This window comes from Lacrimispora sp., assembly GCF_047605665.1.
Classification (GTDB): Bacteria; Bacillota; Clostridia; order Lachnospirales; family Lachnospiraceae; genus Lacrimispora.
In genome coordinates this window covers 1-115343 of sequence record NZ_JASGFH010000007.1, presented here as the reverse complement: position 1 = coordinate 115343, position 115343 = coordinate 1, and the positions used below count along the sequence as shown (strand labels likewise).

Here is a 115343-nt window from a genome sequence, read left to right as displayed (position 1 = left end):
GCTCTACGGCCTTATGGAAAGAGCCCTGATTCCTTTTGGGCTTCATCACGTATTCTACCTTCCCTTCTGGCAGACTGCCCTTGGCGGAACTGCAGAAGTGGGCGGCCGTATGGTGGAAGGCGCCCAGAATATTTTCTTCGCAGAGCTGGGAACAAAGGGCATCACCCATTTCAGTGTGGAAGCGACCAGATTTATGTCCGGCAAATTCCCTCTGATGATATTCGGCCTTCCGGGAGCCGCACTTGCCATGTATAGAACTGCAAAACCGGAAAAGAGAAAACAGGTGGGCGGTCTTCTTTTGTCAGCCGCGCTCACCTCCATGCTGACCGGTATTACAGAGCCCCTGGAATTCACGTTTCTCTTTGTAGCTCCCCTTCTTTACGTCATCCACTGTATCTTTGCAGGGGCAGCTTACATGCTGATGCATATTTTTAATGTAGGCGTGGGCATGACCTTCTCAGGCGGATTTATCGATATGTTTTTATTCGGTATTTTACAGGGAAATGCCAAGACGAACTGGATCAACATTGTTTTTGTAGGAATTGCTTACTTCGTGGTTTATTACTTCCTTTTCAGCTTCCTCATTGTAAAGATGGGTCTTAAGACACCGGGACGCGAGGACGACGATCAGGAAGCAAAGCTTTACACGAGAGCGGATATAAATGCATCAAAGGGCGATAAAAAGGCGGAAGCAGGTTCGGGAAATGACGAAACCTCTGCCCTCATCACAGGCGGCCTGGGCGGAAGCGGCAACATCAGCGACGTGGACTGCTGTGCCACCAGACTGCGCATCACGGTTCACGATGCGGACAAGGTCAGAGAGGATTTATTAAAGCAGAGCGGCGCAGCCGGTGTGATTAAAAAAGGAAACGGAATCCAGGTTATATACGGCCCCAGAGTCACTGTGATCAAGTCTGACCTGGAGGATTACCTGGCCCAGGGAGGAACCGGAGACAGCGGCAGTGCACCTGCTCCCGCTCCGGAGCCGGCCCCGGTCCAAAAAGAAGCACCTGCCCAGGACAAAGAACAGGCAGACATCATCACCTCTCCCATAGAGGGCAATGTCATCTCCTTGGAGGCGGTCAATGACGGCGTATTCTCCTCAGGAATGCTGGGAAATGGAATCGCCATCGAGCCTTCCACCGGACGTGCCGTAGCTCCTGTAAGCGGGACAGTTACCGTCGTATTTGACACAAAGCACGCCATTGCCATCACCTCAGACAGCGGAGCAGAGGTCATGATTCACATTGGTCTGGATACGGTTCAGCTCGGCGGAAAACATTATACCACTCACGTCAATGTAGGAGATCACGTTCAGCCGGGTGACCTTCTTGTGGAGTTTGATATGGATAAGATCAGGGAGGAAGGATACCCCGTAGTGACCCCTGTGATCATCACCAACACCTCTTCTTATCAGGAAGTTAAGGCTCTGTCTCACGGTCCTGCAAAGGAAGGCGATGAAATATTAAAACTGGTGAAATAACAGGGCTGTTTGCCGGCGGTCTTTATTTCAGTATAAAATTACTTATTCCACTTTACATAACTTTGATTATACGGTATACTTAAATTAAACTCTTCTTAAGGGCACCGTTTTCCCCAGTTTCTTCGGTGCTCTTTTTATTCCCGGTCCGGGACTTATTTTAGCATTATTTTTCAATTTAAAAAGGGATTCCCTTGTCAATGCCGGGGCTTCCCTTTTTTTACATACAAACCTTAAATTTATATAAACTTTTTCACATAGTAATTGCCTTTTTGCTATATTATATAGTATAGTTATGTTGAGGAAGTATGTAAATATTTACTCACAATTTTTAAAGAACAGGAAGTGATCCTATGAAGATAGAACGTATCAACGAAAACCAGATCCGCTGTACGCTTACCAGCTTTGATCTAAGTCTCCGGAACCTCAACTTAGGCGAGCTTGCCTACGGCAGTGAAAAAGCACGCAGCCTGTTCCGCGAAATGATTCAGAAAGCCTCCAATGAGGTGGGGTTTGAAGCAGAAGATATTCCTCTCATGGTAGAAGCAATTCCCTTATCTAACGAAAGTGTGATGCTGGTCATCACAAAAATTGAAGACCCGGAAGAATTAGATACCCGTTTTGCAAAGTTTTCACCGTCTTCGGAGGGAGACTTAGACTCTATATCAAGTGATTTAGCCAGCGAGCTTTTAGAAGGTGCCGACGGGCTGTTAAGCCTGCTGGGAATCGATAAAAAAGATGAATCGGAAGAGAAACAGACTAAGGAACCGTCAGGCTCCTCGGCCATAAGAATCTACTGCTTTGACAATCTGGATCAGATCTCTGATGCTGCCAGAACCATCGGACAGGTCTACGATGGAGAAAATACATTATACAAAAAGCCGGACTCCAGACAGTATTATTTAGTGGTCCGTAACACTCCTGAAAAATCCCAGGATTTCAGCCGCATCTGCAACCTGCTTGCGGAATACGGCTCCAAGGTCCATCAGGATTACGCTTCTGAAGCTTACTTCATGGAGCATTATGAGGTGCTGATCAAGGATCATGCCCTCCAGTCCTTAGCAAAACTTTAAACCAGACATCAAAATGAGGTTCAGCCCTTTTCCGGGCGAACCTCATTTTTTGCATTCCCTTAAACATTAAAAGCCCAAAGCTTCCTCCAGGAAAAACATGGCAATCAGTTCCAGAGTTGCGTCGGTTTCCTTACAGGGAATCAATATCCAGTCATGGATCATCTTTGCACCTTTTTTATAAAGGAGTTTCGTTTCTTTTAATGCTTTGGCCTTTTCCGCCAAAAGCTCACAGTCAGGTGTCATGATCTCCTCTGTTCCGGACAGCACCAGAATCTGCCCCAGATGGTTCCAGTCCCCGTAAAGGGGAGAAACCAGGGGATCATCCGGCTCCAAGGCGCCCCGGTAGCGGGTCCCCGCCTCCTTTAAGGCTTCCACCGGAAGGATGGGGTCTGATTTTTTTGCTATTTTTATCTTGGGATTGTCAAGTCCTAAGTCAAGCCAGGGCGAAATAACGGCAGTGCGCTCCGGCATGGGTAAGCCCCTGTCCCTTAATTCCTGTAAAAATGAAAGGGCCAGACCGCCTCCGGAAAAATCTCCCAGCAGAAAAATTTTATCTTCAGGATACTCTTCCTTTAAACGCAGGTATGCGTTGATCAAATATTGGTGAACAGCCATGGCTGTGTATTCCGGTGCCAGCGGGCACTGGAGTATGGACACTCTCACCTGTTCTTTTATGGCAAAATGCTCTCCCAGCTCCCTGTAACGCTTTGCCGGCTCCAGGGTATAGGCGCCTCCGGGAAGCATGAGGATGTGCGCACTTTTCACGTAGCTTCCGTTTATGGTCACTGCCTGGAAGCCATCTATGTTCCAGGACTTTACCCGCACCTTCTTGGAAAACCGGTCCTGAGCCAATTCCCCGCTCCCCCGGACCGGCTGTTCCAGCGCAAGGGCCATTTTCTTCTCCCTTTTGCCCATAGCTGCAAAAATCCTGGTCATCTCTGATTTTAAACTCATGAAGGTCATCTCTCCTTTCCCTGAATTCCTTCTTTTCCGGCACATTTCTTCCAGGTTACCAGCATATCACACTGAGTGGGCTTGCTCAACCACTTTTTACTGCCGTCCCCTCTTCTCTTTTATCCGCTTCCGGTATTGAAGGGGCGATTCTCCCTCTGACAGCAGAAAGCTTTTACAGAACACGGAAGCATCATGAAAGCCGCAGGAGAGGCCGATTTCCGTGATGGTAAGGCCCGTGTGCTCCAAGAGCCGCTTTGACTCCGTGACCCGGTAAGCGGTCAGGTAGTGCTTGGGGGACATCCCCTTGTATTTTACAAACAGCTTATAGAGGTAGGTCCTGTCGATTCCCACGTGTCTGGCTACGTCGTGAATCTGTATGGGGTAGCTGTAATTGTGATGAATATAGCCTTCCGCCCCCGACAGATAGCGCTGTTCATAGTCCATTTCCCTCCAGTCCTTGGGAAAGTGAGAAAATAAAAGGTAGAAGTAGCCTGTCATTTCATCCATGTTGTGCCTTCCGTTCTGAAAGGAATCCACCAAAAGCAGCATGGGAGAGCGCCAGCCCTCGTCCCTTTCGAAGCGGTAGATATACCCCTTTTCCTCCTGGCGGTATTCCGAAATAAGCCTCTCCGCCTCACTTCCTGCAAAAGCCACCCAGGCATACTCCCACGGGTCTTTTTCATCAGCCCTGTAATACGTAACCTCCTGAGGCTTAATTAAGAATGCATCTCCCGCCCTCAGCGCATATTCCTCTCCCCCGGTCTGGTAAATTCCCTTTCCCTTAAACACCACATGCATCAGATAGTGCTCCCGGATTCCCGGTCCAAAAAAGTGTCCGGCCGCGCACTGCTGGTGGCCGCAGTTATAAATGATTATGCCTCTGTTTCCCTGATTCATCTCTTCACCCTCCGTGCAACAAAACGACAATTTTATGAAACAATTTTCCTATCTTTTTCCACCCTGTAATTATACAATATTCTCATCAGTACCACAACAGGAACGAGGAGGAAGTACCATGGTAAAAATCACTTTTTTAGGGGCCGGAAGCACCATATTTGCCAGAAATGTTCTGGGAGACTGCATGTGCACCCCAGCACTTCAGGATGCGGAGATCGCCCTTTATGACATCGATCCCGGACGGCTTGAGGATTCAGAAATCATTTTAAACGCAATCAACAAAAACGTGAATCAGGGACGTTCTGTCATCAAGACGTTCTTAGGCGTGGAAAACCGGAAGGAAGCGTTAAAAGGGGCTTCTTTTGTGGTAAATGCCATTCAGGTGGGCGGCTACGATCCCTGCACTATTACAGACTTTGAAATACCGAAAAAGTACGGCTTAAAGCAGACCATTGCAGACACCCTTGGAATCGGAGGAATTATGAGGGGACTGCGCACCATCCCTGTTATGGAGGACTTTGCAAGGGATATGGAAGAGGTGTGCCCGAATGCTTATTTCCTCAATTATACCAATCCAATGTCCATACTGACCGGCTACATGCAGCGTTACACCAAGGTTAAGACCGTCGGCTTATGCCACAGCGTTCAGGTCTGCTCTGAGAAATTATTAAAGGCCCTGGATATGGAGGATAAGCTGGAGGGAAGGACCGAACTGATCGCAGGAATCAATCACATGGCCTGGCTTTTAAATCTTTATGACAAAGAGGGAAATGACCTTTATCCCGCCATCCGCCAGAAAGCATTTGAAAAGAACCGGACGGAAAAGCACAAGGACATGGTGCGCTTTGAATACATCCAGCATTTGGGCTATTATTGTACGGAATCCAGCGAACACAATGCAGAATACAACCCATTTTTCATAAAATCCAGGTATCCGGAAATGATCGAAGAGTTCCAGATTCCCTTGGACGAATACCCCCGCCGCTGCATCAGGCAGATCAGCCAGTGGGAGGAGGAAAAGAACTCCATTTTAAATGATGGCAAGATCACCCACACCCGTTCCCACGAATACGCTTCTTATATCATGGAAGCCATTATCACCAACAAGCCTTATAAAATCGGTGCAAATGTGCTGAATCAGGGGCTGATCGACAACCTTCCTGCCGAAGCCTGCGTGGAGGTTCCCTGTCTGGTGGACGGAAGCGGAATCACTCCCTGCCATGTAGGCCGGATTCCTACCCAATTGGCTGCCATGAACGTGACTAATATCAATCCTCAGCTTCTCACCATAGAAGCGGCCCGTGACAGAGATATCAACAAAATTTACCAGGCAGCCATGATGGATCCACATACTGCTGCAGAACTCAACATTAAGGATATCAGAAGCATGGTTGATGAACTGATTGAAGCTCATGGAGATTACATGAAGATGTACCGTTCTTAAGACTTGGAAATCAAAGGATAAAAAAAAGAGGCAGGTCCACAAGACCTGCCTCTCATAATTGATGTTATCTCACAGCCAGAATTTCATTAATCTGGGATACCAGAACATCACAATCAATTCCATGAACCTGACATGCTTCCTCTAAAGACTCTGCCTGAGAAGACGGGCAGCCAAGGCAGTGCATTCCGGCACGCATTAAGATCGGGGCAATATTTTCATCAAGTCCCAGTAACTGACCGATTACCATATCTTTATTAATCTGCATTTTGCATTCCTCCTTAAAAATTGTATATACCATCTCTGATATAATCTGTTTCCAGATCACAAGTCCGATCATCCGGGGACAAACCAGACTCTCTTCTAATATAATACTTTCCCCCTCAATTATCAAGAGCTAAATTCCACATTTCTTTTAAAGACTATTAATGAAAATTTATCAATTAAAGTTGTTGACATTGTATACAGTATTCATATATAATACATTCATACAAGGGACGTATGAATTAAGCGCCTTTTCGACACCCGCTTACAATTTCTGCCTGATGGCGGAGATCAACAGTTCGATGAAATGCAGCAGAATCGGACTTTCCTATAAAATATCACGAAGAATATCATGGAGGTACACGATTATGAAACCAGAATGGAGAACTTTTACAAAAGGCGTCTGGGAGAGAGAGATCAATGTCAGAGACTTCATCCAGAAGAACTACACTCCCTATGACGGCGATGACTCCTTCCTTGCCGGCCCCACCAAGGCGACTACAGAGCTTTGGGATCAGGTTATGGACTTAACCAGACAGGAGCGGGAAGCAGGCGGTGTTCTGGATATGGACACAAAGGTCATTTCCACCATCACCTCTCACGCAGCCGGATATTTAGATAAAGAAAAAGAAAAAATCACAGGCTTCCAGACTGAAAAGCCCTTTAAGCGTTCCCTGCAGCCTTACGGCGGCATCCGTATGGCAGAAAAGGCCTGTTCAGACAACGGATACACCGTTGATCCGGAAGTATCCGAATTCTTCTCCACCCACAGAAAGACACACAATGCCGGTGTTTTTGACGCTTATACCCCGGAAATGCGGGCCTGCCGTTCCAGCCACATCATCACCGGACTTCCCGATGCTTACGGACGGGGACGTATTATCGGCGACTACAGAAGGGTAGCTCTTTACGGAATTGACCGTCTCATTGAAGACAAGGATGAGCAGAAGAACACCACCCGCACCTCCATGAACTCTGACGTAATCCGGGAAAGAGAAGAGCTCTCCGAGCAGCTTCGTGCTCTCCAGGAGTTAAAGAAGCTGGGAAGCATTTACGGCTTTGACATTTCGAGGCCCGCTTCCAACGTCCAGGAAGCCATTCAGTGGACTTATCTGGCATACTTAGCTGCTGTAAAGGAGCAAAACGGCGCCGCTATGTCCCTTGGACGTACCTCCACCTTCATCGATATTTATGCTCAGAGAGATTTGGCAGAAGGAACTTTTACGGAAGAAGAAATCCAGGAATTTGTAGATCATTTCGTCATGAAGCTGCGTCTGGTAAAATTTGCCCGTACACCGGAATACAATGAGCTGTTCTCCGGAGACCCTACCTGGGTAACAGAATCCATCGGCGGCGTGGGAATCGACGGACGCCACATGGTAACAAAGATGTCCTACCGTTACCTGCACACCCTTCAGAACTTAGGAACTGCTCCGGAGCCCAACTTGACCGTGCTCTGGTCCACAAAGCTTCCCATGAGCTTTAAGCGGTTCTGTGCCAAGAGCTCCATTGAATCCTCTTCCATTCAGTATGAGAACGATGATTTAATGCGCGTTTCCCACGGAGATGACTATGCCATCGCCTGCTGCGTATCCTCCATGAGGCTGGGCAAGGAAATGCAGTTCTTCGGAGCCCGTGCCAACCTGGCAAAATGCCTTCTGTACGCCATCAACGGCGGCGTTGACGAAGTCAGCAAAAAGCAGGTAGGCCCCAAGTACCGCCCCATCACCTCCGAATACCTGGATTACGATGAGGTTATGGACGCATATAAGGACATGATGAAGTGGCTTGCAAGGGTTTATGTGAACACCTTGAACATCATCCACTATATGCATGACAAATACAGTTACGAGCGCCTCCAAATGGCTCTTCATGATAAAAAAGTAACCCGTTGGTTTGCAACCGGTATTGCCGGACTTTCCGTAGTAGCCGACTCCCTGTCTGCCATCAAATACGCCAAAGTAAAAACCATTCGTGATGAAAACGGCGTTGTTGTCGACTATGCTGTAGAAGGTGATTTCCCCAAATACGGCAATAACGATGACAGAGTTGATATGATCGCAAGTGAGCTGGTCCACACCTTTATGAACTACGTCAAGGGAGTCCACACCTACAGAGGCGGTATTCCTACCACTTCGATCCTGACCATTACCTCCAACGTGGTATATGGCAAGAATACGGGCTCCACTCCCGACGGACGTAAAAAGGGCGAAGCATTTGCCCCAGGCGCCAACCCCATGCACCATAGGGATACCCACGGCGCTGTATCTTCCTTAGCTTCCGTTGCAAAGCTTCCATTTAAAGATGCACAGGATGGAATTTCCAACACCTTCTCCATCGTTCCCGGCGCCCTCGGCAAGGAAGACCAGATTTTCTCCGGAGACTTAGAGGTTGATTTAGAGCTGGCTCTCAGCGAGGATCAGAAATAAGGAGTGACTGCTATGGCAGATTCAAAGGAAAGACAGATCGATGATATCGTCTCTATGTTAGACCAGTTCATGTCCGGAAATGGCGGACACATGAACATCAGTGTGTCAGAAAAAGGTATCATAAATGCCGAAGGAACAACGGCAAAATCAGTAACCACCACAAATTCCACGGAATGCGCAGACGGCGATTCAGCCTGCCGGGTCCCCACCTTATTTGAAGGCTTAGACGACCCCGATTCCCAGGAAGACAACTAAAAAGGAGAAAAACAATATGGCAAATATCAGCGAATCTCAAATCGATAACCTCGTGAACTTATTGGACGGCTATGTGGCTGAAGGCGGACATCACTTAAATGTCAATGTCTTCACCCGTGAAACCCTTCTGGATGCCCAGCAGCATCCGGAAAATTATCCCCAGCTCACAGTGCGGGTATCCGGCTATGCAGTTAACTTCAACAAATTGACAAAAGAACAGCAGGATGAAGTAATTTCCCGTACCTTCCACGATCAGATATAAGCTCCGGCAAAGAAGGTGACTCATTTATGACAGGATATATCCATTCGATTGAAAGCTTCGGCACTGTTGACGGGCCGGGCGTGCGCATGGTGGTTTTTTTCCAGGGCTGTCCCATGCGCTGCCAGTACTGCCATAATCCGGATACCTGGAAAATGGCAGGGGGCAGCCCCACCACAGCAGAGGAACTGTTAAAGCAATACGAATCAGCCCGGCATTTTTACCGGGGCGGCGGAATCACGGCAACCGGAGGGGAACCGCTCATGCAGCTCGACTTTGTGACAGAGCTTTTTGAGGCCGCATGGGAAAAGGACATCCATACCTGTCTTGATACCTCCGGAGTCACCTTCCGGAAAAATGATCCGGAGTATTTAAAGAAGATAGACAGGCTCCTGGATACTACCAGCCTGGTTATGCTGGACATCAAGCACATTGATGAAGAAAAGCACAAACCCCTCACAGGCCATTCCAATGAAAACATTCTGGATTTTGCCCGGTACTTAAGCGAAAAGAGCATCCCTCTGTGGATACGCCACGTTGTGGTTCCCGGACTTACGGACCACAAACGTGATTTGTACCGGCTGGGTCTGTTCATCAGCGGACTGAAGAATGTAAAAGCACTTGATGTCCTTCCCTATCACGACATGGGAAAGGTGAAATACGAAAGCCTTGGAATGGAATATCCTTTAAAAGACACTCCTCCCATGTCAAAAGAGGGCGCCATTGAGGCAAAAAAGACCATTTTACAGGGAATCCGTGACGGAAGAGCAGGCATCAGCAGGCCGGATTGCTCCTAATTTTAAACATTACTTGCAGCATTTTCTACTTGAACATTTTTAATTTATGGTATAGAATATAGAAAAATGTATAGAATTTAAGGAGGTAATTTATTATGGCACGTGTTATTAGTGATGCTTGTGTTAGTTGCGGAAGCTGCGAAGGTGAGTGCCCAGTAAGCGCTATCAGCCAGGGTGATTCTCAGTATGTAATCGATGCAGATGCTTGTATCGACTGCGGCGCTTGTGAAGGTGTCTGTCCTACCGGAGCTATCTCCGAGGCATAATTGCCATTCGATGAGGGTTAATCAAATCGAACGTTTAAATGTTTACATAAATACCTCTTCTTGCGGGAAGAGGTATTTTATTTTTAAGAAGGGATATTTTCGGATATGAAAAAACCGCTGATCGGATTGACTCCGGCACACGATACGGATAACGGTGATATTAAGATGCGGCCCACCTTTTTGAGGGCTTTAAAAGAGGTCGGGTGTATTCCTGTGGTGATGCCCTTAGAGGCTTCTGAAGAGGATTTAAGGCAGCTTGTAGGGGAGCTGGATGGGTTTTTATTTACGGGAGGGCCTGACGTCCATCCTTTTTTGTTCGGAGAAGAGACACACGCGCACTGCGGAAATGTGTCCGCTGCCAGGGATCAGATGGAGCTTTCCCTTCTTCCTCTGGTCATGGAGCTTGGAAAGCCGGTTCTGGGCGTATGCAGGGGCATTCAGGTTTTGAATATCGCCTTGGGAGGGGATATCTGGCAGGATGTGCCGTCCCAGGTGAAAAGGGAATTCCCTGTTGCCCATCAGCAGCCCTTTGACTATCACAGGCCCTGTCATCGGGTAGCCCTGGTGAGGGGAAGTCTTTTGGAACGGATATCGGGAATGGAAACCTTAGAAGTGAACAGCATGCACCATCAGGCCGTCAGGGACTTGGCGCCGGGGCTTCTCGCTTCGGCTTATTCTCCTGATCATCTGATTGAGGCCCTGGAAATGCCCGGATACCCCTTTTTTGTGGGGGTTCAGTGGCATCCGGAATATCTGTGGGAAAAACAAAAAGAAGCTCTCCGCCTGTTTGAAGCCTTCGCGGAGGCCTGCAGAAAATAGTACGATATGAATATAAAAAATCCGCAGTTTACACTTTCAGTGGGAGCTGCGGATTTTTGTCTGGTCTGACTTCGCCTGCGTTTATCTGAAAGTAGTTTGAATCTATATCTTTTTTCCGTTCCGCCCGAACTTCTTTTTGCGGTTGAAAAACGGAATCTTAGAGGCGGCTGCTTCGGCACGGCCTTTGTTGTCCTTTTGATAGGTCCGCAAAAGCTCGTCCAACTGCTTGTAGCGCTCTTCTTCTTTTTCTTCTTTTATATTCATCAGGTATTCCATTTCCTTGATGACTTTTTCGTTGACCAGATTGCTGACGTCCTGGCTCAACCGCTCGTTGTTCACTTCCAGGGCCCGTCCAATAATATGGTTCATGATCTCCTGGAACTGTTCCATTTTTTCCCCTACAAGGGCATTGGGGACCGGGTTATGTAATTCCAGCCCTGTTTCACTTTCTGAGACCATGGCTGCATTTTCTTTTAATTCCTGGGTTATCTGGTCCTCCAGCAGCTCGTCCGGTATAATTGGGTCCTGATCGTCTTCAATGACTTTATCAAGGGCCGTCTTAATGGCTTTCAACTGATATCCTTTTTCTTTTAAATCCTTGATCTGCTTGAATAAACGGATGTGTGCCTCAGTATAATAGCGGTGATCCATCTCGTTTCTGGGAATCTTTATTTCCAATTCCTCCTCCCAGTATCGGAGGACGTGGGATTCTACGTCCACTTTTTTGGATGCTTCCGATATTAAGTAGTGTATTTCAGCCATAGTGTATCCTCTCCTTTGGTTCGTTAAGTTTTCATAACCTTACTATTTATATCTTATGCGGGATTGAGATGGATTATGAATGGGAATTTAGATTTTTTTTGGTGTAAGGGTAGTCCGCAGGGGACATCAATGAGAAATGATTCAAAAGGCGAATCATTTCTCATTGATGGGGGGCATTCGCCCCATAGAAAAAAGCGCAAAAAGGGCTGGAGAAAATAAGTGAACTTATCTTCTCCAGCCCTTTCCGCGCTTTTTTCTGCCCTGCTCATTGCTTGGCCATGTTTGCAAACTTCGTATACTCCGGTCTCCAGACCAGATTCACCGTCCCTATAGGACCATTTCTCTGTTTCGCAATAATAACTTCCGCAATATTAGGCATATCCGTATCTTTATTATAATAATCATCTCGATACAAAAACATAACCACATCCGCATCCTGCTCAATCGCTCCCGACTCTCTCAAGTCAGACAACATCGGCCTGTGATCCTGTCTTGTTTCACACGCCCGGCTTAGCTGGGACAGTGCTATGACTGGGGCGTTTAGTTCTCTGGCTAATCCTTTTAAGGACCTGGAAATTTCGGAAATTTCCTGCTGGCGGTTTTCTCCGCCTTTTCCGCTTCCGCTCATCAACTGTAAATAGTCGATGATGACCACGTTAAGGCCGTATTCCAGCTTCATCTTCCGGCATTTGGAGCGGAGTTCCATGATTGAAATTCCGGGGGTGTCGTCGATGATCAGTTTGGAATTGCCGATTACACCGATTCCCTCTACAACGGCATCCCAGTCGGAATCGGATAAGGTTCCGGTTCTCAGCTTCTGGGAATCCACGTTGGATTCCATGGCCAGCATTCGGTTTACCAACTGTTCCTTTGACATCTCCAGACTGAATACCATACAGGGAAGGCCTTTTTTTACAGATATGTGGTCCACCAGATTTAAAACAAAGGCCGTCTTTCCCATGGAAGGACGGGCAGCGATCAGGACGAAATCTGAAGGCTGTAAACCGGAAGTCTTGTAATCCAGGTCAATAAAGCCTGTCGGGATTCCGGTGACAGTTCCCTGGTTCTTGGAGGCCTGCTCGATTTTTTCCAGAACGTTCATGGCCACCTGGCGGATGGGCACAAACTCTCCTGATGTGCGGTTCTGGAGAAGATCAAATATGGTCTTTTCCGTGGATGCCAGAATGGTTTCCAAAGGTTCCTTTCCCGCATAGCAGGTGTTTGCAATATCCTCGTTGACCTTGATAAGCCTTCTTAAGACCGCCTTATCCCGCACAATGGCGGCATAGGACTTTACATTGACTGAGGTGGGCACCATGGTGATGATGTCCCGGACAAATTCCAGGCTGGATACCTCCGGGGGGACATCTTTTTCCTTTAAGCGGTTTTGAAGCGTCACCAAATCCACCGGCCTGTTTTCATTAAAAAGCTCCAGCATGGCTTCAAACATGACGCCATACTGGTGCTGATAAAAATCTCCTGCCGTAACAATTTCGGAAGCCGCAATGATGGCATCCCTGTCCATCAGCATGGAACCAATGACAGACTGCTCCGCCTCTATGCTGTGGGGAAGCACCCGTTTGATCAGGGCGTCATCCATATTCATGCCTCCTAGCTCTCCACTACCTTAACAATCAGTTTAGCAGTTACATCCTTGTGAAGCTTGACCGGAACCTCATGGGAACCAAAGGTCTTAAGAGGATCGGGAAGTACCAGCTTCTTCTTGTCAATATCATATCCCAACTGGCTTTTGATGGCCGCAGAAATCTCTTTTCCTGATACAGAGCCAAAGGCTCTTCCGCCTTCGCCTGCCTTGATGGATAAGGTGACAGAGGACTCGGAAAGCTTTGCCCCAAGGGCTTTTGCCTCTTCTAACACCTCTGCTGCAACTTTCTCCTCATTGGCCTTCTGAAGCTTTAAGTCATTTAAATTCTTGGATGTGGCTTCAATTCCCAGTTTTTTAGGGAGAATGAAATTCCTCGCATATCCGTCATTGACCTTGACGATCTGTCCCTTTTTACCCAGTGCTTTTACATCTTCTAATAACACAATTTCCATTATGATATGTCTCCCTTCTCTAACATCTCTTTGATAACCGCTTTTACGCGGGTTTTCGCTTCTTCAACGCTGACGCCTTCCAACTGTGCGCCTGCGATATTCCGGTGTCCGCCGCCTCCCAAAAGCTCCATCATGACCTGTACATTGACCTCATCGATGGAACGGGCGCTTATGTACACCGTATGATTATAGTCCGTCAGGACCATGGAAGCCTTGATTCCGGCTATATTGAGCAGCTCATTTGCCGCCTGGGCGCCCACCACTGTGGGGCCTTCCACGCCCTCTGTGGGGCATACGCTGATGGCAAAGCAGTTCTCGAAGATCTCTGCTTCCCGGACAGCCTCTGTTTTCGCCTTGTAATCCGCCAGTTCATCCCGAAACAGCTTCCGCACCCGAACCACGTCCGCACCGTTTCTTCTTAAGAATGCAGCCGCTTCAAAGGTCCTTACCCCTGTCTGGTTGGTGAAATTATTGGTGTCGATTACGATTCCGGCATACAGGGCATCTGCCTCTGCAGGCCTGATTTTAATGCCGTCGGCAATATATTGCAGTACCTCCGCCACCATTTCGCAGGCAGAAGAGGCATAAGGCTCTACGTAAGACAGCACAGCATTGTCGATGATCTCACTGCTCTGCCGGTGATGATCGAGAACCACGATGGTCTTTACAAGACGAAGCAGGTCCGGCGCATCGGTAATGCTGGGGCGGTTCACATCCACCACCACCAAAAGGGTTCCCCCATCTACCAGGTCTGCAGCCTTGGCTCCGCTTAAGAATATATCCTCAGGATAATCCGCATTTCCGGTAAAGCGCTCCATCATGGGGCGGACCGTAGTCGTCACTTCATTGATAATGATGTTTGCCTTTTTATCCATGGCAGTGGCTATGCGGTAAATGCCCACAGCAGCGCCAAAGGAATCGATATCCGTAAGACGGTGGCCCATGATTAAAATCCGGTCCTTCGTCTCCATCAGCTCCCTGAGGGCATGGGCTTTGACGCGGGCCTTGACGCGGGTGGTCTTTTCCACCTGCTGGGCCTTTCCGCCGAAAAACTGAATCTTCTCCCCGTCTTTAATGACAGCCTGATCTCCGCCCCGTCCCAGGGCCATGTCAATGGCTGCCCGCGCAGAGTCGTAGTTTTTGTAATAGCTGTCCCCATTCATTCCAAGGCCGATACTCAGGGTCACGGACATTTCATTGCCAATATTGACCGTTTTCACCTCTTCCAGAATGGAAAAGCGGTTTTCCTTCAATTCCCTGACATAGGACTGTTTAATGGCAATAAAATATTTATCCTTTTCCAGCTTCTTTACAATTCCCTCCATGTTGGTGATGTATTTGCTGATCTTTCTGTCTATGAGAGCTGTGAGCAGGGAGCTTCTGACATCCTCCACGCTCTCCAGGGCCTCGTCGTAATTATCCAGATAAATCAGGCCTGCCACCATCTTCTGATCATCCACCATCTGCTTATAGGTGAGAATTTCTGTTTCATCGTAAAGATAAACGGCCACCAGCATTTCCCCGGCCACTTCTGTTCCAATGATCTGGGCAGCGTCCTCCGGCGAATCCTTCACATAGACGGCCTTCATCCGAATCTGGTACTTTCTGCCGTTTCGGATTGCATGCAAAACGGAGCTTTCCTCTTTCAGCGCAAACGCCTCTTTGGTGATCTCCGGAAAAATAGTCATGATATTCTTTCTTGTGACCTTTAAGGGCTTTTCCTCACCCAGTACCTCTGAAAATGCCGCATTCCCCCAGAGAATCCGCCCGCTCTCATCTGCAATTCCATAGGGGAGTTCCAGATCAGCGAGGAGCTTCTTCTGCATCCAGGAGTATTCCGCAGAAAATTCCACAAGGCCGCTTAAAAGACGTTTCCGTCTGTAAATATAGAGCCAGACCGATATTCCGATATACAGGAGGGTAAACGCAGCCATGATAATTCCCGCTTTTACGTCAACTGCACCAATCACCGCATTGGCAGCGATCAGCAATGCGCTTAAATAAAGCGGCCACTGCATATACGTCCTTAGCTGTCCCTTTATTTTAAACTTTTCTTTCATATATTTCTCCTTATGGAAAAAAGGGTCCTCTTTTTCACTATCTTAATATTATAGCATAGTCATCTTGGTTAGTCCATTAAAATGAAAAACGGGCACAGTGGGGCTTCTATATTATAGAAGCAATCCAAAAAGCCAGCCTCATCAACTGTTCATTTTCCGGTATTCCGACGGCGACACGCCGATGGCCTTGCGAAAGGACCTGGAAAAGTAAAGAGGGTCATTAAAACCGACGGAATAAGCGATTACACTCACCGGAAGAGACATATTTTCAATCAGCATATTGCAGGCACATTGTATGCGAAACTGCGTCAGGTATTTTAAAGGCGCAACAGAGTATTCCTTCATGAACAGGCGGTATAGATGGCTGCTTGAAATCCCGGCAAACGAGGCAATTTCATTGATCGTAACAGGGCTTTGATACTCCGTTTTCATATAAGTAAGGGCCTTTTCCAGATAATCACTGCCTTTGGGAATAGGAGGATTGCTCTTGGAATGCAGTATAATAATAGAAAGCAAGTGAGCCAGCTTTGAAATCATATACAAATAGTTTCCGGTTTGTGTTCCATAATTTTTATATAAGTCAATCATGGTTCTGGCAATGTCATCGGAAGGGATATGCAGCGTATGCTTTTTTTTCGTAAATCCGGTCTGCTTGATAATATAAGGAATATCCAGTCCCAAAAATCCCACCCAGCAGTATTTCCATGGGCATTCTAAGTCCGCACCGTATTTAATGATCTCATTGGGAAATGAAAAAAATAAATCCCCTTCTGAAAGCCAGTGCCTTTCGTTCCCCACATTATACCAGCCTTTCCCGGAAATAACGTAGTGAAGCAGATAATACGTGCGGATACCAGGCCCCCAGATATGACCGGGCGCTGTCTGGGAATATCCGGCTGTACGGATTATGATACCGGTGATTTCAGTCCGGTAGGCGGAGAACACTTTTGTAAACGGCACCTCCGGCACGTTTAAAAGCTCGTCCTCCTCATTTAATTCATTGCCGTTATTTTCTTTGAATAACATGGATCATACCTGCTTTCCTGGAATATCTCTGATTATACTACAAAATATACAGATTTTCCAAGTAATAAAGTGGATTTTCCGCCCTTATCATCTTATTGACAAAAACAAAGTATGCAAGAAAAATCCATATAATGAGATTTTTATATATTGTATAAGCACAGTGCGAAATGTAAGATTATAATATGTAAAAATATCTATAATAACCGCAATATCAGACGAATTATTTAGCAAATTGACTAAAATTTCACATGAATTGTCGAAAATTAAAAAATGTTATTATTATAAAATATGGAGGATTCATACATGAAAAAACAACCCTTCTGGAGAAATATCAAGGTGGTGCCCTATCTATATATCCTTCCCAATATGATTTTGTTTATGATGTTTATGATCATTCCTATTTTTATGACTTTTTATTACAGCCTGATGGACTGGAAGGGCATAGGAACGCCCAAGTTCGTGAGGCTGGAAAATTATATGCGCATGCTGACCAATGATGTGTTTTGGAAAACCATGTGGAATACTGTCATGTATACGTTGATGACAGTGCCTCTGATCATGGCTTTTGCCCTGCTTTTAGCGATTCTGCTGAATACGAACCTGCCTTTTAAAGGAGTTTTCCGCTCCTCCATTTACCTTCCGGCGGTGGTATCCACAGTTGTAGTCGGAATGGTTTTCACCTGGCTCTTTCAGGATCAGGTGGGACTGATCAATTACCTTTTAAATCTCATGGGACTTAAGTCCGTTAAATGGGCCAATGATCCCAGATTCGCCATGCTGATGCTGGTTGCCGGAACCATCTGGCAGCGCACCGGCTATAACATGGTCATTTATCTGGCCGGGCTCCAGGGAATCGCCTCGGATTATTATGAGGCAGCGGTCATGGATGGGGCAAACGCCTGGCAGAAGTTCCGGTATATTACGTTTCCTCTGCTGCGGACAACGCACGTGTTTGTGCTGGTGACCTGCATCATACACAGCTTCCGCTCCTTTGATCTGGTGTATACCATGACAAAAGGCGGGCCGTTAAATTCCACAAAGACACTGGTTATGTACATATACGAAACGGGATTTGTAAAAAACCAGTACGGCCGGGCGGCTTCTGCAGGCGTGATCCTGTTTCTCGTAATGGCCGGACTGACTGCGGTGAGATTTTTGAATAAGGAGGACGAAGCATGAAGCTGAAAAAACAGATATATGGCATCATCACCTTTTGTCTGGTACTTTCCGTCGTTCTCATCACGCTGTTTCCTTTTTACTGGATGTTTATAACAGCAGTGAAACCCATAGGAGAAATCTTCGCATTTCCTCCAAAGCTGATACCGTCCAAATTCATGCTGGGCAACTTTGCGGAATCCTTAAAAACCACGGACTTTGGAAGGTATTATAAAAACAGCACCATTGTGACGGTCATTTCCACCGCAATCACAATCTGCATCAACCTTTTGGCCGGATTTGCCTTTGCCAAGTATAATTTCAAGGGAAAAAATATCTTTTTTTTGATCGTTCTCAGCACCCTGATGATTCCTCTTCAGGTGACAATGATCCCTAACTTTATCATTGCCTCCAGGCTGGGAATCCGAAACTCTTACGTAGGCCTTTTCCTGCCGCCCTGCGCGGAAGCCTTTGGACTGTTCATGTCAAGACAGTTCATTGAAGAAATTCCCAATGAGCTGCTGGAAGCGGGAAGAATTGACGGCGCTACGGAATTCGGCATTTTTACAAAGATCGTTCTGCCCAATGTCAAGCCTTTAATCAGCGTATTGGCCATCTTTACGGTGATGTGGCGGTGGAATGACTTGCAATGGCCTCTGATCATGGTGTCAAAGGATGAATTTTATACCGTACAGCTTGGTCTTTCCATGCTAAACGGGGCGCAGTATGTCAATTGGAATCATTTAATGAGCGCTTCACTGATTTCAACAATTCCGGTGGTCATTGTATTCCTGATCTTTCAGAAGCAGTTTGTACAGGGAATCGCATCCAGCGGAATTAAGGGATAATAAAAAACAGGAGGAATGTACATGAAAAAAACAGGAAAGAGACTTTTAGCACTTGGGCTGGGGCTTATGCTCACAGCCGCATCGGTCACAGGCTGCGGTTCATCCGGCGGCGGGACCACCACACAGGCAGCATCACAGGGAACGGCTGCACCGACTGAAGGCACAACAGCAGCCGGAGCCGCAGCGGAAGAGCTGAAGGCAGAAGAAGGCGCTGAGATCGAAATCACCTATTGGGAAGGTTCCCAATCGGATAAGGCTGCCTGGGACTGGGCCATTGAAAACCTGCAAAAAGACCACCCGGAAATCACCATTAAGCCTCAGGTTTATCCATCCAATACATACCGGGATCAGCTTGACACCAGAATTGCCGGAAATGACTGGCCGGATGTCATGCGCTACACCTATCAAAGAATGGGAAAATTCAAAGAGACCGACACCATGCTGGACCTTTCCCCTTATATTTCCGAGGAAAACTTGAGCGATCTCATCCCTGCATTCAAGGCTGCCTGCACCTATAACGGCAAACTGGTTGCCATGCCTCACCACACAGACGTAATCGCCTTATTCTATAATAAGAAGATGCTGGAAAACTCCGGTATCGAAGTTCCCAAGTCCATCAACGAAGCATGGAGCTGGGAGGAACTCACTGATATCGCACGCAAGCTGAAACAGGACAATAACTTAGACTACGCCATGGGCGGAATCTGGGAAAACTCTTCCGGTTACCGCTATCTGCCCTTCATTTACATGAACGGCGGCTCTTTGATGAACGAAGACCAGACAAAAATCACCATGGATACCCCTCAGGTTCTGGAAGCGCTTAAGCTGTACGAGTCCTGGAGAAAAGAAGACTTGATCAATAACGTAGGCTTTACAGCGACTCCTGCTGCCAATATGATGTTCGTGGCAAATCAGCTTGCTTTTGATTTTGCAGGAAGCTGGCACTGTTCCTACATGCAGGAAAACATGCCTGACGGCTGGGGAGTGACCTATATGCCTCAGAGAAACGGCAAAACAGGCTCCGACATGGGCGGAAACGGAATGTTTGCTTATAAAGAAACAAAATATCCGAAAGCTGCTGCCATTGTTGTGGAATACCTCACCGCAGCCGAGCAGATGAAAGGCTTTTGTGAAGCCGGAAACTTCATCCCTGTAAGAGAAAGCCTGATGAAAGAAGGAATTAAATTCACATCATTTGAAAATGAAATGAAGCTGTTCATGGAAATAGCAGGAACCATCGATCCGAAAATGGCTGCTGATGAGACTTCTGTTCCTTTCCAGAACTTAAACGAGAGCTTTAATGAGGCAATGGACCCCATGGTAGTGGATGGTTCCAGCACCGCAGAGGATGTTGCCGCACAGCTTCAGGAAAACATGAGCGAGATATTAGCAGAATATAATTAAGCTGCAATAACTGCAAATACAAAAATCAGGCCGGATCGTCCAACACGATGATCCGGCCTGATTTTATTGCCCGCTCTTTCTGCATTCTCTTTTAACAGCCGCTATGGCTTATACCGCTCTTTCATTCTCCCTGATATACCGGTCCACCACCTTCACAATCTGGGCTCGTGTATAAGGTTTTACAATGAAATCATACGCCCTTATCTTCCAGGCTTCCAGGGAAAACCCCGGAATTCCGGATAACAGAACGACTTCGGGATGGTTTGGAAGCTCATACAGCTTGGAAGCAAAGGTGATACCGCTGATATCCGGCATGACCACATCGGAAAATACCATATCTACAGGATTTTCCTTCACATACTGTATGGCTCCGATTGCTTCGGGGAAGCTGCCGCACAGCTCCACCCCCTTCATATCCTTTAAAATACCTGTAATTTTTACCAACAACTCTTCTGAATTATCTACAGCTATGACTCTGATGCTCATAACGCCTCCCGGCCTTTCCTTAAGTCTTAATCATCCTTTATTTTCAGCTTTGCAAATGCATCTGCAAAAGCTGAATTGATGGGCTCTTCCGCCTCTTTTTTCTGTTTATTCAAATATTTTGCCACATCCTTTTTGGACACGCCTGCACCTTCTTTGGACCGCCGGTCCTTAAAGGCAGAAAGCTTTTCCTTGTAGCCGCATTTGCAGACGAAAATCTGCCCCTCTCCCTTGCCTTTTAACTCCAGCTTCTTATGGCACACCGGGCATCTGGCATTGCTGGTTTTAGACACCACTTCCCTGTGGCCGCATTCCCTGTCCTGACAGACCAGCATTTCGCTGTTTTTACCCTTGACTGACAGCATCCGCTTGCCGCATTCAGGGCATTTGGTGTTGGTCACGTTATCATGGCGGAAGCTTCCGTCCCCGGACTTGATCTGATGGATCAAATCCCCGGAATAGCGGCGGATATCCGCCATAAATGCAGCCCGTTTTAATTTTCCTGCTGCGATTTCCGACAGCTTCATTTCCCAGTCAGCGGTCAGCTCCGGCTTTTTTAAGTCCTCCGGCACAAGGGTTAAAAGCTGCTTTGCCTTGGAAGTGAGGAAAATGTCCTTTCCCCGCTTTTCCAAAAGAAAGCTTGAAAACAGCTTTTCAATAATATCCGCCCTGGTAGCCACGGTCCCCAGACCTCCGGTTTCTCCCAGGGCCTTCGCCAGGCCGGAGTCCTTTGTCTCCATATAGGAAACCGGATTTTCCATGGCAGAAAGCAGGGTTGCCTCGTTAAAGGGCGCCGGGGGCTTTGTCTTTCCCTCTGTCATCACGATGGTGAGATCCAAAATCCGGTCCCCTTTTTTCAGGACGGGCAGAGTCTGTTCCTTTAACTCCCCTTCCTCATCCTCTTCCTCCTGATTCTCATAGACTTCCTTCCAGCCAATAACCGTTACAGCCTTTCCTCTTGCCGCAAAAGTCTCTCCCCCGATATCGAGAGTCAGCTCTGTCTGGTCATACTCAAAAGGAGGATACAGCACTGCAAGGAACCTGCGGACCACCAGATCATAGATTTTTCTCTCATCAATTGTCATATGGTCCAACTGGACAAACTGCTCTGTGGGAATGATGGCATGGTGGTCTGATACCTTTTTGTCATCCACAAAAAAGGGCTTTGCCTCGATTTTCCGGTTCATAAGCCGTCCCGCCAGCTTGCGGTAAGGGCCAACGCCGCAGGCATCCAGCCTCTCTTTAATAGAAGGAACGATGTCGGAGCTCAAATACCGGGAATCGGTTCTGGGGTAGGTCAATACCTTGTGATTCTCATAGAGCCTCTGCATAATGTTTAACGTCTCTTTTGCAGAGTAGTTAAAACGGCGGTTTGCCTCTCTCTGAAGTTCTGTGAGATCGTAAAGCTGAGGGGAGTAAACCTTCTTAGGAACGCTTTTCACCTCCGTGATCAGCCCATCTCCCTGAGCCTTCATCTTATTTAATATGATCTCCATCCTGTCCCTGTCAAAGGAACGGAAGCTTTTTGATTTCTCATCCCTCCAGGTAAAGGTGAGGGCGGACTTGGCGCATTTGGCCGTAATGCCGTAGTAAGGTTTTGGAACGAAGTTTTTGATCTCTTCCTCCCGCTTTGCAATAATCGCCAGGGTGGGAGTCTGCACCCGTCCGCAGCTTAACTGGGCATTGTATTTGCAGGTCAAGGCTCTGGTGGCGTTGATTCCAACCAGCCAGTCCGCTTCCGCCCGGCACATGGCCGCATCGTATAAGTTATCATAATCTTTGCCACTTTTTAATTTGGCAAAACCTTCCTTGATGGCTTTATCCGTAACAGAGGAAATCCAGAGCCGTTTCGTGGGCTTTTTATTCCCTGCCTTTTCTAAAATCAGCCTTGCCACCAGCTCCCCTTCCCGTCCGGCATCGGTAGCGATGATGATCTCTCCCACATCGCCCCGGTGAATCTGGGATTTCACCACGCTGTACTGCTTTCCGGTCTGCTTGATCACTTCAAGCTTGAACCGGTCCGGCATCATGGGCAGGTCCTCCATCTTCCATTCCTTATATTTATGGTCGTAATCCTCCGGGTCCGCCAAAGTGACCAGATGGCCCAGGCCCCAGGTCACCACGTAACGCTCCCCTTCGATCAGACCGTTATTGCTTTTTTTGCATTGAAGCACCCGCGCAATATCCCTTGCTACCGATGGCTTCTCCGCTATAATTAAAGATTTCATATATTTCCTCCAGATTTGCGGTTCTTTCACAATTATATCCTATCAGGCCCGTTATTACAACGCAAAAAAGCCGCCCCTGTTATGCGGTTACAGGTGCGGCCCTTTTGTAGGAGTCTTAATCTCTCACAGGTCAATGAAAGATAATTTCAGAGGGTTAGTCTGATGTATAGAATATTCACATGTTGTTAGCTCTTACTAACTGTTTATATGTTAGCATAGACTAACTAAAAATACAAGCCTTTTCTTGAAATATTTTCTCATTAATCTCATTTTTTTAATTCAGGTTTTCTACAATGGTCCTGATATAGAAAATATCGTTTTTTATCTTCTCTTTGGAGCTCTCTGCAGAGGAAAAATCTTCAAAGGTGATGACCCCGTCATACCCTGTTTCCTTAAGAGCCTGGAAAAATCGTTCAAAATCTGCATATCCGTCTGTAAAAGGCGCCCAGTCGGGAACAAATCTTTCTTTTCCCTCTGTCTCCTTTTTCACCCATCTGGCATTTTTTACATGAACCAGGTCCAGATAGGGGCCTAAAATCTCCAGGGCCATCTTATACTCTTCAAGCCCTTCATAAACCACATTTCCCGTATCGTAAATGACTCCGATATAAGCCGGGTCAAACCGGGAAGCCAGACGAAAGGCTGCGCTGGCGCTCGGAACAATGGTTCTCATATGCATTTCAAAATCAGCCTTGACCCCATGCTTTTTTGCCAGCGCTTCCACCCTTTTAAACCCTTGAACGGCCTCGTCAAGCTGCTCCCCATAAGTCCGTTTAAAATCATAAGAGGGCGCATTGATGCGGATTCTGGTACAATCCATCTTCTTTGCCGCCGTCATGCAGCGCCCAATTATTTCCTCGCTGTCCCGGCAGGTCAGATACGTGCACAGCATATTGATATGGATGCCGTACTGATGGCAGAGGGCTTTTATTTCCTCCGCCTTTTCATCAATGGTTTCTATATCAAGGGTACAAAGATTATTTCTCCAGTAAGACGGCTCTTCCTTTAAGATATCCGGGTCCTCCGGAATGGCAGCCACCCTCCAGTCCACACCGTCATACCCGCATTCCTTCATCTTTATCAAAGCCTGTTCCGGGGTCAATTCCGGTACGCTTACGGTAAACAATGAATATTTCATGGCTTCTCCTTTTTTCATTTAAAATTATGCCAGAGGCAGGGATACAAAAAAGTGATTGCCTGATTTCCCGTCACTTTCCGCCCATATTTTCCCTTTATGGTCGTTTACAATGCTCTGGGCAATGGAAAGCCCAAGGCCAAAGCTTCCGTGGCCGCTTCTGGAATCATCACAGCGGTAAAACCGCAGAAAAATCTGTTCCAGCTCCTCTTTTGGGATGGGCTCACCTTCATTGGAAACCTTCATCAAAAGAGTATTGTGCTCCCCTTTTTGCAAAGTGAGGCGAATACTTCCTCCAGAAGGCGAATACTTCCCGGCATTGTCAAGAAGTATGTGAATCACCTGCTGCAAACGGGCCTCATCACCCATGACCGAAAGGCGGTCTTCTATCTCATAAGAAAATTCCTTTTCCTCATCATAAATGACAGGCTCATACACGAGAACCGCACTGGTTACAAGGTAGCTGAAATCCACGGCAGCATACACCTGGCTCCGCTCTCCATGATCAGACCTGGCAAGAAACAGCATATCTTCCACAAGCTGTTTCATCCGCATGGCCTCCGCATGGATGTGGTCCAGCCGTCGGACGGCCTTTTCATCCTCAAAGGAATTCCCTGTCCGCAGCATACCGGCATTGGATAGGATGACGGTGAGAGGAGTTTTCAGCTCATGGGAAGCATTGGCAATGAACTGCTTCTGCCTGTCCCAGGCAATTTCCACAGGCCTTACAGCCCAGCGGGCCAGAAAAATGGTGATCAGGAAGAATGCCGCCATGGAAGCCCCGCCGATCAGAAGGGAATTTCCAATCTGAGCCTTCATCATTTCCTTTTCCATCGATATATCAGCAAAGGCGATCCGGCTGCCGCCTTCCCGAATCTCCCTTAAATAACGCAGTTCATAATCCGGGAGAATGCCAAGATCATCCTCTCTGGTTAAGGCCATCCGGGCAAGGGGCTTTATATCCTCTTCATCAAGAAAGTGCAGTTGACTGACCACTGCGGACACGCTTCCATCCTCTTCCACATCAACCACAAGAACCGGAAAGCGCCTGCCAGGCCCTTCCTCTCCGGGAGGGAGAGGTCTCGCATCGCCGGCCGGCTGACCGCCATTATGAGGATACGGACCGGCCTTTATCGCCTGGCGGAGCATTCCCTCGCTCATTCTTTCATTATTTCTCTGGGCAGTCACCATCATGGTGAAAAAGATTGCCAGCAGTATGACCGACACAATGGACATGACAATCAATATGAATTTAATCCGCAGTTTTCTGATCATTCCCTGGCCTCCAGACGGTAGCCCACCCTGCGGACCACAGATATCTTTACCTTTGAGCCGATGTGATCCAGTTTTTTTCTCAGGAAAGAAAGATAGACTTCCACAATGCTGTCCTCAGCCTCCCCCTCATATCCCCATATTTTTAAGTAAATGTTCTCCTTGGACAGTAAAATCCCCTGATTGGCGATGAGGAGCCGGATGAGTTCCAGTTCCTTGGCCCCCAGACGCACGGAGCGGCCTCTGCATATGAGCTCGCTGGCAGCAAGGCTGACCTCAATATCCCCATAAGCCAATTCCTCTGGCTTCATCTCCCCGCCTCTCCGGGTAATTGCCCTTAAACAGGCCAGAAGCTCCGGGGTTTCAAAGGGCTTTGTCAGGTAATAATCAGCACCGTTATTCAGCCCGGTGATCCTATCTGTCAGCTCTCCTTTGGCAGTCAGCATCAAGACCGGAGTGATATTTCCCTGCTCCCGCATACAGCGGACAATGTCAAAACCATTGATGTGAGGCAGCATGACATCTAAAATCACAGCATCGTAAATGCCGGAAAGGGCGTGGTCCAGGCCCTTTTGACCGTCATGGCAGACATCGGCAGTATCTTTATTTTCAGTGATAATATCAGCAAGCGTTTCTGCAAGGCGTTTTTCATCCTCCACAATAAGAATCCTCATAAGCAATTCCTCCTTAATGTCAATTATATCATATTACAATGCCATATTACCCTAACAAGTTTAATCAAAGCTTAAACAAATGCCGGACACAAAATGTTCACGGTTCCATTAAGCTTTAATTAAGCTTGGGGCTTTAGTATGGGAGCAGGACGGAGGTGAAAATATGAACCAATTAGAATACCGGCACGAATATAAGCATTCCATCAATATGCTGGATTACCGCACCTTAAGGCAGAGAATCAAGGCTGTGGCCCAGCTCGACCCGAATTCAGGAGCGGATGGGCGTTATCATATCCGCAGCCTGTACTTTGATAACGACGACGATAAGGTGCTGAAAGAAAAACTGTACGGTCTGCCAAACCGTGAAAAATACAGAATACGGATTTACAACGGGAGCGGTGATTTTATCCGCCTTGAAAAGAAAAGCAAGGTCCACGGCCTTTGCAGCAAACAGTCAGAACCCCTGACAAAATCACAGGTTCAGCAAATACTGGCCGGAGACACCGCCTGGATGCTCTCTGCCGGAAACCCTTTGCTGGCAGAATTTTACGGGAAATTGAGCTTTCAAAGGCTTAAGCCTAAAACCCTGGTGGACTACCGGCGGGAAGCCTATATCTTTCCATATGGGAATGTACGGGTGACCTTTGATTCCGACATTCGGACCGGGGTTTATTCAACCGGATTGTTTCAGAAAGATTTACCCACCTTCACCACCCAGGAGCCGGGACTGCTTCTTCTGGAAGTGAAGTATGACAACTTTCTGCCGGATGTGATTCGCGATTTGATTCAGACCAACACACGGCACACGGAAGCATTTTCAAAATATGCGGCCTGCCGCATTTATGGATAAGGAGATCATCATATGAATTTTAATGACTTATTTAAATCGAGTTTTCTCGAAAATATCACCAGCTTTTCAGCCCTGGACATGGTAATCGCCATGGGGCTTGCCTTTGTTTTAGGGCTGTTCATCTTTTTCGTTTATAAAAAGACGTATACCGGAGTCATGTACTCATCCGGTTTCGGGGTTTCGCTTCTTGGCCTCACCTTAGTGACCACCCTGATCATTCTGGCGGTTACGTCAAACATCATTTTATCTCTCGGTATGGTCGGCGCCCTGTCCATCGTCCGGTTTCGAACGGCAATCAAGGAGCCCCTTGACATTGTATTCCTGTTCTGGTCCATTGCCGCGGGAATTGTATTAGGCGCAGGGCTTTTGCCTCTGGCCATGCTGGGCTCTCTGTTTATAGGCGTGATTCTCGTTGTGTTTGTCAATAAAAAAAGCGTGGATTCCCCTTACATTCTCATCGTTGAAAGCGAAAGCTCTCAGCCGGAAAATGATATTTTAAACATTATTAAAGCAGGGGTGAAGCGTTACAGCCTTAAATCTAAGACCATTTCTGATTCAGGCATGGAATTCACCCTTGAAGTGCGCTTAACAGGAAACTCCACCCGTTTTATGGGAGAAATCAAAGCCATCTCTCAGGTAAAAAGTACCGCACTGGTCAGCTATAACGGCGACTACATGTCATAAGGAGGTGCCATGATAAAACATAAATGGATAGGGGCAATTACCGCACTGCTCATGGCGGCTGTCCTGCTGTTTCTGGCAGGGGCATATTTATTTCCGTCCGCCTTGACAGCCTTTTCCGGTTCCTCAGAACTGCCCTATGTTTCTGCAATGGATAAGACTGAAATCCTGGATGTACAGATCATTGCCGATGAAAATGACTGGGCTGATATGCTAGATAATGCCGCGGCAGAAGAATACATACCGGCTGCAGTCATCATCAACGGCACGAAAATAGAAAATGTGGGCATCCGGCCAAAGGGCAATTCAAGCCTGCGCACCGTGGCCCAGGATGATACAACGGACCGGTACAGCTTTAAAATAGAATTTGACCATTACATTTCAGGGCAGACCTGGATGGGGCTTGATAAAATTGCCCTGAATAACATGCAGGGGGATTCCACCTATATGAAGGAATACCTCTCTTACGACTTAATGGATTATATAGGGGTAGAATCCCCTCTTTACACCTTTTCCAACATAAGCGTCAACGGTGAAAACTGGGGATTTTATCTGGCCGTGGAGGTGCTGGAGGACAGCTATGCGAAGCGGGTATATGGGAATGACCATAGCAAACTCTATAAACCGGAAAGCATGGATATGGGCGATTCGGGACAGAGGAATGAAGGAAATGCCGGAGGAAACATGCAAAGGCCGGAACAGCTTCCAATGCAGGAAAACACGCCACCCGAAAACCTCCCGGCTGACACGCCGCAGCGGGGCCCCGGCGGCTTTGGCAGACAGTCCGGCGGCGCAGCTCTCCAATATACAGATGACCAGATCTCCAGCTATTCCACTATATTTGAAGGCGCCGTTTTCGACACCTCAGACAAGGATTTTATGAACGTCATAAACGCTCTCAAAAAACTGAATGCAGGAGAAGATTTGGAAAGTGCCGTAGATGTGGAAGCCACCCTGAAATACTTCGCGGCCCACACAGTCCTTGTCAATCTGGACAGCTACGTATCGAATATGAGCCACAATTATTATTTGTACGAGGAAAACGGCCAGCTCACCATGCTCCCATGGGACTTCAACCTGGCTTTTGGAGGATTTCAGTCAGGCAGTGCGTCCTCCGTTGTAAACTTCCCCATCGACACACCCGTTTCCAATGTGAGTCTGGAAGAGAGGCCCATGATCGGCAAACTTCTCGAAGTACCCGAATACCTGGAATTGTATCACAGCTACTTAACAGAAATCGTTGACGGCTACTTTAACAGCGGCCTGTTTGAACAGACCATAGACTCTCTGGATGCCTTGATCTCTTCCTATGTCGAAGCCGATCCTACGGCATTTTACGATTACACTTCCTATAAAAGCGGTATAGCAGAGCTGAAAAAACTTGGCCTGTTAAGGGCACAGAGCGTGGAAGGACAGCTTAACGGAACAATCCCCTCCACCACGGAAGGGCAAAATGCAGCCCCTGACGCACTGGTGGATGCATCGGATATCAACCTTTCCCTCCTTGGAACCATGGGAGGCGGCTTTGGAGGCAGGCAGGGAGAACGAACACCGAAAAATGCGGAGGGAGAAACAAGTACTCCATCGGAGGCAAAGAGAGGAGGAGACTTTAAAAGAGGCGGCAGACCTCCCGGCAGCATGCAGGAAAATATACCGGAGAATACGCCAGGAAACGCACTGGAAAACACGCCAAAAAACACGCTGGAAAACGCGCCTGGAAACACGCTGGAAAACACTACAGGAAACACGCTGAAAAACACTACAGAAAACACACTGGAAAACAGTCCAGAAGGTATGAACTCCAGATTCCCCCAGGAAAATCAGCCACTTACAGCAGAAGCCTCAACTGCTGCCTCCGGCTTTGACAAAACAGCCTGGATACTCCTGGGCAGTTGTACCGCGCTGCTGTCCGCCGGATTATTATTCGTGATCTTCTTTCACCGCAGGCGCCCTATATAACGTCTCTTAATCATAAAAAAAGCTGTTTTCAGCCAATCCGCCTGAAAACAGCTTTTCATTTTATCCTACAACTCCCTTAATCATTTCATAAAGCGCAGCCACATCTTCTATTCTGGTAGCCCCCGTCTCTTTATCAATAATAGAAGAATACACATGGGGAATGATGCGCTCCACCCCCGCACGTACAGCAATTTCCAGAATCTCCTTAAAATTCTCCAGGTCAATTCCGCCCGTAGGTTCCAGTCCAAAGCCGGTTTCTGCACAGGCCCTGGCTACGGCCTCAAATTCCTCTCTGGCCTTCAGCCCTCCCATGGGAAAGTACTTCAGGGAATCGGCTCCCTGCTCCTTTGCCATGGCAATGGCCGTCTTCACAGGCACAATGGCCGGTTCCTCGTCCTTGCAGAGAGGGCCAGTGGAAATCTTCACATACCCCGGTTTCCGGCAAGGGGCGACCATAGAGTTCAAAAACGGTCCCTCCCCTGTCTTTGCTCTGGTGTAGCCGCCTGCCGTAAAGGTCTGGTTGATATGCTTTGGCTTAATCTGCCCGGAAATCTCCGCCACTGCCTTCCACTGTCCCGGATTTCCTGCCCCCAGGCCCACGGAAATATTGTTGTCCACTGCCTCCTGATACCGCTTCATATCTTTTACAGCACTTTCCACATCCGGATAATCCGCAGAAAGAATGCCCACTGCCACATATCCCTCTGCCGCCTGATAAATTTCCTTCGCATTTTCTATGGAATTGGTCAGGCAGTTTAAGCAAACCCTTCCTTTATAAAAATTCAACCCTTCCACCTCTCACTCACCTCCATTGGCCTGATTCCTGATTTGTGCAAGTCTGCGGTAAATGATCTCCAGCTCTTTAGCACTGTTTAAAGGCCTGGGATCAATTGCAATAGAACCGTTATTGGCCTGATAATCTCTGGTGAAAATGGCTACCGGACCTTCCTGAAGCTTTTTTACCACCTCTTTTGCATTCATTCCGTAAAGCTCCGGGATAAATTCAATTTTACAGCGGTATATTTCTCTTCCGGCCTCATCCCTTATAATAGAAGTCCTGCACCCTTCTATTTCTCCTACACGGGCTCCAAACTGTTCCAGTTCTCCCTTTGTCACCGGACTCGTCCTCTCCCCTGCCAGATATTCCTCAACAGCCTTCACAAGTCCCATGATATTTTCTTTTCCCACCTTCATGGCCCGGCCAATTCCTTTGTATTGAAGCCGCATATGGTCAGCCAGCTCTTCCGTTTTGCAGGCTGTAAAACCGCTGGTGGGCCCTTCAATGGCCTTGGCCCCGCTGTAGCAGACAAAATCCGCTCCCATGGCGCCATAGATTTTCAAATCTTCCTCTGCCGCCGCATCCACGATACACGGAATATTAAGATCATTGGCTAAACGGATCACCGACTGCACATCCACCATATCCTTCTGAACGCAGTGATGGGATTTGACGAAAACAACGGCCAGAGTATTTTCCGTCACCGCCTGTTCAATGTCTTCCAGGGTGGAACCGTTGGCATAACCGGCCTCCACCACCTTTCCCCCGCCCAACTGAATCATTTCTCCGATGGGAGCGCCAAAGTCCACGTTGTGTCCCTTTAAGAGGATCACTTCCCTTTTTGATGTGGCAGGGAGAATATCATAAAGGTGCTTTACCTTTGTCAAATTCCCTCCGCAGATCAGGGAAGCGACGGCCAGGGCAATTCCCGCGGAGGCGCTGGAGGTGACGCAGGCATCCTCTGTTCCTGCCATGGCCCCGATCTTTTTCCCCGCATACCGGTAAAGGTCATCGATGACCACATAGCTTCCTGCCGCCTCCACCAGGGTTTCCCCCACACCTTTCGATATGGTGGAAACGCCCAGCTTCGTCATTCTTCCGGAAGCATTGATTACGGCCTGTAAGCCGTTTCTGCTATATATATTTTCCATGATTATACTCCCAAAAGGCCCTTATAAAATTCCAAGCAGGGAAGCTATGACAGATACAGCCACCACTGTGAGCAGAATTCTGTTGTAATAAGGCCCCTTCTTTCTGAGATAAAGGTAAATGATAAACACGGCTGCCAAAGGAAGAAGGCCCGGTGCTACCGTATTCATAATATCCTGCACCACAATCTCCGTTCCGCTGGAAAATGAGAATTTCAGCGGCGTAGTTATATTCACATAACTGGCGGATAAGGCTCCCATCATGGTAAGGCCGATGACATTGGCCGTAAATATGATGGATTTCATCTTGCCCCCATGAAGCAGGGATACCACCGATTTCTTTCCAAGCGTATACCCGTTATGGATCAATCCGTAAGCGATGGCAATGCTGATAGCCGGATACAAAATCAAAGGCATAATGCCTCCGATAGCGGAACCGCTGCTGGCAAACGGAAGGAAAATGGAAATGATAATAGGCATAATGGCCGCCCACACAATCGCATCTCCCATACCCGCTATGGGCCCCATGAGACCCGTTTTAATTCCGGTAATGGCCTCATCAGTCACATTTTCCCCGTTGGCCCTCTGCTCTTCCATGGAAATGGCAATTCCCTGAATGATGGCGCCGAAGATTCCCTCTGTATTAAAGAACACCAGATGGCGTTTTAAAGCCGTGCTCAGCTCCTCATCGGTCTGATAAAGCTTCTTTAAAACCGGTGTCATAGATGCGCAAAATACCAGACTCTGCAAACGCTCATAGGAATTGGAAAGTTCTGCTCCGGCATAATAAATCCACATGGATTTTGTAATATCTTTTTTAGTAAGCTTTCTTACCTGTGTCTGCTCTCCCATCTTAAACTGCCTCCTCCTTTAACTGGAATAAACCTAAAAGCAAGGCCATACAGGTTGCGAAAATAGCCACTGCCATGGTATCAAGCTGCAAATACATAACCGCAAAGAAACCGATGATAAAGAACGGCACCAGACTCTTCTTTCCAATGACGGACAGGGTGATGGCAAAGCCAAGAGCCGGAAGAATTCCTCCCATGATCTCAAAGGAGTGCATGAGCCAGCGGGGAAGGACGGAAATCAGCTTTTCCACTGCTGTTACGCCGAAAAAGTCAATGGCAAAAACAATGGGGAAACGGATGATAAAGCCTGCAATAGCCGGATAGAGGAAAGCTGCCCGTAAAATCCCCTTTGTATCGGCTTTCTCCGCATACCGGTCTGCCATATGTACCCAGATCGCATTGGTGCTTCTTCTCAACTGGTCTACAAATACTCCAATAACTCCAAAAGGGATGGCCAGGGCAATGGCGACCTCAGGGGTCATGTTGGACATCACGCCCAAAGGAATGGCGATACAGCCCGCAAGAGCCGGGTCACTTGGAACATTGCCGCCAGGGGTTGAGGTAACTCCCAGATAAACCAACTGAAGCCCCGCGCCGATCTTCATGGAGAGCTCCATATTTCCGGTCAGCAGGCCGACAAACACACCGATGACCACCGGTTGCAGCAGCATGGAAGAAAAGGTGTATCCAAATCTCAAGCGGCAGAACCAGTAATAAATTCCCATACATACAGCCAATGTCAAAACGCTCATACCATACCTCCTCAGTTATTGTATTTTTTTAAGATTGCATCCAGATTCTGGGGAACATCCTCAGGAATGGTCTGGAAAATCACCTTTACACCTGCATTTTGAAGATAGACCAGCTTTTCCACATCAGCATCATCCAGGGTAATATTCTGGAATACCACCTTACGGTTTGGAGCTCCCCCCAGACCTCCAACCTGGATATCCCGAACCTCGATTCCCCCGCCGTAAACCGCCTTCATGCTTTCCAGATCAGGAAGCAGTAAAAGCACCCGTCCGCTTCCAAACTGGTTTTCCTTCCACAGCTTTACGGCATCCGCCCTGCTGTAGCATTCCACCTTGACCCCTGCCGGAGCTGCCATGAGGTAAATCTCCAGCATAAACTCGTCGGCAGCCAGGCTGTCGCTCACTACAATGATCTTATTGGCCTGGGACTGGTTGACCCATTTTGTCATGACCTGCCCGTGAATCAGCCTGCTGTCAATCCTGCATAATACGATTTCTGCCATTTTTTAACTCTCCTTTTTTTCCATAGATTTTGTGACTTCACTGATCACATCAATGATCGATGCCTGACCCTGCTGCAATACGGAATCAAAATTCAAATCCTCCATGTACTTGATCTGGGTACAGGCTTCCAGCATGAGCGGCGCGTTGAGGCCTGAAATCACCTTGATGTTGCGGTCCCTCCCGACCTTGGCCCCCGCATTGGTGGTAGTCCCCCCGAACACATCCGTCAGGATTAAGGACTTCTCCGGCAGCCCCGCTGCAAATTCATCCACAAGGGCGTAATACTCCGAAAACGTCAATTCCGGTGTCAGCGCGATCTCATGGACAAAATCAACACTGCCCATGATCATCTTAAGGCTTTCCGTCAGCGCCATGCCCCAGCCTCCGTGGGTTAAAAGTAAAACCTGCGGTTTCTCCATATCATACCTCCTTTTTATTTCCCTTAAATGTCCTTGATAAAACGAATTGTAGCATACTACATTTTTAATGTCAATATTGTATTTGTATTATTTGTATAAGTTTCAATATGTATTTTACTACTTTTCTGTAATTATAACTTTTTTAAACGGGGAATATTGAATTTTGAAGCGGAAATATGATATACTGAATTTGAAATTCACTACAGAAACACTACAGAAATAACAACATTGCTTCCCTGTTCCGGAAGCAGTGAAAGAAAGGCTGCACCTTAAATGACGGAAAAATACGAACTTTTCACCTTAATGGCCCGCATTGACGGCATGTCCAACCAGTTCACCAAAACGGACTGGAAGATCGTCCAATACATCAAAAAATCCACCATGAGGTTCATTGAATTAAGCGCTCAGGAGCTGGCAAAGGAAATCGGCACGTCAGATGCCAGCATCATCCGCTTTGCCCAGAAGGTAGGCTACTCCGGGCTTAATGAGTTAAAATACACCATGCAGAAGGAAATTGACAAGAGCTCTTCTTCAGTCAACCACTCCGATTACTCCACCCTCTTAAATGACAACAAGATGCTTTTGGAAAGCCTGTTCAACTTGACAAACCCCATGGACCTCGATCACGCCAGGGAGCTTATGCTGAAATCCCGGCGCATCTTTATTGTAGGGCTGAATTTTAACCAGAACATAGCAGAAATCATCGCCCATAAATTTATGACCATCGGACTGACGGTACAGGCTCTGACCAATTACGATACCTTGAAGTTGTATCAAAGTCTGTCCCAGGAAGGCGATTTGTTCATCACCATCACCCTGTCGGGCAACCACAAGCAGTTGTCCTCTATTTTGGCGGACTTTAAAAAGAACGGAAGCAGCATACTCCTGGTCACCAACTACGAAAAATCCCTCTGCTCCCCCTACGCCAGCATCATCCTTTTGATTCCCAAGACGGACCTGCTGCACAGCAGCAACACCATTTCCAGGGAAATCCTGATTCTGGCTTTATTTGACATGCTGTTTCACAACTTCCTGACGGAAGATATGAAGTCATTCCAGAACTTTCAAAGGGCTGCTTCCTACTCAAAACTGAGCAGCGAAGATGATACCAGAGACGGGCTGAGAAAGTTCATGGACCTTTTTTAAGCGCTTTTAACGGAGAAAATATAAAAATAACTGCTTCGTCCGCAGGACAGAGCAGTTATTTTTATGTTTCATACTCTTCTGCACCCATTTCAATCCCACCCCCATGGATTCAATACTTTATGGAATATAATACCATATATAGAATTATCCTATAAATACCCTTCATTTATAGCACATTTCGATTTGACTAATATATAGGGCTAATGCATAATAAAATAGATTTTTTTTGGAATACCGGCTTTTACTGCATATTTTTTACCTATCGATACAAAATAACCTACAAAAATAAGACAGGTGCATCCGTGATAGAAATAAAAAACATAAATAAAACCTTTGGCGATCTGCAGGTTTTAAAAAACGTCAGCCTGACCATAGAAGACAGTCAGGTATACGGGCTTACAGGTCCCAGCGGGGTGGGAAAATCCACACTTTTAAATTGTCTGGCCGGGTTGGATTCTTATGATTCCGGCTCTATTGTCGTGGATGGCGTACAACTGGAATCCTTAGGAGAAAAGCAGGCAAGGCTTTTCCGCAAAAACATGGGAATGATCTTCCAGAACTTTTCCCTGGTCAGCCGGAAAAATGTATATCAGAATATCGCTCTCCCCATGGAATGCTGGGGCGTTCCAAAAGACGGCATAAAAAAAAGAGTCTATGAACTGGCAGAAATGGTAGGATTAAAGGACAAGTTAAAGTCCCGGCCCTCAGAACTGAGCGGCGGCCAAAAGCAGAGAGTCGCCATCGCGCGAGCCCTCACCATGAATCCCAAGTACATACTCTCCGATGAAAGCACCTCCTCTCTGGATCCCAATATCACTTCCTCCATCTTGAATCTTCTGGAAGAGATACGAAAAGAAATGGGGATCACCATCATCATGGTCACCCATGAAATGCCGGTGGTTCAGCAGTTCTGCCATAGGATGGCAATTCTGGAGAACGGAGAAGTATCCGCCCAGGGAGATGTAAAGAAACTCTTCCTTCAAAAGCCTCCTGCCCTGCAAAAACTTCTGGGGACAAGCGAAAGAATTGATATCCCCTCATCAGGCGTCAACCTCATATTAGAGCTTTCCTTCGGCACCTTACTGTGGGAACTGGGAAAACTGCTGAAAAATCCCTATTCCATGGTGGATTCAGACTTTTTTGAATTCCGTGACCAGAAATACGGCAATGTGACCATAAATGTGGATACAGAAGATCTGCCCATTTGCCAGAACTATCTCCAATCCCATGGAATCACTTACCGCGCTGAAAGGAGGGCACCTTGATGAACACCATATCCTTGTGGCTGGAAAGGTCCTATTTATTTCAATACTTTCCATCGGTCATTGTACCGGCAGTCTTCGCTACCCTTCAAATGGTTTTTGTCTCCGCCATTTTATCCATCTTTTTTGGCATGATCCTTGGCATTATTTTGTTCATAACAGACAAAAACGGACTCTCTCCCAATCCGGGAGTAAATTATATCCTTGGGAAGGTGACAGATATCGTCCGGTCATTTCCCACCATGATTTTAATTGTTGCCATTGCCCCCCTCACCAGACTGGTGCTGGGAACCAGAATCGGAACAGAGGCGGCCATATTTGCAATCACCATCGGCTGCACCCCATTTGCAACGAGAATGACGGAAAATTCCCTCCAGACCGTGGACCCTCAACTGATCAAGGCGGCCAAGGCATTCGGCGCTTCCAAACCCCAGATCGTATACAAGATCATGCTGGTGGAAGCCCTGCCCAGCCTGGTATCCAACTTCACCATCATGCTGATCAATATGCTGAACATGACAGCCATGGCAGGAGCCGTCGGGGCCGGAGGCCTTGGAGCAGTGGCCCTCACCTATGGGTATCAGCGTTTTGATTATGCAATCATGTACTTCATTGTTGCAATACTCATCCTGTTGGTTCTTCTGATCCAGGGATTGGGAAAAATGATATATAACAAATTGAATTGACAAAAAGGAGAAAAAATGAAAAAGAGAACTTTATTTTTAACATTAGCTGCCATAGCAGCAATCGCAGGAATGACCGGATGCGGGAAAAACGACACCGCACCCAAAACAACAGAGGCCACCCAGCCTGCCACTGCTCAGGAAACTGCAGCAGTCCAGGAAACAGAAGCTTCAAAGAAAATCGTAATCGGAGGCACCGCTATTTCCAAGGTTTACTATGATGCCATTAAGGATATTTTTGAAGCCAAAGGATACGAAACAGAGTTTAAAACCTTTGATGCCAACCCGGTGGTTTTGGAAGCCTGTGCAAGCGGTGAAACGGACATGGCTCTGGGACAGCATAAAAAATTTGTCATGAGCTATAATGCAAACAACGGCTCAGCCCTTGACATGGCAAAACCATACGCCATGTATACCGGAATCGGCCTGTATTCGGAAAAGCATGCCTCAATCTCAGAATTTCCCGACAATGCCAGGATTGCAGTCATGAACGACGCCATGAATGAGGACATCGCCCTCCGGATTTTAGAGCAGGAAGGCTTAATCAAACTCAATGCAGACCAGAAACAGGCCACAGTCGCCGACATCGTTGAAAACCCGAAAAACCTTGAGATCATTGAAATGGAACAGGGGCAGACAGTAACCGCTTTGACAGATTTAGACGGAGCATGTGTATTCTTTACCCACATGGCCGCCGCCGGCAAGGATGCTTCTTCTTATATTGCAAGGGACAATTCCATGATCAACTACCCTATGGGCGTCATTGTAAAAGAAGAGAATGCCGCTTCCGACTGGGCTGTCGCCTTTGCAGAATGCTTCAAGGACAAGACTGTTCAGGAAAAGATAAACAAGGCATTTCCAAATGTATTTGAATTCTATACCAGCGATGATCAGGTGAAAGAATAATGAATCAATGGAAAGAGGATACCGCTAAATTATATGCTTCCCTGGATCTGGCCCGCAGGGCTGTAGGGGTAAAGCTGATTGAAACGGAAACTGAATTTCAAAAAACAGAAGCGGTCTTGCCGAAAAGGCCCATCCGCTACTGCCAGATGATAAAAGGCGCTTCTGCAGGCCACAGCATCAAGGCTCATGGGGAGTCCTTTTCCTGTCAAAGCGGTCCAAGAGTCCTGGGTATCAATCCGGCAGATGAAAAAAATGCCCGCGGGGAAAACTGGGCCAGACTGGGGCTCTATTCCAGCCAGGAATTAAGCGCAGAAATACGGGCCGGACTTTCCTACTCACAAAAGCCCATGTACGGGGTTCTGGTACAGCCTCTGGAAAAGTATGATGCCGAACCGGATGTGGTGGTGATTGTGACCAATCCCTATAATATCATGCGGATCACACAGGGATACGCTTATTCCTACGGCATGCCGAAAAACATCAATATGCTGGGGAATCAGGCCGTCTGTCTGGAGTGCTCCGCAAGGCCTTACGTGACCCAGGATATGAACATTTCCCTGCTGTGCACCGGCACAAGACACTTGACGGTCTGGGGAAAAGAAGAAATGGCAGTGGGAATCCCTGTATCCAGATTTTCCAAAGTGGTTGACGGGATTTTTAACACCATTAACATCATGGAAGACGATGAGAATAAGAAGAGAATTGCAGCTAACTTTGCAGAACTGGGAATCCCCTTTGAAGTGAAATACCAGTACAATTATTATAAGGATTGCTAAAAGAGGAGTTTAAAATAAAAAAGATGAGCATGAAATGCTGCCAAAAGACCCCGGCACATTTCATGCTCATTCTTATATGTCAGTGAATCAATAAATCACTTATTACTTCCTTCCTGAAAATGCATTGATAATGGATAGTAAAATAACTGCGCCTATGATGGAAACAACCAGACTCCAGAGATTAAACCCGGTAATGCCGGTTCCACCTAAAATACTTACCAAAAATCCGCCGATCAAACCTCCGGCGATACCTGTTGCTATGTTGGCAAAAGCGCCCATTCTCTTATTATTTCCAGTAAACATGCTGGCAATCCAACCAGCAACAGCACCAATAATAATCCAGCTTATAAGTCCCATAATCGATTCCTTCTTTCTACAATTTTATGCGTAATTTTGTTTGTTGTCATTTACTACCGGGTAATCCGGTAAACCATTTTAAATTTCTGCAAGAACTGAAAAACCAGCCTTGCATGAATGTAAAGATACTGTATGAGGTTTTATCATTATCAAGGATTTACCATTATATTGTACCAAGTTTATATTTTTTATACACAATAAAAGGAACATCCTTGTAACTTTCATCGTCATTTACCATTTGTTTTATACCATTCTCCATGCTTTATATTCCAGCACGTTTTTAAATCAGTTAAATAATCAATTAATCTTCTATTTACAAACAATTATACACCATATTTCCTATTATTGCAATATGTTTATAGTACAATTAAGCATTTTTTTATAAATTTCACTGCCCACAGCCAAAGAAGATATAAGATTTATGATCATTGAGTAAAGCAAACTTAGGGAACTATAATCATTTACTCCCATTTCTAACTGACTGATCCATAAAAAAGGAACACTGCTTCACAGATGATTTTTCACCTGCTTTACAGCATTCCCTTTTTCATAGACTAAATATTAATTTCTTATAAATGAATTTCAAGACCGCCGTCTACATTTAAATTCTGGCCAGTTACATAGCGGGAATCCTCTGATGCCAGGAATACCATACAGGGAGCCACATCTTCCAAAGCATCTCCAACGCGGCCAAGAGGCGGAACAAATGCCTCCACCGCTTCCTGCGGCATCTTCGCAAATCCCCTGTCCGACTGTTCTGTCACAGCAAGAGGGCTTAAACAGTTTACATTGATGTACGGTCCCCACTCCCTTGCAGCTACCATAGTCAGGCCCATAATTGCCGCTTTTGCAGCCACATAAGCTCCAAATAATGCAGAGCCCTGGAAAGCTGTTGCAGAAGAAATGTTGATGATCTTTCCATACTTCTGCTCCATCATAATTGGCTGGCAAAGGCGCATTAAATCCCAGGAAGCCTTTAATCCGCTGTTCATTACAGAATCCCACATCTCATCTGTGTGGTCCATAATAGAAATAACCTGTGTGGCAGATACTGCATTGTTAACAAGGATATCAATGCGGCCAAATTTCTCCATAGTGGCATCCACCAGGTTTTTCAAATCATCATAATTGGTCACATCGCATTGCAGTGACAGGACTTCTGCGCCCTCTTTTTCACAGTCCTCCGCCGTCTTTTGGAGCTTCTCTTTCCGACGCGCACAAATAGCAAGCTTTGCACCTTCTCTTGCAAAAGCAATTGCAGTGGCCCGTCCAAGTCCGCTGCTTGTTCCTGTAATAATCGCTACTCTTCCTTCTAGTTTACCCATAAGCATTACTCCTTTTTTTCTATTCTAACACTTAAAGTCGGCTTTAAGTCAAGAGGAACTTTTTAATATTGACTTTATCTTCAATCCGGAGGTAAACTAAGGGTAAACGGAGGTAAATATTATGAGGTATACAATTACCCAGGCGGCCGAAAGATGTAATGTAAAGCCCCATACACTGCGCTTTTATGAAAAAGAAGGACTCCTTCCATTTGTGGAAAGAACTCCTGGCGGAATCCGTTCTTTTAAGGAAAGCGATCTGGCCTGGCTTGAAATCGTCAATTGCCTGAAGGAAACAGGGCTGCCAATCAAGGAGATCAAAGAATTTATTGACTTATTTATGCAAGGCGATGCAACGTTAAAACAGAGACAGGCTCTCATCAAACGCCACAGAGATGATGTAAAAAAACAGATAAAGGCCCTTCGAAACAATTTAAAAATCATTGAAGACAAAGTGTTATACTATGAAGAAGCCGTTAACGCCGGTACAGAAAGCATTCATGAAGCCAAGTATCCCTTCATAAAAGAAACCTATTAAACCAGAAAAGCCAGAAATAAAGTGCCCTCAATTCCAGATTGAGAGCACTTTATTTCTGCTCTTCCACAAAATCAAAAAACCCTTGACTTAAAGTCGACTTTAAGTTGTATAGTGAACCCATAACAAGTTCCCAAAGATTTCCAATCCCGCAGTTTTTGGCATTTTTCAAACGCCTGTATCACCATATAACAATGAGGAGGTATACAAAATGAGGTTAAAAGACAAGGTAGCCATTATCACAGGTGGGGCATCCGGCATCGGACGGGCTTCAGCAGAACGGTTTGCAAAAGAAGGGGCCAGGGTTGTGGTTGCAGACATGAACAGGCAGAACGGCTTGGACACTGTCGCAGGAATCAAGGCAGAAGGCGGAGAAGCAAGCTTTTTTGAAGTTGATGTGGCCGATGTCAGCCAGGTTAAAGCGATGATCGATTTTGCAGTAGAAGCATACGGCAGGCTGGATATTCTGTTCAACAATGCCGGTTATCCTTGTGCCGCCGGAATGGATGTGGAAGAGGAAGATTACGACAAGGGTATGGACATAAACCTTAAAGGCGGTTTCTTTGCCGTAAAATACGCCCTGCCTGAATTCCAGAAACAGGGCGGAGGCAGCGTTATATTCACAGCATCGGTAGGCGGTATGGTGGCTTCCACCAACAGCCCCCTCTATGGTGCTGCCAAAGGCGCTGTTGTAAACCTGACCAGAAGCCTGGCTGTAAAGTACGCAAAAGAAAATATCCGTGTAAACTGCCTCTGCCCAGGACCGACTGACACAGCAATGCTGCCCCTGTTTACCAGCAGACCGGGCGATGAACTAAGCCAGGAAGATTCTATGAAAGTCATCATGAATTCCACTCCCATGGGCCGGGTCGCTCCATCTTCAGAACTTGCAAATGCAGTTCTGTTCCTGGCTTCCGATGAAGCAGCCTTCGTTACCGGTGTCATATTACCGGTAGACGGCGGATATGTTGCAAGATAGCCTGAAATACAGATTTCTTCCTTTGAATTCCCCCAGAGGCGATCACCTTTGGGGGAATTTTTACTGGCAAAGAGCCTAAAAAAAGACCAGGCACTTTCATGCAAGGTCTTTCCATTTTGTTTAAGCCTGTACCACACAAGATGAAAACAGCGATAAATCGCTTTATTCCATTGTGTAAGGCATAAGAGCGATATGTCTTGCTCTCTTAATAGCAACGGTAAGCGCTCTCTGGTGCTTTGCACAGTTGCCTGTAATACGTCTGGGAAGGATTTTTCCTCTCTCAGATACATATCTCTTTAACTTATTTACATCTTTATAATCAATAACGCCGTTCTTCTCTCCACAGAATACACATACTTTTTTTCTTCTGCGCATGCCGCCTCTTCTGATCTTAGAGCCATCAGCCTTATCATTTCTGTTATATGCCATTGGTCTTGCCTCCTGTTAGATTTAGTTGAATGGAAGTCCTTCGTCTTCGACTCCATCCGGAATGTTCATAAATCCATCGCCGATCGCACTGGAAGGTGTTGGTCTGGAAGTGGGCTGATAACCGCCGCCTTCTCCCGGAGCCGCTCCCTTGCTGTCTGCGAATTCCTGATCTTCTACAATTACATCGGTTGTATAAACCTTTACGCCGTCTTTATTCGTATAACTTCCAGTCTGGATCCTTCCGGAAACCAATACTCTCATACCCTGACGAAAATACTTCTCTGCAAACTCTCCTGCCTTGTCAAATGCAACACAGTTGATGAAATCTGCAGTCTGCTCATTGCCGTCCTGATTTCTGCGTCCTCTGCGGTCAACAGCAAGGCTGTACCTTGCGATTGCCATAGCGCGCTCTCCTTGGGAATATCTTACTTCTGGATCACGGGTTAATCTGCCCATAAGGATTACTTTGTTCATACGATCACGCTTTCTTTATCTATTATGCCTCTTGTCTTACGCATAAGTATCTGATAACCGGCTCCATAATGCGAACGTGTGATTCTAATTCGTTCGGTGTTGTGGAATCGCCATCAAATTGGATGAAGTAGTAGAATCCCTCTTTCATTTTCTGAATTTCGTAAGCTAATCTCTTCTTACCCCATTCATCAACGTTGGTTACAGCGCCATTGAAGCGAGTGATATAGCCTGTCACTTTCTCCATAGCTGCTGCTCTCTCTTCATCCTCGAGTTTTGCGTTAAGAACAACGGTTAACTCATATTTGTTCATGCTTCGTTACCTCCTTGTGGTCTCTGGCCCCTGCTTTCAGTTTCAGGAGCAAGGATTTAATATGTCACGAAATAACATTATACCGGAAACTTTTTATAAAAGCAAGCATTTTTCTCGTTTTCCGGCACTTTTTTGTATTTTTTCGGCGTTTTTTTCTGATCAGAAGAGTTTAAGCCTTTGGCGTTCCGTCAGGAGACTTCAAACCTCTGGTATTTTTCTCCACCAGCTTCCTTGCCACCATGATCTGATGGGAACATCCCATGCATTTTAAACGGAAATCCGCCCCTACCCGCAGGATTTCCCATTCCTGGCTCCCGCAGGGATGGGGCTTTTTTAACTTTACAATATCTCCGACTTCATAAATCATTCCATACACCTGCCCCGTCCGTTTTTGCAGTTCTTTTTAACAATTGCCGCTTATTTTAAAATAGAATCAATCTGCTCCAGCTCTTCCTCTGTGAATTCCAGATTCTTTAAGCAGTCCACGTTTCCTTCCAGCTGCTTGATGCTGCTGGCTCCGATCAGTACAGAGGTCACGGCCTCTTCCCGAAGCACCCAGGAAAGTGCCATCTGGGCTAAGGTCTGCCCCCTCTTTCCTGCCAGCTCATGAAGAGCCTTGATCTGGGCCAGCTTGTCCTCGGTCAGATAGCGTCCGCCTACCGTGGTTCCTTCTCTCGCCGCCCTGGAGCCTTCCGGAATGCCGTTTAAGTAGCGGTCTGTCAAAGCTCCCTGAGCCAGAGGGCTGTAGCAGATGCAGCCTGCGCCGTTTTCCAAAAGAGCGTTAAACAGCCCTTTTTCTGCATCCCTCTCAAACATGTTGTACCTTGGCTGGTGGATGAGGCACGGCACACCCTGTATCCGCAGCATCTGGATGGCTTCCCTCGCCTCCAGTTCGCTGTAGTTGGAGATTCCCACGTAAAGGGCTTTTCCCTGTTTTACAATGTCAGCCAGGGCTCCCATGGTCTCCTCCAGAGGGGTTTCCGGGTCGGGCCTGTGGTGGTAGAAAATGTCCACGTATTCCAGTCCCATGCGCTTTAAGCTCTGGTCCAGGCTGGCCATCAAATACTTTCTGGAGCCCCAGTTTCCATAGGGTCCGGGCCACATATCAAAGCCTGCCTTGGTGGAAATGATCAGCTCATCCCGGTAGGTCCCCAGATCGCTTTTTAATATCTCCCCAAAGTTTTCCTCCGCTTTTCCCCTGGCAGGAGCGCCGTAGTTATTAGCCAGGTCAAAATGGGTGATTCCCATGTCAAAGGCTCTTAAGAGAATCTTCCTCTGCTCTGATACCAGCTTTTCCAGGCCAAAATTCTGCCATAGTCCCAAAGACACTTTTGGGAGCAGAACTCCGCTCCTTCCACAACGTTTATACTCCATGTTCTCATATCTGTCTTCTGCTGCCTGATACATTCTGCCGTTCCTCTCTTTCTGCAAGTCCTTTTATCGTAACCTTACGTGATTTCATCGAAAAACACTCCGTTTAAAAGCCGGATGCGCTCTGCCAGAGCCATGCTCTCCTCCGGCACCGGCGGTTCCCCGTATCCAAAGAGCCAGGAGGTCAGTTCCCCGATTCCCATGGACAGATGGGGTTTTAAACCGGCATCTGCACTCACACGGGCCAGAACCGATCCCTTGCGGTCCAGCTTCCACCGGTATATCCCTGCATTCTGGGGGATAAAACCGTCCTTCACCTCAAGAAGCAGCTCCATCTCATCAACAGGGCAGTCCTCTTTTAAACAGATCACGGAAACAAACTGCTCCAGATGAATGATCCGTCCCATAACAGCCGGCTTTTTGGGCCCTGTTTCCTTTACATAGTCAGGAAGGCAGATCAGCTCCCTCTTGTTCTCCGCCATTTCCCCGTAATAGGCCCAGATACCGGCCAGCTCCTCTTTTTCGTCCCTGGTATAAAGGAGAATCAGATCGCCCTTATCGCTTCTCACCTCCCGGCACAAATCCCGGTAATAGCCCTCATCCCGCAGGGCATAGACCTCATAAGACTGCTCCAGCAGCCTGCCTGCAAACCGCGCCGCTTCCCTGGATTCTGCGGACTGCTCCACAAGCGCCCGTCTGCTGAGCTGGGAAAGCCCTTTTTCATTCAGCTCCTGAGAAGGCAGATCGCAGATATAGGTATAATCAAAGGGGCGGTAAATGGCGGGATCAGCGGGAACCAGAAAACTAAAGCCCATCCGCTCCGCATACATATCGGAAAAGCAGCGGAGCAAAAGCCGTCTCATATATCCCTGATGCCGGTACTCCGGATCAGTCGCCACTCCCGCAATATAATCCGTCTTCCAAAGGCGGTCCCTGATCACCACATCATAAGGATTGCGGTGAAGCATAGCCGCCAGCCGTTCTCCGTCCCAGGCAGTCAAAATCTTATTTCTCCTGACCCGGTCCGAATAATAGTAGTCCATAAAGCTTTGGGAATCCTCGTCAAATACCTTTCCCCACAGTGCCTTGCTTTCGATTTTCTCTTCCTGCTTTAAATACCGTATTATCATTTAAAAGCCCTTCTGGATCACTCCGTATTTCCTGGCGAAGCCAATGGGGTAATAGGACATTTTCGCCTGCCTTAAGCCCTCCATTCCCACATCGTCTTCCCTGTTTACCAGTACCAGTTCTTCCGTATAAGCATGAATCAGAAACTGCTGATTGATAAACTGATAAAGACCCTTTATATTGGGGTCTGCCTTTTCAATATGGATGACAGCCATTTTTTCGAGGGCATTATACGTGCCAATGGTAAATGCCTTCAGCTTGCCATCAATATAGATTCCAGCCATTCTGGCGTGGTGCATGGTGCAGTTTTTCAATATGTCATGGACGCCCATCACTTCATATTCAAGCTGGCGCTCATATTCCGGGGACTCCACCTTGTTTTCCCACCATTTATCGAGAAATTCCAAAACATCATCCCGGCCTGAGCAGTAAAGTGTTCTGTATTCATACCGTCCTTCATATTCCCTTAAAAATGAATTCAAATGATTCTTTTTCTTGTGAAGCTTCTTCCCCGCAAGAGTTCTCATGGCCTGGGCATCGTAAAGATAATCCTTTAAATCCTCTTCCTCCCTGACATCAAACTTCTCCGGGTCCAGATTTAAATATTTAACCGCGTCCTCATCTGCAATGTAAATGCGGAGAGGCTTTTTTAAAACCTGGTTAAAGTAATCCGTTATTTCCTGAAAATAATGGGTTAGGTCTTCTTCCCTGCACATGGGCATGGCTGAAAATGGTTCTCCATCCTTTTCCATTAAGAACAGCAGCGCACGGTTATCGCTGATGGCATACTGCACGTTGTAGTATTCCCTCCATATAAAACTGTCTAAATATACACTGTCACATGCCTTGTTGGGCCGCAAGCCGTAAAACGGAATGATCTTGTCAATATCCTGGGCTTCCAGCCTCTTAAATTGTAAATTCATAATTGTTCCCTTCTATAATTACTAACTTTTCTTAATAAAATCTGTATTGCATTTAGGACAATGAATGCTGATTTTCCCTTTGCCTCTGGGAATCCTGATCTTTTGCCCGCATTCCGGACATTTATAAATGTGGTATTCCCTGAACTGGCTGAATTTAAAACGCCATCTCCGGAATTTCTCCATAAAGCGAAAGCAAATTCGTTCAAACCGCTGATTTTCCTCAAACCGCTTTCCGATATTTCTGGAAAACATGCGAAAGCAGCACCAGGCCAGGCAGACGGAAGACGCCGTATGGAGCCACGGATTCCTGATAAGCATTCTTAACACCATCAAAACAAACGCCGTCCAGATCAGAAACTGCCCCAGCTTGTCCGGGCCGTACCTTCCGACCATAAACCGCATAAAATGCTCTCTAAACCGATTCATACCAATGTCTACCAATCCTCTCTGTTTTGTCTTAACTATAATAACGTACGGAGGGAAAGTCAATGTTCCGGCAGAAAATTTCATAATTATTTCAGAATTGTGCCTTAAATTTGTCACCTTTTCCAGCCTGCCTGTATTACCTTGTTTCCCTTATATTTCATACACAATTCAATTTTTCCGTCATATAAAACCATTATAAGGAGTGATGAACCTATGCATAAATTTCTTCTGTTAGGCGGCGATTCCAGGCAGGTTTTTTTAAGCCGCATTCTGGCTGGAAACGGTTTTAAGACAACCATTCACTATGACAGCGAAGATTCCTCTTTTTCCATGGAAGAAGCCATAAAAAGCCACAGTATCATACTTTTCCCCATCCCATTTACCAGGGATAAAATCAGCCTGTTTTCCGCTCAGCCCATGGATGACCTGGGAATTGGAAATATTCTCAGCCTTTTGACCCCTGAACACACCGTGTTTGGAGGAAGTATTCCTGCCTATGTAAAAGAATATGCGAAAACGAACGGCATTGCCTGTTTTGACTATATGGACATGGAAGATGTCACCGTAAAAAACACCATTGCAACGGCAGAAGGCGCCATTGCCGAGGCCATTAAGCTGAGCCCCTGCTGCCTTCACAAAAGCAAATGCCTGGTCACAGGGTTTGGAAGGTGCGCAAGGACTCTGGCGCTTAAACTAAAGGGGCTGGACGCCCTCGTAACCGTAGCTGACCGAAACGATACACAACTGGCTTTTGCCGGTTCCATAGGATTTGATACGGTCCCGCTTTCCGATATGAAGCCGTCTATGGGAGAGTATGATTTTATCTTTCATACCATACCGGCGCTTATTTTTGAAGAAGACTTAATCCTGTCCATGAATCCGGAAGTCACAATCATTGATATTGCCTCCGCTCCGGGCGGAGTTGATTTTGAAGTTTGCAGACAGCAGAATATCCGGGCCAAATTATGTCTCGGACTGCCGGGAATCTATGCGCCCCAGACATCGGCTGAAATCTTATTTGAAGGAATTGTTAAAAATCTATCATAAAGGAGTCTCACAATGAAACTGGAAGGAATGAAAATCGGCCTGGCCTTTACCGGGTCCTTCTGCACCTTTGACAAAATAGAAAAAGAAGTGAAAGCCCTGGTGGAAAAAGGCGGCGACGTTTACCCCATATTTTCAACCAATACACAGACCACCAATTCCCGGTTTGGAGACACGGGAGAATATATGAAACGCATTTCCGACATAACGGGCCATGAGCCCATATTGAGCCTGGAGGAAGCAGAGCCTATCGGACCCAAAGGCTATCTGGATATCCTTCTCATCGCTCCCTGCACCGGAAACACCCTTGCAAAGCTGGCTAACGGCATTACCGATTCTCCCGTTCTCATGGCCGCCAAGGCCCACTTAAGAAATGCAAAGCCCCTGGTCATTTCCCTTTCCACCAACGACGCATTGGGGATCAACTTTAAAAATGTGGGGGAATTATTTAATGTCAAAAATATTTACTTCGTTCCCTTTGGTCAAGATGATCCCGTAAAGAAGCCCAATTCCATGATCGCCCACACCCATTTGATTGCCGACACCCTGGAGCTGGCACTGGAAGGAAAACAGATACAGCCCGTCATTTTATAACCGGAAAGAGGAAGCAGCAGGAACTAAATAAGCGGTTCCTGCTGTAATAAGTCTCAACACACCTCACTACTTCCCCTCCATCTCATATAATAGTAATGTCATTAATTATAAAAAGGAGTGAAATCATGCCCCCATTCCCAAATCATAACAATGGTCCGGTGGGCCCCATGCCAGTAGGACCGCCCCCTTCCGCCACACCTCAGAGGAGTTCCCAGGCCCGCGCAGGGACAAAAATGGTGAGCCCCGGCTCCATCAGCAACTGCATTGGACATTTTACTTATGTATGGTTAAGCAATGGACAGGAATTCTGGTTCTTTCCCGTCCAGGTCTGGTTTAACAGCGTCGCTGGCTTTCGCTGGGACAGAAGATTCGGCTGGTCCTACACCGGAATTTCCCTAAACCGCATTGACATGTTCACCTGTTCCTGATAAAACAGGCAGATTTTGAGCCTGCAAAATTAATTTAAAAAAAATAAAAAAAGGCCAGGGCTGACAGGTACTTTTCAATATTTTCATCATAACATAAGGCAAATTGTTTTATTGAAAGGCATTCAAATTATGGCTTCTTGCCCTGTAGGATTTTTTTCTTATACCATCAGACCCGGCGATACGCTGTGGCTGCTCTCTCAACGTTACGCTACTACCATTGATGCAATTACATCTGCCAATCCTGGCCTGACCGCAAACAATTTACAAGTGGGAAGGGTTATCTGCATTCCCGCAAGAAGGCCCCGGCCTCCGGTTACGCCGCCTTCTTCCGGCGGTTCCTCAGGAGGCGGCACAGCTCCTTGCCCCGTAGGTCTTCGCACCTATACCATTCAGAAAAATGATACCTTGTGGATGCTGGCACAGCGCTATTGCACCACAGTAGACACCATTTTGGCCTTAAATCCCGGCTTAAACCCCAACAACATGATGATCGGCCAGACGATCTGGATTCCTGCCGGATACCGTCTGCCCGAACTGCCCATCTGGTTCCGCTCCCAGGCGGTTGCTCCAGGGGAAACAAACAGCAATAATGGAACGAATTCTTCCACGGAAGAAACGTGCTTATACACCATTGAAGCCGGAGATACCCTGTGGCTGCTTTCCCAGCGCTACCACACCACTGTGGAAAACCTCATGGCCGCAAATCCCGGTGTCAATCCCACCAACTTATTCATCGGCCAGGTGATCTGTATCCCCAGAGCAGGCGGCAGTAACGTTCCTCAGCCGTTACCTGTACCAGAGCCCAGACCGGTCCAGCCGATTCCGCTGCCCAGGCCTGTTCCAGTGCCTGCACAGCCGACTACACAGCCTCAGCCTGCTCCAATGCCGACTCAGCCAACGACTCAGCCTATGCCTGCTCCAATGCCGACTCAGCCGACTACACAGCCTATGCCTGCTCCAATGCCGACTCAGCCAACGACTCAGCCTATGCCCACACCTATGCCGACTCAGCCCACAACCCAGCCTATGCCCACACAACCCACGACACGACCCCAGCCTGCGCCAATGCCTACTCAGCCCACACCCATGCCTACGCAGCCTGCTCCCATGCCCAGGCCCATTCCAATGCCTGAGCCCATACCCGAACCGCCCGTTTCCTCCTGGATCAGCAAAGAAGAACAGGATCTGATCAACTATCTCCGCCTCTTATGGTCACAGCATGCTTACTGGGCCAGAATGGCGATGCAGAGCATGATCATGGACCTTCCCGATGCACAGCCGGTATCTGACCGTCTCATGCAGAATACGGCGGACTTCGAAACAGTCCTTCAAGCCCTCTACGGAGAGGATGCGGCAGCAAACTTTGCAGACCTGCTGAACGAACATCTTACTCTGGCTAATGAATTCATCACAGCCACAAGGGGAGGAAATACGTCTGCAGCCGCTGACATCGAACGGCAATGGACGGAAAATGCAGATCAGATTGCAAACCTTCTCAGCAATTTAAATCCCTACTGGACGGAAGAAGAATGGGGAAATATGCTTTCCGACCATCTCGACCTTCTAAAGAGGGATGCCTCTGATATGATGTCCGGAAACTTCGCAGACAGTATCAATACATTTACCGGCATCGAAGGAAATGTGCTGGATATGGCCGACACCATGGCTCAGGGAATTGCAGCCCAGTTTCCTCAGTATTACAGATAAGACCGCGTTTATGGCAAAACCCATATAGAGATAGGCAAAAGCCTCAGAAACCCCTGCTACAGGCTTTCTGAGGCTTTTAACAGCCCTTATATCAAAGCACCCTATCCCATTATCCTGTTAAGAAGCTGCTGATAACTGTCAACGTGATCATATACCACACGGCCGCCGGACAGCGTGGTAAAAAGCTTCTTTGCACAGTCGATTTTTGCCCTCTCAATGGGACGCAGATTCAGGCTTTCCATGGTTCCCTTAGTCTCCGCCACAAAGAATATATGCTTTACCGTTCCTTCTTCAAATGCAATTGCCCAGTCCGGAGAATAATTCCCAACCGGCGTCGGAATCTTAAATCCCCTGGGAAGCTTTGCATATACACACACTTCTCCGGCTCCATCTAAGTCCTCTGCAAATTTTCTCTCCACACTCTTTTCAGCAAAACCATCCGCAAATACGTAGTCCTGTATATGCTTTTCAGCCCGAAACGCCGTCTCAATGCCCTGGGCGTGTTTCCCGGCTGCAAAAATCACGCTGTCATATTCACCTTCAATCTGATCGTAAGAAATATGTTCCACAACCACTGCTGCCTTTTGTTCATTGATCAGGCGGATCACCTTTGCGATAAACTCCTCCGGATTATTTTGAAACATGGCAAACCTGGCTGGACTGATCCCCTGCAAAACAGCCGCAGCGGTCTTCCGGGTCAAAACGCTTCCTTCCGCCACCTTTCCAACGAGATCATACTTTACCCGGCTGATTTCTGTATGCTTTAAGGCTTTCGTTTCCGTCTTCGCACCATAAAAAGAAGCTTCCTCAGCGACCATTCCCCGGTTGACATTTTCCCTTTGCAATCCCTTTGAAAGCGTATACTGAAGCTCCGATACAAAGAGCTCCCGGTCAATGGCTTCCACCGCTTTTCTTATCAGCTCTTCAGAGTCAAAATCCACTTTATAAGCATACTTATGGTTGATATATGCCCAAAGGGTCTGAAATTCTTTCTTATAGAAATTGTCATTGAGGGGATTGCCTGTGACCTTTGTCCTATTTCCGTCCCCAATCATATTTTTCAATACATGTTCATCAAATATACCCTGAATCAGACCATGGACTTCCTCTTCTATGGAGCGCAAAGCCTCCGGCAGAGGGGCCAGACAACGGTTCTTTAAATCTGCACGGTAAGAAGACGTGATATGATCCCGGTCATCAATATAATCACACTTAATTAAATAACGGTAAATCAGCCCAGCCTGTTCATCCGTTATCGTGACCTTCCTGTCCCCCGCTCTTACGGTCTGGCCTGCAAAATACTCCTTATCAGCCTTCACCGGCCTGTCATGCAGATTCTCTTTCATATCAGACTGTAAAGCCGACACAAAAGAGGCATAGCCTTCGCTGGCAATAACCGTCAGCATATTGATATCATGAACCTCATCACCGCAAGCTTCCCTATCCATCCGGTTGCCCTGCCGGTCAACACAAAGCCGGAGCCCGCGCCCCACCTCCTGTCGCTTCTGCGCTGCGCTGTCCCCGCCGTGCTTTAAGGTGCAAATCTGAAATATATTGGAATTGTCCCAGCCTTCCCGCAATGCCGAGTGGGAAAAGATGAATCTGGTCGGCTCTTCAAAGGAAAGCAGCCGTTCCTTATTTTTCAAAATCAGGTCATAAGCCGAAATATCATCTGAAAATTCATTTCCTCGTTTCACTGCACTGTTTACTGCCCGTCCCTTTTTATCAATGCTGAAATACCCCTTATGCGTATCATGGACCTGAATTCCGTTTAAGTACCGGCCGTATTCCGGGTTGAACGCCTCATACTCTTTTAAAACATTTAAATATTCTTCCTCAAACATCTTTCCATAATCACCCAGCAGCTCATTTCCTTCGTCGTCGTACTGGCGGTAATTTGCCACCTCATCAATGAAAAACAGCGACAGAGCCTTGATGCCTTTATTAAAAAGCTGTTCTTCCTTTTCAAAATGGGAAAGAATCGTCTCCCTGATCTGGATTCTGCGGATATCCCGTTCTGAAATATCCCCTGTCACGTCACCCTTGTGAATGACTTCCCCATTTGTAAATGTCACAGTTCCCACAACAGGATCAATTTCCGAAATAACATACCCTTTATACTGCTCTAACGGAGGCATATGCTTCCCGGCAGAGCGGTGATAAAGATTATCTCCCACATCGAATGCTGCCGTCTCACGATTGATGGACTTCTGGTAATTGCGTTCAAACTCAATTCTCGCCCTGGGAGCATGCTTTGGGGATATCACAATGCTTTCCAGGTACAGGTATCCTTCTGTTCCGCGGAAGTTTTTCACCTCAAAGCCTTTTACCTCTATTTTCTTGACCAGACGCTTGTTATATGCATCCAAGGCATCAAGCACATAGACCAGATTGTGCTGTTCTTTATGCGTGGCGGAATAGTTGAGACAGAATAAGGGATTGAAATTCCAGAGCGCCTTCTGGGTAACAGCACCGCCCATTTTCTGGGGTTCATCCAGTATGATAATCGGGCGATTCGCTTTAATCACATCAATGGGCCTTCTGGAAGCGAACTCATCCCGTTTGGAATATATGATCCTGCTCTCCTTGTTGTTGGCTCCCTCTTTTAAGGAAGAGGCAAAGGCCTGGGTATTGATGATCATGACATTGATTCCAAAATTGCTGGAAAAGCTGTCAAGCTGGCTGAGATCAGAGCTGTTATAAATAAAGAATCTGACTTTCTTTCCGTACTTCTCCATAAAATGTTCCTGGGTGATTTCAAAAGACTTATGTACGCCTTCACGAATTGCAATTGATGGAACAACGACAATGAATTTGCTCCAGCCATATCTTTTATTCAGCTCAAACATGGTCTTGATATACACATACGTCTTTCCGGTTCCCGTCTCCATTTCCACGTCCAGGGAGCACCTTCCAAGATGGTTCACAAGGTTTTTGGATTGTTTCAGATTATTTAATACCTGAATTTCACGAATATTATGCAGCAATTGTTCATCTGACAACTGGATGCTTTCATTCCGAAAGGCTGTATCGTCAATGTCCTCCCAGTCCTCACGAAGGACACCCTCCACGTCCAGGCCCATCTGGCCCTCAAACTGATTTTTATAATTCCTCTCCCTGCCCCTTTTGCCTAAATCCCGAATATAACCGGCGCTTTCATAATAGGGCTGTCCGTCAAAAATCCGGACAACGCTGTCAACCGCCTCTGTCTGGTACTGCTGTATTTTAAAATTAAACCGCACAGTGCCGTACCTCCTATAATATAGCTTATGAGAAATTGATTTTTAACTTCTCATAAAAGATGCCGCTTTCAGCACCATCCATCCGATTACGCCGTGCCCTCTGGGTATGATTTTCATAATATTCTCCTTACAGTACCGGGGCTGTATGCCGCAAAAATCTGTTCAAAATTTGCCATGACTGAGTCATTTGTCATGCCGCCATCCCGAAATACTGCATAATGCGGTTTTTTCTTTGCAATTTCAGTTACCACTTCATCGGTGATCGCAGAGTCAAAGCATGCCATCAAAAAACCATTCTCAACGCTAAATACCCTTTTACCATCAATGCCGGTTTCCGCAATGTCACTGGAAAGCAAAATGCCTAATTCAAGCATTACCTGATACAGCAGATCTTCTGCCGTTCTGTCAGCCTTGATATTGTCAGCCATGTTAAATAAAGCCGTCTGGCTGTACTCTGCAGGGCTGTAATATACGTCTTCCATATTGCTGGAAGCGCATGAAAAAACTCTGAAACCGCAGTCAAGGCTGGGATTTATATTTTTCAGCATCTCTCCTGCTTTAGCGATCCTCATTTCCCCTGCATCACATATATTTTTGAATCCAGCCTGCCCAAGAGGGGTTTCTTCCCCGCATTCTTCCGGTATTTGAACCATAATAAAGGTTCTGTTTAAGTTATCCTCCGCATTTGCAGCCATCACCGCATGTGCAACGGTTCCTGAGCCTGAGAAGAAGTCTAGAATGATGTCATCCTTTCCGGTAAATGACATAATATGTTCCTTGCAGATTTCAACAACCTTGGGGGTATCAAAGGGGACTCCCAAGCCTTCCAGCAGTGCCGTATCGCTGCCGCCGTAATAAATGAGAGAAGGGATGTTTTCATACATATTTTCACTTAACAGGTACTTTCGTGTGGGCTGAGTCGTCTCGTCTTTTCCAAACAGAATAAGGCCTTTGTTCTGCAAATCCTTCATGGTGGCACTGGGATTTCTCCAGCCCCGTTCAGGGATTGGACATGGTTTTTGGGTTACCGGATGAATTAAGGGGATGAAGTAATCATCAGGTGCCTTTTTCTTATTAGGCCAGGCCATAGACACCCCTCTGTATACTTCTCCGTGTTCATCAATCTTGTTATATGCTTTTTCACCGCCGCTGAGCTCTGCCTGCTTTGAAATCCACTGTGAAAATTCTGTATTTATTTCTTCTAAAGTATGACCTGCTTCCATTTTTGAAAATAAGGCTTTGGCTTTTGCAAGGATCATATCGGCGTTCTTTTTTAGTCTTTGCATTTTGCAGGAATCCAGGAATGTATTTTTATTTTTGGCATATGCAAGGATATACTCATGCTGATAGGAAATGCCTCTCGCATCGCCTTTTGGATTTCTTTTGTCCCATATTATGGTTCCTAAATCGTTTTGCTCTCCGAAGATTTCGGCGCAGATCTTTTGGAGATTAACGATTTCATTTTCATCCATATTGATCAGGATGATTCCTTCATCAGACATTAAATTTCGGGCCAATCTCAGTCTTGGGTACATCATGTTCAGCCAGTCTGTATGAAACCGGCCATTTGTTTCATTATTCAGACGGAAATTGAACAGAATGTTTCCATCGTCGTCATATTTTCCGCTTATGCGGTTGAATTCTTCATTTGATAATATAAAATTATCGTCATATACAAATGAATCTTTTCCTGTATTATAAGGCGGGTCGATATATATTAATTTTATTTTATCCAGATACGTTTCCTGGAGAATTTTTAATACTTCAATGTTATCTCCTTCTATGTAGACGTTTTTGGTGGAATTAAAATTTATGCTCTTTGATTTGCAGGGACGTAATGTTGATGTGGTCGGTTCATTTGACAATAAAATCCCCCTCTGCTTATCCGGCCATGTGAATCTGTATCGTTCTTCTTTGCCTTCAACCGGAACGCAGCCGATTTCAGCTTTGAGAATATCTATGTCAATGGCTCTTTCGATTATGGGGGTTCCGTTTTCATCATAGCCTGTGATTTTTTCGGTAAATGCGTGGGGGAGTATGGCTTTTAACTTGTTATAGTTTTTATTATAATTGTCATTTATCTTTAGCTTTTTCATGTTTATTTCCTTTTAATTTAAGCTTGGGGAGGGATTAGAAATAATTTTTTCAATAAATTCATGCCTCATAAGTTTATAATACAATTTCATACTATAATCAAATTTAAATGACTTAATATGATTATGTTATCAAGAAAGAGTAATTCCTTCCAGTAATTATATGTAATATAAAAATCAATACATTCTTTAACAGCTAGTTTAAACAATAAAATAAAGTTATTGAAATCGACCTTATATGGATTCTACTTTTCCAACGGAATCATTGAATATTTAAGTTTAATGATTGTTTAATCTCATTTTTCTTAAAACAAATTAAATCTATATCACTGACAGTAACATCACTTCTCATATTTTTTCTTTGCTATTCATGATATCGGCTAGAACTTCTGTCCTTTTTTAGTTTTCTGGTTTTGTTTTCATTCATTTTAATTCCTTATTGGATAAACCGGTTACGGAAACCAGCCATGGTAATTATTTCTAAACGAATCGTTCCATCTTCCCAATATTGACTATTTCCAGCGATTTATCTGCATCATATCGAATAAAGTTCATATGTATATATGTATCCTTTACGATACCATTTACAACAGAAACGATATTCTTCTCTTGTTTACTTAAACCTTCACTATTTCCACAAGAATTAATAACCACTCTAATCACCTTGGTTTCCTGTCCATCATTTTCATAGACTAAAATCCATTTATCTGAAAATGTCCAGAAGAAATTTTTTTATATTGTTTTCTTTCAAATATTCATACATCTCTTTACTTTCATAGTAATTCATAAATCTCATGCTTGAGTATTCCGGGGCAAAATGCCCCGTCTGTCTGGTCTCAGGAAACCGCAATTTCGTTTTATAGGAAACCACTGTTCCAGAACTAGAAACCGTAGCTATAGTTCCCTTATACTGTATTTATGCGTCAATGACGTAAATACAGCATAAGGAGGTCACACTATAACCAAGTATCGTGAGATACTCAAAATTTCAAGCTCGAATCTCAGTCAGACTAATTTATTTTGATCTATCCAACAGATGAAACAATACATTATCTTTTACGATTGAATATTTTTAAATGTTATTATACCATCTATACAGGATTTCTTCAATTTTCTTATTTTAAAGATATTTGTCAAATCGTAAGCTCTTGTAATTACGTTGTATATTATTCTCTTGTATCTCCCCAGAGAGAGTATAATGATCATCATCTATCTGTACATTTATATTTTTTATTTAAAACAGTTATTGAGTTTTAGTTTATTCAGTAATCTTACGAAAATATACCTTATATATGATTCTTGTTCGTCAGACTGGAGATTGGCTACGGGCTCCCTCCATATTCATTCTCACAAGCTAAATCCTTGCCCCCTCTTAAATTGTACTATAATAGCAAACCAAAGCAAAAGACCTCAGAAACCATTGTTTTATTAGGTTTCTGGGGTCTTCATAGAGGAGGCAACAGCCAGATTTGAACTGGATATTGCTCAAAAAACGTAGGAAAAAGGAGGGTTTGGCGTGCCGGGATGGGGTTGCGCAAGCGGGGGGCAAACAAAATTAATACATTTCGGGTAAAAATAATATTTTAAAGTCATTTCTAAAATGCTATATCTGATTGGTTTATAAATCTCATTTATATACTCAAAATCAGCATTAAACTAGAAATTATATTGTTTATTGGTTGCATCCTAATTCATCATATCATTATGTCAACCCAAATATACAAGCTATATTTTCTGTTCAACAATAATAAATTGAGGGAGCAAGCTACATTTTTTCTTGACAAAATATAAACCACCTCATTTTTTGAACTATTTTCTATATAGTAGCCCGTTTAGTCAAGGCTAGCATATAAACCATACTTGTTCTTTCGATATCGCTTAAAAATCGTCCTTTGATATGTCCGATAAGTAATTTGTTCACTAACTCCTGTTGAACCCTTCCAATTAAAAAAACTTTCCTCTGGCTTATTGCCATTAGATGATTGTAATTGCAAAAAATCACAGACTAATTCCATTACCACTAATGATGGTTTACATGAATTAGTTTGTTTTGCTGAAGAAGCTTTAATATTGTTAATTAATACAGACATTTTATTTCTCAATACGCTTGAAATATATGGACAATTATGAAAAATCAAAACATACCAAAACTCAATTTGGAGAAAAGGATCTTTATTCGATATTCGTGATACCTGTTTTTCAATAATTGTTTCAATCATTGCTCTTAACTTATTAAAAAATGGCTTATGATATTGAGAATATAATAGAAGATTGCCCCATATAATTGGATCATTATACTCTATTGCTTTTTGCACCAAGCCATCTTCCGTTTTAGCATCCAAAGCAATGTTATATTCCCGAAAAAAAGAAAACCAATCACATAAATCAAATAAATTTCCCGATTGAAAAACAAACGAATAACGATGTAACGTCTTTTTCAACTTAATTCCTGAATTATAATCATTTCTAAAGTTAATTTCGCTATCCATATAAACAATCATTGAAATAATTTTTCTAGTTTGATCAAAAGAAGGATAAAAAACATATATGTACAATGCCATATCTAATAAAAGTAACGCTTTTCCAAATTTTTGCTTTCCGAACAAAGAATATCCATCCTTTTTTTTGCTTATATTATTAAGTAACGTTGACAAAAGAAATGATACAATAGTTCTACGATCCTCTGGGTACTTTTTCATTAAAACTGTGATTTCATCTTTTATTCTATCAACAGAAATGAAGTCTGTTTTAATTAGAAAATGCTCATCATCCGGCAATTTATCATAATCAGCTTTTTTCCCCTGATAAAAAAAGCTTCCAATTACATCAGAAAGCCATCTTGTCTTTTCAAGCCATTCTTTGGGTAAACTAGGTGTCTCACCCTTCATTAATTTTAACTCATTTAAACGGAGCAAATACTTCTCGCCAATTATTCTATATTTTTCAAATACTTTATCAATAATTCCTTGCTCATTTGCATACAAAAACATATCATCTACATATCTAAATATAGAGTAATCCTTACCATTTATAACTCCATCGTTAGATAAAGAAAACATTATTTCTCTGTCAATATGTTGAAGTAACACTTCAGCTACCATTCTTGAAAATTCTGGTCCCACAATAAGACCATTTGATGAAAGGCCATTAATATTTTGAAGTATGCGATCTATTGTTATGAATAAATGTGAATTCTTTGCCTCTTTAGAGTCGATTACATTTCGCTCAATAATCCATTTATAAGCATGGCTATAAATACTATCAAAACATGATTTATAATCCATCTTGGCATAATATCTATATTTGAAATTGCACATTCTCCAAATTCGAGAATCGGCAAAAGCATTTATTGATTCAAAAGGTGAAATTCTAAAATAATTTCCTGCTTGTTGTATTACACCCTTGCCAACCCGACTTGTCTGTTTCTGAAAGTATTGAGTAACTTTTTGGGTTTTAGCCTTATAAAACAAATCAGTACTTTTTTTATGATAGCGAATCGAAAAACAATGATTTTCATCAAAAAAGTTTAAGATATCCTTTTGATAGCATTCCATAAACAGAAACAAATTCAATGCAGAAAATGGGTGTACAATGCTCATCTCTCGCGTTGAGTTTGCTCCTTTAAGAATATTATATTTTAAGGGCTTGGCTCCCCAACCATGTTCAAACATAATTCCATTACTCTTCGCCTTATTCTTTTTCAACTCATCAACTAAATGCTCAATAACTTTCTGTTGTTCTTTTCTTAAGAGAAAGGAATAAAATGGAGTAAAGGAAAAAAGTTCTGATAACTCAACGGGAAGTAAATCTGTCAATATAAAATCCATCCGATTTCTTTCTATTCCGCTCCAGCCCATTGACTTTTTCCTCCATTTTTCTTATTATAGAATTGCAAGTCGAATTCACTTGCAGTGCGTTTACGCATACACATCATCGGCACTCTGTTTGGGCAACCGACTTTGTGTTTAGAACATAGCTACGGCAAATGTTCCGAAGCGGCGAGGGAAACCTTGCCGTTTCGTCATTTAATATCCAACCTTAACCTTGATTAAATAATCTCTAACTAGAGTGCCATACCCCCGCCTTTTACCATTAATATCAAAATTATTTATATTGACTTGACGGCACAACTTTACAAGTGACTTATAATCATATCCAATATGATCCACAAGTAAAATTGTTTTATTAACTTTCATATTCTCAAATAAATTATAACCAGATTTCAACTTAGCCCCTTTAAGAAAGTAAGGCTCAGGAACATTAGCTTTTACAAAAGCATCATCAACCATGTTTTTCAAAAACATTTGTGTATCGTGTTGAATAAAGCCTGTTTCTAATAGATATCGTAGTTCTCCATAATTAGATATAAATCCTTTTACTTTCCAAATATTTGAACGAAAATGTTTATTGACATAAACTTCTCTAGATGTAAACGCCATAATTCTATGGCGCAGCAATTCTAAGTCTCCAAAATCCTTGTGGTGTGAATCAGTATAGCATAAAATCAATTTATAAATGCGCTTATTATATTTATCACGTTTAGCCTGAGTTATTCCATATTTAATATCCACTTTATTACGATAAAGTTCGAACCAAAATTCGTATCCCAGATAGTCTACCGAAACAGGAGTAGTAGAGATCGATCTCCTTGTAAGGTATTGGAATTTATTATTATTAAATCTGGTTTTACACTTCACTTCCGCATTGGTTGTATCATCATGAAATACACTTAAAAGTACCTCTTGTAATATAGATTTAATTTCAATCTCTTCAACATGCTCATTTAGTATTAAAACACTGTCATCAATATAACGTTCAAAGTAAAGAATTCCTTTAGAAGCAAAAGCTTGTCGTACAGCATCATCAAAATATTTTGCAGCAATTTCAGCTATCGCATTCGAAGTATTGAAACCAGCATATGTATACTTAGTTTTATATACAAATTCTGCTACTAAATCAGCCTCAAATCTATCCAAAAGTTCTAACTTTAAGAACTTTTCAAACACATATATTGCAGAAACAGAATTAAAATAATCTTTGAAATCAAATTTTACAATGGTAAAATCCGACATTTGTTTTATAGCTAACAAAGTCCCAAAAAGCGACTTAATTGTTTTATTTCGATTTGGATATCTTACTTTAAATGTCCTATCCAGTATTTGCTTAACACACTGACATAAAACACTCTCAGCAGAATATATGTCTCTATATAACTTAACAAATCGTTTTTTTCCACCTTGCTTCAAAATCGTTGAATCACAGTTAGAAAAATCATATTGTGACTTTTCTAATGCGTGCATTACATTATCGATGATAAGAACAAGTTCTGCTTGTGTTTTTGCCGTTTGTATATCAGAAGCCGCCTGATGCCTCACGGCTCTTTCAATTTCTCTTTCAAACTGCATGGCAAAATCCTCCTAAATCATTTCCATACCCTTATATATCACCTTTTAGCACAAAAATATATGATTATTTAATTACAATTTATTATACATCTTTAATCATAATAATTCCATTACTATATACGTTATAAAAAACTAAACTTTTATATATTTATTGTATCAAGCCGTTGACGCATCGGCTAGCCCAGGTACGTGCTTCCACTATTTTTCTTTTCTTTTTTACACGACTTTACAGGTTTAAAAAATGCCAGCACTGCTGCTGTATTAGCTTTTTCAATGCCTTTATAACCGTATTAGATTTTATTGTGGCTTCGATGTTTCGCACGAAAGTGAAAAAAATACCTGCTGTCGAATTTGCACGCTGAGAGCAAACCGAAATTCCTGTACGCTTTCAAAACGGTACTTTGAAAAGGATTCATCCTGGTATGGCAGTATCTTCATGGCGCAATACGAAATATTTATCATGTTAATCAGCAGCTCGATACCTTTCCAGCTACGCAGCATATAGCTGCATAATGACCAGAAGGTTTTCCGCTCGTAATAGCTTATCTCATATTCCAGCGAAAAGAGTAGCAGAACAAGGGAATGAACTTCATCCTGTCACTCCCTGTCTGGTTTAACGGCGCTTTTTCCTGCCATGCACAGAACATCTGCATCTGCTCCGGAAAAATGGTACTGAAAAATAAGCGTCTGGAACCGCCGGTTTTCTCTGATAATGTCACATAAGCGAGGACTTCTCTTTCTTCAAAGAGATTTGTAAGGACACGGCGTACGCCAGTATAATAATCCCCTGTTTTTTCAGCGGAAAGAGGAAAATCATCTGTGAGCGAAAGTCGTTTCTCATACTTTGTCAGTCTGCCTCTTCTTCCTGTTCGTTGTGGCGGCAGGTCATACATTACAGAATCGTATCTGGCATTGCATATAAGGTCCAGATTGGAATACTCCTCTACGATGCAGGCGAAACTCCTCTTGGCATACCAGCTGTGGATGACCACATTTTTCTGTGAGACAAACTCAGGCATGACTTGACGCACCATAGCTGCCGCAAGATCCAGCTTGGATTCGCTTTTCTTCCACATGCGGTATCCGAGGGGAACAGCCAGGCAGGAAATCCGATTGCCGTTCCATACCGGGACCCAGAGCATGAGGCTGACAAAGTAGTGTCCGTTAAGATAGTTCGATCCATTGTGAGCCGCATGGTCAAAGAGCTTCGATACATCTTCAAGCTTCGAAACCATGGTGTCATCTATACAGAAGAAAACTGGTTGTGATTTCAAGGAGTCTGGAATCAGTTCTAAAGCTATGGCTGCGGTCACGTTTAAGAACCTGGAATAGTCCACTTTGGCATAGGCGCAGGCATAATAAAAGGCGTTCAGAAATTTTCCGTAATACCTGAGAGAAAATGCCAGTACTGCGAGCGTATGGAATCAGCTGATTCCATAGCAAGTACGGATATAACCAATAAGAACAGTGTATCCGCAGTTAGTGCGAAAAAAGTATCAAGATAATTTTAAAAATACCAATAAAGCTTACCAATCAGATTTTTTTGTTGTATAATAAGTTCGTTATACAGATCACTTCCTTTCGTATATTTGGTATACAAACTTATTATACAGCAAAGTGCTCTGTATGGCATTCTTTTACCAAAAAAGTTGTAAAGTGGTGTATAATTATATATACCACTAAATTGTTCGGAATAAATATCAAATTCATCTGAACTTACAATATTGTTTGATAATGTAAAAAACTGCGAAATAGAGTGCACTTATGGTTGAAAATAGATTTAGTGCAGAACCACGGCTTGGAACAAAAGAGGTTTCCAAGCACCTAGGTGTCACTGGACGTAAACGGATTTCCAGTGAGAAAATCCCATGCCATCGTGTAGGTAAGCTGTGGAAGTTTAAGGCTAGTGAAGTAGATCAGTGGGTTCAATCAGGTGACGCTGCAGAAGTAGACAAAGATTAAGGAGAGTGCTTTATGAATACTGAACAAATTTTGCGTACAAATTTGACAGACGACCAATATGATGCTGTCATTGATGAATCAAAGCATATCCTGTGCTTGGCGTGTGCAGGTTCTGGAAAATCAAGAACGCTCGCATACAAAATTGCCTATTTAATCTCAAAAGGGGAAGCTCCCGATAGTATCGTTGCTTTTACTTTCACAGAAAAGGCGGCCGAGTCCATCAAGCGCAGAGTTGCCGAAGCTCTGCGTAAGTTTAATTTATCTGAAAACTATATTGGAGCGATGTTTATCGGTACGTTGGATGCTTTTTGTCAGAAACTGCTTGGCGATATCAACGCCAAATATCGACAGTATGATATCCTTGATAGAAATGGGCTTATCCTGTTTCTAATGTCAAGATTCCATCAAATCGGACTAAAGCATGGCGAAGGTCGATATTTTAAAGAGAACATCCTACCAATTGCTGATGCGTGGCAAACGATGAACAACGAGAATATTGAATTGGCAGACATAAATCAGTATGACCCTAGGTTATTCAATCGCCTTACGAAACTAGGGGAAATTCTCGACCGAGACGGCTATATGGACTTCTCTTTCGCCATTTGGCTTGGCGTACAAGAGTTAAAGAAAATTACAGATAAAGAGAATTCTTATATCGCAAAATTCAAGTATCTTCTTGTTGATGAATACCAAGACATAAATCCTATTCAAGAAGAGTTCATTAAAACGTTTGCGAGCCACCTTAATATGCTCCTCGTTGTGGGGGATGACGACCAGTCTATCTATGGTTGGCGCGGAGCGAATGTACAAAATATCCTAACATTTAACAAACGTTATTCGTATGTCGCTGTTCATCGTCTTCTAGTCAATTTCAGAAGTACGTCCGCCATTGTCGATGGCGCAAATAACTTTGTCCAACGCACGATTAGTCTTGTACGCCTGAGTAAAGAAATAAAGTCATACTCTGATGGTAACATTCAAGACTTACGAAAGCTATGGTTCGATAATCGAGAAGAAGAAGCTGAATGGGTGGCACAACGCATTGAGAGCCTCATCGGAACAAAATATGTGGAGGGTGTCAACCCTGATGGTTCGGAAAAGTGCCGTGGTCTTACATATGGCGACTTTGCTATTTTACTGAGGTCGATACATAACAGTAATGGAGATAATAGAGACAAGCAATTTGCCGAGGCTCTAATACGGCATGGTATTCCGTTCAAGACGACTGGCGAAGGGGGCATCTTTGACCGCCCGTATGCGGTTTGTGTTCAACAGTCAATGGAGTTGCTTCGTGAGGCAGGTTTGCCACGAGAGGCGGCGTTAGGATTTTTCTCCGACACTGTATTACCGGTATTTCCGCACGCCAATGAAAATAAATTTATTTCTGTACTGAACAAATGGCATCAGAATATCCATGCTTCGACATCCTCTGCCCGAAGAAAGGTTTACCCACAGGAGTTCCTGCACGACCTTGTCGACGTTTTTAACGTGCGTGATTTTGAGGACGAAACCGCTTTGCGCGATCTTGGTCTTTTTAGCAAAATCATCCTTGATGTTGAGAAAACCTATACTAGTATTGATTCCTCATATAGGTATGCGGAGATGCTTAACTTCATCTCCAATATCGCTATGAACAGCTATGAGTTGGAGTCGATTGATTACCTCGTGAAAGAAAATGCGGTGGACATATCCACGATACATAAAGTTAAAGGGCTTGAATATCCCGTGGTCTTTGTCGTCGACTTAATTGCGAGCCGTTTTCCGCACAAGAATGCCAAGTATAATGGCAAACTTCCGCATGATCTTATGCTTACGGCCATTGACCGCGGTGCATATGGTACGAGGCTTGAGGACGAAGCGCGTCTATTTTACACGGCGATTACTCGGGCCGAAAGGTGTCTCTACCTTTCGGGCAGTACGCATCACCCCGATTTGAAACGGGCATGTAAGCGCTCGGCATTTATCGCAGACTTCACTCACCCGATGTTATGTGAGGATGTTAAAACACTTGATGCGCTTGCCGAGAAAATCGAACCGCAGCCACGCTTTGACGAGAGCGAATTCCCAACGGATTACTCCTCGGTAAAGAGTTATTTGACCTGTCCTTACTCGTACAAACTCGCTACAATAATGGGCTACAACGCCGCTGTTCCTGAAATCTTCGGCTTCGGCAAAACGAGTCATACTATTTTGGAACGTCTTCATCAGCTCTTCAAGGATAGAGCACCTTCAGCGGAGGAAGTGGCGGAGATTGTCGAGTCCACCTTTATGCTGAAACACGTTTTTCCAAGTAACGACCCTATAAACCGTCCTGGATCATATGAGAGGGCAAAAACTCTTGTACAGAGAATCTTGACGGAATACTCACAACGGTACGCCAAAGACTTTGGACGCCTAAGGCAGGATGAGGCACGGTTTGAAATTTCGGTCAAAGATGCTCTTATAACGGGTGCGATTGACCTCTTGTTGATGGAAGATCCACAGTGCGGAATCGTCACAGCAGACGTTATCGACTTTAAGTCAATGGAAACTCCAGAGGATGTCACCTCCTATGACTGGCGCGATATGTCTATTCAGGTGCAGTTGTACTCCCAAGCGGCGAAAGAGGTCATCGGTGAGAATGTGGAAACAGGGTATATTCATACGCTGAAAGACAACCACAGGACATCTATCCCCGTGGACAAAGCGTCGGTGGATAGCGCCATCGGCGTAATCGAATGGGCTGTCAGAGGAATTCTCGACGGCGACTTCCCAATGCGAGCCTGCCCGCAAAGCTGCGGTAGTTGCGATTTCAAAGCAATGTGCGCACAAAAGAGTCAGGCGTTCAAAAACAGAACACACCCCCCGCAAATCAACACCCCTGTGGGTTTAAAAACCATAGCCGCTTTTGAAAGCAACGATGGAGGCGGTGGTGTATGAGGTTTAATTTTGAAGCGATTGACATATTTTCGGGTTGCGGCGGCGTGTCCTGTGGTCTGACTTCCGCTGGATTTAAGGTGAAAGCCGCCGTTGAAATTGAAGATAACGCCGTTGATACCTATCTTGGCTATCTCCCGCTCGCGAATGTAAACGTGTTGAGGGGGACAGAAAACGGTGATATCTGCAAAATAAGTGGCAATGCTATTCTCGAAGCCGCCGGAATAAAAAAAGATGATATTTATCTCTTCGCGGGTTGCCCTCCATGCCAGAATTTTTCCCGGCAAAACCCGAACAACACAAAAAAGCCCCTTGCGGAACGCAAGAAGCTGCTGTTTGAGTTTTTGAGAATTATCGAAGAATTGGAACCCCCATTCATCCTTATGGAGAACGTACCGGGCATAAAGACGGATAGCAACAAGGAAATCCTCGATGAATTCCTCACCCGCTTGAGAAAGAAGTATGTGGTGGTGGATGATATTCTAAATTCCGCCGACTACGGGGTTCCACAAATGCGCAAACGATTTGTGCTTCATGCGGTTCGTATTGACATCCATGAGGAATTAATCGAGAGTGGGTTCGAATTTGGACTCCCAAAAGCAACGCATTCCGGCAAAGAGGGCAACGGCCTGCTGCCTTGGCGAACGGTACGCGAAGCCATCGGAGATTTGCCAGCGATTGGGGCGGGCGAAACTTACGAAGATCCCGAAGGGCGGATACAGAATCATAAGTGTGCTAATTTGGATGACATTAACATTATGCGCATTCGGGCTATCCGGGCGAACGGCGGTTCTCGTGACGGATTACCGGATGATTTGATTTTGAAGTGCCACAAAAAGAAAGACGCCGAAGGCAACATCTTCTCTGGACATAAGGACGTTTATGGCATAATGGACGCTGACAAACCCTCCCCGACAATGACAGGAGGATGCCTGTGCTATTCGAAAGGGCGTTACGGACATTATGCTCAAGACAGAGCTATTTCTGTCCGAGAGGCGGCACGTTTACAGACGTTCCCGGATGATTTTATATTCAGTGATTCTCTAACAGCGGCGGCTTTGCAAATTGGTAATGCTGTGCCAATAGATCTCGTAAAAGCAAGCGGTACGGTGCTGAAACATGCGATGTATATCATCAAAGCGAAGAGGAGTAAGAAAAAACATGACTAACTTTTTTGAAATACTGGTGGGAGTGCTTAAAACGGATGAGCGTTTCTTTACAGAAGATGGAACACTGCTTCGTAACAAAGTTTATGAATCCGCCATGAATATGGACCCCAGTCTTATCGGCTTACTTCTTGGTAACGACGACACAAAAAAACGCTTCTTTGCAGAGGTGAATGGCACATTCGTTTTCGATAAAGTCGGTTTTGGATGGGTGGTCAACAACCGTCAATTTTTGCCCGATAGTTACACGCGCTTTAAGAACCGCATTGGTTTGACGGATACCCGCGGCGACCTTATCTCCGCATCCGGCGAAGTGGTGCTATCCTTCCCCTTTAAGGACTGCATCCTTGAGGGCGGGCAGTCGAAAGACGACCAGAAGCGCGCCGAGATTTTCTATAACACCACCCTTGCGCCCGACGAGGTGGACAGACTACTCTATCCGAAAGTTCTTATAGGTGCAACACGGTACAGCTATACAGGCGGTACAGACCTGACCGGAATACCGATAGGCGGTGACAACTGTGTCACCGCAGCCCCTGCTACGAACTTTAATGAAAGCGACAACCTTATCATTAAGGGCAACAATCTTCTTGCTATCGCGTCGCTCCTGAAACGGTATGAGGGAAAGATTGATTTGATATATTTAGACCCTCCTTACAACACAAACGGGGATTCTTTCCGCTACAACGATTCTTTTAATCATTCAACTTGGCTTGTGTTTATGAAAAATAGGTTGGAAATCGCAAGAAGGCTATTATCTCCAACTGGTGCCATCTATGTTCAGCTTGACCAGAACGAATCGCATTACTTTAAGGTATTATTGGATGAGGTTTTTGGAGCAGACAATTTTCAGAACGAAATCATCTGGAGATATAGCGGTTGGAACAAGAAGAACACTTCGTTTTTCAATAGACGTCACGATAATATATTCTATTATTCTCGGGCAAGCAAGCCTTATTTTGAGCCTTACAGGATGGAATGGGAATCCGCTGAAGCGTATGCAAAAGCGCGAAAGCAGAAAACTCTTATTGATGAAGAAACTGGTCGTCAATATGTTCTCTCAGATGGTGGGAACGGCACTCGTGTAAAAAGATTTTTAGACGAGGCAATGGCAGAAGGCAAGCACATTGATGATGTTTGGATGCTTGATAAGCTAAACAACTCCGACAAAGAGGGATTGGGGTTTTCTACTCAAAAACCAGAAAGGCTTATCGAAAGGATAGTCGAGTCCTCGTGCCCACCAACTGGGATAGTGCTTGACTTCCACATAGGTTCGGGAACAACAGCGGCTGTGGCGCACAAAATGGGAAGACATTACATTGGCATTGAGCAAATGGACTATATTGAAACAATAACTGTTGAAAGAATGAAAAGAGTAATAGCAGGAGAAGCGTTAGGGATTTCTTCTAAGGTGAATTGGCACGGCGGCGGTTCATTCGTTTACGTCGAACTCGCTAAATGCAATCAGCACTTCGTTGATGAGGCTATGGTAGCAACAGACGACGTTTCTCTTACTGCTCTTCTTGAGCGTGTCCTTGCTACAGGCTTCATCAGCAGCAAGGTGAACCCCTCCGAGATTGCCGGATCCGCAGCGGACTTCGAAACATTGCCCATCGAGGACAAGAAACGATTCATCCTCGAACTGCTCGACAAAAATATGCTTTACGTGAACCTCTGCGACCTCGACGACGTAGAATACGGAATCAGTGATGCGGACAAAGCCTTCACAAGGAGTTTCTACGGATTGGAGGATAAGTGATGTTCCTTTTTCAGCAGATGGATTCCATCCGAGATTTTTCGCCGATTGCCTATAAGGAATTGCCAGATATAATCCCTCAAAACCTCAACCCGGCGTTTGAGTTGCGCCCATATCAGGAGGACGCATTCCGCAACTTCATCACGTTTTTTGAGAGTGACAGATGCCCGAATCCGACCCAGGTGTTGTTTCACATGGCAACCGGTAGTGGCAAGACACTTATTATGGCGGGACTGATTGTGTACCTTTATCGACGCGGATATCGCAATTTCCTCTTTTTTGTGAATCTCGATAACATTGTTAAAAAGACGAAGGACAACTTTTTGAACACCGCTTCGGCTAAGTATTTGTTTGCGGAGCAAATTATCATTGATGGCGAAACGGTTAAGGTCAACGAGGTGAGCAACTTCCAAGGTGCAAGCTCGGATGCCATAAACATTTGCTTCACGACCTCACAGGGGCTTCATTCGGATATGTGGTTTCCGAAAGAAAACTCGCCGTCCTTCGACGATTTCGCCGATTCCAAGACAGTCTTGATAGCCGACGAAGCGCACCACCTCAACGTAGACACGCGGCGTGGCAAAGTGAATGCCGATGAGGATTCCTTACGCCAGAGTTGGGAAACGACGGTGCGTCATATTTTCGAAACAAATCGCAATAACCTGCTGCTTGAATTCACAGCCACTTGCGACTTGCAAAACCCATTCATTTTGAGCGAGTACGAGAACAAGATTATATTTGATTATCCGCTCAGCAAATTTCGCGAGGAGAAGTATTCAAAGCAGGTACGGGCAATTCGGGCCGACATCGGTTACGAGGACCGTATGCTGACGGCATTGATGTTCAGCCAATACCGCTTGAAGGTGTTCCAGGATCATCGACTCTACATCAAACCTGTAGTTCTGTTTAAGGCAAAAACTATCGCTGAGAGTAAGGAATTTGAACAGACCTTTTACGCGACACTTCGGATTCTCACTGGCTCGACTTTGGAACGCATTGTTTTGGCCTCACCTCTTACGGAGGTCAGGCGTATGGCGGAATACTACGCTGCCAAGAATATCGACTTTGAGGAGTTAGCCCAGGAGTTACGGGAAGAATTCAGCCCAGACCACTGTATTTCAGTCAACGACGACAAGGAGGCGAATGAGAGGCAGATTTTGCTTAACTCCCTCGAAAGCAAAGATAATCCATACAGAGCTGTTTTCGAGGTCAAAAAATTGGACGAGGGATGGGATGTCCTGAACCTCTTTGATATTGTTCGCCTTTACGAAACCCGTGACGCATCTAAGGGCAAGCCTGGTGCAAGCACGATCGCTGAAGCGCAGCTCATCGGGCGTGGTGCGAGATATTGCCCATTTATTATCAACGAGGAGGAGGAGAAATATAAGCGTAAGTATGATGGTGATGTTGATAACCCACTTCGCGTTTGTGAGGAGCTGTACTACCATTGCCAATACGACAGTCGCTACATCGATGAGTTAAACAAGGCCCTGATTGCCACGGGTATCATGCCGGAAAACCAGACCGAAGTTCATTATGTCTTAAAAGACTCATTCAAGCAGGAAGACCTGTATAAAACAGGCATCGTGTTTTTGAATAAACGCAAGGTTAAGAGCCGTATGGATATCGTAGAATTGTTGCCTTCTGTACGCGATAAAGAATACAGCATCACCGTGAATACGGGTAAAACGGCGATGGATACAATGATGATGAATGCCCACACGAACACAACTGTAAAGACTTTTCAACATAGGACGACTATCGGTAGAATTGCCACCTACAACTATTCAATTGTACACAGTGTGCTCAGGCGAATCGACGTATTTAAATTCAACGTTCTTCGCGGATACTTTCCCAACTTGAAATCGCTTAGAGAGTTTATCACAGACGACGCATATCTCGGTAGGGTGAGAATTCTCATAGAAAACCGAGACGAAGCACCGACGCCTGAAACCTTTTTTGAAGCCTGCATGAATGTCCTGACGAAAATTGGTGGTGAGATTTCGGCTATCAAGGAAACCTATGAGGGGACGACTGAATTCAGAGATAAGAAATTTAGTGAGGTCTTTCGCAGCAAGACTCTTCATATAACTGACCCACATGGAGAGGGAGAGGGTATATCACAGAACGCCCCTGCAATCCGTCCTGAATGGAGAATTAATCTTGGTATTGCCAATTGGTTCGTCTTCAATGATAACTTCGGCACGACCGAAGAGAAAGCTTTCGTGGCATACTTTTCCTCTTATGTGGAGGAACTAAAAAAGGAATACGAAACGGTCTACCTCGTCCGTAATGAACGCCAACTTGTACTGTATTCCTTTGACGGCGGAGAGCGCTTCGAACCTGATTATCTGATGTTTCTGCGCCGTCGGAACAGTTCTGGTTCAGAACAATACCAGGTTTTTGTGGAGCCGAAGGGAAATCACTTGATAGCGCAGGATAAATGGAAAGAGGATTTCCTACTCCAGATTGAGAGCCATGGAATTCCGACTAAAACCTTTGCCGATGACAACAAATATTACGTATGGGGTTTCCCATTCTACAATCAACAAAACAGAATGGAGGAATTCACAAAATCGTTTGAAAATGTTCTACCATCGTATAGTGGCACTCAGAAAGTTGCTGAATCTCCCGCACCGTATGGCAAGAAAGACGAATAACTAGCTCAAGACATGAAAGTGAGGTGTGACTGTTGGCGGATGTGTATGATAAAGAAAAACGTTCCACCGTGATGCGGAACATTAAGGGGAAGGGCAACAAGTCCACCGAGTTGGCACTTATCGCCATCTTCCGTGAGCAAGGTATAAACGGCTGGCGACGAGGATACCCGGTCAAAGGACACCCCGACTTCGTTTTCCTCAAAGAGAGAATCGCCATTTTTGTGGACGGATGTTTCTGGCATGGACACGACTGCCGGAACACTCATCCCAAAAACAACGAGGAATTCTGGTTAAAAAAGATTGGCGGTAATATTCAGAGAGACAAAGATGTTACATGGCTGTTTATAAACCGAGGTTGGACCGTAATAAGAATTTGGGAATGTGAACTGAAGAGAAAAAATAAAGCGATGCTGGACAATAAGTTAAAACCTATTTTTGAGAAATTGCCATAGTAAATAAATGTCTTAATACCCAAGAGCAAGATTGAAGAGAGGGCGGGATAAACCGCCCGGCCCTCGCTCATTACCCTATTAGTTTGTGCGTTCTCTTATTATTGGTACGCCATAGGGAAACCTCACACCAACCAAGTAAATCGGAATCGTATCAAACTTCTCCCCATGCCCTCCTTTTGTTGGCGCAGCCCTAAACGCTTTATCAATCATCCCCCTTTCCTTAAAAAATACCAATGATTTTGCCCGGTTATCTCCCGTTTTCACTTCAATTCCCCACTTCAAATATTCATGATCTACCACTACAAAATCCAATTCATAATCACCACAAATAGAAAAACAAGGTTTATCTCCTCTAACCACTTTCTTTCCCACAGGCATTTGATATAATCGGTCAATCTCTGTATAAGCAAAAGTCTCGGTCAACATCCCCTCTATAGCGTCCCTCGCAACAGTCACCAGATTGGATATATAATAGGCAATTCCAGTATCAGCAAAATAAGCCCGACGGTTGCTGACCACATCTGTCACATCACCGTTATTATACAAATCACAATATCCAATGATTCCCGAATACAACAACCATGAGGCCGCTGCCCTTACCTCATTCCTGCTGACAGGTTCCTTTACAGAATCTTTCACAAAATTTGTCACAAACTCTATAAAAGATTTACCGCCTCCCTTTTTTTCTTCTGCCATCTGAACCAAGATGGATTTATATACTTCACTGAATATACTAAGTGCCGTACTATTAGAAAAGAAACGTCTTGATTCCGCTGTAAATGTCCGTATTAGATCTCCAAGGATCTCCATACAGTCATTTTCATCCTTTGTTTTAATATAGGTAGTCACCACCTGGGGATATCCACCTATGTGGCGATATATTCGGTATGCTTCCTCCAACTGCTCATATTCTTCTTCCGGCGATTCTCCAAACAAATGCACTCTTTCAAGAATCCCTTCAAGATCTATGGAACGGCAAAATTCTTTAAATGACAGCGGAAACATGCGAAGATAAGCAATTCCTGCCGGTAGAAAAAAATCCTTTGAATTGACAGTCCTGGCCAGATAGCTTCCACTTACAATAATATCACAGGATAAACGCTCCCTTAAATCCCGAATGGAATTATAAATAACTGTACTTTCCTGGATTTCATCTATAATTAATATCGTACTTTCATCGTCAACAAATCCATCTATACCAGTTCTTTGACAATACTGATTCATGAAATCATTTTCCGATAATAAGTCCTCAAATCCAAACTCATCCCGTACCATATTGACATAAATAACCTGTTTATAATGTAGATATGCAAACTTTCGCACTTCGTGGGTCTTTCCTACCTGTCTTGGCCCCTCTACCTGCAACACCAGATGATGGCGTTTTTTCTTCCATTCCAATAATTCGTCCTGGACATCACGCTCTAATTCTATTTCGTTCCTAATAAAGCCCCGGTTTCTCAATTAAATCCCTCCCTCTCACAGCCTAAATTCCCGTAGTTGATATACAGATTCCTTCTATGCTAATTATTATCCTTGCCATTAATTACTCCTATTATATCTTCTCATAGTATTTTCTTTAAGAATGGATTATCCTAATTATTTTTTAGCTATATAGGCCACTTTATTTTCTTGGGCATACAGCCATATCTTTTTCAATTCAACTAATTGCCTATTCAATTTTTTCTCTGTGATTCTTACTTTGGCGGAACCTATTATTTTTCTCTCCATTAAAAAATTCACTTGCCAATGGTATCATCTTTTTACACAAGTCCAAAATATGTAAAAATACTCTATCGGGCATGATATTATTCTCAACCCATATCCGATAGAGTAAATCGTTTCAACCACTATGCCCTCTACGTTTGTTACCGTGAAACATCTCTAAGCTATGCTCTAGAAAATATCAGCAACTTTTCTTTATACTGATCAAGCCCCACTAGTTCCACAATACGGACAATTCTCAACCTCATAACTAAGAAATATCTTTCCGCAAACACCACAGATTGTCTTCTCTCCAGTAGCATACTACTCATCCAGGCACGCTTCCAACGTATCCGATGGTCCCAAATTCAACTTATACTCAGACACCATATACCAGGAATCTGCAATCATTTCATTTATCAATTCTTGATATGTCATTGTCTCTTTCTCAGAGATAACCTTATTCACGATTGCCTGAAACCAAAATATCTTATACGATTCACTCATCTTATCAAACAGTCTTCCTAAACGCTCAACATTTAAATCTTCAGAATATGGTAACTGCATCATAGTATTCTCCGCCGCAATTATTTCCCTTAAATGTTTTTCAGGTCCGGCATCTCAAGCCCCAATGCCCTGATAAAATCCTTTTCTGTCTCCAACTCCGCCTCTGCAATAAACCGGATAAATTTCTCCGGCTCTGTATGCGCCCCTTCCAACGCCTGAATATAGTCATTTCTTATATAAGGAGAGATAACGCAAGGCAAATACCCCTTTTGTATCAAAGCCGTATTCATCAGCAGCCTGGCCGTCCTCCCGTTCCCATCTTCAAATGGATGGATAAATATAAACCTCCGATGTAATTCTGCAGCAAAGGTAACCGGATCATAGCTGCTTCGCTCTTTTTCTATCCAGTCACACAAATGTTTTATCTCCTGTCCTATCTTGTCCGGTGCACAAACCGGATAAGATGAACCTGTGATAACGACACGTACCGTTCTATATACTCCTGCTTTGCTTTCAGATATTCCAGAGTAAAAAAGTCGGTGAAGTTCCTTAATATCTGATTCTCGAATTGTTTTCTTATCAATCAGAGAAAACATGTAATCATAAGCGTGGCTGTGTCCATAAGCTTCCAATGCTTCTCTAAGGGATTTACCTCCGACTGTAATTCCGTCCTCCAGAAGCACCTTTGTTTCACTAATTGTCAATGTATTTCCTTCTAAAGCGTTTGAAGACCAAGTTGTAGAAATGCGAAAGAAATCACGTACCTGTTTCAACATATCCCCTTCAAACGGTCTGGCTTTCCTTATAACCTGATGGCATAATTCCACTTTTTTTATAAAATTAGTATCCAACCCTTCCCCAACCTTTCTTAATTTAGGCTCTGATAGCAATGTCTCAAACTCTGCTACAATCTCCTGATTCAGTAACTTAACCATCCCTTATTTAATTACTGCCAAATATTCTGTGCTTTATTCAAAGATTTCTATAAACTCTATCTATTTTTTCTTATCTCTAATTTTGCATAATGACCTGTAAACATTATAGCATATTTTACACTCTTTAATAATAATATCTTAACTATTTTCTTCTAAAAAAAATATATTTCTTTCGCATATTGCTCCTATGGTCTTCAACCATAGGAGCAATTAACAGCATACAATGAATCTGATTTTAGTCTACAAGACTAATCCTACACTCATGCCGGGAATACTTATAAATCCTATCCGATAACACCTCCTCTTTCGGCACTTCACTTTCACTTATCTGACCAACCGTTTTCTGCAACTCCCCGATATCACAGGTTTCTCTCTATCATCTGTCACATAACTTATTATTTCTCTCTCCATTAAAAATTTCACTTTCCAGTGGTATTATCCTTTTTTCTATTTCCCAAATATGCGAAAAGCACCCTATCGGCCACAGACTTTATACTGAATCCATGTCCAATAGGGCGAACCTTTTCAACCGCTTTGTTATATATATTCGTTGCAAGAAAACGTCGCGGAACTATGTTCTTGAAAATACTAACAAGATTTCCTTATCCTGATGACCTCCCATTAACTCCACAATACGGACAATTCTCAACCTCATAGCTAAGGAATATCTTTCCGCAAACATCACAGATTGTCATCTCTCCCGTAGCATACTGCTCTTCCAGGTACGTTTCCGGATGCTGCCAATCAACTGCTTCAAATACGATTTCAGCTATATCAGCCTGATCATTGCACATACTCAGAAAATCCTCCCTGGTATAAATCGTATTGGATAGTTCCGGGACATAACATGGCTTTTGAGGTTCATTTTTAAATGCATAGGAATTCTTAAATATCCATCCCTGCCGGTAATATGACCTTTTAAACTCCTGCAATATCCCATCACCATTCACAATACAGATACCAATAACCTCATTCCCTTTTTGAGAATCATCTTTATAACTGCATTTTAACGGATCAACCGCACCAACGAATTGTTCCCATGTCTGGAAAGCAAGCACCTTATGTTTGCAGCGGAGCATAACATCTTCCCCACCCCTCCCAATGCTAATATAATCATTTTGATTAATTTGAAGTGTGGTCCCTCTTCCATTTTTAATTTCTTTATATTTCCTGCCCAAGGCTATAACCACCTCCAGTCCCCAGCCATTACCCATAAAACGCCTTCATCTTCAAGAGCCAACTCCCTATCACAAATAAGCGTTCCAAAGAAATTTACCAGTATACACACTTTTATCCTTGCCGGATCACCGCAGCCATCATCATCATCATCCGCAACCTCATACAGAAACTTCCCCTCTGGAATTGTCGTCCGGTCTATTCTCATATCGTAAAACTCGCAGACAATACCTCTGACTTCCACCTTCTGCATTTTAATATTTCTATATCGTATCTCATTCCTCCTGTTCCTCATATATCACCGTATATAATGCTTTTACCTCATCATAGCCCGCATTGTTATGTCGGTGTGTCGTATATGTATTCACTTTCACATCAAGAACCTTCTTATCTGCCATAAATCGGTTAATCTGCTCGTCAAAACCAGAAAAGTCCACTTCTTTAAATGAGCATTTTCGTGTACTCTGACTGTAAACATTCTCATTTACCACCTTTACAAACTGCCTGATTTTTACCATATCCTACTTCCCCAACACAACAATTTGATCTTTGGCCCGGTCATATTTATAAACACAATCTGACAGAACATCCTCCACCGGCACTTCGCTTTTATTGATCTGCTTAACCGTTTCCTGTAAATCCTCATAATCCAGGCCCCCTTTGTCAGGAATTAATATAAGTTCATGCTGACTCGATGGAAGTATAATAACATCTGCATTCTGTTCCGAAGCAAATTTCTCCAAGCACCCTTTATATAAGATACAGCTGCTCCCGTTCATCTGCTTCCTATTTGAAAGCACATAAAGCGGTGGTTTTCCCAGGTCTTCCCCCATAAAATCATTAAAAAATTCATCCACATACAAATCTTCAAACTGTTCTTTCAAAATTTCGCGCATGATATCTCTCATTGCTCGAATCACAGGAGGCAGTAACACCGGAGTATTTCTCATTGCCAGCTCCCACAGTTCTTCTTTTGTTGTCCCCCAGGTAACCATATGAGAATTATGAATCAAAGCTGTCATCTGAGCCTCCTCATTTTCATCTAAAATCAAGTAGAAAACTACTGCCAGATCCAGAAACTTAAAATACGGTACATCATCTAACAGTTCCTGATTAGTCCCCCTCTGTATCAGCTTATACACAACCTTTTCTTTCAGATTTTCAAAATCCAGCAATCTTTTCATATCGCCCAAGACGGCATCCGAATTTTCCTTATACACCGATATAACCTCCTCCAGGATATCTCCCAATGGCTGCCCCTGTTTAAAACACGTATAATATGGGTTCAAATATATTGTCGGCGCAAAATTTTTATCCAACACAGAAATTACCAGCCCGTCTAACACCACTCCATTGATTTTTGTCACCTTTTGAATCCCCACTTTATATCCAGCACCCAACTTTTCCTGTACTTTTGCTGTAACCTCTTTTAAAAACAGATCGTAATTCATTTACATTTCCTCCATTCATTTAATTTTAGACATCAAAAAGAAGCATCTCCTTAGAAATGCCTCTAGCAGAAAATCACTCATTCTTTTACCCACTTCACACAGACAAATTCACACTCATTCCCCAACGCAACATAAAAGAAGCTATAATCTCAAACTCAGACTATAGCCTCTCGTTTACATACTCAGGACGTCTTTTCATTCCCTCTTTCATAATCAAACTGGACTCTTCCCACCAAATAAATAGGTACAGTTATTTTCCGGTCTGCCACTCCGCCATAAGTATCCCTTTTCAGGAAATAAACAGCTTCCACCTTTTCATCCTTTAAAAGCTGCTGCGCTGTCTTTCCTTCTGATTTCCCAGCTTTTACCTCCACCCCATAGTTCTTATAATTTTCACGGCTGTTTATAAGGAAATCAATTTCCCCTTCCTTATACGTACCAAACATTGGAGCGGTTCCTGCCATCTTAAATTCCCTTATCCGCTTCAGCAGCTCAATATACACAAAGTTCTCACCTAATATTCCCCTAAGCGTTGCCAAATCAGCCCCCGCCATATCCAGGAAATATTTGCATACCCCGACATCCAGGAAATAAAAACGGCTATTCATAGATACATTTACCGGACTGCACTCATTGGCTTTACCGCAAAAGTCTATAATATGGGAGCGAAACAACCATGCAATCGTTTGATTAATACTCTTCTTTGTAACCCGGTTGCTCTCCTGTTTGTAAACAATCTTCGATAATTCTGTAATCAGATCATCGGAACCCTTTTTTTCCTTAATCATGGTATGGGCTATAGCCGGAAGAAGCTGTCCAAACAGATTCACTTCAAGGATATCCTCAAAATATGACTGTGATTCTTCAATAAATATCTGAATCACCTTATGAAGTTCCCCCATACAGGCCGATATATCCTGATCTTCCAGATACCTTTTCACAACGGCAGGGTACCCGCCAATCTGACAGTAAATATCATAATACTTTTTTAGTTCATCATACCCATCATGACTGCTTCCACCATATAGGTCAATTTCATTATAAAGTTCCCGCTTTCCAAATGCGTCCAGAAACTCTTCATATGACAACGAATATAAAGTAAGGATATCCAAATCTCCCACAGGCTTAAAATAACCTCTTGATAAAGTTTTCCCTGGATAACTTTCAACCACAACAAAATTAGAAGTAAACTCTCTGGAAAACTGCCGGATCAATGAATATACCCTTGCCGATTCTTGAATTTCATCAATAACAACAATCGTATTTTCACAATCTTCAAAGCACCCATCAAACAATTTAAATGCTTCCTGTAACGCTTTATCCCTCCTGGGCTCTCCCGGTTTCCAGTCATACACCTGATCCAGGCACTCCAGGAATTCTTCTCCAGAAGTCTGGGCCATATTAATATAAATATATGTCTTATAATTCTCTCTGGAAAATTTATCAATAATGTATGTTTTTCCTGTCTGGCGTGCTCCCCTTACTTCAAGAACCTTTCCTGTATCTGCCTTTTTCCATTTGAGAAGTTCCTCGTAAATATCCCGCTTCAGTTCCACCTGGACCACCCTCCTCTTTACAGTGCCTCCATCATAACACACCGCAAACCTAATTCAAATTCCTTTCAGCAAAATATATTCCCGAAAGCCTTATCTTTCATTATCGCTGCTCCATTTCCTCACAACTTTAAAATCATTTTTAAAATCCTGACCCCATCCTTCATACCGGCAAGGTACAAATAACGGCTTTCTTCTGCCGATTGCATGACCCATTCATCCCAAAACTGCTCTATGGCAACCTTTGACTCATCATCCAATCGTTCAAGAATTTCTCCCATCTTATGATTAAGCTCTTTTGACCCATGATCAGCTTCATCAGAACGCATATTTATCAGCATCTCAATCCGTTCACAAATAATCTGTTCCAATAAATCTTCCATTCCTTATCCTTTCCCTTCTATCAGCAAAAATCCCTTGCAGCCTCATACTGCAAGGGCGTACTATAGTTATACGAATCTCCTCATTTCTCACGCCACCTGCTCTGTAAATTCTCCATCAATTACTTCCTGATTGGAAACCTCGCTCATATCAACAGATAATTCCGTCTTAATCGTCTCATCCATGGTGACAGCTTTCTGGAACTCAGACTTCATAGGTGCATACTTTAACAGCTGTTTGATAACTGTCTTTTTTGCCATGCCCTCATAATTACTTTTCCATGGACTGAAATCTGAAGTAAATGCTTTGGAATACCGGGCAGCATAGGCGTCTACATAATTTCTACTCATCACTTCAAAACGGAATTCACCGTTATCCAGCCTAAATATAGCATAAAAAGCCCGAATCTCTCCCGGCTCATCAAAAGAAGGCCGATGAACCAAAGACGGGTGAAGCCCCAACTCATAAGAAAACTCATCATTTTCATATACGACCTGTGCCTCTACGCTCTGCATCCGCTCATTTCGGTAAGCCAAATCAATAAGCCCCCGATACCCAAGCTGAAACTGGCACTCCAATACACCTTTGTTTTTATAAGGAATCAAATAGGACTGTCCCAAAGGCGTATTGGGTTCCAATCCCAACTGTGCAGCGTTCATCAAAGCCGCAATAAAACTCATAGGCGTACACTCTGCCAGTTTGGGTGTATTATTAATGGCAGACAGAGCCATTCTTGTAAACCGTTCCGGTGTCAATACCGTAGGCAATGCCCTTTTTATCTCCGGTTCCAGTGCTTTCACCATATCAACAATGGTCATACTCTTTGTCAGCTTCACAGATTTATCTCCGCTGTTCCCTGCTCTTTTTTCTAATTCCTGCTTCACATCCGGCATGTTTTCACTCCTCCAACAAAATGGGACCATCCTGCATTCAGCAAAACGGTCCCTCTTAAAATAATCAAAATATTAAATTAACATAATCACGTCTGGAATCAACAACTGCATAAATGATCACTGTATGATCCCGTTCTTTTACCTTATAGAAAACCAAATGATTTTCCACTGGCAAAACCCTAAATCTCATTTTCTTCAAGGAATAATTCCTTGATTCTGCGCCATAATAAGGCTGCTCCTTTAACAGCCCTATTGCATGCTCCAACTTATCCAAGTATGAAAGAGCAACTTCCACGCTTCCAGAGTCATCTACTATATAATAAATAATATCTTTTATCTGGTTATCCGCTTTTTCTGTTCTTATTACATCATACTTCATAGGTCTTCCCCGCTAAAAGGGCTTTGCGGATATCTGAAAATGTATCCTCTATAGGTGCAGTTCTTTCATTATCCACATCATCCTGGGCTTCTGCCAATATTTTTAACAATTCCAGCTCAGCTTTCATTTTTCCATATTGAGCATGCCCCATAATAACGGTATCTTCCCGGCCATTTACCGTAATAAAAACCGGTTCTTTTGTTTCTCGTGTCAAAGATGATATCTCCGGATATTTGTTTCGTAAATCAGATGAAGGTCTAATTGCTTCCATTGTATTCCCTCCCGTCTTCATTTAATATCGTTATTATATCATTATATTGATATATTTGCAATGTATTTCAGAATATTATCTTTAAATTAAAGTGTAAATCCTACATCTTTCCTTACACAAAACCGGAATTTACTCCTGCACACGCATTGTACTCTGGAGTGTTATTAAATCCACCCTTCCACCTTCTCCAAGTCATTTACGCTGCTTTTATAGTAAGACGCCTTGACTGGCTGCTTTTAGAAAAATCCCTATAAAGATCTGGCCTTTCCTCCTTTAACCGTTTACTGTCAATTCTGACCGTATCAACATTACTCCAGGAAACCTTATAATGCTCATTAAATACTTCTTCATATTCTCCCATAAAAAGCTTGATCTTCTGTTCAATCTGGTTCTGCTCCTGTTCCAGCTTCTTTGCCAAATGAATGATCTCTTCCCGCCGTTTTAACTGTTCGTTTAAATACGAAGGCAGAGGGACAGACTTTTTAATAGCTACCGGAAAATAACGGTTAATTACTTCGTTTGATATCTCGCTGCCATCCGGATCAGGCATATTGCCTATCAAAACATGCTCCTCCCAAAATTCCTGTTCTATGGAAATCAGATTCCGTATTAACTCCTCATCCCGGTCAATCCTCTTATACTTAAACTCTCTTCCCATAATTAAAACAGCCAGATACCAGGCCTCTGCACCGGTAACGGCCATATAATGATGACACTGGATTTCATAATGGGCAGGAACCGAATCCCCAACCCATTTATCCGCATTATAAGCACTGGCCGTTTTGCACTCAAGCCCCATATTCTTTCCCGAAATAAGGCGGTCAACGTTAGCCTGCATGAACGGATATTTCTCATTCTGGTATATAGCGTTGGAGCGGCGTACCTTTAAGCCGGTTTCTTCCACAAAACGGCAGGCAACATATTCCTCCAGATCACGCCCCTGTCTCATGGATTCATTATCGTAAGTTTCTATTTCTTCATTTGTCTTATCATAAAAAACACTCATAGGGCTCACATAAGGATTTAATCCACAAATCGCACCTGCATCTGAGCCACCAATTCCCTGTTTCCGATATCTCAGCCATTCTTCATGAGATAATCCATTGGTTGAAATTAATTTTCTCACTGTACCATCCCTTCCTTAATATAATAAAAATCCAATAACCTGTCCTTTCGTCACGCTATACCAGTGCTGTCTTCAAATGGCGAAATTCTATCTTCCTTGAAGCTTACATATCGGCCATTAGAACCAATTATGATATGGTCGAGCAGTTCAATCCCCAACAGTTCCCCGGCTTCCTTGACCCTTTTTGTCATAAGAGAGTCTTCCCGGCTAGGCGCCGGTTCCCCTGATGGATGATTATGAAAACAAATAATTTTAGCTGCATTGGAAAGAATAGCATGTTTAAATAAATCCCTGGCGTCAACTCCGCATGAACTCAAACCACCCACTGCAACAATTTCTAAAGCAATTGGGGTCATGGCCGCATCTAATGACATTACCATCATCATTTCACGGTCAGCATACTCAAAAAGATGCCTTACCATATCAGCCGCTTCCTTAGGTTCCTGAAAACGTGACGTTCCATAGACAGAAGTTCCTTCTCGAATCATCTTCAGCTTTATGATTCCCACTTTCTTTTTAGGAATGGGTCGCTTCATCAAATCAATTACCTTTTCTTCCTGTGTTGCATTCTTCATAAGCAATCTCTCCTTCCTTGCAAAAAGCGGGAGCCTTCAGTAATTAAACTGATAGATCCCGCTTTTACATGCCTATTCACATTTACCAGATATCCTCGTACACCATTGCCACTTTCTCAAATAAGCTTACTTCTTTAAATATATAATAACCCTTCCATCCTTTTCGTTCAGCATACGATAATCTCGTCTTAATTTATATAAAACTTGTATTCCGCCTCCCGCCACAGCAATCATTACAGCAGATACTGCAGCCTTTGTTCCCACAATCGCAGCTAAAGGTGTCCCGGCAACCAGACTGACCGCCGTAGAACTTCCTCCTGTTATAGGAATCTGCATTAATGCAATAATCGTCACTGCCAAACATACAAGGCAGAAATTCCAGAGAGCAAGGTTGATTTTGTATAGCTTTTTCACTTTAGATGCAAGATCTCCCTCTATCTCAATCTTATCTCTTCCTTCCCTTAATGCTTCTCCAAATTCTTCTTCATTATGTACACACATAGGCCTGCCTCCTTTATTCTTCTGTCATCATCGCATATGCCCTGTCGAGCATTGGATTACCATCCACTGTTTTAGCAAACAGACTCTCCCTGTAATTAACCCGCTCACGCAGCGGTTTTGAGTGAGTAACAAAATCAGAAACCGCATTGACAAAGCGATATGCATTTTTCCCTACATGCTGCAAATCTGGAGCAGAAAAATATCGCTCCTTTACCTCGTCTTTCATTCGGCGCAAGTTTTTAATCTGCTGCTCTGTACCATTGTCAAGTAATGGAAAGAGCGCGTCAATGTATTCATATACCTGCTTGTCCGTCAGCTTCTTCCTGTTCAGCCAATCAATGCTTTTCCCTAATTCAGCCATATACTCATCTGCATATAGCAGCGTATATCTGGCGTCATCCATTTTACCTCGAATATCACCAATATGATTGGTCGACCAAAACCGTTTTGCCGTAGACAAAGCCAGGTTAAGTGTGTTGTTGCACACAACACGGATTGGTGTCATAGCTGCCTTGATTGATCCGGTCCCGTCATGGGAATTCATAAATACAAGATAAGGGGTCACCTTATCTCCACTGATAATATACCGCTGCGGAAGTTTTGCCAGAATCCAGGTTCTTCTTCCCTCCTGTAAAGAGCCAGCCGTTTCATAGGTCACCCCCTCGCCTAACAGTTCATCTGTAAAAGCAAAGGCTTCTTTATTCTGAACCACCTTATAACGGTCTGTCACCACGCCTAATATTCGGTTATCCGTATCTCTCACATTTGCTCGAAATCCTTGAACAGGGATTCCGTCAGCAGTCACCAGTTCTTTTTGGATAACCTGCCAGTCAAGTCCAGCAAGTGTTAATGCTGATTTTGATGTAGGTGCTTCTGATACAGATGTGCCGAGTCCATGCCAGGGTACATTTCTTCCTGTAAAAAACATTGTCTCTACATTTGCTGCCATAAAAATTCCTCCTTGCTCCATTAATTTTAACATCGTTTCTCATCAACTATGTCCGCCCTACGGCTTTTCAGGTATTTTAACCTCATCTTCCGCATTTTAACTTCTTTTCATATTCTTTTACACCGCCTTTCCAAGGGATTTAAAATACCCTCCTGCAAACATTTCAATAACCATAAATACTTTGAAATGCTCACAAGGAGGGTTAAAACATGCTGTTTGACGATTACGGAGACCTTTTAAATTTAAATGATATCTGTACGATCTTAGATATCAGGCCGGCTACAGCCGCCAAACTATGCAGAAGCAGAAAATTAAATGCGTTTAAAGTGGGCCGGGAATGGCGGATTACCAAGCTTGCTCTGGAAAATTATGTTCTCTCTGAAAGCCATTATCCGCCCCATATCTGATTATTACCCGCAAAAATTTCCCCAGGCCGCTAAGTGCCTGGGGAATAATTTGGTTATTCATCTTTTTCTAATATTTCAAGAATGCACGTGACTGCTTTTAGAATAACCGCCAGCATTTCCTTGTACAACTTGTACATTAAGCTAACCTCCTGAAATATGTACACGGTTCCAATATTTAAGGTTTATTTATGATTACCAGTATACGTTTACTGCAGCCACGCTCCATCAGTACCTACTTTGTATCCATCAGGTGTAACAGTATCGGAAGCCATCTTTCCATCTTCATTCAGATAATACCACTTTCCACTTACTAATGCCCAACCTGTCTTCATGGCACCGGATTCCTCCAGATAATACCAACAGTTATTATCCAGAAGCCAGCTTGTCTTCATTTCGCCAGACACTGGAACCAAATAATACTTCTTTCCATTTAATTCCTTCCAGCCCTGAGCCATAATGCTTGTAGGCTCTATCCAGTACCATTTCCCTTTTACAAAAACCCAGGTATTCTGATACAGTTCACCGCTTGGCTTTCTGAACTGCCAGCCTGCATCTGTCTGCTGCCACTGTCCCGGAGTTTCAGTAACTTTACTTGCTCCACCTGATTTCTGACTGGAAACCAGCCGGCCTCCGGAACTGTTTGAATTATTTGACCCATTGGAAGAGCCTGTTTCTTTAGAACTCTCGTCTATAAAGAAAAATGTGCTAAATTGGGTAACCGCAAAGGATACGGTTCCATCTTCATTAATTCTGGGATAAATTCTTTCTCTGGTTCCATCGTGTTTAACATGGATAATTACCAAATCCTCTGGCTCCATTCCTTCAGGAGTAGCTATTGTAATCAGTACCGGAAATCTTAATTCACCAGATATACCGCTGCCTTCCAATGTTATATCTACAGCTAAATAATTAACATATCCTGTTGGAACAGAACTGCTTTTTTCAAACTTAACGCCAGTGGCTCCATTTAAAATGGCCCCAATAACAGTAGGAGGTTCTGTTATAATACTTTCATCATGATTAACCTCTAACGTGTTTTTCCCAGCTGCATCCCTATATGTCTCTTCCAAATTGGCATACTCATCTGCCGCTCCACTGTTCATTTGAGTTGCGGTTTGTAAAGTTCCTTTTTCAGCAGCAGAAAGATTTGCCTTCTCAATGTTATCTTTTACATTTCCCTGGTTCATGTTAGTAATAATGCTTGTTCCTGTTCCAACCGCTTCTCCAACAGTAAATTCAACTTTTTCCGACGGATCGCTGTTAGCATATGTAATGAAATCTCCCAGAGCAATGATCTCAAACTGATATGCCTCACCATCTTCAACAACAGGCAGACAATTATATGACTCGCCATAGGTAGTATTGTAGTCGCTCAGTTCATACTCTCCAGACGGCAGCTTCACATAAACATTTACCCGATAAGAATTCGCTCTTTTATATGCCTCTTTTTCGGAACCAGCCTTCCATCGGATGATTCCGTTACTAAGACACTCCACTTTTTCTGGTTTCGGCATTTTCTTCACTACAGCTTCTTTAGAAAAATGATATGGTTCGCTTAAATCTGACCAGTAAGAACCCTCTTTATCAATATCTCGTATCCTCCGGTTTTTGCTAAGGACCACCTTAAACTGATAATCTCCGCTTTCATGAAGATGACTGCGTAAATCTGACTCTGTCAAATCATTCCATTCCTGATAACCTACAGGCTCATCATCCCGGTATACCTGTATGGCAACACGCTTAATCTCATGTTTTTCTTCTTCTGAGAGACTTTCCATATTCCAGGTCACCCATCCTGGACGAGTTTCATCCCATTTCACATTTTCAGCAGGAATAAAGTTTTCCAGTTCTGACTGGAGCATTACTTTTGATGAAAACAATTCCTGCTCGCCCCAGCCTGTCTGTAAATTTTCCTCTTCTTGATCATTCTCAGGTTCCTCTTGATAGGCTTGTGATGGGCTGGCAAGAGTCACACCCGTATCATATGAATCTGTTCCTTCCATATTATCCGCAGACTTTTCCGCAAGCGATGTCATTGCGACTGTCAGGCACAACGGTAATGCCAATAACAAAATTTTACTTCCATACTTCCAATTCTTTTTCACTTGTTTTCTCTCCTTTTTGATATTTTGTACTTTTCAATCCCCTTTATATTTCCTGTCACTTCCTCCTTTCTGGCCAATAGCAACTGCGAAAAATCAGGTTTTTCTCCAATGCCGGTTTTGTCCCTGTCTGCCACCCGGAACATAAACATGCTCAAGTGTCTATTTGGGAACCATATTTCAATATGTAATCCACAATTGCTAGTTTTATTTTCCTGACATACTCTCAGCATAGAGTATTAAAAATGGCGGTTCCCGCATTTCCGGCTGAAGCCATTGAATCTGCTCCGGCAAAAAATTGCTCACTTTCTGTTTTGCGTCTTCTTCTGAATCTGCTGTAATCATTACATGGCCAAATCGGCATACTGTCACTTTATAAGTCTCCATGAAACCTCCTTTCCCATTAATGGACTTCCTGGCCCAGCATTCTTTTTCTCATCATCAGGTCCCTTTATTCAGAACATTCTATCCTGCACCTCCTCCACCTGTCAGGCAAAATCATTACCTTGATTAGCTTTATGATAGCACTCAATAGTGACACCTTATGTCCTCGTAAATATTTTTTATAAAAGTCTGCAATATTTATCAGTGAATAAATGTCACTATTCACATTTATAATATCTATTTAAAAAATGTAATGTTTTAAGACTCTGCTAAAAAATAAATGCTTATAACACTCCATCGCAGAATATTGTATCTTCAATCCTTTAATATAGTTTAATTTCGCTCATTATATATCGTAAATACGATGTATAGTATACGCTATTTTATGTCTATTGTCTATCGTTTTTTCGATATATTATTATCGTATAATACTTTACAGGAGGTGGATTATGTTTGATGTTTTAAAACGAATAGAGGATTTACGCAAGGCAAGAAATTTATCGATCTACAAGCTAGCGCAACTGTCAGAGATACCGCAGTCGACAATAGCTACCTGGTATAAGCACGGTAATATACCTCCAATTGATAAAATTGAAAGGATTTGTAATACCTTTGGAATTTCACTGGCGGAATTTTTTGGATTCGATACAGAGAATATATTGACAGAAGATCAGGCAAATCTATTGAATAAATGGTCATTGCTGTCTTGTAAAGAAAGAGAAGCTATTTTTCATATTATAGATACATTTCTGACAAAAAGCCTGTGACACCAACGCCACAGGCTTTTCAATTTGCACGCCTCAGGGCGCACTAAATTAAGAGGCCGGTTTCAAATCGGCCTCTCGTCTTTCATAATCTATCAATGATAGTTGCAATATTCTTTATAATCATAAGATATTTTTCAAATTGTTTTTCATCCACTCTTCTTTGAATTCCCGATAATATCCTGGAAGACTCATCTAATTTCTGCAACACATCTCCAAAGAGCAGTTCATCAGCAGATACACCAAGGCCCTTTGATATTTTGACAAGAGTTTCAACGCTCATTTTTCTGTCCCCACGTTCTATGTTTCCATAGAAAGGTGTCGTTATATCACATCTCTCGGAGGCTTCTTCCTGTGTCAGTCCCTGGGCTTCACGAATAGTCCTTATTCTATTTCCTATTTCTTCATAATTGATTTTATTCATCTCTACCTCCTTAATCTATTTTCACAAACAGAATATCATCGGTAAATAACCCGTAAGCATTTAAAGTTATTGCTCATAAGCATTTACAATGATATAATTAAGCGATAGAATACTGATTTTTCTTAGAGTGACACCAAATGTCATCTTTAAGTTGTAAAATATACAATAATAAAGAACAAAAGAGGGGGGGCAAATGCTACATGGAAAAGGAACAGGACTCTACACGTAAGCATGATCGCATACTGGAGATACATAATCGTCTGCTGTCCGGGGAAGGCGTTGACAAGCAAGAACTGGCAGATGAATATGGAGTAAATCCCCGGTCCATTCAGAGGGATATTGATTCATTGCGGGACTTTTATTCAAACCAGGCTGTTACCAAAGGAGATGTAACAGAAATTAAATATGATCGGAGGACCAAACGCTTTTATATGATCAGCAACCGGAAAGTCAGGCTTACCAATGCAGAGTTGTTTGCGGTTTCTAAAATCCTTTTAGAGAGCCGTTCTTTGAATAAAAACGAATTAGAGAACATAATGAAAGGGTTAATTGAATCCTGTCTGCCTGCAACAGAGCGCGGGAAAATGGAAGATTTGATCCGAAATGAGCGCTTTTATTACATAGGACCAAGACACGGGAAGGATCTGATCAATCATATATGGGATCTTGGTTCGGCCGTTTATTATCACCGGAAAGTTCTCCTTAAGTACCGGAAAACAAATGGAGAAATTACAAAATCACTGGTTAAACCGGTGGGAATTATGGAATCAGAATACTATTTTTATCTCATCGCTTATGTAGGAGATAAAGATAAAAAATACCCCGGATACCCTACCATCTATCGAATTGACCGGATAGAAGAATACAAAATAACCAAGGAATTTTTCAGTATACCTGAAAAAGACCGGTTTAAAGAAGGGGAATTCCGAAAACGGATCCCTTTCATGTACGGTGGTCCTTTAACAAAAGTGAAGTTTATTTACAAAGGTCCGGATATCAATGCTATTTTAGACAGACTTCCCACTTCTGATATTACTCAATTAGAAGATGGAAATTACCGGATCCAGGCTGAAGTCTATGGAAACAAGGGCATTGAAATGTGGTTGGGAAGTCAGAAAAACTTTATACAGGAGGAACGGTTATGAACGTAATAAAACCAGATAATCACCAGTTGAATAAACCAACTCTTCCAGGGATTATAATTAAAATAATCTTAAGGAACATCAAAGGAACTCCCGAATTTTGGAGAAAGGAAATGGAGAAGAATATAAAATACTAAAAGTTTTTACAGTCACAAGATCCAAATATTATGAAATGAAAGGCTGTCAGATGAAAAAGAGTTTTCATTGTATCCAATGCGGGGAATGCTGTAGAAATATTGGACATATTCCTGAATTACAAGCTTATCACAACGGAGACGGCATATGCAGACATTTAAACCCAGCCACAAATCTCTGTAAAATATATCACACCAGACCCATGATCTGCAATGTTGATAAAGCTTATGATATGATGTTCTCTGCCTATATGGGAGAATATGAATACTTGAAGAAAAATCACGAAGGATGTAAACGTTTATGGAAAATAGCAAATCAGAAAAACAACCCAAAACCATAACCCCCAGTATCATAGGAGCGACCTTAAAGAATTCCATACAAACACACGGTGAGGCTTCCAGCCAGATTCTACAGGCTTATAAAGGTATCCGTGTAGACGCTTTCGGTAATGATCTACATCATAAAGGCAGAAGCCTCAAGCAGATCAGCACTTACAGTACCGGAAATAATCCTGCCATGAAAGATAAGGTCCTCAAAAGCCAGGCCGGATTTTCAGGAGAACTGATCAAAGAAGCCCGCGACAATAAAGAAGCAATTCTCCGTGGCAGCCCAACCCGCACCAGAACAACGGATGGTTTGGGTCAGACAAATAATCCTATTTATGATCATGTAAACGTTGATGAATTTGGAAAAGTCGTGGAAGGTTCCGGCTCTCAAATGAAAATATATAAAACCGGAGTTTCTCAAAAATATGGAGATACATATGATGTCATTGACAAGCTGGCACAGAATAAAAAATGGCAAAAGTACGATTGCCCTGTAGATATCCCCTCTGACCAGTACGATGGGGCCCTAAAATACGCGAAACAGAAGTCAGAAGAATATCGAAAACAGGCAAATGCATGCAGAAAAAACGGCGACCCAGAACTGGCTTCCCGTTATGATTCTATCGCCACACAATACGACAGTGCCGGAAAAAAGGTCAGAAAGTCCAACTTAACAACGGACGAAGCCATTGCTGCAAGAACAAACCCTAAAAAGTTTGTATCGAAAGAACTTTGCAGTGATATGCATAAGGCAGGGAAAGAAGCAGCAGTTGGCGTGGCGGTTATATCTGGTGCATTTTCCGCGGTACAGAATATTTATCACGTACTAAAATCGGAAAAGAGCGTTGAGGAAGCCGCCAAAGATGTCCTTTTAGACACTGCATCCAGTTCTGCATGTGCTTATGGAGTTGAATTCGCCGGCGTAGGGCTTAAGGCTGCCATGCACTCTTCCAGCAATGAAATGGTCCGGAGAGTAGGAAAAACAAATGCGGCCACCACCCTCATCACAGCTTCTATACAAATAGGACAAGTATTAAAATCCTACGCAACCGGAAAGATAGATGAAGCAGAAGCACTGGAGTCCTTAGGCAGTGAAGGAACCAGCTTTCTGGCTGCCGGTTTCGGTGGTGCCGTCGGTGCTGTCGGCGGACCGATTGGTTCCTTTTTAGGAGCCACATTGGCCACCATGATCTCTGATGCGATTTATGATAACAGTCTTCAGATCCTCAAGGATGAAAAAGTATCTGCCGAACGAAGGGCTGTAATCGAATCCATGTGCCAGACTGCACTAGAAGAACTGGAATTCTATCAGAAAGAAGTTGAAGCATATATCCGGCAGCAAAATAATTATCGGCGTGAACGCTATGATATGCTGTTTGAAGATATTCATGACGCATTAAGATCTGAGAATATTGACAATTTTATTCAAACAATCAATGCATTTGGCCAGGAATTTAATGTTAAATTAGATTTTGAAACATTTGAAGAATTAGACCAGTTTATGTCTGATGATTCAACTGTATTCATTTTATAAAAGGAGGAACTAAAAATGGCAATACCAATTATTGCCGGAGCAATTGCTCTGGGAAGCGCTGCAATCGGTGGTACAAAACTAGTGAAAGGAGCTATCGATACAAATAGTGCAAACCGTGTACAGAATGATGCAAAAGAAATCCTCAGTAGTGCACAGAGTTCTATGGAGAAAAGCAAGAGTCTTTGCCGGGAGAGTATTGAAGAACTTGGAAAGTCCAAATTAAATCTGGCCTCCGGCCCCATGAATGATTTTGTTACATTCTTTTCTTTAGTCAAAAATGTGCAGATAGAGGATTCTGCCGGATTAGATGAATTAAGCAAAATAAAAGCAGATAAGATAAGCTTTTCAGAGATGCAAAAAACAGTCCTGGCTGCTACCGATATTCTTGGAAGCGGAATCGCAGGAGTTGGTGCCGGTGCACTTCTTAGTTGGGGAACCTATGGCGGAGTTATGGCACTAGGAACTGCAAGCACAGGTACAGCTATTGGAACACTCTCCGGAGTTGCTGCAACCAACGCTACCTTAGCCTGGCTTGGAGGCGGCGCTATCGCTGCCGGAGGAGGTGGCATGGCATTAGGCACCCTTGTCCTTGGCGGGCTTCTTGCCGGTCCTGCACTGTTAATAGCAGGTGGTCTCTTTGGAGCTAAGGCGAGCACAAACCTTAATAATGCATATAGCAATCTGGCTGAAGCAAAGAGGTTGGCGGAAGAACTCAAATTAGCTAAAATACAGGTTGACGGCATTTCTACACATGCAAATATCCTTAAGGATATCATAGAAAAAATGTACGGTATGGTTAAACTCGGCAATATTGACTTAAAATATGTCATTAAGGAAGGGGGAACTGACTGGAATCAATACACTGAATCTCAGAAAAAACAGGTTGCCATAGCTATGAAAATCGCACAGTTGTCAAAAGCTATCATTGACACACCAATGCTGTCCGAAGATGGGAAACTTACAGATGATATCAGAAAAATTGCTGACAAAAAGAGTTTTTATCTCGATTTAGTGATGAATGACTTCATATAAAACTGCGATTTTATCAGTCTAATCAAAATTATCTCAATTACCAAAGACGAGAAAGGAATACTTCCGATGGATAACCGCGAGACTTTAAGCAAAATAGTACAGGAAAATATCATAGACCCCAGTGGTAGAGCATTTTACTACCCTAATATTCCTGATAAGGTAATCAAAAATCTTACTTCCTATTTTGATCCACATATACAGGCTGACAGTATTTCTGTGTTTTTTGATACATCAATATTTCGCACCTGCGGATACGGCCTGGTATTAACACTGACAGGATTATACTATTCAGACACATTTGTAAAGCCATATTATATAAACTATAGAGATATCCAGTGTGTAACTGTTATTCCGGACAGCAGTGGAAAAACAAATACGAAAGAAGCCAAAATATCTATTCACCTGTCAAATGGCACATATTTTCCTATTGGCTATGGCGACTTTTTTAAAGATAATCTTAAAAATGTTCTTAATATGATATGTCAGAAATTTAACAAGGCAAATGATGTCGTTATCATTAAACCTTCGGGAGAAGTCGGAAGTATTCAATTATCCAAAGATCAAACTATAAAATGCAATACCATAATCCATACAGCTGCAGTTGCCGCAGGCGGAGCAGGGGCAGGTCTGGCCCAGGTACCTTTATCCGATAACGCAATTATTATACCAATTCAAGTCACAATGATAACAGCATTGGGATCTGTATTTGAAATTCGTGTTACAGAAAGTATAGCAAAGGGAATAATCAGCGGAGCAGTTGCATCTTTCTTAGGCAGAAATGCCGTCCAAATATTAGTCGGTTGGATACCAGGTGTAGGGAATGTCATCAATACTGCTACGGCTGCCGGAATTACGGAAGCAATCGGCTGGATCGCTGTTGCACATTTCCTTGAAACCCAGCAGACAGACAGCGCAAGATATGAAAAAGACGGGATGAAAAAGGGGTATGCTGCTGCTTCAGAAGAATATGCAAAGAAGCTGAAAGATCAGGCAGATCAATTTCTTAATCAGGAAAAAGATTTTAAAAAAGAACGGGAGGCTTACGAACAGCTACTGTCTGAATATGATGAGTGTATAAAAATGCTCAAATTAAAAATCGATAAATCAGAAGAGGAACTCAATCGTCTAAAGACCCTTGAAGCCCAATATAATGCATTAAAAAATATGCAGAAAATAGTTGAGGCCGGTAAACAGCATGACTCCTGAAGAGCTACAGATCAAAAGGCAGATACTTCGAAATAATACGGATATTACACTTAAAAATATGCGTACAATTGCCAACGAATCAAATCGTGTGGCAGAAGTTGCCCATAATGCGAAACATACCTTAGAAGACCTTGAAAGAGAATTCGAACTTCAAACAGGCTTAAAAGGGGGCGATGTTGCCTTTCTCTTTGTAGCTGCTGCGCTGCAATGTGGAAGAATTTTTTTGATAAATAATCTTACCAATATTGAAAAGGCAGGGCAGGGAAACCATAATGAGGATTTCTTACATAAGCTGCAGGAAAAGACATTAAAGAAATTAGACAATGGCTCTCTATCAAGTCCGGAAAAATACTACGCACCATTAAACCAGATCATCACTGGCCGGGGAGTCCCTTATGATGCAACCGGATATCTGGGAGAAAACTTTGGACTATTTAAAGGAGCAAACCACCGATTTGCAACATTAGGCCATGATCCTATATTAGGGTTGATTTTTGGCACTGCTAATATCCTGACAAATACGATCACATGTGTAAATTCTCCAATCATTACCACCAATCATGTTGTATATGACACCAGCCTTAAAAATCCAAGGATAGGCGAATTTGCCTCAACAGTATTTACACTGAAAAAAGCCGCCGAAAGATTAGAAGATGATATAAGCTCTGTAATTGCAGCAGTTATTAAACAGATCATTCATATTGGAACTGACTTGTATACTCCCTGCGGAATTCAACTTCCAGGCGCAAACCTCTTATTATCCAGGGAAAACGCAGAATTTCTCACCAAGTACATCAGTACAGGAGATATTATAAAAATAGGAACTTCAGCCAAACTGGCTATGCTGATTAATTCAATTATCAGTACCCTCCATATGCTGATGTATGATGAAAAAAAATATTTATCTCAGGACGTATACAACGTTAAAACCAGAAAAATCATATTATACTCTAACGCCATTGCTTCAGCCAGCAATATTATTTGGGTTGGAGGAAATATGGCATTTGGAAATACAGATTCTATCAGGCAGTTAGATATTGGAGGGCTTATTATTACATTACATCGCCTTATGACAGATACAAAATTTATTCAGCAGGTCAAAGCAGAATTTATATTCGGAAAATTCAATAAAATGATCCAAGGCGAAGACTTAAACCTTCAGGAAGTCCATTTATGGGATTAAATACCATGCTATTAAGACTTCAGAGAGGGCATATTTGATTAGTCCGGAAAATGTCCGCACTCCTATCTGTACCTGTTTTTGTAAAGTCAAGACCACCGGCTAGGCCGGTGGCTTGCACTCCCCCTATAAGGGGTTCTTACCTGCCTATGCATGGAAGGCACACGAAAAGGCCTACCAGCTGCACCTCCTCAGCTTCCCTTAAAAAGACCTATTCAATGCTGCCTTATTGGGGCTTCATTCCAAAAGGAGCTTGTTGATCTGCTTTGCATTCCTACTGATTCTTAAGAAGCCTGTTGCTTGTTTTCCTTCACCGGCTCACACATAAACGGATCGATGTATGCTTCCAATGTCATCTGGTTGTACTCCAAATTTTCTTTTATCTGATTCTGGATATATATTTTAATTGCAGCCATATTCTTCCTCACTGTATCGACATATTGCTATACACGGTATCTGCAAGATGGATTTACATTCCTATTCTTATAAAATTTTTTTAATACTCTACTCTCGCCCAAAATACCAAGAATGTCTGGCAATATCCTTAGGATTCTGCATCATTATCTCATTCCTTTGATTATCCCATCTTTCCACAATGCCATATAACCAATTAAATTCATAGCTTTTACTAAATCTCTTTCCATCCCTCCAACTTATAGCATTTATAGCCAAATGTATATGTATTTTATCTGTATCGAGGTGTATACCAAATGCCGTAATATATTCTTCTCCGTATAGATTTGCAATATATTGTGCTAATTGAAAAGCTTCATTTGGCATTACATCCTCATCTGCGCTAAACACGATTACACGATGCATAAGCAGGTTATTTTTACTTTTACCATATGCTCTGTTATTGGCAATCATTTGAGTTGCAACACAATTAGCGTCAAGTTCCTGGCTGTGAATACCAAAGAAATGAGAACACCCCACAAAGTCACCAATCATATGCCCCGGACGTTTTTGATCTTCCATTGTTTTACAAATGTTAAAGATATAAGCAATACAATTTTCTATATCCTCCTCTGTATCATATTTTATATGATTAGCTTCATTTACTCTCTTAATAAAAAACATGCTTTCATCACCTTCTCCCGTATTTCATCTAAGCTGACTTTATTATTACATTGCTCTGCCCTTACAACAGCTTCATGAATTTCAAGTATACTCTTATAAAATTGATTACTCTTATCGATGACTTGCACCGATTGATTAAATATATTTCTCCTGATATAATCACTTCTGTTCATATTAGCCTGAGTTGCTAACTCATCCAACAACCTGATTTCTTTTTCTGTTAGTTTCACACTGACCGTCTTCATTTCCATGTTATATTCCTCCTGCCGGTATTTAGCAAGAAGGTGGGCGCGTACTACGCACCTCTCCTTCTTTACTTTAATGTTACAACGTATTATAAAGTTAATTATTATCATTTAAAGCATTTTATTACACATATTCATAATTCTCCCCCCTCCCTGATTTAAAAATTGCTTTTTATAATTTTACATTGGTCAATCAAAAATAAATTCCATCTGGGCTGCAACTTCTTCATGGGAAATGATACTTCGGAGATAATGATGAGTCGTATGCAGATTACTATGCCCTAAAAGTTTCTGAATTTCAGTGTCTTTCACACCGTTCTTATGTGCAATAGAAGCAGTAGAAAAACGGAGCTTATGGGAAGAACGATACTCAATTCCCAGTTCTTCACAACACTTTTTCAAACGTCGGTTAAAAGTTACAGTTGCTAAAGGACTTCCGTTACGGATAAATATATACTCACTATCTGAATTCAGGCAGCGGACTTGATTTATTATTTCCATCGCTTTAGGAGTAAGCGGTATAAAGCGTTTTCCCTCAGCCGCATGACCCTTTATATCTTCGATAATCTTTTTTTGATCATTAACGAAGCGGCATATGTAAATTTTATTATCCTTTATATCTTCCCACTTTAGACCTTTTAATTCACCAATACGTAAAAACAGATAGAAATCCAGTTTGATTGTCAGTGAATAAAAATCGTCTCCAAGATGATTAATAATCCGTGTTCTTTCTTCCTCCGTATACGGGCTCACATCATTTTCCTCCGATTTAAATGAAAATTGTCTAAAATTAATATCATGTAAACAGTTACGATCAAGCACCTCGTTTTCTACAGCCAGATAAAGAATTCCATTCATAATACTCTTTAAGTCATTAAACCGCTTACGGGTGATCTTTCGGTTTTTAGTAATACTACGAAAATACCGAATATAATCTTTAACAGTCAATTCCCTTAACGGTCTCTTAATTATCTCATGATCTTTGAGTAAGGAATTCCATAAATACCGGTTCTCCTTTATTGTCTTTTCCGTAACACTATCCTCCTCTGCTCTCCACTTCATCCATATTTCAAAATATGCTTCCATAGTAACTGTGTTAGTCTTAAAAAAATGCTCATGCAGTTTCTCTATTAATCCTATATAGTGGATACTGCTTATGCCTTTCCGTCTTACAATCAGATAAACTCTTCCGTCATCCGGTCTGAATTTTATTTTCGTGAGATCACAGACTTCTTTTATCTGTTTCTCTTTTTCTCTGAAGCTTAGTATTGCTTCACATACCGCTTCGGTCACCTTTCCGTCCGGGTATAATATTTGTCTTTGTAGTTCTGAAATAAAATTACTTAGTTCTTCCGAAGGTGCTGGCGGTTTACTCGTCAGCAGCCTTACAATTTCTTTATTAAAATTTTTGTATAAACTTACTGAACGACACACCGCTATCACCTCCCTTTTTTATATTGTTATTTAGCTGATTTCATCAGCTTCCCGGAGCGATTTAACTACTAATATGAAGTAATTTTTAAGGGTCTCTCTAAGGTAACCCCATTTATTAATAACGGGCCACTTCCTATAAACTCTCCTCTCTGTAGCCCTCTTAAAATCTGTTCCCAACTCCTGACATCATCAGGCTCAAGCAGCCTTGCAATAATTCGACTTTCATTTCCAGGTGGCCTAAAATAAATTTGAAGTCCCGATTGCATTAAACGTTTCTGCTGAGATCCATTGAAATACATAGTTAAAGACTGGGTTATAAGAATCAGATTCGTATTAAATTTTCTCCCCTCTGATAAAATTTGTGCAATTGTGCTCTTATTCCCCAGAGAAATCACATGAAATTCATCAATGCATATGTATAGTCTTTCAAATGGTATTTTCCCCAGACTTACTCTGCCCCAAATGTACGATAGAATTACTTCCGCCACATCAACCTGCGTTCCAGTATCGAACTGAGACAAACGCACCATATTTATTTTGTTTTCTTGAATAAAAAGGCTTCCATCAACAAATATATTATGCTCAATTACTCCTTCCAGTTTATATGCCACGCTAACTGCCGAATCTGTATTGCAAGACAACAATGGTTCACTTAAAGCTTTAATCCCCCTTTCCCTATATAAATCGTTAGCACATACATACTCAACAGCTGCTTTCAATGCGGCTTTCTGTTTGAATTGTAACTGAAATGCTTGAGCAAGCATATTGGTAACAGATAAAACCGTTTCTGAAAAAGTTTCGTATTTCTGGTCCGAAAGTCGCATAGGAGTGAACAGTGGACATGGAATGCCAGAATCATGGGCCTTAACCTCATGGGAGTTTTTTATAAATTCTTCCCGGAACTCTTCTGGAATTTTATCCGTATTCATGGCCTGATGCAAATCTATCGCAACAATAGTTCCTCCTTCCTTAATAATTTGCAATAACATCTTTTCGGCAAAAACTGTCTTTCCCGCTCCGGACTTTCCCAAAATAAGGGTATGATCATTAAAGCTGTTTTCTGAGTTAAAGTAAACTCCTTTATTCCTAACTTTTCCTAGCTGTATCATTCTCATCTCCCTCTATGCCACTTAACTGAAGCAGTGGTATATCTCCTGTCTGATTTATCTTGTCTAGCCGAAACTTTAATGCCCGTATACGCTTCATTACTCCATAAACATTCCAAATCACAACTTTACTGGTGTAGGCAGTGCTCTGGTCACAAACTAACAGTCCCTCCTTGTTTAAGATTTTCTTTATTACTGCTCCTATCTGTATATTGCGCATAGGCTCTGTAATCTTTTCAAAAATAACTTCTGGAATATATAAAAATTCCTTATCGCAGAAAATGCTTCCGTCCACGTCTTGCTCATATACCTCTGATGTGGGATAAATCCTCACGCCACTATTATTTCCAATCCAATCATGTAGTAAGGAAATAAACACCTCAGCTACGCCGGATTCTTCTCTTGCATTCTCATCCATATCAATCAGTTCTTTGCAGACCTTTAAATATTCTTCCAATAGATCCTCTGGGTCTTCCTGAAGTTGGCTCATCTTAGGAAAAAGAAAATATGCTGCGCACATTAATGCTCCTTTCATCGAATTTCTTTCCTCAATCTTCTGAATAAATCTACGAACAATTTGATGCTGGTTCCAAAATTCATTAATTAACTTATCCGCTTTATTAACACTTATATCCTTGAAAGGAATATCCTCTGCAATATACCAAAGGAAACAATAATTCCTCCAATTTTCAGGTATTGTAAGCTGAAAAAATATTAAAGGTATAGCATTAAAGTCCCGTTCATCAACTTTACCCGTTAACGCTGCAGTAATTGCTATTTGCAATATTTTCTTAGACTGAGGGCTATTTGTATAATAAATAAAAACAAACTCTGAGTTAGCATCTGCAAGCATTTTTTCGGAGATCTTCGGTTTTGAATCCGTAGACAGTATCTTAGGCTTTGAAAAAGTAGAAAGATGGTTAATTATCTTTTCTGCCTCTTCTATGGATGGTACCACACATGCAATGGGCTTCATTAAATAACCCTGATACTTTATAACAGGATAATTAAGCGCCAGGGAAAATAATATATCCATCTTCATGAGTATATTTCCCATTTTTAACCTCCCTCCAAATCAAATCGTTTTCGGAAATAAAATACCACCTCTTTTTGTAAATAATCCAACCGTAAGCCATAGGAATAAGTTTTACTTTAGCCTCTTTTAAAATAAAAGCTTCAAAGGTAATGGAAATTTCATTCAGCTTTCTTTGGCTAATATAAAACGTAACTCCATTGCGCCGCATCTTACTTAACAGCTTCCCTCTTCCACATTCCTCCTCTGGTATACTAATCTGATAAGTATTTTCTCCTATATGATAAGTAACAACATACATTGAGTTCTCTAAGCTAGCGCCAGTCATTGGTTTGTACATTATAACCTCAACTTCTGACTTTTGAATATTACACAATTCCTCTAAGTTAATGGCACCATTAAGAGAATATACTTCAAACTGAATCTTCCCTCTTGCATTCCAATAAATATTAGTAGGACTCAAATTGTTCCAAATTCTGTTACCTTCTTTGTAGTCCTGTTTCTTTTTAAAGTTTTCAAAGTCAAGATTATTCAGTTCTCTTCTCTTTTCTATAGCATTGTGTGCCTCATGGTTACTCTTTATAATAGATTCTAAAGTTTTTTGAGTAATACCAAAGCCATTATAGCCATATGATGGATCGACCGCTTGACTAGGATATATAGCACCATTTGGCTGGAATACATATGGAAGCTGTTTATTGTCATTATCTGGTACTTCCGTCATAGTTTTTCACACCTCTCTTTTAATTATATTAAGGAATCATCTCCATTTCATAAGTATATAATTAAACAGTAAACCAAACTGTAAAACGCTTCTGGCTAATTAAGAAACGCCTATCAGTTAAAATCCATTCCCCCTCTCGTCTTTTAAGTTAATCCTCATACAGCCTTCCCTCCTTCGAATTTGATTTATATATAAAATTTATCACATTTTTTATATAAGATATATGAGTAAAATAATTTGATTTATTTTATAAAAAAGTATATAATTTAAAAATAATAGGCCTTTAAAATATATTTATATAATTAAATGGAGATTTTATATGAAAAACCTTTTCTTTAAAAACCAATCAAAATTTGAAGAATATGCAAATGAGGCTATGAATACGCTTATGTATTCTTTATTAATGGAACCAATAAAACCAATTGAAGAGAGCCAAGATAAATGGATTGAATATGCTATTAACCAATGCAGCGATGTATGTTCCTCCGCAATCTTTTACAGAGGCAGCTATAACTTTTTTGGCGTAACTGAAGATGATATTTTTTCAGCATATCTTTTTAAGGAAGCAAAAAGTACATTTGATGATCTGGGGATTCTCTTTGGAGGAAAAGAATCTGATCAAAAAAAGCCTGATGACTTTTTTCAAAATACAATATTAATGCACTGTATTATGTCTTCTTATGATACGGTTATACAATTACTAGCTTCTGAAGGTGAAGTTACATCATATTCTCTTATAAACAAAATAAAAGATAAGGGTTACAACGAATTAATAAATTCTGGATTAATAACAAAAAGCTTTAAATGCGTACGAATTAAAAACAAGAAATAGAGAATCCTTCTTCTAAAGCTAGTGGATTGGAAAATAAAATAAAAACGCATTGCAATTTATTAAAAAAATACAATTTTTTAAATTCCTTTTATTTTGAGGAAAAATTGAGTTCAGCACATTCTGATTTATTTTACAAACTTATAAACACTGACTTAAGAGATTTAAAAAATATTTTAAAATTATATGATAGTAACTATACATATACAAAGAAGAGTATCAAAACCAATTGGAAAATAGCAGAGAATTTTCATAATCAATTGACGCCAATTGATTGGAATGATCCTGAAGCAATAAGTTCCTCAAATAACATTACTGATGATTTATATATGACATATAAAATGGAGAATATCTTTGGTTTGGAATTAGCCAGTTGTATTGCTCAAAACATCAATCAATTAAAGCGCCATAAGAAACCCTATCCTGATGGAATAAATGAAGTTAAAATTTTAGCACTCATAAGCAGGCTTCCAAATATATTTTCAAGAAACCTATATTTTCAGTATGCAATAGAAGCTCTTTGGGGCAGTAGAGAAGCTAAAGGAACTTTTTTTAAGGACATTCTAAATCCAGAATCAGCAGCCGATCAGGGAGTAAAATCCCCTTTTAATTTTCACGACTGGTTGATAGAGTATCAAAAATTCTCCATCTTTTTTAGTGATTTTGTGTTCCCTATATATGAATGGTATTTTCTTTCAATACTTTTAAAAACTGCCAGTCACCATAAAGTGGAAGATCAAATAAGCACTTTACAAAATCTGCTTTCAGAGTACATAGCCCAAAATTATAGCCAAATCATACATCAGAGTTATAAAAATTATAAATTTTTATTGCCAAAAGGATTACATGAAATTAAGAAACCGTTTTCTATAAAAAGTGATGCAGAATGCCCTAATATTGTCCCTATACTTTCCGCTTTTAAAACAGCAACACAGGATGTTAAAAGCCCATTGCTTAACCTTAACAGATTCTTTTGTATTAATCCCTATAAGAACAGATTAAAATACAATTACATTATGGGACAATATATTACAAGTGTTGTCGAGAAGGATGCCCAAGTTTAATTAAAAACCATTTAATTTCCTTACACTTTTTCATGATATTTGTTAATATATATTTCTTTTTTTCAAAAAGTTGGGCATGTGCTTTATAAAGCCCCCCTAAATTTTCTTTTATATAAAGCAGTGCTTCAAACATTTTTATATTACTTCTATAAAATAGGTATGTTAGTTAACAAGAAACTATTTTAGCCAGTATCAAAAATGATACTGGCTATTTTACTATATCTCTTATTTAGGAAAAGGGTCATTCAAAACCAACTATTAGCACTACTATAATATCTATTTATTTTATATTACTTTTAAGGGATATAAATAAGAAAAATCACTTTTTATCAAGTATATAAATTTTGTGGTGCAACTGCAATTATCTTCTTGAGGAATATGTTACCAAACTCAGAAGATGCAGTGAGGCCCTTGTGGGTGAATGGATGAAATCCTTCACCATCTATGAATATATTCCTTATTTGTCATGGTGGCAAAGGGAATAGGCGAAACGGAACAGTAAAGGTATATTTCTATCATTCTGCCCTACAGGATAACCGTAATAAGCACGGACATGATTTTCACGCAAAGGCTCACAAGGCTTGTTTCCATGACAAGCAAAAGCAGTTCGGGGATTTCCATAGCGTCAAGTCCGACTTGCATAGACGACAGGGCGGCAACAATATCAATATTGATGCTGCCGCCGATAACACCCTCTGCACCTGATACAACATGCTGCGCCATATCGAACACCGCCATAGCGATAGTAAAGGTATGGGTAACGAGATACACCGCTACCCATGCTTTGAAAAACCTCGTGACCCTGGAACGGTATCCACTTACGGATTTTCTACTGGTCATTCCTGTCGGCCATAGCAGCCTGTTATTATGGCATACATATACATCGCCTTCTTCCCCAGATACCTCATGTTTTCCCGTCTGCTGATATCCTTCTTAAAGCTTCTCTTTTTCCATTTTTCATAGAGCTGGGGTTTTATATAAGGAGTCTATCCGGTTTCTTCCAGGTAACATAATTCTCTTCCTTCTCACATCCGTCATCTGCTGTTATGCTGGGATAGCGGTATCCGCTTCTGTTTTCCTGTTCCTTTAAGAAGGGGATCCGTGTTCCATAATCATTCCGATCCTGAAAAATACCGGCACTTATGACAAATTCGCTGTCCACTCCAATCTGCACGTTATAACCCGGTTTTAACTGGGCATTTCTCATATGATCATCTTTCATGTGCATAAAGGTTGTTATTTCCTGTTGTAATTGTTTTAATATTCTGTGCTTGTGATAGTTGATATTGCTTCGGGAGCAATCATACATTTTTACAATTTCTTTTTCCTTAGTGCCCGCAAAGTAGAACAGCAATATTAACTCTCATTTTCTTTCAGACAGTTGTAACAAATCCATTTCTAAACACTCGTTTTCAATGCTTATACAAATTCTCCAACGTGAAATCAATGTATGGGTAACATGGTAAAATCGTTATTCAGACTTGGAGGTTCTTGATTATATTCTTCCATGAGATAGTCAAGGGATGTTTCACCCATAGTACCCATGATGGTTTCCGCATGGTCTTTATATAGGGCTTTCAACTGGCTCTGTGCCTGTAAAAACAGGCATAGGGAAATTTCCCGTGAGTAAATGACCGCACAAAGTTTTTCAAGCTGTGGAATCTGCCCCGTGTTGGCGGCCTCGTCCCATAGCACCCGCACATGATGGGGCAATCTGCCCCTATGTACCGTGTCTGCCCGTTCACACAAAAGATTGAACATTTGCGAAAAGGCAAGGGCTACGATGAAGTTATAGGTGGTGTCCATGTCGCTGATGATAAAGAAAGTTGCGGTTTTCCTGCTCATCATAACGCATAATTTCCCGAAGCTGTCCAATGTCAAACGAGGCCAATCTGGCCTCTCAGAAGATAAGGATACTCTTTGAAGTCTTTCCAGAGATAAATTGTCAAGGACTTTTTCATCAAAGTACCAAAAAGCTCTGCAACGAAAAACCAATTCCGTTACAGAGCTTTTTAGTTTAATGTCAAAACCTAGTACTTTGAATAAACGTATAAATCTTAATGCGAAGTTACACGGTCATACAAATACTCTATTTTTTTAATTTCTACATCATGTACTGCTACAAATTCAAATAGATTTTCATCGAACACAGCTATATTATTTCTACCAGTTTCCATTGTGCTGGTAAATTCAACACCAGAATAACCTTTGCTTTTAATAAACTCTGTAATATATTGTGTTGGTAAGTATTCAAGCGAACTATCATTTCTTCTGAGTGGTTTTGCAATTTCTTTTGCAATATCACCAAATACCTTAGTGTTTGCCGCTAATGATTCTAATCCACTAGAATATAACGCAGGGCTAATGTTATTTAATCCAGAAATATTAACAACATGAATATCTCTTTTTAAGCGAAAGGAGCCAACACTCACGAAGTCAAAGGCACTAGCTCTTACCTCGCTAAGTGCCGTCTTTTCATCTGAAGTCAAATAAAGCACAGCGATTCCTTCAGGGTTTACACGTCCAGATTTTCTTTTCCCGATGGGGGTGCTCCCATTTCTGCCGCTGTCTTATATCCATGTCCATCACTCCATACTCTAGCACGAAAGAAAGTTGTTCCTTTAGCATATTTGGTTATTGAATAAGACAAAAACGAGACGAACCGGTCAGCCTTAAAATATCCATTGTAGAATCTGTTCTTTGTTTTTATAGCTTCTGAAAACTCTCCCCATGAATGCCCTGAAAATATTCCATAATTCTCAATATAGGCGTGCGGAATCTTTACATTAACATTATGATTGTATTCACGATCTCCCAAAATTATACTACAAAAGCCTTCCACGAGCTTTTGAGCAGTAGAGAGCGTCCTGTTAAAGATACACCAATCATTGATGAGCACATCAAATAGCGGCTCACCATCATCACTTCTTCGTAAACATTGATAACGCCAGAAATTAAATCTGATAAGTCTGAAGATGATTCCATTGAGTAAATTGTAGTATTCTTTTGTCCGCAAAAATCACAATCACCTATTTGGTTATTTGTTTTTATGATTGCACGAATCTGTGCGTCCTGAAAACATTTGGCACAGCAATTCATGCATCTAACCTCCCATCAAGGTATTTTCCCATTAATTCAAGATGATGCATGATTGATAATTTTTTCAATGTCGGAAGTCCGGGGTATGTTCTATTGCTATAGTGATTTAACAATGTCTGCAAACCAATGGTTATCTGGCGTTCTTGCCCATTGGTGTACCAATTATAGAGTTTTGAAACTGCTTCGTAAAACTTACCTGCTACGTCAGAAATGTCATCGTTAGAATCAGATATAAAGTGTTTTATTCTAAGTGAATCAGCCTCTGCAAAATACACAATATGAATTGCCACTGCATAAGGGGCAAAACCCGACTCGATATACTCATCGCCGACTATAGAGTAGTCTCCAAACCCTGTATAATTATCATCTCTATAATATAAATGGTCATCAGAAAAGAATTCATCTTCGGGATAATCAGCATTTCTACTCTGCTTGTTAAAACGATTTTCAAAAAGCACCTTATCTTTACTTATAGAACGTCGAATTATCCTTTCATCAGGACAAAGAGTATATCTCGGTAAAGTTTCACTAAATAGGTCGTGATAAACATCCAGATAATCTCTATTATTGAGAACCGCCAGTATATCGTTTTTTTGCACACCCTTTTGTGCTAACTTAATCATAGCGGCTTCTGCGCTCTCGTTTAAAAGCACAGAAGGAATTGCCGTTTCACTTGTTCCAAGTCTATCAATGAGTTGGTTAATTGTTTCCGCTTCGTCTGCCAAATCTCCAACATTAGGATTTAATATTAGACCAAGAGGTAGATTAGAATTTTTAAAAGCAGCCAATGAGCTGTTTAGTGCAGGAATGAGCTTCACAGGTTCAACAATCGGAGTAACGGAACAGGTTATTAATTTGCTAGTCGCAAGTTCTTTTAGTGCAAGTAGTTCGTATTGCCTGCCTCTAAAATATGGAAAATACATTTTCTTACCTCCCGTATCTTGTTTGAAGTAACTCATTCAATTCTGGTAACTTTCGAATGAGTCCTGAAAAATATATCACTGATTTTAGTTCTGATCGAATATTTCCGAATTCCTCTACCGTTATTTTGTTTCGTTTTTTCAACTCTTGAAACGCTAACTTTTGAGCGTCAATAATCGGAATTCTCTGAAAGTATTCAAGGCAATTCTTAAAATGAAAGACGGGGTCTGATTGTGGAACTTGACCGAAATAGCGAAAAAGAACACTTTCGTATTCCCGCTTCCTTAAAAGTTTAAAGATATTAGTATGGTCTAGCATATCGTGAAATGCTACCGGTTCTCGACTACGCTCTTTATTAAATATAGTACTCTGTTCCGAGAGAACATAAATTCCGACAGCAGCACCCATATCACCAAATGTTGATAATACTTCCTTCACTTTTTCCAGTTCGTGAATGGAGGCTAACACTGAAACTTTGCTAAATGCTCGGTAATAATCGGATAACTGGTCATTTAAGCGGTCAAAATTGTCAAGGTCAGATTTGATTTCATAAACTCGTCCTTCGCCATTAATCATAACAAAATCGGCTATCGAATGCCCGATATGCACTTGTGAAAAAGCAGTTGTTGTATTTACACTGTGAATACCATCAAGCAATTTATTTAACAGGGTGTTCATGTAATAATATTCATTACGCTGCTGTTTTCCGAGGTGTGCATATATTTCACTAATCAATTCACCATGATTCTTGCTTTCAGGGTCATTAATGTATCGTTTTACCACATAGTCAAATATATCATTACGTTTTCCTTGGAGCAAGTCGCAAATGACTTTACGAGTGAAAACACGATTTATAGCTCGGCTACTATCAGCCATCTACAACACCTCCTCGTATTGATTTTATAAAAATATGGTTAAGATACCTCTCAAAAGCGTTGGAAGATATCCAAAGCACTAAACACCGTGTTTTCACGGCATACCTATACATTTTCATTTTATCACAATCCCTTCCGAATGTCATGTGTTTGTGCAAAAGTTTCATTTTAAGGCATTTACAACAATAAAAATAATTGGATAGATTTTGAAACGCTGTTTGAATCAAAAGGAATGCAGAAAAATTGCTGGTGTATGGCTTGGCGGCTGACAAAAGAAGTGCAAAAAACAATACTCCAGCTTGCCGAAAGGAATATATAAAGAAACGTGTAGATAATGGTATCCCCATAGGCCTTTTGGCCTATGCAGGTGGTAAAGCTGTCACATGGCACTCGATTGGTCCCAAAGACAGTCAAAATAATAGCTTGGGTGGGAATACTGCTCTTGAAAACATGTGGTCTTTGACATGCCTTTTTGTATTTCCTGAATATAGGGAAAAAGGTGTTACACATTTACTTATCGAATATGCAAAGGAATATGCAAAAAGCAACGGAGCACATTATCTGGAAGCGTATCCAGTAGAAAGAGATTCACCCAGCTATCGACATATGGGATTTGTTGAACCATTTGAAAAAGAAGGCTTTTTATTTACTGGTATGGCTGGAAGCAGACGTAATATTATACTGTGCGAATTGTTGTAATTGTTGATAAATCAGCAACAGTTATCAAAAGCAGCCTAATTCTGTTATTTGTTTGAGGCAAGGGGGGCGCTGCCCCACAAAAGCCGCCGCACCAGTGAAGCCTATTTTGCCGTAAAATAAAATGAGTCAAGACCACCGGCTTAGTCGGTAGCTTGCACTACCCCTATCAGGAGTTCTTACCTGCCTACGCCTGGAAGGCGCACTGAGAGGTCTGCCAACTGCGCCACATCCTCAGAAACCCATAAAAGGGCCAATTCAGTTCTACCTTATTCCGGCTTTGACCCAAAAGGAGCTTGCCGGTTTGCTTCGCTTTCCTACCGACTCTTAAGAGCCCTATTTCTTGCTTTTCTTCACCGGCTCACCCGTAAATGGATCAATGTACTCTACTAGTATCATCTGGTCGTACTCCAAATCTTCTTTAATCTGATTCTGGATATACGTTTTAATTGCAACTGTATTCTTCCCCACTGTATCCACATAGTACCCACGACACCAGAAATGCCGATTCCCATACTTGTACTTCAGATTTGCTTGCTTCTCAAATATCATAAGGGGACTTTTTCCTTTTTAATATCCTACTATCTCTGATACTGAATATTTCGGGGGAATGCGCACCAGCATATGCACATGGTCTGGCATACACTGTGCTTCTATTATCTCAACTCCTTTCCTCCTGCATAACATTCTCAGAATTTGTCCCACATCTGCTTATATATCTTTATAAATTACCTGTTTCCGATATTTCGGTGCAAAAACCAGATGATACTTGCATTCCCATTTCGTATGGGCTAAACTATTAGTATCCATTTTGTACCTCCTTTGCTTTTATATTTGTGGTATGCAGACCTACATTTATTCTAGCACAGGAGTTACTTTAATCTAAAGATATTTCCTCCCCCTGCATAGCAGGAGGGATTTTTACTGTGATACCAAAGAACGGTAAAACCCTTGTAAACAAAGGCTTTTTACCCGTTCCTATAAACACTTGCAAGAAGTTATAAGACGATTTTCGTCTATAAAATCAATAAAAAATAGTATAATTTTTCTCACTCTCATAAGATGACTTCAGGGCGGTTGAGGGATAGAATAACGCCGAAAACCCTTGCAAACATTATGTTTTATGGGGTGTCGGAGTTTTTTCTATTCTCTTAATTTGTGGTGCTTTTTTTCTGAAATGGTGCCCAAATTCCATGCGGGCATATAAAGGAATATAAGAACCCGTAAAAGATATAGCGGTTAAATCTCCATTTCCTTGTGCTTTTTCTTTGCTGTGTTTTTCTCCTTTTTTGCTGCCGTTTCCTTTGTCTGTGCCGAGTCTGCCTTTTCCAATGCGCCGTGATATGCCTCAAGGACTTCTTTTTTGCATTCAAGGCGCACGTCCACATAACGTGTGGTAACGGCTTCAAAGTTCATAGACAGCCCAAGGGATACTCCAATATCCGCAAGCGTATGTCCTAAGACTTCGCCCACCGTGTAGAAGTCGCCCGTCAGTTGCTGCATATTTGTAGCTGCTGTATGCCGCAAATCGTGAAAGCGAATGTGTGGCATTTCCAGTTCTTCAAGCATTTTTCCAAACTGTGAAGATACCCAGGTCGCAGAGATAGGCGCACCATCGGGCTTTGCTACAACAAGGTCATTGTCGTAGTAAACCTTGCTTTCTTTTTCTGCCTGTTCCTTTTGCGCTTCCCGCACAACAAACTGTTTGAAAAAAAGAAACGGGCAAGGTCGGTAATAACCTGTCCGTTTAACCGCTGTACAAGAGGGGCATATTCGCACTCCAGTCGGAAATGTAAATCATATCGTCTGTAACAAGAAAAGCGTTTGTGATTTCACGCTTCACCGTAAAGGATTTACCGCTGCCCGGTGTGCCGAGGATTAACCTGTTTGGATTTTTCAGCCACTGGCGGTCTGCCATAATCATGTTGTTAGACAGTGCATTTAAGCCGTAGTAAAGGGCTGCGCTCCTTTGGAAAAGCTCCTGTGTGATAAAGGGAATAAAAATAGCGGTGCTGCTTGTCGTCAAGCCCCTTTGCATGGGGATAAGATTTTACCCAAGAGAGATAGAGGACATAAAACCCACTTCCTGCAAATAGTCAAGGCGGGGCAGAGCGCAGTTGTTTTTCTACGCAATGCCCACCGTGGCGAATATATCATTTTCCAGTTTCCACTTTGTGTCCGCCATGTTTACCGCAAGGAACGCCAGTAAAACATTCGCTCATTGCGGCTTTGTAAGTCCTGCAACAGATTTTTCGCTTCGCTGCCATAGGTGGCAAAGTCTGACGGAATAATATTCATGTCATAGCCGCTGCGGACAGCCTTTTTTGTTCTTCGATTTTCACTTTTTCAAGCTCGGTAATCTTACGCTTTATGATCTTGATGGCTTCGCTTTGGTCGATACTTTTAATATGAAGATTGACCATAAACCCATTTTCAAGGTCAAGAATATCCGTAAACATACGGTCGTTTAACTCCGGCACAAGGATTTCAAGGAAAGATACCGCACCGATTTTCTTACCTATACGGAACGTGCGCCCCTCACCAAAACGTAACGAGGACGGAGCGATAAAGTCCTTTGTGGACAGCCGGACGGTACAAGCCAGTTCCAAGAGAAGCAAAACGGCTCGCCCTCCGAGTGGAAAATCCCGTGTAGGGTCTGCAATCGTTCCTGTCCCGTCATAAGGTGGGCAGATACGCTAAGCACCTTAAAATTGTTCAGTACGTCGGTTTCAATACGGGAAAGACGGGCTTTTGCGACGGTCAAATTATCCTCTTCAATGGAAAAGGTCATGTACTTTGCCTTTTCATGTCCGTTGTTGCCTTTTTCAAGCTGATGTTTGAGCATATTCGCTGCGGATAGAGTTGAAAGCGTCGTCCTGTGTGGGGATTTTGATTGATGAAGGAAATCTGCACCGACACGGAAGTGTCAAAGTAGTTGAGAAAATTGCACCAGTTTTCAAAAATGGCAGTCTTGTCGCCTGCCTGTGCAAGCTGATAGTTTATATCTTCAAAGACAATGCTTTTGGAGTATTTCTTTTCCGTTACCCTGCAAATCCCGTCCGGATACATTTGCATATAGGGTATGGTCTGCTGCACCGTGTGGGGCTTTCCGTTGCCCTTTGCCCTCTCAATAAGGGCAGCGATTTCTTTCTTTTCCCTGTGAGTCAATCTGCGTTTAGTTCCGGCGCAGCTTTTGGGTCTTGTATTTGTCGTTGACAATAGACGATACCTCCTTTTCCAGTGTTCTCTGCCGTTCTAAAACGGCGTAAAAGTTTTCGGTTTGGTACGTGATTTCCTTTGATCGGATAAATTTTGTCTGAATGATGTTTTTTACAACAACCTCAAGGAGCTGCCCGCGTTTTCCATACATAGCCAAGAGGAAGCAGGGAAGCATGACAGCAATCATTGCAAATGCCGCCAGGCTTGTTCCGATACTTCCTTTGAGCAAAAAGAAAAGCGGTAGTCGCATGACAAAGGCTGCCGCAAAACAGACAATTTGCCGCTTCATTAGATTGAGAGCGACTTTGGTTTTGATTTCGGATAGGTCTTTCGGATACATAGGCCATAATCAAGATCTCCTTTCTGCGCATAAAAATAGAGCATTGTAAAACAACGCTCTATCATAATATAAATAGACTAATTGAATAAATTTAATTGTACATTATCGCTAGAATTACTTTCACTTTGATATACAATCTCTAAAAAAGTATCTTTGTTTTTTAATGCTTCTTGAAGCAATCCTTGTTTTTGTAATGATACATAAATCGCGGCTGCCTCTGCTTGACAATTTATAGATTTTTGAGGATTAAAAACAATATCTGTAAAAGCATTATAATCTAATAGTTGTTCTGTCAATTCATCATATAAATGAAGTGCATTTATATATAGCCAATTATAAAAATAAGTTTTGGGTTCGGCACTAAATATATTGCCATTAATACGAAACGCAATGATTTTGCCACTATTTTTTAAACGCTCATCTTTTTTTGCGGCTCTTGATGAAACATCTAGCAAATCTTTATATGGTCCTCCTTTTTCAAATACTTTGCTAGCTTGAAATGCAGATTCTACAGAAAATTTTTTTCCATTTTTTGTTTCAATCATAAGATTAAAGGCGCTTAATTTTATACCTAAATCATCTTCTGATTTGCTTGAGATTTCTAGAATTTTTTTTTCAGTATTTTTCTTTAAATATGCCTGATGTAGACTATTAATGCTTTTCTTTTTTTGTTTATCAGAAAAGCCACTAAAGAATTCAAATTCTACGTTTTCTCTAATGCAGTATCGCTTATCAAGCGATACTGCAAAAACGGGTCTGTTTGCCATAAAATATTCTCCTTATTTTACCAAAAATCCCAATCTTCTCTATATCTAAAAACAGTATTATTAACTCCTGCCTCTATACCATTTGGTATGGTATTTTTATATCTAGCTAAAATTCTAGTATTCTCGAAATACACATTATCAATATAACTAATAGGTATTTCTCCGAATACAAGAACTTCTGCTTGTGGATTAGTAGGATACCACTTTTTTATACTTAGTTCTTCACGTTTAGGATAGTTAGGTCTATTTTCAAACAATTCTAAAAATGCATCTGTTCCCATTCTTTCATTAATAGGAGTATTATACATGGTGGAATTACCAGCATTTGTCCAGCAATATGCGCACTGATAGTCACATAAAATTTGTGCATTCAATCTTAACACTACCCAGTCTACATCTAAATCATCTTGCCTTAGTTTATAAAACATCTTATAATTAGGAAATTCTATGGAAGTGCATACAGCATTCAAACAATCATCGTATCTATAATCATCATTAAAGCAACTATGTATATTATTATCTTCCAAAATCTCTCTAGGTAAAAGCCCATAGCTAAAAATATTGGGTAAGTTTTCGGCTTGTGTAAAATGATACAACCTATCAATTTGACGTTGCTTTAAAATTTGTTCCATAGAAATTCCCCCTCGCACCTTTTATTAACAAATATTATACCACATTTTAATGAATGTTGAATATAGATTTTGCAAGTGTGCCAGATTTAAATAGCGAAAAACAGAAAATAACGGTATCGGCTGCAAGAGAAAATATCGCGCTGTGTAGATTGTCTGCTATTATCATGTCGTTTACCAAAACCGCGTAAATACCAACGCATATCATAATGAGAAAGCCTTAAAAGCCAAGGGCAAACAGGCTTTTAAGTTAGTTGTTTCCAGTCTGTCCCCATTCCTTATTTGTCATGGTGGCAAAGGGAATTGGCGAAACGGAACAGTAAAGGTATATTTCTATCATTCTGCCGTACAGGATAACCGTAATATAAGTTTAGCACCTAGTATACTATGTACCATCTTACGCATGTAAAAAATACAATTGCACTTTTTAATATACAGTGCTAAGATAATCACACTGGCACACATATCACTATGAACATAAGATCAAAAGAAAAACAACTAACAAAGGTCTGTGATTTATCCAAAATAAAAATCAGACCGGATGATGGACGAAAGTACTTTATTGTCCAAAGAAAAACCATAAGCAGCAGCACTTATGAAGGATTAATAGACAAACTATACGATCACTTCTTTGGAGCCGCTGCCGCCACTATGGAATCATATTTTGAAACCTGGATGGAATGGAGAGAAAAAGAGACAAGCGTAAGCAAAAAGACACTTAAAGAGAATCGTATCCTATGGAATTCTTTACTGAAAGACCAGGATATAACCCTGATTCCTTTAAGAAACCTAACAGCAAAGGATTTGATTGCCTATTTCAGGACCATAACAAAAGGCCGCCAGATCACGAGGAAACGCTTCAATGATTTGAAAAGTATTATGAATGGGATTATTTATCTTGCAGTGGAAAATGATATTATAGAGAGGAACTGCCTTAGAGATATCAATTATAAGCAGTTCACCTACAAAGCAGAATGTACCAGTATTAGCCCCTATACTGAGGAAGAACGCTTGCAGATTATCGATCATATCGGTGATGATTTTTATTCCTTAGCTATAAAGCTGGATTTCTATCTGATTTTACGAATAGGGGAATTAAAGGGATTAAGATGGGATGATATTTCCGGTGACTTTCTGCATATTCAACGCTTTGTAAATGATAAAAATGAAATCATTGAAGACATCAAAGGCCATGCAAGTGAAGGCAGGCGTTACATGCCATTGACTCCAAAGGCTAAAGAAATACTGGAAGAAATTCGTCTTCAAAATCCGAACAGCCAGTATATCTTTATACGTAATGGACAGCCTCTGTCAACCGCAACCTTCAACCGCCATTTAAAAAGGTGCTGTGAAGAGCTCCATATTGAATACCGCTCCTCCCACAAACTTCGCTTCTCCACCGCCTCAATCATGTACAAAAATGGAATGGAGGACACCGAACTCCAGAAACTCCTGGGCCATACCAGTCTCACCATGACGCACCACTATCTTCGGAACATCACTTCTCAGGAGGAAACAGCATCAAAAATGAGGGCAATCCTGGATTGATGGCCCTCAAATGTACCAAAAATGCCCACGCAAACAAGCGCAAACACCAAAACTACAAAGCAAAAACCCCAGAAACCCTTATTTTATCAGGTTTCTGAGGCTTTCATCAGAGAGGCGACAACCAGATTTGAACTGGTGATCAGGGTGTTGCAGACCCACGCCTTACCACTTGGCTATGTCGCCATAAAATTATAAAACTGAAGTAACTAAATCAATGACCCCAACGAGATTCGAACTCGTGTTACCGCCGTGAAAGGGCGATGTCTTAAC

At 42.7% G+C, this 115343-nt stretch carries 115 protein-coding genes, 1 tRNA gene and 6 pseudogenes (1 of these 122 running past the window's edge); 45 read left to right on the top strand and 77 right to left on the bottom strand.

The features are described from left to right. Positions 1–1483, top strand: the 3' portion of a protein-coding gene (locus QM657_RS07700) for a glucose PTS transporter subunit IIA (RefSeq protein WP_415066019.1). The gene continues 653 nt to the left of window position 1, outside the view; 1483 of the gene's 2136 nt are visible here — the last part of the coding sequence; the start codon falls outside the window, past its left edge; the stop codon is at positions 1481–1483. Positions 1484–1833: 350 nt separating this feature from the next. Then, on the top strand, positions 1834–2553 hold the full coding sequence (locus QM657_RS07695) for an adaptor protein MecA (RefSeq protein WP_415066018.1): 720 nt from the start codon (positions 1834–1836) through the stop codon (positions 2551–2553). 66 nt (positions 2554–2619) lie between these two features. Here the strand turns inward: QM657_RS07695 and QM657_RS07690 are convergent, their stop codons facing one another. Together QM657_RS07690 and QM657_RS07685 are read right to left on the bottom strand one after the other, a co-directional pair. Continuing rightward, positions 2620–3507: an alpha/beta hydrolase fold domain-containing protein gene (locus QM657_RS07690; RefSeq protein WP_415066017.1), complete on the bottom strand. Its 888-nt coding sequence runs from the start codon at positions 3505–3507 to the stop codon at positions 2620–2622. 96 nt (positions 3508–3603) lie between these two features. Then, complete coding sequence (locus QM657_RS07685) at positions 3604–4404, bottom strand: AraC family transcriptional regulator (protein WP_415066016.1); 801 nt, start codon at positions 4402–4404, stop codon at positions 3604–3606. Between the two features lie 118 nt (positions 4405–4522). Between QM657_RS07685 and QM657_RS07680 the strand changes: the two genes are divergently transcribed. Further along, the gene (locus tag QM657_RS07680) at positions 4523–5848 is read left to right on the top strand and encodes an alpha-glucosidase/alpha-galactosidase (RefSeq protein WP_415066015.1); all 1326 of its coding nucleotides are present in this window, start codon (positions 4523–4525) and stop codon (positions 5846–5848) included. 64 nt (positions 5849–5912) lie between these two features. Here QM657_RS07680 and QM657_RS07675 read toward each other — a convergent pair whose 3' ends face one another. Beyond that, entirely contained in the window at positions 5913–6113 is a 201-nt protein-coding gene (locus tag QM657_RS07675; protein WP_333648174.1) for a DUF1858 domain-containing protein, read from the bottom strand. A gap of 364 nt (positions 6114–6477) precedes the next feature. Between QM657_RS07675 and pflB the strand changes: the two genes are divergently transcribed. From pflB to QM657_RS07645, 6 genes are all read left to right on the top strand, one after another. Beyond that, entirely contained in the window at positions 6478–8538 is a 2061-nt protein-coding gene (gene pflB, locus QM657_RS07670; protein WP_415066014.1) for a formate C-acetyltransferase, read from the top strand. A gap of 12 nt (positions 8539–8550) precedes the next feature. Continuing rightward, the gene (locus tag QM657_RS07665; protein ID WP_415066013.1) at positions 8551–8793 is read left to right on the top strand and encodes a hypothetical protein; all 243 of its coding nucleotides are present in this window, start codon (positions 8551–8553) and stop codon (positions 8791–8793) included. Positions 8794–8809: 16 nt separating this feature from the next. Continuing rightward, positions 8810–9055 carry an autonomous glycyl radical cofactor GrcA3 gene (gene grcA3 / locus QM657_RS07660; protein WP_415066011.1) on the top strand — a complete coding sequence of 82 codons (246 nt, stop codon included), beginning with the start codon at positions 8810–8812 and terminating at the stop codon, positions 9053–9055. A 26-nt stretch (positions 9056–9081) separates the two neighbouring features. Next, the gene (pflA, locus tag QM657_RS07655; protein WP_415066010.1) at positions 9082–9849 is read left to right on the top strand and encodes a pyruvate formate-lyase-activating protein; all 768 of its coding nucleotides are present in this window, start codon (positions 9082–9084) and stop codon (positions 9847–9849) included. 95 nt (positions 9850–9944) lie between these two features. Next, positions 9945–10115 carry a DUF362 domain-containing protein gene (locus QM657_RS07650; RefSeq protein ID WP_117416328.1) on the top strand — a complete coding sequence of 57 codons (171 nt, stop codon included), beginning with the start codon at positions 9945–9947 and terminating at the stop codon, positions 10113–10115. Positions 10116–10220: 105 nt separating this feature from the next. Further along, positions 10221–10934 (top strand): gamma-glutamyl-gamma-aminobutyrate hydrolase family protein, encoded by a 714-nt coding sequence (locus tag QM657_RS07645; RefSeq protein WP_415066009.1) that lies wholly within the window; start codon positions 10221–10223, stop codon positions 10932–10934. A gap of 102 nt (positions 10935–11036) precedes the next feature. Here QM657_RS07645 and QM657_RS07640 read toward each other — a convergent pair whose 3' ends face one another. The 5 genes from QM657_RS07640 to QM657_RS07620 form a co-directional block, all read right to left on the bottom strand. Then, positions 11037–11696, bottom strand: coding sequence for a helix-turn-helix domain-containing protein (locus tag QM657_RS07640; RefSeq protein ID WP_415066008.1), 660 nt, complete (start codon positions 11694–11696; stop codon positions 11037–11039). Between the two features lie 265 nt (positions 11697–11961). Then, positions 11962–13296: a replicative DNA helicase gene (gene dnaB, locus QM657_RS07635; RefSeq protein ID WP_415066007.1), complete on the bottom strand. Its 1335-nt coding sequence runs from the start codon at positions 13294–13296 to the stop codon at positions 11962–11964. Positions 13297–13307: 11 nt separating this feature from the next. Beyond that, positions 13308–13754: a 50S ribosomal protein L9 gene (rplI, locus tag QM657_RS07630; protein WP_415066006.1), complete on the bottom strand. Its 447-nt coding sequence runs from the start codon at positions 13752–13754 to the stop codon at positions 13308–13310. After that, on the bottom strand, positions 13754–15814 hold the full coding sequence (locus QM657_RS07625) for a DHH family phosphoesterase (RefSeq protein WP_415066005.1): 2061 nt from the start codon (positions 15812–15814) through the stop codon (positions 13754–13756). Before QM657_RS07625 ends, rplI begins: the two co-directional genes overlap by 1 nt. A 141-nt stretch (positions 15815–15955) precedes the next feature. Next, a complete protein-coding gene (locus QM657_RS07620; RefSeq protein ID WP_415066004.1) occupies positions 15956–16840 on the bottom strand; it encodes a helix-turn-helix domain-containing protein in 885 nt (294 codons plus the stop codon). A 303-nt stretch (positions 16841–17143) separates the two neighbouring features. On the opposite strand from QM657_RS07620, the gene QM657_RS07615 reads away from it, so the two are divergent. Genes QM657_RS07615 through QM657_RS07605 form a run of 3 tightly spaced genes read left to right on the top strand, consistent with a single transcriptional unit; the run spans position 17144 to position 20247 of the window. Then, positions 17144–18019, top strand: coding sequence for a carbohydrate ABC transporter permease (locus QM657_RS07615; protein ID WP_415066003.1), 876 nt, complete (start codon positions 17144–17146; stop codon positions 18017–18019). Next, complete coding sequence (locus QM657_RS07610) at positions 18016–18843, top strand: carbohydrate ABC transporter permease (RefSeq protein WP_415066002.1); 828 nt, start codon at positions 18016–18018, stop codon at positions 18841–18843. The genes QM657_RS07615 and QM657_RS07610 overlap by 4 nt, the downstream gene beginning before the upstream one ends. Positions 18844–18864: 21 nt before the next feature. Beyond that, complete coding sequence (locus QM657_RS07605; RefSeq protein WP_415066001.1) at positions 18865–20247, top strand: ABC transporter substrate-binding protein; 1383 nt, start codon at positions 18865–18867, stop codon at positions 20245–20247. A 108-nt stretch (positions 20248–20355) separates the two neighbouring features. Here QM657_RS07605 and QM657_RS07600 read toward each other — a convergent pair whose 3' ends face one another. The 5 genes from QM657_RS07600 to QM657_RS07580 all read right to left on the bottom strand — a co-directional run bounded on the left by QM657_RS07600 (position 20356) and on the right by QM657_RS07580 (position 26039). After that, complete coding sequence (locus QM657_RS07600) at positions 20356–20733, bottom strand: LytR/AlgR family response regulator transcription factor (RefSeq protein ID WP_415066000.1); 378 nt, start codon at positions 20731–20733, stop codon at positions 20356–20358. 26 nt (positions 20734–20759) lie between these two features. Beyond that, complete coding sequence (locus tag QM657_RS07595) at positions 20760–22958, bottom strand: DNA topoisomerase III (protein WP_415065999.1); 2199 nt, start codon at positions 22956–22958, stop codon at positions 20760–20762. A 274-nt stretch (positions 22959–23232) separates the two neighbouring features. Then, a complete protein-coding gene (locus QM657_RS07590) occupies positions 23233–24096 on the bottom strand; it encodes a sugar phosphate isomerase/epimerase family protein (protein ID WP_415065998.1) in 864 nt (287 codons plus the stop codon). Between the two features lie 24 nt (positions 24097–24120). Next, entirely contained in the window at positions 24121–25368 is a 1248-nt protein-coding gene (locus QM657_RS07585) for a sensor histidine kinase (protein ID WP_415065997.1), read from the bottom strand. Then, positions 25365–26039, bottom strand: a complete 675-nt coding sequence (locus tag QM657_RS07580) for a response regulator transcription factor (RefSeq protein ID WP_415065996.1) — start codon at positions 26037–26039, stop codon at positions 25365–25367. The genes QM657_RS07585 and QM657_RS07580 overlap by 4 nt, the downstream gene beginning before the upstream one ends. 163 nt (positions 26040–26202) lie before the next feature. Between QM657_RS07580 and QM657_RS07575 the strand changes: the two genes are divergently transcribed. Genes QM657_RS07575 through QM657_RS07565 form a run of 3 tightly spaced genes read left to right on the top strand, consistent with a single transcriptional unit; the run spans position 26203 to position 29529 of the window. After that, the gene (locus QM657_RS07575) at positions 26203–26889 is read left to right on the top strand and encodes a polyphosphate polymerase domain-containing protein (RefSeq protein ID WP_415065995.1); all 687 of its coding nucleotides are present in this window, start codon (positions 26203–26205) and stop codon (positions 26887–26889) included. Positions 26890–26901: 12 nt separating this feature from the next. Then, a complete protein-coding gene (locus tag QM657_RS07570) occupies positions 26902–27573 on the top strand; it encodes a DUF4956 domain-containing protein (RefSeq protein ID WP_415065994.1) in 672 nt (223 codons plus the stop codon). Between the two features lie 9 nt (positions 27574–27582). After that, the gene (locus tag QM657_RS07565) at positions 27583–29529 is read left to right on the top strand and encodes a CotH kinase family protein (protein WP_415065993.1); all 1947 of its coding nucleotides are present in this window, start codon (positions 27583–27585) and stop codon (positions 29527–29529) included. Positions 29530–29589: 60 nt separating this feature from the next. On the opposite strand, the gene dagF is transcribed toward QM657_RS07565, so the two are convergent. The 6 genes from dagF to QM657_RS07535 are packed head-to-tail and all read right to left on the bottom strand — an operon-like array spanning position 29590 to position 33981. After that, the gene (gene dagF / locus QM657_RS07560; RefSeq protein ID WP_415065992.1) at positions 29590–30315 is read right to left on the bottom strand and encodes a 2-dehydro-3-deoxy-phosphogluconate aldolase; all 726 of its coding nucleotides are present in this window, start codon (positions 30313–30315) and stop codon (positions 29590–29592) included. Positions 30316–30327: 12 nt separating this feature from the next. After that, positions 30328–31458: a DgaE family pyridoxal phosphate-dependent ammonia lyase gene (locus QM657_RS07555; RefSeq protein ID WP_415065991.1), complete on the bottom strand. Its 1131-nt coding sequence runs from the start codon at positions 31456–31458 to the stop codon at positions 30328–30330. Positions 31459–31479: 21 nt separating this feature from the next. Then, on the bottom strand, positions 31480–32307 hold the full coding sequence (locus QM657_RS07550) for a PTS system mannose/fructose/sorbose family transporter subunit IID (RefSeq protein ID WP_415065990.1): 828 nt from the start codon (positions 32305–32307) through the stop codon (positions 31480–31482). Position 32308: 1 nt separating this feature from the next. Next, complete coding sequence (locus QM657_RS07545) at positions 32309–33058, bottom strand: PTS mannose/fructose/sorbose/N-acetylgalactosamine transporter subunit IIC (RefSeq protein ID WP_415065989.1); 750 nt, start codon at positions 33056–33058, stop codon at positions 32309–32311. Between the two features lie 11 nt (positions 33059–33069). Then, positions 33070–33561, bottom strand: coding sequence for a PTS system mannose/fructose/N-acetylgalactosamine-transporter subunit IIB (locus QM657_RS07540; protein WP_415065988.1), 492 nt, complete (start codon positions 33559–33561; stop codon positions 33070–33072). Between the two features lie 3 nt (positions 33562–33564). After that, positions 33565–33981: a PTS sugar transporter subunit IIA gene (locus QM657_RS07535; protein WP_415065987.1), complete on the bottom strand. Its 417-nt coding sequence runs from the start codon at positions 33979–33981 to the stop codon at positions 33565–33567. Between the two features lie 273 nt (positions 33982–34254). On the opposite strand from QM657_RS07535, the gene QM657_RS07530 reads away from it, so the two are divergent. From QM657_RS07530 to QM657_RS07510, 5 genes are all read left to right on the top strand, one after another. Further along, positions 34255–35127 (top strand): MurR/RpiR family transcriptional regulator, encoded by an 873-nt coding sequence (locus tag QM657_RS07530; RefSeq protein WP_415065986.1) that lies wholly within the window; start codon positions 34255–34257, stop codon positions 35125–35127. Between the two features lie 302 nt (positions 35128–35429). After that, the gene (locus tag QM657_RS07525) at positions 35430–36392 is read left to right on the top strand and encodes a methionine ABC transporter ATP-binding protein (protein ID WP_415065985.1); all 963 of its coding nucleotides are present in this window, start codon (positions 35430–35432) and stop codon (positions 36390–36392) included. Next, on the top strand, positions 36392–37075 hold the full coding sequence (locus tag QM657_RS07520) for a methionine ABC transporter permease (protein WP_415065984.1): 684 nt from the start codon (positions 36392–36394) through the stop codon (positions 37073–37075). Before QM657_RS07525 ends, QM657_RS07520 begins: the two co-directional genes overlap by 1 nt. 15 nt (positions 37076–37090) lie before the next feature. After that, complete coding sequence (locus tag QM657_RS07515) at positions 37091–37978, top strand: MetQ/NlpA family ABC transporter substrate-binding protein (RefSeq protein ID WP_415065983.1); 888 nt, start codon at positions 37091–37093, stop codon at positions 37976–37978. Continuing rightward, positions 37978–38754 (top strand): DUF169 domain-containing protein, encoded by a 777-nt coding sequence (locus QM657_RS07510; RefSeq protein ID WP_415065982.1) that lies wholly within the window; start codon positions 37978–37980, stop codon positions 38752–38754. Before QM657_RS07515 ends, QM657_RS07510 begins: the two co-directional genes overlap by 1 nt. A gap of 102 nt (positions 38755–38856) precedes the next feature. Here QM657_RS07510 and QM657_RS07505 read toward each other — a convergent pair whose 3' ends face one another. Together QM657_RS07505 and QM657_RS07500 are read right to left on the bottom strand one after the other, a co-directional pair. After that, positions 38857–39111 (bottom strand): GlsB/YeaQ/YmgE family stress response membrane protein, encoded by a 255-nt coding sequence (locus tag QM657_RS07505; protein WP_415065981.1) that lies wholly within the window; start codon positions 39109–39111, stop codon positions 38857–38859. 569 nt (positions 39112–39680) lie between these two features. Beyond that, positions 39681–40436: an SDR family NAD(P)-dependent oxidoreductase gene (locus tag QM657_RS07500; protein WP_415065980.1), complete on the bottom strand. Its 756-nt coding sequence runs from the start codon at positions 40434–40436 to the stop codon at positions 39681–39683. Between the two features lie 121 nt (positions 40437–40557). Between QM657_RS07500 and QM657_RS07495 the strand changes: the two genes are divergently transcribed. Together QM657_RS07495 and QM657_RS07490 are read left to right on the top strand one after the other, a co-directional pair. Then, complete coding sequence (locus QM657_RS07495; protein WP_415065979.1) at positions 40558–40971, top strand: MerR family transcriptional regulator; 414 nt, start codon at positions 40558–40560, stop codon at positions 40969–40971. A gap of 208 nt (positions 40972–41179) precedes the next feature. Continuing rightward, the gene (locus QM657_RS07490) at positions 41180–41947 is read left to right on the top strand and encodes an SDR family NAD(P)-dependent oxidoreductase (protein ID WP_415065978.1); all 768 of its coding nucleotides are present in this window, start codon (positions 41180–41182) and stop codon (positions 41945–41947) included. A gap of 162 nt (positions 41948–42109) precedes the next feature. On the opposite strand, the gene rpsR is transcribed toward QM657_RS07490, so the two are convergent. The 8 genes from rpsR to QM657_RS07450 all read right to left on the bottom strand — a co-directional run bounded on the left by rpsR (position 42110) and on the right by QM657_RS07450 (position 47008). Beyond that, positions 42110–42376, bottom strand: coding sequence for a 30S ribosomal protein S18 (gene rpsR, locus QM657_RS07485; RefSeq protein WP_415065977.1), 267 nt, complete (start codon positions 42374–42376; stop codon positions 42110–42112). A 21-nt stretch (positions 42377–42397) separates the two neighbouring features. Beyond that, entirely contained in the window at positions 42398–42850 is a 453-nt protein-coding gene (locus QM657_RS07480) for a single-stranded DNA-binding protein (RefSeq protein ID WP_415065976.1), read from the bottom strand. Positions 42851–42872: 22 nt separating this feature from the next. Continuing rightward, positions 42873–43160, bottom strand: a complete 288-nt coding sequence (rpsF, locus tag QM657_RS07475) for a 30S ribosomal protein S6 (protein ID WP_415065975.1) — start codon at positions 43158–43160, stop codon at positions 42873–42875. Between the two features lie 169 nt (positions 43161–43329). Next, complete coding sequence (locus tag QM657_RS07470) at positions 43330–43527, bottom strand: DUF951 domain-containing protein (protein ID WP_333651922.1); 198 nt, start codon at positions 43525–43527, stop codon at positions 43330–43332. A 50-nt stretch (positions 43528–43577) separates the two neighbouring features. Beyond that, positions 43578–44567 (bottom strand): L-glyceraldehyde 3-phosphate reductase, encoded by a 990-nt coding sequence (mgrA, locus tag QM657_RS07465; RefSeq protein WP_415065974.1) that lies wholly within the window; start codon positions 44565–44567, stop codon positions 43578–43580. Positions 44568–44608: 41 nt separating this feature from the next. Continuing rightward, positions 44609–45661, bottom strand: coding sequence for a GNAT family N-acetyltransferase (locus QM657_RS07460; RefSeq protein ID WP_415065973.1), 1053 nt, complete (start codon positions 45659–45661; stop codon positions 44609–44611). Next, positions 45662–46582, bottom strand: coding sequence for a DUF2156 domain-containing protein (locus QM657_RS07455; protein ID WP_415065972.1), 921 nt, complete (start codon positions 46580–46582; stop codon positions 45662–45664). Positions 46583–46603: 21 nt separating this feature from the next. Then, positions 46604–47008 carry a hypothetical protein gene (locus QM657_RS07450; RefSeq protein ID WP_415065971.1) on the bottom strand — a complete coding sequence of 135 codons (405 nt, stop codon included), beginning with the start codon at positions 47006–47008 and terminating at the stop codon, positions 46604–46606. 213 nt (positions 47009–47221) lie between these two features. On the opposite strand from QM657_RS07450, the gene dpsA reads away from it, so the two are divergent. The 4 genes from dpsA to QM657_RS07430 all read left to right on the top strand — a co-directional run bounded on the left by dpsA (position 47222) and on the right by QM657_RS07430 (position 50781). Continuing rightward, entirely contained in the window at positions 47222–48055 is an 834-nt protein-coding gene (gene dpsA, locus QM657_RS07445; RefSeq protein WP_415065970.1) for a dipicolinate synthase subunit DpsA, read from the top strand. A 12-nt stretch (positions 48056–48067) separates the two neighbouring features. After that, positions 48068–48646: a dipicolinate synthase subunit B gene (locus tag QM657_RS07440; protein WP_415065969.1), complete on the top strand. Its 579-nt coding sequence runs from the start codon at positions 48068–48070 to the stop codon at positions 48644–48646. A 167-nt stretch (positions 48647–48813) separates the two neighbouring features. After that, positions 48814–49074: a hypothetical protein gene (locus QM657_RS07435; protein WP_415065968.1), complete on the top strand. Its 261-nt coding sequence runs from the start codon at positions 48814–48816 to the stop codon at positions 49072–49074. Between the two features lie 129 nt (positions 49075–49203). After that, positions 49204–50781, top strand: a complete 1578-nt coding sequence (locus QM657_RS07430; protein WP_415065967.1) for a LysM peptidoglycan-binding domain-containing protein — start codon at positions 49204–49206, stop codon at positions 50779–50781. Positions 50782–50882: 101 nt separating this feature from the next. Here the strand turns inward: QM657_RS07430 and QM657_RS07425 are convergent, their stop codons facing one another. The 5 genes from QM657_RS07425 to QM657_RS07405 all read right to left on the bottom strand — a co-directional run bounded on the left by QM657_RS07425 (position 50883) and on the right by QM657_RS07405 (position 62756). Next, entirely contained in the window at positions 50883–54023 is a 3141-nt protein-coding gene (locus QM657_RS07425) for a type III restriction-modification system endonuclease (RefSeq protein ID WP_415065966.1), read from the bottom strand. Positions 54024–54136: 113 nt separating this feature from the next. Further along, positions 54137–56119 (bottom strand): site-specific DNA-methyltransferase, encoded by a 1983-nt coding sequence (locus tag QM657_RS07420; protein ID WP_415065965.1) that lies wholly within the window; start codon positions 56117–56119, stop codon positions 54137–54139. A gap of 1829 nt (positions 56120–57948) precedes the next feature. Continuing rightward, positions 57949–59973: an RNA-directed DNA polymerase gene (locus tag QM657_RS07415; protein WP_415065964.1), complete on the bottom strand. Its 2025-nt coding sequence runs from the start codon at positions 59971–59973 to the stop codon at positions 57949–57951. Positions 59974–60141: 168 nt separating this feature from the next. Then, on the bottom strand, positions 60142–61521 hold the full coding sequence (locus QM657_RS07410; RefSeq protein WP_415065963.1) for a reverse transcriptase domain-containing protein: 1380 nt from the start codon (positions 61519–61521) through the stop codon (positions 60142–60144). Between the two features lie 542 nt (positions 61522–62063). Then, positions 62064–62756 (bottom strand): hypothetical protein, encoded by a 693-nt coding sequence (locus tag QM657_RS07405; protein ID WP_415065962.1) that lies wholly within the window; start codon positions 62754–62756, stop codon positions 62064–62066. Between the two features lie 529 nt (positions 62757–63285). Here QM657_RS07405 and QM657_RS07400 point away from each other — a divergent pair. From QM657_RS07400 to QM657_RS07375, 6 genes are read left to right on the top strand one after another with little or no spacing between them, the layout of a single operon-like run. Further along, complete coding sequence (locus QM657_RS07400; protein ID WP_415065961.1) at positions 63286–63483, top strand: helix-turn-helix domain-containing protein; 198 nt, start codon at positions 63286–63288, stop codon at positions 63481–63483. A 12-nt stretch (positions 63484–63495) separates the two neighbouring features. Continuing rightward, complete coding sequence (locus QM657_RS07395; protein ID WP_415065960.1) at positions 63496–66402, top strand: ATP-dependent DNA helicase; 2907 nt, start codon at positions 63496–63498, stop codon at positions 66400–66402. Next, positions 66399–67568, top strand: a complete 1170-nt coding sequence (locus QM657_RS07390) for a DNA cytosine methyltransferase (RefSeq protein ID WP_415065958.1) — start codon at positions 66399–66401, stop codon at positions 67566–67568. The genes QM657_RS07395 and QM657_RS07390 overlap by 4 nt, the downstream gene beginning before the upstream one ends. Then, a complete protein-coding gene (locus QM657_RS07385; RefSeq protein ID WP_415065957.1) occupies positions 67561–69324 on the top strand; it encodes a DNA methyltransferase in 1764 nt (587 codons plus the stop codon). Before QM657_RS07390 ends, QM657_RS07385 begins: the two co-directional genes overlap by 8 nt. Further along, positions 69324–71981 carry a DEAD/DEAH box helicase family protein gene (locus tag QM657_RS07380; RefSeq protein WP_415065956.1) on the top strand — a complete coding sequence of 886 codons (2658 nt, stop codon included), beginning with the start codon at positions 69324–69326 and terminating at the stop codon, positions 71979–71981. Before QM657_RS07385 ends, QM657_RS07380 begins: the two co-directional genes overlap by 1 nt. Before the next feature lie 41 nt (positions 71982–72022). Beyond that, positions 72023–72433 (top strand): very short patch repair endonuclease, encoded by a 411-nt coding sequence (locus QM657_RS07375; protein ID WP_415066082.1) that lies wholly within the window; start codon positions 72023–72025, stop codon positions 72431–72433. 78 nt (positions 72434–72511) lie between these two features. Here QM657_RS07375 and QM657_RS07370 read toward each other — a convergent pair whose 3' ends face one another. The 16 genes from QM657_RS07370 to QM657_RS07295 form a co-directional block, all read right to left on the bottom strand. After that, the gene (locus QM657_RS07370) at positions 72512–73894 is read right to left on the bottom strand and encodes an ATP-binding protein (protein ID WP_415065955.1); all 1383 of its coding nucleotides are present in this window, start codon (positions 73892–73894) and stop codon (positions 72512–72514) included. 564 nt (positions 73895–74458) lie between these two features. Continuing rightward, the gene (locus QM657_RS07365) at positions 74459–74704 is read right to left on the bottom strand and encodes a hypothetical protein (RefSeq protein ID WP_415065954.1); all 246 of its coding nucleotides are present in this window, start codon (positions 74702–74704) and stop codon (positions 74459–74461) included. Positions 74705–74730: 26 nt separating this feature from the next. Then, on the bottom strand, positions 74731–75345 hold the full coding sequence (locus QM657_RS07360; RefSeq protein ID WP_415065953.1) for a Fic family protein: 615 nt from the start codon (positions 75343–75345) through the stop codon (positions 74731–74733). 833 nt (positions 75346–76178) lie between these two features. Continuing rightward, positions 76179–76790: a hypothetical protein gene (locus QM657_RS07355; RefSeq protein WP_415065952.1), complete on the bottom strand. Its 612-nt coding sequence runs from the start codon at positions 76788–76790 to the stop codon at positions 76179–76181. Continuing rightward, positions 76757–77005, bottom strand: a complete 249-nt coding sequence (locus tag QM657_RS07350; RefSeq protein WP_415065951.1) for an LPD28 domain-containing protein — start codon at positions 77003–77005, stop codon at positions 76757–76759. The genes QM657_RS07355 and QM657_RS07350 overlap by 34 nt, the downstream gene beginning before the upstream one ends. Before the next feature lie 22 nt (positions 77006–77027). Then, positions 77028–77270, bottom strand: a complete 243-nt coding sequence (locus QM657_RS07345) for a hypothetical protein (protein ID WP_415065949.1) — start codon at positions 77268–77270, stop codon at positions 77028–77030. A gap of 3 nt (positions 77271–77273) precedes the next feature. Further along, a complete protein-coding gene (locus tag QM657_RS07340; protein WP_415065947.1) occupies positions 77274–78203 on the bottom strand; it encodes a DUF5688 family protein in 930 nt (309 codons plus the stop codon). Between the two features lie 182 nt (positions 78204–78385). Continuing rightward, entirely contained in the window at positions 78386–79759 is a 1374-nt protein-coding gene (locus tag QM657_RS07335) for an AAA family ATPase (protein ID WP_415065946.1), read from the bottom strand. Positions 79760–79878: 119 nt separating this feature from the next. After that, complete coding sequence (locus QM657_RS07330; protein WP_415065945.1) at positions 79879–80139, bottom strand: hypothetical protein; 261 nt, start codon at positions 80137–80139, stop codon at positions 79879–79881. Between the two features lie 87 nt (positions 80140–80226). Further along, positions 80227–81030: a recombinase RecT gene (locus QM657_RS07325; protein ID WP_415065944.1), complete on the bottom strand. Its 804-nt coding sequence runs from the start codon at positions 81028–81030 to the stop codon at positions 80227–80229. 64 nt (positions 81031–81094) lie between these two features. Continuing rightward, positions 81095–81409, bottom strand: coding sequence for a type II toxin-antitoxin system RelE/ParE family toxin (locus QM657_RS07320; RefSeq protein WP_415065943.1), 315 nt, complete (start codon positions 81407–81409; stop codon positions 81095–81097). Next, on the bottom strand, positions 81399–81680 hold the full coding sequence (locus tag QM657_RS07315) for a type II toxin-antitoxin system prevent-host-death family antitoxin (protein WP_415065942.1): 282 nt from the start codon (positions 81678–81680) through the stop codon (positions 81399–81401). Before QM657_RS07315 ends, QM657_RS07320 begins: the two co-directional genes overlap by 11 nt. 196 nt (positions 81681–81876) lie before the next feature. After that, entirely contained in the window at positions 81877–82806 is a 930-nt protein-coding gene (locus tag QM657_RS07310) for a YqaJ viral recombinase family protein (RefSeq protein ID WP_415065941.1), read from the bottom strand. A gap of 50 nt (positions 82807–82856) precedes the next feature. Next, complete coding sequence (locus tag QM657_RS07305) at positions 82857–83381, bottom strand: JAB domain-containing protein (RefSeq protein WP_415065940.1); 525 nt, start codon at positions 83379–83381, stop codon at positions 82857–82859. Positions 83382–83507: 126 nt separating this feature from the next. Continuing rightward, positions 83508–83882 (bottom strand): hypothetical protein, encoded by a 375-nt coding sequence (locus QM657_RS07300; protein ID WP_415065939.1) that lies wholly within the window; start codon positions 83880–83882, stop codon positions 83508–83510. Between the two features lie 13 nt (positions 83883–83895). Beyond that, a complete protein-coding gene (locus tag QM657_RS07295) occupies positions 83896–84831 on the bottom strand; it encodes a DUF932 domain-containing protein (protein ID WP_415065938.1) in 936 nt (311 codons plus the stop codon). Between the two features lie 209 nt (positions 84832–85040). Here QM657_RS07295 and QM657_RS07290 point away from each other — a divergent pair, with 209 nt between their 5' ends. Further along, on the top strand, positions 85041–85238 hold the full coding sequence (locus QM657_RS07290; protein WP_415065937.1) for a helix-turn-helix domain-containing protein: 198 nt from the start codon (positions 85041–85043) through the stop codon (positions 85236–85238). A 206-nt stretch (positions 85239–85444) separates the two neighbouring features. Here the strand turns inward: QM657_RS07290 and QM657_RS07285 are convergent, their stop codons facing one another. Genes QM657_RS07285 through QM657_RS07275 form a run of 3 tightly spaced genes read right to left on the bottom strand, consistent with a single transcriptional unit; the run spans position 85445 to position 87727 of the window. Continuing rightward, positions 85445–87343: an N-acetylmuramoyl-L-alanine amidase family protein gene (locus QM657_RS07285; protein ID WP_415065936.1), complete on the bottom strand. Its 1899-nt coding sequence runs from the start codon at positions 87341–87343 to the stop codon at positions 85445–85447. Further along, complete coding sequence (locus tag QM657_RS07280; RefSeq protein ID WP_415065935.1) at positions 87340–87573, bottom strand: hypothetical protein; 234 nt, start codon at positions 87571–87573, stop codon at positions 87340–87342. The genes QM657_RS07285 and QM657_RS07280 overlap by 4 nt, the downstream gene beginning before the upstream one ends. Beyond that, positions 87548–87727, bottom strand: a complete 180-nt coding sequence (locus QM657_RS07275; protein WP_415065934.1) for a hypothetical protein — start codon at positions 87725–87727, stop codon at positions 87548–87550. Before QM657_RS07275 ends, QM657_RS07280 begins: the two co-directional genes overlap by 26 nt. A 446-nt stretch (positions 87728–88173) precedes the next feature. Here QM657_RS07275 and QM657_RS07270 point away from each other — a divergent pair, with 446 nt between their 5' ends. Further along, complete coding sequence (locus QM657_RS07270; RefSeq protein WP_415065933.1) at positions 88174–88491, top strand: helix-turn-helix domain-containing protein; 318 nt, start codon at positions 88174–88176, stop codon at positions 88489–88491. Between the two features lie 82 nt (positions 88492–88573). Here the strand turns inward: QM657_RS07270 and QM657_RS07265 are convergent, their stop codons facing one another. Continuing rightward, on the bottom strand, positions 88574–88912 hold the full coding sequence (locus QM657_RS07265; RefSeq protein WP_415065932.1) for a helix-turn-helix domain-containing protein: 339 nt from the start codon (positions 88910–88912) through the stop codon (positions 88574–88576). A 200-nt stretch (positions 88913–89112) separates the two neighbouring features. Between QM657_RS07265 and QM657_RS07260 the strand changes: the two genes are divergently transcribed. The 7 genes from QM657_RS07260 (at position 89113) to QM657_RS07230 (ending at position 95470) form a co-directional block, all read left to right on the top strand. Beyond that, positions 89113–90057, top strand: coding sequence for a helix-turn-helix transcriptional regulator (locus QM657_RS07260; protein ID WP_415065931.1), 945 nt, complete (start codon positions 89113–89115; stop codon positions 90055–90057). After that, positions 90054–90191 carry a hypothetical protein gene (locus QM657_RS07255; protein WP_415065930.1) on the top strand — a complete coding sequence of 46 codons (138 nt, stop codon included), beginning with the start codon at positions 90054–90056 and terminating at the stop codon, positions 90189–90191. The genes QM657_RS07260 and QM657_RS07255 overlap by 4 nt, the downstream gene beginning before the upstream one ends. After that, complete coding sequence (locus tag QM657_RS07250; protein ID WP_415065929.1) at positions 90155–90529, top strand: YkgJ family cysteine cluster protein; 375 nt, start codon at positions 90155–90157, stop codon at positions 90527–90529. Before QM657_RS07255 ends, QM657_RS07250 begins: the two co-directional genes overlap by 37 nt. Then, positions 90490–92049, top strand: a complete 1560-nt coding sequence (locus tag QM657_RS07245) for a hypothetical protein (RefSeq protein WP_415065928.1) — start codon at positions 90490–90492, stop codon at positions 92047–92049. The genes QM657_RS07250 and QM657_RS07245 overlap by 40 nt, the downstream gene beginning before the upstream one ends. Positions 92050–92064: 15 nt before the next feature. Next, complete coding sequence (locus QM657_RS07240) at positions 92065–93081, top strand: hypothetical protein (RefSeq protein ID WP_415065927.1); 1017 nt, start codon at positions 92065–92067, stop codon at positions 93079–93081. A gap of 66 nt (positions 93082–93147) precedes the next feature. Then, on the top strand, positions 93148–94287 hold the full coding sequence (locus QM657_RS07235) for a hypothetical protein (protein WP_415065926.1): 1140 nt from the start codon (positions 93148–93150) through the stop codon (positions 94285–94287). Next, on the top strand, positions 94277–95470 hold the full coding sequence (locus QM657_RS07230; protein WP_415065925.1) for a hypothetical protein: 1194 nt from the start codon (positions 94277–94279) through the stop codon (positions 95468–95470). Before QM657_RS07235 ends, QM657_RS07230 begins: the two co-directional genes overlap by 11 nt. 281 nt (positions 95471–95751) lie before the next feature. On the opposite strand, the pseudogene QM657_RS07225 reads toward QM657_RS07230, so the two are convergent. From QM657_RS07225 to QM657_RS07195, 7 genes and pseudogenes are all read right to left on the bottom strand, one after another. Continuing rightward, a pseudogene (locus QM657_RS07225) lies at positions 95752–95907 on the bottom strand (IS200/IS605 family transposase); the annotation flags it as partial. 64 nt (positions 95908–95971) lie between these two features. Then, complete coding sequence (locus QM657_RS07220; RefSeq protein WP_415065924.1) at positions 95972–96544, bottom strand: relaxase/mobilization nuclease domain-containing protein; 573 nt, start codon at positions 96542–96544, stop codon at positions 95972–95974. Further along, complete coding sequence (locus tag QM657_RS07215) at positions 96523–96795, bottom strand: DUF6290 family protein (RefSeq protein ID WP_415065923.1); 273 nt, start codon at positions 96793–96795, stop codon at positions 96523–96525. Before QM657_RS07215 ends, QM657_RS07220 begins: the two co-directional genes overlap by 22 nt. Positions 96796–96978: 183 nt before the next feature. After that, positions 96979–98223 (bottom strand): tyrosine-type recombinase/integrase, encoded by a 1245-nt coding sequence (locus QM657_RS07210; RefSeq protein WP_415065922.1) that lies wholly within the window; start codon positions 98221–98223, stop codon positions 96979–96981. A gap of 68 nt (positions 98224–98291) precedes the next feature. Further along, positions 98292–99332 carry an ATP-binding protein gene (locus QM657_RS07205; protein ID WP_415065921.1) on the bottom strand — a complete coding sequence of 347 codons (1041 nt, stop codon included), beginning with the start codon at positions 99330–99332 and terminating at the stop codon, positions 98292–98294. After that, a complete protein-coding gene (locus QM657_RS07200) occupies positions 99310–100386 on the bottom strand; it encodes a hypothetical protein (RefSeq protein ID WP_415065920.1) in 1077 nt (358 codons plus the stop codon). The genes QM657_RS07205 and QM657_RS07200 overlap by 23 nt, the downstream gene beginning before the upstream one ends. Further along, on the bottom strand, positions 100337–101086 hold the full coding sequence (locus tag QM657_RS07195; RefSeq protein ID WP_415065919.1) for a hypothetical protein: 750 nt from the start codon (positions 101084–101086) through the stop codon (positions 100337–100339). The genes QM657_RS07200 and QM657_RS07195 overlap by 50 nt, the downstream gene beginning before the upstream one ends. Positions 101087–101405: 319 nt before the next feature. Here QM657_RS07195 and QM657_RS07190 point away from each other — a divergent pair, with 319 nt between their 5' ends. Further along, positions 101406–101918, top strand: a complete 513-nt coding sequence (locus QM657_RS07190) for a hypothetical protein (protein WP_415065918.1) — start codon at positions 101406–101408, stop codon at positions 101916–101918. A 26-nt stretch (positions 101919–101944) separates the two neighbouring features. Next, on the top strand, positions 101945–102979 hold the full coding sequence (locus tag QM657_RS07185) for a hypothetical protein (protein WP_415065917.1): 1035 nt from the start codon (positions 101945–101947) through the stop codon (positions 102977–102979). 450 nt (positions 102980–103429) lie between these two features. Here the strand turns inward: QM657_RS07185 and QM657_RS07180 are convergent. The 8 genes and pseudogenes from QM657_RS07180 to QM657_RS07145 form a co-directional block, all read right to left on the bottom strand. Next, a pseudogene (locus QM657_RS07180) lies at positions 103430–103768 on the bottom strand (VirB6/TrbL-like conjugal transfer protein, CD1112 family); the annotation flags it as partial. Between the two features lie 184 nt (positions 103769–103952). Next, the gene (locus tag QM657_RS07175; RefSeq protein WP_415065916.1) at positions 103953–104201 is read right to left on the bottom strand and encodes a hypothetical protein; all 249 of its coding nucleotides are present in this window, start codon (positions 104199–104201) and stop codon (positions 103953–103955) included. Between the two features lie 311 nt (positions 104202–104512). Next, positions 104513–104915: pseudogene (locus QM657_RS07170) on the bottom strand (TraM recognition domain-containing protein); the annotation flags it as partial. Positions 104916–105036: 121 nt separating this feature from the next. After that, positions 105037–105468: an RES family NAD+ phosphorylase gene (locus QM657_RS07165; RefSeq protein WP_415065915.1), complete on the bottom strand. Its 432-nt coding sequence runs from the start codon at positions 105466–105468 to the stop codon at positions 105037–105039. Positions 105469–105494: 26 nt separating this feature from the next. Further along, the gene (locus tag QM657_RS07160) at positions 105495–105797 is read right to left on the bottom strand and encodes a hypothetical protein (RefSeq protein WP_415065914.1); all 303 of its coding nucleotides are present in this window, start codon (positions 105795–105797) and stop codon (positions 105495–105497) included. Between the two features lie 2 nt (positions 105798–105799). Next, positions 105800–106078, bottom strand: a complete 279-nt coding sequence (locus QM657_RS07155) for a hypothetical protein (RefSeq protein ID WP_415065913.1) — start codon at positions 106076–106078, stop codon at positions 105800–105802. Beyond that, positions 106075–107001: a sce7725 family protein gene (locus QM657_RS07150; RefSeq protein ID WP_415065912.1), complete on the bottom strand. Its 927-nt coding sequence runs from the start codon at positions 106999–107001 to the stop codon at positions 106075–106077. Before QM657_RS07150 ends, QM657_RS07155 begins: the two co-directional genes overlap by 4 nt. A gap of 4 nt (positions 107002–107005) precedes the next feature. Next, positions 107006–107875, bottom strand: a complete 870-nt coding sequence (locus QM657_RS07145; RefSeq protein ID WP_415065911.1) for a sce7726 family protein — start codon at positions 107873–107875, stop codon at positions 107006–107008. A 257-nt stretch (positions 107876–108132) separates the two neighbouring features. On the opposite strand from QM657_RS07145, the gene QM657_RS07140 reads away from it, so the two are divergent. Continuing rightward, on the top strand, positions 108133–108573 hold the full coding sequence (locus tag QM657_RS07140; RefSeq protein WP_415065910.1) for a GNAT family N-acetyltransferase: 441 nt from the start codon (positions 108133–108135) through the stop codon (positions 108571–108573). A 333-nt stretch (positions 108574–108906) separates the two neighbouring features. On the opposite strand, the pseudogene tnpA reads toward QM657_RS07140, so the two are convergent. The 7 genes and pseudogenes from tnpA to QM657_RS07105 all read right to left on the bottom strand — a co-directional run. Then, a pseudogene (gene tnpA, locus QM657_RS07135) lies at positions 108907–109380 on the bottom strand (IS200/IS605 family transposase). A gap of 429 nt (positions 109381–109809) precedes the next feature. Beyond that, the gene (locus QM657_RS07130) at positions 109810–110265 is read right to left on the bottom strand and encodes a tyrosine-type recombinase/integrase (protein ID WP_415065909.1); all 456 of its coding nucleotides are present in this window, start codon (positions 110263–110265) and stop codon (positions 109810–109812) included. Positions 110266–110303: 38 nt separating this feature from the next. Continuing rightward, positions 110304–111789, bottom strand: a pseudogene (locus QM657_RS07125) (VirB4-like conjugal transfer ATPase, CD1110 family); the annotation flags it as partial. Beyond that, positions 111746–112129 (bottom strand): PrgI family protein, encoded by a 384-nt coding sequence (locus QM657_RS07120; RefSeq protein WP_415065908.1) that lies wholly within the window; start codon positions 112127–112129, stop codon positions 111746–111748. The gene QM657_RS07120 and the pseudogene QM657_RS07125, both read right to left, overlap by 44 nt. A gap of 77 nt (positions 112130–112206) precedes the next feature. Then, a complete protein-coding gene (locus QM657_RS07115; protein ID WP_415065907.1) occupies positions 112207–112896 on the bottom strand; it encodes a DUF6977 family protein in 690 nt (229 codons plus the stop codon). A 17-nt stretch (positions 112897–112913) separates the two neighbouring features. Beyond that, positions 112914–113528, bottom strand: a complete 615-nt coding sequence (locus QM657_RS07110) for a DarT ssDNA thymidine ADP-ribosyltransferase family protein (RefSeq protein WP_415065906.1) — start codon at positions 113526–113528, stop codon at positions 112914–112916. A gap of 46 nt (positions 113529–113574) precedes the next feature. Beyond that, a pseudogene (locus QM657_RS07105) lies at positions 113575–113889 on the bottom strand (hypothetical protein); the annotation flags it as partial. A gap of 107 nt (positions 113890–113996) precedes the next feature. On the opposite strand from QM657_RS07105, the gene QM657_RS07100 reads away from it, so the two are divergent. Then, positions 113997–115073 (top strand): tyrosine-type recombinase/integrase, encoded by a 1077-nt coding sequence (locus QM657_RS07100; RefSeq protein WP_415065905.1) that lies wholly within the window; start codon positions 113997–113999, stop codon positions 115071–115073. 112 nt (positions 115074–115185) lie between these two features. Here QM657_RS07100 and QM657_RS07095 read toward each other — a convergent pair. Then, a tRNA-Cys gene (locus QM657_RS07095) sits at positions 115186–115256 on the bottom strand. Between the last annotated feature and the right edge of the window lie 87 nt (positions 115257–115343).

Bases quoted from the DNA above. Each gene is read 5' to 3' on its own strand.
- dnaB (WP_415066007.1), bottom strand. From the start codon at position 13,296: ATGGATGACGCCCTGATCAAACGGGTGCTTCCCCACAGCATAGAGGCG.
- QM657_RS07275 (WP_415065934.1), bottom strand. From the start codon at position 87,727: ATGGAGACTTATAAAGTGACAGTATGCCGATTTGGCCATGTAATGATT.
- pflB (WP_415066014.1), top strand. From the start codon at position 6,478: ATGAAACCAGAATGGAGAACTTTTACAAAAGGCGTCTGGGAGAGAGAG.
- QM657_RS07260 (WP_415065931.1), top strand. From the start codon at position 89,113: ATGGAAAAGGAACAGGACTCTACACGTAAGCATGATCGCATACTGGAG.
- rpsF (WP_415065975.1), bottom strand. From the start codon at position 43,160: ATGAACAAATATGAGTTAACCGTTGTTCTTAACGCAAAACTCGAGGAT.
- rpsR (WP_415065977.1), bottom strand. From the start codon at position 42,376: ATGGCATATAACAGAAATGATAAGGCTGATGGCTCTAAGATCAGAAGA.
- QM657_RS07120 (WP_415065908.1), bottom strand. From the start codon at position 112,129: ATGTATCCGAAAGACCTATCCGAAATCAAAACCAAAGTCGCTCTCAAT.
- QM657_RS07595 (WP_415065999.1), bottom strand. From the start codon at position 22,958: ATGAAATCTTTAATTATAGCGGAGAAGCCATCGGTAGCAAGGGATATT.
- QM657_RS07610 (WP_415066002.1), top strand. From the start codon at position 18,016: ATGAAGCTGAAAAAACAGATATATGGCATCATCACCTTTTGTCTGGTA.
- QM657_RS07265 (WP_415065932.1), bottom strand. From the start codon at position 88,912: ATGAATAAAATCAATTATGAAGAAATAGGAAATAGAATAAGGACTATT.
- QM657_RS07295 (WP_415065938.1), bottom strand. From the start codon at position 84,831: ATGGCAGCAAATGTAGAGACAATGTTTTTTACAGGAAGAAATGTACCC.
- QM657_RS07460 (WP_415065973.1), bottom strand. From the start codon at position 45,661: ATGATAATACGGTATTTAAAGCAGGAAGAGAAAATCGAAAGCAAGGCA.
- QM657_RS07420 (WP_415065965.1), bottom strand. From the start codon at position 56,119: ATGAAAAAGCTAAAGATAAATGACAATTATAATAAAAACTATAACAAG.
- QM657_RS07300 (WP_415065939.1), bottom strand. From the start codon at position 83,882: ATGTGTGTACATAATGAAGAAGAATTTGGAGAAGCATTAAGGGAAGGA.
- QM657_RS07320 (WP_415065943.1), bottom strand. From the start codon at position 81,409: ATGAAGTATGATGTAATAAGAACAGAAAAAGCGGATAACCAGATAAAA.
- QM657_RS07145 (WP_415065911.1), bottom strand. From the start codon at position 107,875: ATGGCTGATAGTAGCCGAGCTATAAATCGTGTTTTCACTCGTAAAGTC.
- QM657_RS07565 (WP_415065993.1), top strand. From the start codon at position 27,583: ATGATAAAACATAAATGGATAGGGGCAATTACCGCACTGCTCATGGCG.
- QM657_RS07235 (WP_415065926.1), top strand. From the start codon at position 93,148: ATGGATAACCGCGAGACTTTAAGCAAAATAGTACAGGAAAATATCATA.
- QM657_RS07645 (WP_415066009.1), top strand. From the start codon at position 10,221: ATGAAAAAACCGCTGATCGGATTGACTCCGGCACACGATACGGATAAC.
- QM657_RS07290 (WP_415065937.1), top strand. From the start codon at position 85,041: ATGCTGTTTGACGATTACGGAGACCTTTTAAATTTAAATGATATCTGT.
- QM657_RS07615 (WP_415066003.1), top strand. From the start codon at position 17,144: ATGAAAAAACAACCCTTCTGGAGAAATATCAAGGTGGTGCCCTATCTA.
- QM657_RS07675 (WP_333648174.1), bottom strand. From the start codon at position 6,113: ATGCAGATTAATAAAGATATGGTAATCGGTCAGTTACTGGGACTTGAT.
- QM657_RS07505 (WP_415065981.1), bottom strand. From the start codon at position 39,111: ATGGGACTTATAAGCTGGATTATTATTGGTGCTGTTGCTGGTTGGATT.
- QM657_RS07230 (WP_415065925.1), top strand. From the start codon at position 94,277: ATGACTCCTGAAGAGCTACAGATCAAAAGGCAGATACTTCGAAATAAT.
- QM657_RS07520 (WP_415065984.1), top strand. From the start codon at position 36,392: ATGAACACCATATCCTTGTGGCTGGAAAGGTCCTATTTATTTCAATAC.
- QM657_RS07315 (WP_415065942.1), bottom strand. From the start codon at position 81,680: ATGGAAGCAATTAGACCTTCATCTGATTTACGAAACAAATATCCGGAG.
- QM657_RS07625 (WP_415066005.1), bottom strand. From the start codon at position 15,814: ATGAAAGAAAAGTTTAAAATAAAGGGACAGCTAAGGACGTATATGCAG.
- QM657_RS07585 (WP_415065997.1), bottom strand. From the start codon at position 25,368: ATGATCAGAAAACTGCGGATTAAATTCATATTGATTGTCATGTCCATT.
- QM657_RS07325 (WP_415065944.1), bottom strand. From the start codon at position 81,030: ATGCCGGATGTGAAGCAGGAATTAGAAAAAAGAGCAGGGAACAGCGGA.
- QM657_RS07665 (WP_415066013.1), top strand. From the start codon at position 8,551: ATGGCAGATTCAAAGGAAAGACAGATCGATGATATCGTCTCTATGTTA.
- QM657_RS07280 (WP_415065935.1), bottom strand. From the start codon at position 87,573: ATGCTGAGAGTATGTCAGGAAAATAAAACTAGCAATTGTGGATTACAT.
- QM657_RS07110 (WP_415065906.1), bottom strand. From the start codon at position 113,528: ATGGAACAAATTTTAAAGCAACGTCAAATTGATAGGTTGTATCATTTT.
- QM657_RS07345 (WP_415065949.1), bottom strand. From the start codon at position 77,270: ATGGTAAAAATCAGGCAGTTTGTAAAGGTGGTAAATGAGAATGTTTAC.
- QM657_RS07440 (WP_415065969.1), top strand. From the start codon at position 48,068: ATGAAACTGGAAGGAATGAAAATCGGCCTGGCCTTTACCGGGTCCTTC.
- QM657_RS07550 (WP_415065990.1), bottom strand. From the start codon at position 32,307: ATGGGAGAGCAGACACAGGTAAGAAAGCTTACTAAAAAAGATATTACA.
- QM657_RS07380 (WP_415065956.1), top strand. From the start codon at position 69,324: ATGTTCCTTTTTCAGCAGATGGATTCCATCCGAGATTTTTCGCCGATT.
- QM657_RS07540 (WP_415065988.1), bottom strand. From the start codon at position 33,561: ATGGCAGAAATCGTATTATGCAGGATTGACAGCAGGCTGATTCACGGG.
- QM657_RS07205 (WP_415065921.1), bottom strand. From the start codon at position 99,332: ATGATACAGCTAGGAAAAGTTAGGAATAAAGGAGTTTACTTTAACTCA.
- QM657_RS07650 (WP_117416328.1), top strand. From the start codon at position 9,945: ATGGCACGTGTTATTAGTGATGCTTGTGTTAGTTGCGGAAGCTGCGAA.
- QM657_RS07530 (WP_415065986.1), top strand. From the start codon at position 34,255: ATGACGGAAAAATACGAACTTTTCACCTTAATGGCCCGCATTGACGGC.
- QM657_RS07405 (WP_415065962.1), bottom strand. From the start codon at position 62,756: ATGGTTTCGAAGCTTGAAGATGTATCGAAGCTCTTTGACCATGCGGCT.
- QM657_RS07220 (WP_415065924.1), bottom strand. From the start codon at position 96,544: ATGTTTTTTATTAAGAGAGTAAATGAAGCTAATCATATAAAATATGAT.
- QM657_RS07245 (WP_415065928.1), top strand. From the start codon at position 90,490: ATGGAAAATAGCAAATCAGAAAAACAACCCAAAACCATAACCCCCAGT.
- QM657_RS07685 (WP_415066016.1), bottom strand. From the start codon at position 4,404: ATGAATCAGGGAAACAGAGGCATAATCATTTATAACTGCGGCCACCAG.
- QM657_RS07500 (WP_415065980.1), bottom strand. From the start codon at position 40,436: ATGGGTAAACTAGAAGGAAGAGTAGCGATTATTACAGGAACAAGCAGC.
- QM657_RS07480 (WP_415065976.1), bottom strand. From the start codon at position 42,850: ATGAACAAAGTAATCCTTATGGGCAGATTAACCCGTGATCCAGAAGTA.
- QM657_RS07395 (WP_415065960.1), top strand. From the start codon at position 63,496: ATGAATACTGAACAAATTTTGCGTACAAATTTGACAGACGACCAATAT.
- dpsA (WP_415065970.1), top strand. From the start codon at position 47,222: ATGCATAAATTTCTTCTGTTAGGCGGCGATTCCAGGCAGGTTTTTTTA.
- QM657_RS07515 (WP_415065983.1), top strand. From the start codon at position 37,091: ATGAAAAAGAGAACTTTATTTTTAACATTAGCTGCCATAGCAGCAATC.
- QM657_RS07470 (WP_333651922.1), bottom strand. From the start codon at position 43,527: ATGATTTATGAAGTCGGAGATATTGTAAAGTTAAAAAAGCCCCATCCC.
- QM657_RS07415 (WP_415065964.1), bottom strand. From the start codon at position 59,973: ATGGGCTGGAGCGGAATAGAAAGAAATCGGATGGATTTTATATTGACA.
- QM657_RS07510 (WP_415065982.1), top strand. From the start codon at position 37,978: ATGAATCAATGGAAAGAGGATACCGCTAAATTATATGCTTCCCTGGAT.
- QM657_RS07115 (WP_415065907.1), bottom strand. From the start codon at position 112,896: ATGGCAAACAGACCCGTTTTTGCAGTATCGCTTGATAAGCGATACTGC.
- QM657_RS07605 (WP_415066001.1), top strand. From the start codon at position 18,865: ATGAAAAAAACAGGAAAGAGACTTTTAGCACTTGGGCTGGGGCTTATG.
- QM657_RS07680 (WP_415066015.1), top strand. From the start codon at position 4,523: ATGGTAAAAATCACTTTTTTAGGGGCCGGAAGCACCATATTTGCCAGA.
- QM657_RS07200 (WP_415065920.1), bottom strand. From the start codon at position 100,386: ATGGGAAATATACTCATGAAGATGGATATATTATTTTCCCTGGCGCTT.
- QM657_RS07305 (WP_415065940.1), bottom strand. From the start codon at position 83,381: ATGAAGAATGCAACACAGGAAGAAAAGGTAATTGATTTGATGAAGCGA.
- QM657_RS07195 (WP_415065919.1), bottom strand. From the start codon at position 101,086: ATGACGGAAGTACCAGATAATGACAATAAACAGCTTCCATATGTATTC.
- QM657_RS07435 (WP_415065968.1), top strand. From the start codon at position 48,814: ATGCCAGTAGGACCGCCCCCTTCCGCCACACCTCAGAGGAGTTCCCAG.
- QM657_RS07455 (WP_415065972.1), bottom strand. From the start codon at position 46,582: ATGAATTTACAATTTAAGAGGCTGGAAGCCCAGGATATTGACAAGATC.
- rplI (WP_415066006.1), bottom strand. From the start codon at position 13,754: ATGGAAATTGTGTTATTAGAAGATGTAAAAGCACTGGGTAAAAAGGGA.
- QM657_RS07240 (WP_415065927.1), top strand. From the start codon at position 92,065: ATGGCAATACCAATTATTGCCGGAGCAATTGCTCTGGGAAGCGCTGCA.
- QM657_RS07400 (WP_415065961.1), top strand. From the start codon at position 63,286: ATGGTTGAAAATAGATTTAGTGCAGAACCACGGCTTGGAACAAAAGAG.
- QM657_RS07570 (WP_415065994.1), top strand. From the start codon at position 26,902: ATGAATTTTAATGACTTATTTAAATCGAGTTTTCTCGAAAATATCACC.
- QM657_RS07330 (WP_415065945.1), bottom strand. From the start codon at position 80,139: ATGGAAGATTTATTGGAACAGATTATTTGTGAACGGATTGAGATGCTG.
- QM657_RS07640 (WP_415066008.1), bottom strand. From the start codon at position 11,696: ATGGCTGAAATACACTACTTAATATCGGAAGCATCCAAAAAAGTGGAC.
- QM657_RS07620 (WP_415066004.1), bottom strand. From the start codon at position 16,840: ATGTTATTCAAAGAAAATAACGGCAATGAATTAAATGAGGAGGACGAG.
- QM657_RS07430 (WP_415065967.1), top strand. From the start codon at position 49,204: ATGGCTTCTTGCCCTGTAGGATTTTTTTCTTATACCATCAGACCCGGC.
- QM657_RS07150 (WP_415065912.1), bottom strand. From the start codon at position 107,001: ATGTATTTTCCATATTTTAGAGGCAGGCAATACGAACTACTTGCACTA.
- QM657_RS07545 (WP_415065989.1), bottom strand. From the start codon at position 33,058: ATGAGCGTTTTGACATTGGCTGTATGTATGGGAATTTATTACTGGTTC.
- QM657_RS07450 (WP_415065971.1), bottom strand. From the start codon at position 47,008: ATGAATCGGTTTAGAGAGCATTTTATGCGGTTTATGGTCGGAAGGTAC.
- QM657_RS07255 (WP_415065930.1), top strand. From the start codon at position 90,054: ATGAACGTAATAAAACCAGATAATCACCAGTTGAATAAACCAACTCTT.
- QM657_RS07190 (WP_415065918.1), top strand. From the start codon at position 101,406: ATGAAAAACCTTTTCTTTAAAAACCAATCAAAATTTGAAGAATATGCA.
- QM657_RS07410 (WP_415065963.1), bottom strand. From the start codon at position 61,521: ATGCAGTTTGAAAGAGAAATTGAAAGAGCCGTGAGGCATCAGGCGGCT.
- QM657_RS07350 (WP_415065951.1), bottom strand. From the start codon at position 77,005: ATGCAGAAGGTGGAAGTCAGAGGTATTGTCTGCGAGTTTTACGATATG.
- QM657_RS07575 (WP_415065995.1), top strand. From the start codon at position 26,203: ATGAACCAATTAGAATACCGGCACGAATATAAGCATTCCATCAATATG.
- QM657_RS07690 (WP_415066017.1), bottom strand. From the start codon at position 3,507: ATGAGTTTAAAATCAGAGATGACCAGGATTTTTGCAGCTATGGGCAAA.
- QM657_RS07340 (WP_415065947.1), bottom strand. From the start codon at position 78,203: ATGAATTACGATCTGTTTTTAAAAGAGGTTACAGCAAAAGTACAGGAA.
- QM657_RS07100 (WP_415065905.1), top strand. From the start codon at position 113,997: ATGAACATAAGATCAAAAGAAAAACAACTAACAAAGGTCTGTGATTTA.
- grcA3 (WP_415066011.1), top strand. From the start codon at position 8,810: ATGGCAAATATCAGCGAATCTCAAATCGATAACCTCGTGAACTTATTG.
- QM657_RS07270 (WP_415065933.1), top strand. From the start codon at position 88,174: ATGTTTGATGTTTTAAAACGAATAGAGGATTTACGCAAGGCAAGAAAT.
- QM657_RS07365 (WP_415065954.1), bottom strand. From the start codon at position 74,704: ATGATGCAGTTACCATATTCTGAAGATTTAAATGTTGAGCGTTTAGGA.
- QM657_RS07390 (WP_415065958.1), top strand. From the start codon at position 66,399: ATGAGGTTTAATTTTGAAGCGATTGACATATTTTCGGGTTGCGGCGGC.
- QM657_RS07580 (WP_415065996.1), bottom strand. From the start codon at position 26,039: ATGAGGATTCTTATTGTGGAGGATGAAAAACGCCTTGCAGAAACGCTT.
- QM657_RS07175 (WP_415065916.1), bottom strand. From the start codon at position 104,201: ATGAAAGATGATCATATGAGAAATGCCCAGTTAAAACCGGGTTATAAC.
- QM657_RS07155 (WP_415065913.1), bottom strand. From the start codon at position 106,078: ATGAATTGCTGTGCCAAATGTTTTCAGGACGCACAGATTCGTGCAATC.
- QM657_RS07490 (WP_415065978.1), top strand. From the start codon at position 41,180: ATGAGGTTAAAAGACAAGGTAGCCATTATCACAGGTGGGGCATCCGGC.
- QM657_RS07535 (WP_415065987.1), bottom strand. From the start codon at position 33,981: ATGGAGAAACCGCAGGTTTTACTTTTAACCCACGGAGGCTGGGGCATG.
- QM657_RS07600 (WP_415066000.1), bottom strand. From the start codon at position 20,733: ATGAGCATCAGAGTCATAGCTGTAGATAATTCAGAAGAGTTGTTGGTA.
- mgrA (WP_415065974.1), bottom strand. From the start codon at position 44,567: ATGTATCAGGCAGCAGAAGACAGATATGAGAACATGGAGTATAAACGT.
- QM657_RS07555 (WP_415065991.1), bottom strand. From the start codon at position 31,458: ATGGAAAATATATATAGCAGAAACGGCTTACAGGCCGTAATCAATGCT.
- QM657_RS07590 (WP_415065998.1), bottom strand. From the start codon at position 24,096: ATGAAATATTCATTGTTTACCGTAAGCGTACCGGAATTGACCCCGGAA.
- pflA (WP_415066010.1), top strand. From the start codon at position 9,082: ATGACAGGATATATCCATTCGATTGAAAGCTTCGGCACTGTTGACGGG.
- QM657_RS07385 (WP_415065957.1), top strand. From the start codon at position 67,561: ATGACTAACTTTTTTGAAATACTGGTGGGAGTGCTTAAAACGGATGAG.
- QM657_RS07355 (WP_415065952.1), bottom strand. From the start codon at position 76,790: ATGGGTAATGGCTGGGGACTGGAGGTGGTTATAGCCTTGGGCAGGAAA.
- QM657_RS07695 (WP_415066018.1), top strand. From the start codon at position 1,834: ATGAAGATAGAACGTATCAACGAAAACCAGATCCGCTGTACGCTTACC.
- QM657_RS07495 (WP_415065979.1), top strand. From the start codon at position 40,558: ATGAGGTATACAATTACCCAGGCGGCCGAAAGATGTAATGTAAAGCCC.
- QM657_RS07215 (WP_415065923.1), bottom strand. From the start codon at position 96,795: ATGGAAATGAAGACGGTCAGTGTGAAACTAACAGAAAAAGAAATCAGG.